Annotated in this window: 116 protein-coding genes, 1 rRNA gene and 1 pseudogene (2 of these 118 running past the window's edge); 108 read left to right on the top strand and 10 right to left on the bottom strand. The window is 41.4% G+C overall.

The window, feature by feature from the left end:
* From MFF31_RS06540 to MFF31_RS06515, 6 genes are all read left to right on the top strand, one after another.
* Positions 1-291, top strand: the 3' portion of a protein-coding gene (locus MFF31_RS06540) for a hypothetical protein (protein WP_238187262.1). 42 nt of this gene lie to the left of the window's left edge; the window shows 291 of its 333 coding nt (coding positions 43-333); its start codon lies off the left edge, out of view; it ends in the stop codon at positions 289-291.
* Entirely contained in the window at positions 281-754 is a 474-nt protein-coding gene (locus tag MFF31_RS06535; RefSeq protein ID WP_238187261.1) for a hypothetical protein, read from the top strand. The genes MFF31_RS06540 and MFF31_RS06535 overlap by 11 nt, the downstream gene beginning before the upstream one ends.
* Complete coding sequence (locus tag MFF31_RS06530) at positions 751-1149, top strand: YopX family protein (protein ID WP_238187260.1); 399 nt, start codon at positions 751-753, stop codon at positions 1147-1149. Before MFF31_RS06535 ends, MFF31_RS06530 begins: the two co-directional genes overlap by 4 nt.
* A complete protein-coding gene (locus MFF31_RS06525) occupies positions 1146-1499 on the top strand; it encodes a DUF7694 domain-containing protein (protein ID WP_238187259.1) in 354 nt (117 codons plus the stop codon). The genes MFF31_RS06530 and MFF31_RS06525 overlap by 4 nt, the downstream gene beginning before the upstream one ends.
* Before the next feature lie 58 nt (positions 1500-1557).
* Complete coding sequence (locus MFF31_RS06520) at positions 1558-2235, top strand: hypothetical protein (RefSeq protein WP_238187258.1); 678 nt, start codon at positions 1558-1560, stop codon at positions 2233-2235.
* Positions 2236-2381: 146 nt separating this feature from the next.
* Entirely contained in the window at positions 2382-2894 is a 513-nt protein-coding gene (locus tag MFF31_RS06515; RefSeq protein WP_248565410.1) for a hypothetical protein, read from the top strand.
* A gap of 228 nt (positions 2895-3122) precedes the next feature.
* Here MFF31_RS06515 and MFF31_RS06510 read toward each other — a convergent pair whose 3' ends face one another.
* Entirely contained in the window at positions 3123-3359 is a 237-nt protein-coding gene (locus MFF31_RS06510; RefSeq protein WP_248565409.1) for a helix-turn-helix domain-containing protein, read from the bottom strand.
* Between the two features lie 132 nt (positions 3360-3491).
* Between MFF31_RS06510 and MFF31_RS06505 the strand changes: the two genes are divergently transcribed.
* The 15 genes from MFF31_RS06505 (at position 3492) to MFF31_RS06435 (ending at position 9234) form a co-directional block, all read left to right on the top strand.
* Positions 3492-3656, top strand: a complete 165-nt coding sequence (locus MFF31_RS06505; RefSeq protein ID WP_238187255.1) for a hypothetical protein — start codon at positions 3492-3494, stop codon at positions 3654-3656.
* A 3-nt stretch (positions 3657-3659) separates the two neighbouring features.
* Complete coding sequence (locus MFF31_RS06500; RefSeq protein WP_238187254.1) at positions 3660-4532, top strand: hypothetical protein; 873 nt, start codon at positions 3660-3662, stop codon at positions 4530-4532.
* Positions 4533-4565: 33 nt separating this feature from the next.
* Entirely contained in the window at positions 4566-4793 is a 228-nt protein-coding gene (locus MFF31_RS06495; RefSeq protein ID WP_238187253.1) for a zinc-finger domain-containing protein, read from the top strand.
* A gap of 36 nt (positions 4794-4829) precedes the next feature.
* Positions 4830-4988, top strand: a complete 159-nt coding sequence (locus MFF31_RS06490) for a hypothetical protein (RefSeq protein ID WP_238187252.1) — start codon at positions 4830-4832, stop codon at positions 4986-4988.
* Positions 4981-5403, top strand: coding sequence for a YopX family protein (locus MFF31_RS06485; protein WP_238187251.1), 423 nt, complete (start codon positions 4981-4983; stop codon positions 5401-5403). Before MFF31_RS06490 ends, MFF31_RS06485 begins: the two co-directional genes overlap by 8 nt.
* Positions 5400-5564, top strand: a complete 165-nt coding sequence (locus MFF31_RS06480) for a hypothetical protein (RefSeq protein ID WP_238187250.1) — start codon at positions 5400-5402, stop codon at positions 5562-5564. Before MFF31_RS06485 ends, MFF31_RS06480 begins: the two co-directional genes overlap by 4 nt.
* A 53-nt stretch (positions 5565-5617) precedes the next feature.
* Positions 5618-5926: a RusA family crossover junction endodeoxyribonuclease gene (locus MFF31_RS06475; protein ID WP_238187249.1), complete on the top strand. Its 309-nt coding sequence runs from the start codon at positions 5618-5620 to the stop codon at positions 5924-5926.
* Entirely contained in the window at positions 5923-6063 is a 141-nt protein-coding gene (locus MFF31_RS06470) for a hypothetical protein (RefSeq protein ID WP_238187248.1), read from the top strand. Before MFF31_RS06475 ends, MFF31_RS06470 begins: the two co-directional genes overlap by 4 nt.
* 77 nt (positions 6064-6140) lie before the next feature.
* Positions 6141-6326: a helix-turn-helix domain-containing protein gene (locus tag MFF31_RS06465; RefSeq protein WP_238187247.1), complete on the top strand. Its 186-nt coding sequence runs from the start codon at positions 6141-6143 to the stop codon at positions 6324-6326.
* A gap of 37 nt (positions 6327-6363) precedes the next feature.
* Positions 6364-6537, top strand: coding sequence for a hypothetical protein (locus MFF31_RS06460; RefSeq protein ID WP_238187246.1), 174 nt, complete (start codon positions 6364-6366; stop codon positions 6535-6537).
* A 25-nt stretch (positions 6538-6562) separates the two neighbouring features.
* Positions 6563-6871 (top strand): hypothetical protein, encoded by a 309-nt coding sequence (locus tag MFF31_RS06455; RefSeq protein ID WP_238187245.1) that lies wholly within the window; start codon positions 6563-6565, stop codon positions 6869-6871.
* Between the two features lie 29 nt (positions 6872-6900).
* Positions 6901-7158, top strand: a complete 258-nt coding sequence (locus MFF31_RS06450) for a hypothetical protein (RefSeq protein WP_238187244.1) — start codon at positions 6901-6903, stop codon at positions 7156-7158.
* A 178-nt stretch (positions 7159-7336) separates the two neighbouring features.
* Complete coding sequence (locus MFF31_RS06445; protein ID WP_238187243.1) at positions 7337-8332, top strand: coiled-coil domain-containing protein; 996 nt, start codon at positions 7337-7339, stop codon at positions 8330-8332.
* Positions 8332-8739, top strand: coding sequence for a hypothetical protein (locus MFF31_RS06440; RefSeq protein ID WP_238187242.1), 408 nt, complete (start codon positions 8332-8334; stop codon positions 8737-8739). The genes MFF31_RS06445 and MFF31_RS06440 overlap by 1 nt, the downstream gene beginning before the upstream one ends.
* Before the next feature lie 87 nt (positions 8740-8826).
* Positions 8827-9234 (top strand): sigma-70 RNA polymerase sigma factor region 4 domain-containing protein, encoded by a 408-nt coding sequence (locus MFF31_RS06435; RefSeq protein ID WP_238187241.1) that lies wholly within the window; start codon positions 8827-8829, stop codon positions 9232-9234.
* Positions 9235-9388: 154 nt separating this feature from the next.
* On the opposite strand, the gene MFF31_RS06430 is transcribed toward MFF31_RS06435, so the two are convergent.
* The 4 genes from MFF31_RS06430 to MFF31_RS06415 form a co-directional block, all read right to left on the bottom strand.
* Entirely contained in the window at positions 9389-10258 is an 870-nt protein-coding gene (locus MFF31_RS06430) for a hypothetical protein (RefSeq protein ID WP_238187240.1), read from the bottom strand.
* A gap of 79 nt (positions 10259-10337) precedes the next feature.
* Positions 10338-10799, bottom strand: a complete 462-nt coding sequence (locus tag MFF31_RS06425; protein ID WP_238187239.1) for a helix-turn-helix domain-containing protein — start codon at positions 10797-10799, stop codon at positions 10338-10340.
* Complete coding sequence (locus MFF31_RS06420; RefSeq protein WP_238187238.1) at positions 10799-11083, bottom strand: hypothetical protein; 285 nt, start codon at positions 11081-11083, stop codon at positions 10799-10801. Before MFF31_RS06420 ends, MFF31_RS06425 begins: the two co-directional genes overlap by 1 nt.
* A 36-nt stretch (positions 11084-11119) precedes the next feature.
* Entirely contained in the window at positions 11120-11296 is a 177-nt protein-coding gene (locus MFF31_RS06415) for a hypothetical protein (protein ID WP_238187237.1), read from the bottom strand.
* A gap of 240 nt (positions 11297-11536) precedes the next feature.
* Here MFF31_RS06415 and MFF31_RS06410 point away from each other — a divergent pair, with 240 nt between their 5' ends.
* From MFF31_RS06410 to MFF31_RS06345, 14 genes are all read left to right on the top strand, one after another.
* Complete coding sequence (locus tag MFF31_RS06410) at positions 11537-11830, top strand: phage holin family protein (protein ID WP_248565408.1); 294 nt, start codon at positions 11537-11539, stop codon at positions 11828-11830.
* 10 nt (positions 11831-11840) lie between these two features.
* Positions 11841-12368, top strand: coding sequence for a transposase (locus MFF31_RS06405; protein WP_238187235.1), 528 nt, complete (start codon positions 11841-11843; stop codon positions 12366-12368).
* The gene (locus MFF31_RS06400) at positions 12292-13779 is read left to right on the top strand and encodes a terminase large subunit domain-containing protein (protein WP_238187234.1); all 1488 of its coding nucleotides are present in this window, start codon (positions 12292-12294) and stop codon (positions 13777-13779) included. Before MFF31_RS06405 ends, MFF31_RS06400 begins: the two co-directional genes overlap by 77 nt.
* An 11-nt stretch (positions 13780-13790) precedes the next feature.
* Entirely contained in the window at positions 13791-15488 is a 1698-nt protein-coding gene (locus MFF31_RS06395) for a portal protein (RefSeq protein WP_238187233.1), read from the top strand.
* A gap of 15 nt (positions 15489-15503) precedes the next feature.
* Complete coding sequence (locus tag MFF31_RS06390) at positions 15504-15707, top strand: Acb2/Tad1 domain-containing protein (RefSeq protein WP_238187232.1); 204 nt, start codon at positions 15504-15506, stop codon at positions 15705-15707.
* Between the two features lie 80 nt (positions 15708-15787).
* Entirely contained in the window at positions 15788-16576 is a 789-nt protein-coding gene (locus MFF31_RS06385; RefSeq protein ID WP_238187231.1) for a hypothetical protein, read from the top strand.
* Positions 16577-16589: 13 nt separating this feature from the next.
* Positions 16590-17525, top strand: coding sequence for a N4-gp56 family major capsid protein (locus tag MFF31_RS06380; RefSeq protein WP_238187230.1), 936 nt, complete (start codon positions 16590-16592; stop codon positions 17523-17525).
* Positions 17526-17589: 64 nt separating this feature from the next.
* Positions 17590-17862, top strand: a complete 273-nt coding sequence (locus MFF31_RS06375) for a hypothetical protein (protein ID WP_238187229.1) — start codon at positions 17590-17592, stop codon at positions 17860-17862.
* Positions 17863-17916: 54 nt separating this feature from the next.
* Positions 17917-18474, top strand: a complete 558-nt coding sequence (locus MFF31_RS06370; RefSeq protein ID WP_238187228.1) for a phage adaptor protein — start codon at positions 17917-17919, stop codon at positions 18472-18474.
* The gene (locus tag MFF31_RS06365) at positions 18475-20949 is read left to right on the top strand and encodes an SGNH/GDSL hydrolase family protein (protein ID WP_238187227.1); all 2475 of its coding nucleotides are present in this window, start codon (positions 18475-18477) and stop codon (positions 20947-20949) included. It abuts the gene before it with no gap.
* Positions 20950-21014: 65 nt separating this feature from the next.
* Positions 21015-21578, top strand: a complete 564-nt coding sequence (locus MFF31_RS06360) for a hypothetical protein (protein ID WP_238187226.1) — start codon at positions 21015-21017, stop codon at positions 21576-21578.
* Positions 21575-22984 carry a hypothetical protein gene (locus MFF31_RS06355; RefSeq protein WP_238187225.1) on the top strand — a complete coding sequence of 470 codons (1410 nt, stop codon included), beginning with the start codon at positions 21575-21577 and terminating at the stop codon, positions 22982-22984. The genes MFF31_RS06360 and MFF31_RS06355 overlap by 4 nt, the downstream gene beginning before the upstream one ends.
* A 9-nt stretch (positions 22985-22993) precedes the next feature.
* Positions 22994-23689, top strand: a complete 696-nt coding sequence (locus MFF31_RS06350; protein ID WP_238187224.1) for a hypothetical protein — start codon at positions 22994-22996, stop codon at positions 23687-23689.
* Positions 23690-23739: 50 nt separating this feature from the next.
* Positions 23740-24264, top strand: a complete 525-nt coding sequence (locus MFF31_RS06345) for a stalk domain-containing protein (RefSeq protein ID WP_238187223.1) — start codon at positions 23740-23742, stop codon at positions 24262-24264.
* A gap of 168 nt (positions 24265-24432) precedes the next feature.
* On the opposite strand, the gene MFF31_RS06340 is transcribed toward MFF31_RS06345, so the two are convergent.
* Complete coding sequence (locus MFF31_RS06340) at positions 24433-24540, bottom strand: putative holin-like toxin (RefSeq protein ID WP_238187222.1); 108 nt, start codon at positions 24538-24540, stop codon at positions 24433-24435.
* A 129-nt stretch (positions 24541-24669) separates the two neighbouring features.
* Between MFF31_RS06340 and MFF31_RS06335 the strand changes: the two genes are divergently transcribed.
* The 57 genes from MFF31_RS06335 to argH all read left to right on the top strand — a co-directional run bounded on the left by MFF31_RS06335 (position 24670) and on the right by argH (position 84235).
* Positions 24670-26076 (top strand): hypothetical protein, encoded by a 1407-nt coding sequence (locus MFF31_RS06335; protein ID WP_238187221.1) that lies wholly within the window; start codon positions 24670-24672, stop codon positions 26074-26076.
* A gap of 12 nt (positions 26077-26088) precedes the next feature.
* A complete protein-coding gene (locus tag MFF31_RS06330) occupies positions 26089-30147 on the top strand; it encodes an LPD38 domain-containing protein (protein WP_238187220.1) in 4059 nt (1352 codons plus the stop codon).
* Positions 30148-30241: 94 nt separating this feature from the next.
* Positions 30242-30520 (top strand): hypothetical protein, encoded by a 279-nt coding sequence (locus MFF31_RS06325; RefSeq protein WP_238187219.1) that lies wholly within the window; start codon positions 30242-30244, stop codon positions 30518-30520.
* A 208-nt stretch (positions 30521-30728) separates the two neighbouring features.
* The gene (locus MFF31_RS06320) at positions 30729-30950 is read left to right on the top strand and encodes a hypothetical protein (protein WP_238187218.1); all 222 of its coding nucleotides are present in this window, start codon (positions 30729-30731) and stop codon (positions 30948-30950) included.
* Positions 30916-31680 carry a peptidoglycan recognition protein family protein gene (locus tag MFF31_RS06315; protein WP_238187217.1) on the top strand — a complete coding sequence of 255 codons (765 nt, stop codon included), beginning with the start codon at positions 30916-30918 and terminating at the stop codon, positions 31678-31680. The genes MFF31_RS06320 and MFF31_RS06315 overlap by 35 nt, the downstream gene beginning before the upstream one ends.
* Positions 31681-31759: 79 nt before the next feature.
* On the top strand, positions 31760-31936 hold the full coding sequence (locus MFF31_RS06310; protein ID WP_238187216.1) for a helix-turn-helix domain-containing protein: 177 nt from the start codon (positions 31760-31762) through the stop codon (positions 31934-31936).
* A gap of 152 nt (positions 31937-32088) precedes the next feature.
* Positions 32089-32298 carry a hypothetical protein gene (locus MFF31_RS06305; protein ID WP_238187215.1) on the top strand — a complete coding sequence of 70 codons (210 nt, stop codon included), beginning with the start codon at positions 32089-32091 and terminating at the stop codon, positions 32296-32298.
* Positions 32299-32431: 133 nt separating this feature from the next.
* Positions 32432-33127: a helicase-related protein gene (locus MFF31_RS06300; RefSeq protein WP_248565407.1), complete on the top strand. Its 696-nt coding sequence runs from the start codon at positions 32432-32434 to the stop codon at positions 33125-33127.
* The gene (locus MFF31_RS06295) at positions 33124-34071 is read left to right on the top strand and encodes a ComF family protein (RefSeq protein ID WP_238187213.1); all 948 of its coding nucleotides are present in this window, start codon (positions 33124-33126) and stop codon (positions 34069-34071) included. Before MFF31_RS06300 ends, MFF31_RS06295 begins: the two co-directional genes overlap by 4 nt.
* A 128-nt stretch (positions 34072-34199) precedes the next feature.
* On the top strand, positions 34200-34619 hold the full coding sequence (locus MFF31_RS06290) for a TIGR03826 family flagellar region protein (RefSeq protein ID WP_238187212.1): 420 nt from the start codon (positions 34200-34202) through the stop codon (positions 34617-34619).
* Positions 34620-34714: 95 nt separating this feature from the next.
* Positions 34715-34993, top strand: coding sequence for a flagellar biosynthesis anti-sigma factor FlgM (gene flgM / locus MFF31_RS06285; RefSeq protein WP_238187211.1), 279 nt, complete (start codon positions 34715-34717; stop codon positions 34991-34993).
* Between the two features lie 16 nt (positions 34994-35009).
* On the top strand, positions 35010-35507 hold the full coding sequence (locus tag MFF31_RS06280) for a flagellar protein FlgN (protein ID WP_238187210.1): 498 nt from the start codon (positions 35010-35012) through the stop codon (positions 35505-35507).
* 15 nt (positions 35508-35522) lie between these two features.
* A complete protein-coding gene (gene flgK, locus MFF31_RS06275) occupies positions 35523-37058 on the top strand; it encodes a flagellar hook-associated protein FlgK (protein ID WP_238187209.1) in 1536 nt (511 codons plus the stop codon).
* 29 nt (positions 37059-37087) lie between these two features.
* On the top strand, positions 37088-38005 hold the full coding sequence (gene flgL / locus MFF31_RS06270) for a flagellar hook-associated protein FlgL (RefSeq protein ID WP_238187208.1): 918 nt from the start codon (positions 37088-37090) through the stop codon (positions 38003-38005).
* A gap of 1 nt (position 38006) precedes the next feature.
* Positions 38007-38582: a DUF6470 family protein gene (locus MFF31_RS06265; RefSeq protein WP_238187207.1), complete on the top strand. Its 576-nt coding sequence runs from the start codon at positions 38007-38009 to the stop codon at positions 38580-38582.
* Between the two features lie 95 nt (positions 38583-38677).
* Entirely contained in the window at positions 38678-39124 is a 447-nt protein-coding gene (gene fliW / locus MFF31_RS06260) for a flagellar assembly protein FliW (protein WP_238187206.1), read from the top strand.
* Between the two features lies 1 nt (position 39125).
* Entirely contained in the window at positions 39126-39359 is a 234-nt protein-coding gene (gene csrA / locus MFF31_RS06255; protein WP_238187205.1) for a carbon storage regulator CsrA, read from the top strand.
* A 110-nt stretch (positions 39360-39469) separates the two neighbouring features.
* Positions 39470-40264 carry a flagellin N-terminal helical domain-containing protein gene (locus MFF31_RS06250; RefSeq protein ID WP_238187204.1) on the top strand — a complete coding sequence of 265 codons (795 nt, stop codon included), beginning with the start codon at positions 39470-39472 and terminating at the stop codon, positions 40262-40264.
* Between the two features lie 99 nt (positions 40265-40363).
* Complete coding sequence (locus MFF31_RS06245; RefSeq protein ID WP_238187203.1) at positions 40364-40711, top strand: flagellar protein FlaG; 348 nt, start codon at positions 40364-40366, stop codon at positions 40709-40711.
* A gap of 149 nt (positions 40712-40860) precedes the next feature.
* Positions 40861-41655 (top strand): flagellin N-terminal helical domain-containing protein, encoded by a 795-nt coding sequence (locus tag MFF31_RS06240; protein WP_238187202.1) that lies wholly within the window; start codon positions 40861-40863, stop codon positions 41653-41655.
* Positions 41656-41794: 139 nt separating this feature from the next.
* Positions 41795-42142, top strand: coding sequence for a flagellar protein FlaG (locus MFF31_RS06235; RefSeq protein WP_238187201.1), 348 nt, complete (start codon positions 41795-41797; stop codon positions 42140-42142).
* Positions 42143-42157: 15 nt separating this feature from the next.
* On the top strand, positions 42158-43612 hold the full coding sequence (gene fliD, locus MFF31_RS06230; RefSeq protein WP_238187200.1) for a flagellar filament capping protein FliD: 1455 nt from the start codon (positions 42158-42160) through the stop codon (positions 43610-43612).
* A gap of 17 nt (positions 43613-43629) precedes the next feature.
* A complete protein-coding gene (gene fliS, locus MFF31_RS06225) occupies positions 43630-44028 on the top strand; it encodes a flagellar export chaperone FliS (protein WP_238187199.1) in 399 nt (132 codons plus the stop codon).
* Positions 43985-44356 carry a flagellar protein FliT gene (gene fliT / locus MFF31_RS06220; protein WP_238188596.1) on the top strand — a complete coding sequence of 124 codons (372 nt, stop codon included), beginning with the start codon at positions 43985-43987 and terminating at the stop codon, positions 44354-44356. Before fliS ends, fliT begins: the two co-directional genes overlap by 44 nt.
* Positions 44357-44455: 99 nt before the next feature.
* The gene (locus MFF31_RS06215; RefSeq protein WP_238187198.1) at positions 44456-46711 is read left to right on the top strand and encodes a motility associated factor glycosyltransferase family protein; all 2256 of its coding nucleotides are present in this window, start codon (positions 44456-44458) and stop codon (positions 46709-46711) included.
* A 112-nt stretch (positions 46712-46823) separates the two neighbouring features.
* Positions 46824-49076 (top strand): motility associated factor glycosyltransferase family protein, encoded by a 2253-nt coding sequence (locus MFF31_RS06210; protein ID WP_238187197.1) that lies wholly within the window; start codon positions 46824-46826, stop codon positions 49074-49076.
* Positions 49077-49098: 22 nt separating this feature from the next.
* Positions 49099-50145: an SDR family NAD(P)-dependent oxidoreductase gene (locus MFF31_RS06205; protein WP_238187196.1), complete on the top strand. Its 1047-nt coding sequence runs from the start codon at positions 49099-49101 to the stop codon at positions 50143-50145.
* Positions 50142-50873, top strand: coding sequence for a cytidylyltransferase domain-containing protein (locus MFF31_RS06200; protein ID WP_238187195.1), 732 nt, complete (start codon positions 50142-50144; stop codon positions 50871-50873). The genes MFF31_RS06205 and MFF31_RS06200 overlap by 4 nt, the downstream gene beginning before the upstream one ends.
* 20 nt (positions 50874-50893) lie before the next feature.
* Positions 50894-51466, top strand: a complete 573-nt coding sequence (locus MFF31_RS06195) for a GNAT family N-acetyltransferase (RefSeq protein WP_238187194.1) — start codon at positions 50894-50896, stop codon at positions 51464-51466.
* Complete coding sequence (locus tag MFF31_RS06190) at positions 51459-53351, top strand: NAD-dependent epimerase/dehydratase family protein (RefSeq protein ID WP_238187193.1); 1893 nt, start codon at positions 51459-51461, stop codon at positions 53349-53351. The genes MFF31_RS06195 and MFF31_RS06190 overlap by 8 nt, the downstream gene beginning before the upstream one ends.
* Before the next feature lie 197 nt (positions 53352-53548).
* On the top strand, positions 53549-54295 hold the full coding sequence (locus MFF31_RS06185; protein ID WP_238187192.1) for a TylF/MycF/NovP-related O-methyltransferase: 747 nt from the start codon (positions 53549-53551) through the stop codon (positions 54293-54295).
* A 42-nt stretch (positions 54296-54337) separates the two neighbouring features.
* Positions 54338-55018, top strand: coding sequence for an HAD family hydrolase (locus tag MFF31_RS06180; protein WP_238187191.1), 681 nt, complete (start codon positions 54338-54340; stop codon positions 55016-55018).
* A gap of 22 nt (positions 55019-55040) precedes the next feature.
* A complete protein-coding gene (gene pseI, locus MFF31_RS06175; RefSeq protein WP_238187190.1) occupies positions 55041-56093 on the top strand; it encodes a pseudaminic acid synthase in 1053 nt (350 codons plus the stop codon).
* A gap of 28 nt (positions 56094-56121) precedes the next feature.
* Positions 56122-57069: a dTDP-glucose 4,6-dehydratase gene (locus MFF31_RS06170; protein WP_238187189.1), complete on the top strand. Its 948-nt coding sequence runs from the start codon at positions 56122-56124 to the stop codon at positions 57067-57069.
* A gap of 27 nt (positions 57070-57096) precedes the next feature.
* Positions 57097-58278 carry a UDP-4-amino-4,6-dideoxy-N-acetyl-beta-L-altrosamine transaminase gene (gene pseC / locus MFF31_RS06165; protein WP_238187188.1) on the top strand — a complete coding sequence of 394 codons (1182 nt, stop codon included), beginning with the start codon at positions 57097-57099 and terminating at the stop codon, positions 58276-58278.
* 610 nt (positions 58279-58888) lie between these two features.
* Positions 58889-59800, top strand: coding sequence for a discoidin domain-containing protein (locus MFF31_RS06160; RefSeq protein WP_238187187.1), 912 nt, complete (start codon positions 58889-58891; stop codon positions 59798-59800).
* A 781-nt stretch (positions 59801-60581) separates the two neighbouring features.
* Positions 60582-61775, top strand: a complete 1194-nt coding sequence (locus MFF31_RS06155) for a class I SAM-dependent methyltransferase (protein WP_238187186.1) — start codon at positions 60582-60584, stop codon at positions 61773-61775.
* Positions 61772-63289, top strand: coding sequence for a glycosyltransferase (locus tag MFF31_RS06150; RefSeq protein WP_238187185.1), 1518 nt, complete (start codon positions 61772-61774; stop codon positions 63287-63289). The genes MFF31_RS06155 and MFF31_RS06150 overlap by 4 nt, the downstream gene beginning before the upstream one ends.
* Complete coding sequence (gene rfbF / locus MFF31_RS06145; RefSeq protein WP_238187184.1) at positions 63286-64056, top strand: glucose-1-phosphate cytidylyltransferase; 771 nt, start codon at positions 63286-63288, stop codon at positions 64054-64056. The genes MFF31_RS06150 and rfbF overlap by 4 nt, the downstream gene beginning before the upstream one ends.
* Positions 64056-65111: a CDP-glucose 4,6-dehydratase gene (rfbG, locus tag MFF31_RS06140; RefSeq protein ID WP_238187183.1), complete on the top strand. Its 1056-nt coding sequence runs from the start codon at positions 64056-64058 to the stop codon at positions 65109-65111. The genes rfbF and rfbG overlap by 1 nt, the downstream gene beginning before the upstream one ends.
* Before the next feature lie 9 nt (positions 65112-65120).
* On the top strand, positions 65121-66362 hold the full coding sequence (locus MFF31_RS06135) for a class I SAM-dependent methyltransferase (RefSeq protein ID WP_238187182.1): 1242 nt from the start codon (positions 65121-65123) through the stop codon (positions 66360-66362).
* A gap of 23 nt (positions 66363-66385) precedes the next feature.
* Complete coding sequence (locus MFF31_RS06130) at positions 66386-67123, top strand: cephalosporin hydroxylase family protein (RefSeq protein ID WP_238187181.1); 738 nt, start codon at positions 66386-66388, stop codon at positions 67121-67123.
* A gap of 20 nt (positions 67124-67143) precedes the next feature.
* Positions 67144-67677, top strand: a complete 534-nt coding sequence (gene rfbC, locus MFF31_RS06125) for a dTDP-4-dehydrorhamnose 3,5-epimerase (protein ID WP_238187180.1) — start codon at positions 67144-67146, stop codon at positions 67675-67677.
* Complete coding sequence (locus tag MFF31_RS06120; RefSeq protein WP_238187179.1) at positions 67674-68591, top strand: NAD-dependent epimerase/dehydratase family protein; 918 nt, start codon at positions 67674-67676, stop codon at positions 68589-68591. Before rfbC ends, MFF31_RS06120 begins: the two co-directional genes overlap by 4 nt.
* A 328-nt stretch (positions 68592-68919) precedes the next feature.
* On the top strand, positions 68920-69117 hold the full coding sequence (locus MFF31_RS06115; RefSeq protein ID WP_028599014.1) for a cold-shock protein: 198 nt from the start codon (positions 68920-68922) through the stop codon (positions 69115-69117).
* Between the two features lie 118 nt (positions 69118-69235).
* Positions 69236-70336, top strand: a complete 1101-nt coding sequence (locus MFF31_RS06110) for a DUF2920 family protein (RefSeq protein ID WP_238187178.1) — start codon at positions 69236-69238, stop codon at positions 70334-70336.
* Positions 70337-70430: 94 nt separating this feature from the next.
* Positions 70431-70976 carry a ribosome hibernation-promoting factor, HPF/YfiA family gene (gene hpf, locus MFF31_RS06105; RefSeq protein ID WP_238187177.1) on the top strand — a complete coding sequence of 182 codons (546 nt, stop codon included), beginning with the start codon at positions 70431-70433 and terminating at the stop codon, positions 70974-70976.
* A 155-nt stretch (positions 70977-71131) separates the two neighbouring features.
* Positions 71132-73642: a preprotein translocase subunit SecA gene (gene secA / locus MFF31_RS06100; RefSeq protein ID WP_238187176.1), complete on the top strand. Its 2511-nt coding sequence runs from the start codon at positions 71132-71134 to the stop codon at positions 73640-73642.
* A 26-nt stretch (positions 73643-73668) separates the two neighbouring features.
* Positions 73669-74776, top strand: a protein-coding gene (gene prfB, locus MFF31_RS06095) for a peptide chain release factor 2 (RefSeq protein WP_238187175.1) whose coding sequence is annotated in 2 segments (ribosomal slippage) — positions 73669-73740 and positions 73742-74776 — 1107 coding nt in all. Because the reading frame shifts where the segments join, the coding sequence is not laid out codon by codon here.
* Positions 74777-74953: 177 nt separating this feature from the next.
* Positions 74954-75787 carry a YitT family protein gene (locus tag MFF31_RS06090; protein WP_238188506.1) on the top strand — a complete coding sequence of 278 codons (834 nt, stop codon included), beginning with the start codon at positions 74954-74956 and terminating at the stop codon, positions 75785-75787.
* 342 nt (positions 75788-76129) lie between these two features.
* Positions 76130-77179 carry an N-acetyl-gamma-glutamyl-phosphate reductase gene (argC, locus tag MFF31_RS06085; RefSeq protein WP_238188505.1) on the top strand — a complete coding sequence of 350 codons (1050 nt, stop codon included), beginning with the start codon at positions 76130-76132 and terminating at the stop codon, positions 77177-77179.
* A 35-nt stretch (positions 77180-77214) separates the two neighbouring features.
* Complete coding sequence (gene argJ / locus MFF31_RS06080; protein ID WP_238187174.1) at positions 77215-78456, top strand: bifunctional ornithine acetyltransferase/N-acetylglutamate synthase; 1242 nt, start codon at positions 77215-77217, stop codon at positions 78454-78456.
* Between the two features lie 30 nt (positions 78457-78486).
* The gene (gene argB / locus MFF31_RS06075) at positions 78487-79293 is read left to right on the top strand and encodes an acetylglutamate kinase (RefSeq protein ID WP_238188504.1); all 807 of its coding nucleotides are present in this window, start codon (positions 78487-78489) and stop codon (positions 79291-79293) included.
* A gap of 2 nt (positions 79294-79295) precedes the next feature.
* On the top strand, positions 79296-80483 hold the full coding sequence (locus tag MFF31_RS06070; protein ID WP_238187173.1) for an acetylornithine transaminase: 1188 nt from the start codon (positions 79296-79298) through the stop codon (positions 80481-80483).
* Between the two features lie 16 nt (positions 80484-80499).
* A complete protein-coding gene (gene argF, locus MFF31_RS06065; RefSeq protein WP_238187172.1) occupies positions 80500-81456 on the top strand; it encodes an ornithine carbamoyltransferase in 957 nt (318 codons plus the stop codon).
* A gap of 44 nt (positions 81457-81500) precedes the next feature.
* Positions 81501-82736: an argininosuccinate synthase gene (locus MFF31_RS06060; RefSeq protein ID WP_238187171.1), complete on the top strand. Its 1236-nt coding sequence runs from the start codon at positions 81501-81503 to the stop codon at positions 82734-82736.
* An 83-nt stretch (positions 82737-82819) separates the two neighbouring features.
* Positions 82820-84235, top strand: coding sequence for an argininosuccinate lyase (argH, locus tag MFF31_RS06055; protein ID WP_238187170.1), 1416 nt, complete (start codon positions 82820-82822; stop codon positions 84233-84235).
* A gap of 209 nt (positions 84236-84444) precedes the next feature.
* Here argH and MFF31_RS06050 read toward each other — a convergent pair whose 3' ends face one another.
* Positions 84445-85887 carry a VanW family protein gene (locus tag MFF31_RS06050; protein ID WP_238187169.1) on the bottom strand — a complete coding sequence of 481 codons (1443 nt, stop codon included), beginning with the start codon at positions 85885-85887 and terminating at the stop codon, positions 84445-84447.
* A gap of 207 nt (positions 85888-86094) precedes the next feature.
* Here MFF31_RS06050 and ftsE point away from each other — a divergent pair, with 207 nt between their 5' ends.
* The 5 genes from ftsE to MFF31_RS06025 all read left to right on the top strand — a co-directional run bounded on the left by ftsE (position 86095) and on the right by MFF31_RS06025 (position 91989).
* Positions 86095-86781, top strand: coding sequence for a cell division ATP-binding protein FtsE (gene ftsE, locus MFF31_RS06045; protein ID WP_238187168.1), 687 nt, complete (start codon positions 86095-86097; stop codon positions 86779-86781).
* On the top strand, positions 86771-87688 hold the full coding sequence (ftsX, locus tag MFF31_RS06040) for a permease-like cell division protein FtsX (RefSeq protein ID WP_238187167.1): 918 nt from the start codon (positions 86771-86773) through the stop codon (positions 87686-87688). Before ftsE ends, ftsX begins: the two co-directional genes overlap by 11 nt.
* A 13-nt stretch (positions 87689-87701) precedes the next feature.
* A complete protein-coding gene (locus tag MFF31_RS06035) occupies positions 87702-88916 on the top strand; it encodes a murein hydrolase activator EnvC family protein (protein ID WP_238187166.1) in 1215 nt (404 codons plus the stop codon).
* Positions 88917-89122: 206 nt separating this feature from the next.
* Positions 89123-90586 carry a S41 family peptidase gene (locus tag MFF31_RS06030; protein WP_238187165.1) on the top strand — a complete coding sequence of 488 codons (1464 nt, stop codon included), beginning with the start codon at positions 89123-89125 and terminating at the stop codon, positions 90584-90586.
* An 80-nt stretch (positions 90587-90666) separates the two neighbouring features.
* Positions 90667-91989: a PDZ domain-containing protein gene (locus MFF31_RS06025; protein WP_375541302.1), complete on the top strand. Its 1323-nt coding sequence runs from the start codon at positions 90667-90669 to the stop codon at positions 91987-91989.
* A gap of 139 nt (positions 91990-92128) precedes the next feature.
* Here MFF31_RS06025 and MFF31_RS25530 read toward each other — a convergent pair whose 3' ends face one another.
* A complete protein-coding gene (locus tag MFF31_RS25530; protein ID WP_483874648.1) occupies positions 92129-92533 on the bottom strand; it encodes an Ig-like domain-containing protein in 405 nt (134 codons plus the stop codon).
* On the opposite strand from MFF31_RS25530, the gene MFF31_RS25525 reads away from it, so the two are divergent.
* On the top strand, positions 92452-93180 hold the full coding sequence (locus MFF31_RS25525) for a hypothetical protein (protein WP_483874647.1): 729 nt from the start codon (positions 92452-92454) through the stop codon (positions 93178-93180). The two genes, MFF31_RS25530 and MFF31_RS25525, sit on opposite strands and share 82 nt — an antisense overlap.
* Here MFF31_RS25525 and MFF31_RS06020 read toward each other — a convergent pair.
* Positions 93149-96694, bottom strand: a pseudogene (locus MFF31_RS06020) (collagen binding domain-containing protein); the annotation flags it as partial. The gene MFF31_RS25525 and the pseudogene MFF31_RS06020 sit on opposite strands and share 32 nt — an antisense overlap.
* Positions 96695-97031: 337 nt before the next feature.
* On the opposite strand from MFF31_RS06020, the gene MFF31_RS06015 reads away from it, so the two are divergent.
* The 4 genes from MFF31_RS06015 (at position 97032) to MFF31_RS06000 (ending at position 103577) form a co-directional block, all read left to right on the top strand.
* Positions 97032-98177, top strand: a complete 1146-nt coding sequence (locus MFF31_RS06015) for a response regulator (RefSeq protein WP_238187163.1) — start codon at positions 97032-97034, stop codon at positions 98175-98177.
* 131 nt (positions 98178-98308) lie between these two features.
* Positions 98309-100309 (top strand): excinuclease ABC subunit UvrB, encoded by a 2001-nt coding sequence (uvrB, locus tag MFF31_RS06010; protein WP_238187162.1) that lies wholly within the window; start codon positions 98309-98311, stop codon positions 100307-100309.
* Positions 100310-100324: 15 nt separating this feature from the next.
* Positions 100325-103213, top strand: a complete 2889-nt coding sequence (gene uvrA / locus MFF31_RS06005; protein WP_238187161.1) for an excinuclease ABC subunit UvrA — start codon at positions 100325-100327, stop codon at positions 103211-103213.
* A gap of 148 nt (positions 103214-103361) precedes the next feature.
* Entirely contained in the window at positions 103362-103577 is a 216-nt protein-coding gene (locus MFF31_RS06000) for a hypothetical protein (protein ID WP_238187160.1), read from the top strand.
* Between the two features lie 187 nt (positions 103578-103764).
* On the opposite strand, the gene MFF31_RS05995 is transcribed toward MFF31_RS06000, so the two are convergent.
* A complete protein-coding gene (locus MFF31_RS05995; RefSeq protein ID WP_238187159.1) occupies positions 103765-104733 on the bottom strand; it encodes a sugar phosphate isomerase/epimerase family protein in 969 nt (322 codons plus the stop codon).
* Between the two features lie 271 nt (positions 104734-105004).
* On the opposite strand from MFF31_RS05995, the gene MFF31_RS05990 reads away from it, so the two are divergent.
* The 6 genes from MFF31_RS05990 to MFF31_RS05965 form a co-directional block, all read left to right on the top strand.
* Positions 105005-107536, top strand: coding sequence for a U32 family peptidase (locus tag MFF31_RS05990; protein ID WP_238187158.1), 2532 nt, complete (start codon positions 105005-105007; stop codon positions 107534-107536).
* Positions 107537-107798: 262 nt separating this feature from the next.
* Positions 107799-109283, top strand: coding sequence for a carboxypeptidase-like regulatory domain-containing protein (locus MFF31_RS05985; protein WP_238187157.1), 1485 nt, complete (start codon positions 107799-107801; stop codon positions 109281-109283).
* A 147-nt stretch (positions 109284-109430) separates the two neighbouring features.
* Positions 109431-110129 carry a heptaprenylglyceryl phosphate synthase gene (gene pcrB / locus MFF31_RS05980; protein WP_238187156.1) on the top strand — a complete coding sequence of 233 codons (699 nt, stop codon included), beginning with the start codon at positions 109431-109433 and terminating at the stop codon, positions 110127-110129.
* A 225-nt stretch (positions 110130-110354) separates the two neighbouring features.
* Positions 110355-112721 (top strand): DNA helicase PcrA, encoded by a 2367-nt coding sequence (gene pcrA, locus MFF31_RS05975; RefSeq protein WP_238187155.1) that lies wholly within the window; start codon positions 110355-110357, stop codon positions 112719-112721.
* Positions 112722-112794: 73 nt separating this feature from the next.
* Positions 112795-114789 carry an NAD-dependent DNA ligase LigA gene (gene ligA, locus MFF31_RS05970; RefSeq protein ID WP_238188502.1) on the top strand — a complete coding sequence of 665 codons (1995 nt, stop codon included), beginning with the start codon at positions 112795-112797 and terminating at the stop codon, positions 114787-114789.
* Between the two features lie 433 nt (positions 114790-115222).
* Positions 115223-115343 (top strand): 16S ribosomal RNA (locus MFF31_RS05965); it runs 1469 nt beyond the window's last position.

The raw sequence follows: 115343 nt of genomic DNA, 5'->3' as shown, positions 1-115343 counted from the left end.
GATGTTAGTGATTCCCATCAAGATCCTTCAAATAACAAATTTGATTTTGAATGTGGTTCTTGTGAGAAGGAATTCGAAGTTGAAGTAGAATACAATCCAAATTATTCAGCTAGCGAAATTGTATGGGTTAAGTGTCAATCCTGTGGAACGGAAACACGGGAACCTTATAGCAAAGGCAGGATTCACCCATTTCCTAAATTTATCGTGCATGATTGCATCTGCGAAAAGTGCTGGAAAGAGGCTTATGTTAAAGAGTTGGAATTGAAAAGGGTGGTCCAAGATGAGTCTTGATAAGCAACGTTTGTTAGTAGACTTAAAAGAATGGGAAGTAGCATATGCCGAAAAAGGGTGGTCTAATCATCAGTCTACAATCGCTGGCGTTATTTATCGGATAGAATCAGGTCGTTATAACGTACCAATCTATCCTACTGTTGATGCATACGAGGCAGTATGTAAAGCGTTATGGAAACACAGAGGTTCTATATCAGAAGCAATTGCAGAATGGGAGAGTATGGACGAATTCGACGATACCGTTCTTGTGATAGAAAAGGTAATTAAGCATCTTAAGGATGGTTTAGCTTCCCCAGTGCCAATAGAAGACTATAAAACGAGCTATGAGGCTCTAGTACAAGCCCTAAGAGACGGCTACAATGACCCTCTAACATCTCACCAAGATGATTTAATTTACTGGATTGAGGCTACGTGCCCGTTTCTGGAAGACCAATTTTCAGTGAAGGAGGAGACAGATCAATGAGACCCTATAGAGGCAAACGAACGGTAGACGATGAGTGGGTATATGGTAGTTTGATAGACAATGATCGCATAGTCGGAAGTGTAGTTGATTGGGATGACGATTACTTTTGCACAGAGTTTTGGTACACGGTCGATCCCGATACAGTAGGGCAATACATCGGATTGACTGACAAAAATGGTAACAAGATTTATGGAGGGCAATATGTCAGAGTTAAAATACAAGGCGGTTACTCTGATCATTATTGTGATAAGGACTACATTATAAAAGTCACATATGACAACGATAGAGCTTGCTGGCAACCATTTGATCGTTGCCGCATGTGGAAGGATGAATCAGGTAATTTATCTTCAGTAGAGATCGTGGACCATCCTCACCTACTGGAGGGAACGGTATGAGGAAGTGGATCGGAAAACCGTCTCCCAAAAGTTTAAGAAAAGGGACAGGGTGGTTCGGAGAACTGAACAAAGCATGGGTAGACGAATCATTACAGTATTGTGTTATGTCTCGTGAAATCAAAACAGAGTGGGGAAATGTTGATCATGTTTGCATGCGGAATGCGACTGAAACGGACATACCTTGGATGGAGAAACAGAGAATAAAGGACGAATTGTTTGGATATGACCGAACTGCAATTGAGGTATATCCGACCGAGCCAGAGTTGATTGACGAAGCAAACATGTATCACTTGTGGGTGCTTCCCAAAGGATTTAAGATGCCATTTACGCTCAAGGAGATGACGGTATGACAGCACATAAACCTGATACGGCTAGTAACAAATAAAAAATTGAAAAGAGGAAAAGGACATGGACTTGAATTTAATTGTTAACGATACATTGTCAACGTTAAAGTCTGAGGGGTACGTGGAAAATATCGTAAAGAAGCAACTGGAGGACACAATTAAAGATGTTGTACATGATGCGTTACGTAGTTATTCAGTTTTTGGTAAGCAGCTAAAGAAAGAAATTGAAAGCAATCTTGCGATTAACCTCGAAAAACTAGACATTCCATCTTATAACCAAGTAATTCTAAATATGATTCAAGAAGAAATAAATCAATCAATTTACAAGGAAGGCATGGAAACTATCAAAGAACAAGTACAAGAATTATTAGGAACTAGCAAGGTTGAATACAAATTATCTGAGCTAATTAAAGAAATGGTTAAGGATGATTTGGAACTAAATGAATTAGGTTACGATGAAGTTTCAGAAATTACTGTAATTGTAGAAGAAAAATACGGAAACACCTACATTTATTTAGATCCAGAGGAAGATAAGAGCTGGCATTATTGCAAATACATGATTTCACTCGAAAAAGATGGCACTGTTTGGAGAGCTGAAACAGGCGGCAAGAAGCATGATAATCGCACGATTATGGGCGGAATGTATGGACTTGATGCAACAATCTTCAAGATGTGGACTCATAAGGCAAAGTTGGTTATTGATGATTACGAAACAGAGTTCTCTAACCCTGATTACAATTAATACACATTTCGAAGACAAATCAAGCAGAAGGAGGTAGTTAGGGTATGACACAATACACCCGTGAGCAGATACACCCCTTATTGGCGGTGTTGGGGCTATGAAACTACTAAAGCGTCTATGGTGCAAATGGTTCGATCATAAATGGATTGTTTATCACGCAGGATGCACATACAGCGATCCAGTTGGTGAAATGGCAGGATACTGTAGCAGATGTCATTTCGATACTCATGGAGAGTATTAAAGGGAGGAAGAGCATGTCGACAGATAGAGAGCAGAAGATAGCAGATATACGGAAAGCATACGCTGAGGAAACCAAATGGGCAGGAGATCCTGACGATGTTTTGTACCTCCTCACTGAACTAGACCTCCTACAGCAAGAAAACACTAATCTACGTATGGGAACCAATGTGACGGTTGAGGATGTAATCGGTGCTATTGAAGAGACCATGAAACCTAGCCGCAAACAGTTGGAGGAAGAGAGAGATAGATTGATAGAGGGGTTACAGTGGTATGCCACACTAAAGGTTTATGAACAAGAAAAAGTGCCGTTTGATGAAGAAAACCAACTCGACTACTACTATGATAAACCGGAAGTTTTAGAAGATGAGGGCGCTAAAGCTCGTACCATCCTAAAGGAGCTAGGCTATGAAACTACTTAGGAACATAGATGGAGCAAAGTGGATGCTTAAACGGCTATTCTGCTGCCATAAGTGGGAACGAGTAACAATGTATGCGGTGGTTAGATGCCCAAAATGCGGTAAGCACGATACATTCTGCCCATGGTAAAGGAGGTACAGAGATGGACAAGTCCCTCAAATACCTAAAGTATGCAATATGGGTTTGGGCAGGATCGGTAATTCTCTTTTGTGTGATGAGTGTTACAGTAATTATTCGTTACTTTTAGCATCCGGCACAAACTCCAGCAGCTCGCCTACTGTACAGCCAAAATAGGAGCAGAGACGATTAATCGTTTCAGTTTCAACAGCTTTGAATTTGTCGTTATACAAGTTTGATAGAGACTTTCTAGTAATATTCGTTTCATTGTGGAGCTGCAAGATACTCTTAATCTTGCGCTCCCCCATCAATATATGAAGTCTACTCTTTATCATAATCTCACCGTTCATTCGTTTTAATAGACAGTATACCCACTAGATGCCAATATGAGAACTTTTATACTCAAAATTGGCATTACCTTATTGCAATATAGTAACTATGTTGATACAATGAAATTACAAAACTGATACGAGGTGGTAGCAATGAGAATTAGAAAGGAACCGTGCAGAACATTTCCGCTACGAGTTGGAGATATAGTGCACGATCAGATTAACGAAACATTACTTAGATCGGTTCTGAAATCTAAGCACCAATGGATTGAGAAGGCCATTTTGGAGAAGCTTGAGCGTGATAATAAGGCGGTGTAGCTTGTGGCTAGAAAAAGAATGATAGATCCTAGTTTTTGGACGGACGAGAAGGTCGGAGAGATCGAACCAAGAGCTAGATTGCTATTTATGGGACTGATTTCTCAGTCAGATGATGATGGTAGACTGAGTGGTCACCCAGCTTTGATAAGGTCACATATTTTTCCTTACGACTACGACATTATGGTGGACGACGTGGCTAAATGGATTGATCAACTGGACCATAAACAAATGATTCGTAAATATGAAGTTGGTTCGCAAAAATTCATTCTCATTAATAACTTTAAGAAGCATCAAACCATTAACAGACCGCAGCCTAGCAAGCTTCCTGCGCCATTAAATGATAGTGGTGTGAGTGATCACGGCACATTCACTGATGATTCACTGAACGATCACGCCCAAAAGAAGTTAAAGGAAGGTAATTTAAAAGAAGAAGAAGATAAAGTAAAGGAAGGGAATAGCCCCCCCCCTGTTGATCTCGAATCTATTAAAACTTTTCTTCACAATCTAGTAAACCAAAGCAAAATAGGAAAATATAATTTATTCGATTTAGAGGAAATTTACTCATACATCGGAGTTGTGGATGTCGAAGTGATTGAAGCCGCAATAAAGAAAGGTGCAGGAAAAGAATCGATCAGATATGCAATCAATACGCTGAAAGGACTTATCACTGAAGGCGTTACAAAGAAAGAACATTTATTTCCAAAACCCGAAGTTGGACAAGCGCCAAACAATGTATCTAGTTTCAGCAGAAGTAGAGGTAAGCCTAATATACCAATTGTGACAGACTCACCTTCTCAGACAGTTACAGCAGAAGAACTTGAGGAATTGAGAATATTGGCTAGAAAACTAGACGGTAGACCTACAGGAACTGAATAGTCGGAAGATTGAGATAAATAAGGAGGTAGCAGCGTGAGTACACGCAGCCAAACATTAAAGAAAATAGGTAATCTGTTGGACAACAAATGTGGAAACTGTCCAAAGAAAGAAGAACTGAACAAGCTACACGGCAGTGCATTCGCCCGAATAGATAGTTTCTGCAATCGAGAATGTAAGGTAGGGTCACAGTTACAGGAGCTTGGAAAGAGATTGGTAGTGGGACAAAGGCAATATATTGATGAAGTGGATGAGGCAGTGTAGCGGATACGCAAAAACAATCCCGAAAGGATGATAACCATGAAATCAAACAAACCAAGTGTAAGCGGAGATAACAGAAAAATCATTCATGTGGAATTTGTAAGGCCGAAGCAATCCATAAAATCACCAGAGGTTAGACAACGAGAGAAAGAATCATATAGGAGCTACAACATATATGGAGGTGACGATATTGCCTAGGGAAATCAAGTTTAGAGCGTGGGATAAGTGGAATAAACGTATGAAACATGATCCACATGAAGGCGACTTTATAAAATGGCATGCACCGAGCAATTGGAAAGAGTGTTATGAGGTCATGCAATACACAGGACTAAAGGATCGCAATGGTAAGGAGATATACGATGGCGACATCTGTGAATTTGTAATATTACAAGTACAGAAAGAACTAAAGCCAATCGAGTCATTACTAGTAGTCATTGAGTGGAAGAATGCAAGTTGGGGGTTTAGGCATCTATATCCTGATTTGGTTCATGAAGATGATCGAGAGTGGTCTTCTTTTATTCAGAGTTATGGAGAAATGTGGGATAGTGACTATTTTGAGATTGTCGGCAACATCCACGAACACCCTCATCTCCTAAAGGGGGAAGAAACATGACCCATTGTGTAACAGCCAACGAAGGATATCTAAGCGGCTCTATGCGTAAGGGTGAAGCAAGAAATTACCGCAGAAGTTTGACGGTGCTTGGCAACTACAACGTCAAAGTGGTAGCCGAACAATCACCAACAGCAAAACGGTTGCGGAGGCGATGGATGTAATGCAGCAGCTAAAAATAGTTGGCATACCTCCCACACTCAACGAGATTCGCAGGATGCACCACTTTGAGCAAGCCCAGCACAAAAAGCGGTGGGAACAACTGGTGCTGATCGAGGTCAAGGTGCAGAAGCTTCAGCCTGTCAGTGTCCCGGTCATCGTGACTTATCGATTCCACTTCAAGGATGCACGACGGCGAGATCCGGACGGATATGCATACAGCGCAAAAGCTATACAAGATGGACTCGTTAAGAGCGGCATATTGCAGGATGATAACTTTCGTTTTGTGAAGGAACTGCGGATAGCGGAAGGCGAGAGAAAGAAGACAGCAGGAATCACTATTGAAATAGAGGAGTGTGTCGCATGAATCCACTAGAGAAACTAGAAGATACTCTAAGACGGCAGAAAAAGAAAGGCATAGCGGTCATATCAAATGATTATGTACTAGGAAAGTTGAAGGAGCATAGGAAAATCGAATACAAGGATTCTGAGAGGCTTGTATAGACGTTCTGGATGACGAATAGGGTAAATACAGCGGACTAATCTACAAACGCTGTGTGAGGCGATAGAGAGGTTTAGAGATGTATGTCCCATGGGATATGTGGATTAAGGCAAATCGTAAGCATAGAGGACTAACACAACATGATTTGGCATATGAGTTAGGGGCAAGTCAACGAGCGGTAATAAACTGGGAAAACGGCATAACCACACCTAAGAAGATGTATCAAGAGAGAATTAATGGACTTTTTGGGGATTATCCAAGGTAACAAAATGAATATCAAATTAACATAAGGAGGAAACCATATGTTTTATGTGATTCAAAATGGTGGAGAAGATGGTGACGTATTTATAGCTATTGCGCTTAATGGCAAGAGACCGGATAGACATATAGCACGTTCCAAAAATACTGGGTTTAAAATACTTAAAGTTTTTGACGCCGAAGAAGATGCGGTTAAATTTTGTGATGAACTTGAATGAATATTGAGGAACATGGAGGTATTAAATGAACTTATTGCAAAATATTTATCTTCTTCGTATAGAGCGGTCACTTGGCTTCAGGTTACATGATTGGCAAAAACATTATCTTCTGACTGGAGAGTTAAATTCGCCAAATGGGAGAGCCACAGGCAAGACTGCCATCTACTGTGTAAAGCTGGCATTAAGTAAAGAAGAGTTTAAACTACGAGATTTGGAAAAGTTTCGAGACGAGGATCATGGATTGAATTATTCTCGCTGGTTCAGGAACACGTTCTTAAAAATTAGAGATCAGCTCAAGGCAAATGGATTTAAAGTTTGCGAGATTGTCCAGTGAATAAAACGTTACATGGGAGAGTGAAGTAAATGACAATCGCCTATAGTATTTTCAAAGTAAATGAGGACTACATCTTAGCTGAAACAGAAAATCAGGCTGTAAGATTTCATTTGGAGTCACAAGGGATTTTAGCAACTAGCGAAGAGATTGATGTAGCAGTTGTTCCGTTTGACCGAAGTGGAAGATTTGAGAGGATGGACGGTCATGGTTATGACGAGGTGACCTTTGGGGAGTTACTTAAAGGGTTCGTTTATACAGTTCCACAATTGCTTTGTTGGAACGATTAACACTGAATATTGAATTACATTAGTAAAAAAACGATAGAGAAAGAGGTGGAAATATAATGGTTCGTGAACCACCTGAAATATCGAAAAAAACTCAGTAATATCAAGGGTTTTCACTGGTTTTATAGCCCGAAAAATGGTACAATAACGATAACAAAATAATGATATTCGGAGGGTTAATATGAGACAAAAAGAGCAGCTGCAAATTGAGATTGAAACGTTGACAGCGACGAAAGAAGATCTAGGTCAAAGACTAGAAACGGCAAACGAAACAACAACATGGTACAAGATAAATAATGAACTATTGAGTGTAACGGAGCAGCTAAGAATCAAGCGAGAAGAACTTGAGAAGATAGAGAGCGCAGCCGGAACAGCGATTGAAGCAATAACAAGCGAGTTGGAAGCAATTAATATCGGTGGTGAAATATTATCATTGACAGATTTTTGCCAAACAGAAGAACATGCGCAATTACTTTCATTATGGTTGAAGACGAGAGATGTACAGAAGGCAGAAGCACAAGCAGTTCTTGAAGCAAGTTATCAATCAGAGATAGCGGCACAAAAAGCAGCAATATTGGAACTAGAGGTACATCGGAAAGAGTCAATTCATTTGAGCGAACTATTAGCAGATATGACAGCACGTAGAGATGCGGCAGGTGAAGAATTGCTTCATGCAAATGAGGAAATTGCTCGTTTAACGAAAGACAATGAATCGCTAAGAAAGCAATTTGAGACAAAGCCAACAACAAATACGCCCCAAATTGATGCTGCTGAGATAATTCGGAAAATTCAGGCAGCTAAGCCCGGTATCTATAACAAACGTTGGAAAATTAGTGAACGTGGCTTAGAGGACAGACGATACTTCACAGCTAACCTATCCGAAACAGGAGAAGAGTTACATATCCCGATTCTTGATATCGGTAAGTACCGAGAGGAAACAGCCGATGAAGCAGCACGATTTCGTGCGGAGATGGCGCAAAAGGAAATGGAGAAACTTGTTCAAGAGACTATTGATCATGTAGAAGCTCCCCCCTTACCGGAAACGGATGCCCAATTATCAACCGAGTCCTCTGATAGAGAAGTGGATGAGGAAAAAGTTGGACGAGCTGAATTTGAAAAGCTCGTAGAGAGAGTCGTAACACTTGAAAAGCAAGCGGTAATGAGAGGTGCAGCATAATGGGACAGGTATATAACGGAGAAATGAACGGGGAGCAGTTGTTGAACTTAGCAGTTCAAAAAATCGCACAAGAGCAAAATGAGGAATTATTGCAAAATTTGCGTAGATTAGTAGAAGATCAGGATCAAACAGGAACATCTGAATCAGAAGAGTACATGAGAGGTTTGTACAACGGAACGGAATATATGATTGCAATGATTGAGGGAAGAGAACCAGTGTACAAGGAATCACCTTTAACAGAGGAAAGATGGACAGCAGCAGTAAATAACGCAAATTTCATGTTAAAAGAGTACCAAAATATACCGACGGGAACATTTGGAGCAATCACTATCGCACAAACGATATCACGATATGAAAACGGTGAAAGAACAAAGGAATTGTTAGATGATTTAGAGGCAATTGAGTAGAACATAGCACCACCAAAAAGGGGAACCATGCGATAAAAAGCGGGTTCCCTTTGAATTACCTAAAACAACCATTAGGGGGAATCCAGCATGAACCACGATAAAGTAATACAACTACTCAAGGACTATAGATGCTACAAGTATGCTGCTAACAATGCAAAGGGTCAGCTTAATAGTGGATTTACAATACCTGTTGTCATATCAGAGCGCAGACTAAACCCTGACTTATGGGATGGGACGAGGTATACAAGGATACTGGCGATACTAGATGGAGCAATAAATGACGTATTGAGTGACGATCAGAGGACAGTTATTATGCGTAAGTACATCGAGCGAAACACACTTAGCCTTAATGAGATTGCAGACATCAGTAAAAGGGACCGGACTACTGTAGGACGGTGGCATAAAGAGGCTATAAGGAAATTAGCAATAGCGATGCAACCAATATCTCTCGATGAGATGGAGATAACGAATTTTGATCATATGTGGACTGCATAAACAACAAGCCCGCAAACCATTAAAGGTCTGCGGGCTTTTTTTGTTTTGTTGACAAGTGAATCCAAGTAGCATATATTTTAATTGTTGTTGTCAGGGGCTATACGCCCCCGTTGATTGAAACATCTGATTCAGTTCAGACATAAGCCCTAGCGGACTAGCCTCCGTTGGGGCTTATGTTGTTATTTTGATCCTGGGGTTCCTTGCAAACTCCATGAAAAGTATTCGAGTTATCTCGCCTTCCTCCCCCTATTTTGACTGGGGAAAAACTTGATGTTCCACTGGATGGGTTTTCTTTTATGACAAGAACTGATTTTTCATGAGTTTGGAGAATGAACTCATTTTCCTTTTCAAAAATGCTTTTTTTGGCAAGGAGTATCATGTCTAAGGACATGTATTCGAGATTGGAAAAAATCTCTGCCCCCATTACCAACTCACCTTTTTTAATACGTTCTTCTATTGTTTTCCAGTTGTAGAAACTGGAAAGTTCTCTGTTATTCATGCGCTGTGGCAAACTGAACAATAACATCCTATTTGCTTTGGAGCTGAAATCCTCCCAAAACCACCTAGGAATAACAAGCCAACATTGGTCTATAACTTCAGCAATCTTTCTTATCTCTTCCATCCATTCAGGGTTATAGTTTATGCTCTCAAAAAATAGCATAAACTCCTTTTGAATCTGTTGTATGTCAATTAGGTCAAATGATATAAAACCATCATTTGATCCTTTGCCTTTATGCCCCTCTACTTTCCAGATAGTTCCATCTGCCATCTGGATGTACTCAATTCCTGTGTAGCTTTCCACCAAACCATAGTGAAAAGTTTCGAAACTGATATCTCTTATTCCACATAAGAGCGCAAGTTCTTTGCATGGTGACTCTTGTAGTGACAGTTCTCTGATGCGAGATAGAACAGAAATTACTTGATCTATTTTTTCTGTGCCCACAACCTTGACAGGGTTATACTTATAAGTCGCAGTATAATCACCGTTGGCATACTTAAAATATGTGTCTATAACATTTTTCATTTTATTATTCTCCTTTTATACTGCCTCCCATAAGGTGAGGTCTTACGTTTATTTTGTTTAGTTAGGTCTGGACGAGAGTCTAGTCATTTTTAGTTTTAGGATTCGGATGATTTTTATCTATAATCCAAGTCTTTCCCTTTTTTATGGCAATTACTTTGCCCTCAGAACACATGTTTTTAACTGTTCCTGGGTTGGTGTAGCCCCACATCTCAGCAGCTTCCTCCGCACTCATAATATTGTTGAGGATGTGCTGTTGGGAATAGTAGGACTGCAAGTAAGATCTGCTTAGGGGTTCGTTCGTAAATTCCGAAACATCTAAGTCAGCAATTATCTCACCGAACATATCTAAAAGTGCAAGTTCATCTGCTCCGAATTTATGAGCATGTTCCATTAATTCGGTATGTATCCTTTCTAGCGTTCTTGCGGGCTTTCTGGACATGTCAGTTAGATGCTTTCCTGAGATTTTGTTTTCGCCACCGATTTTGTTACCAAGAACGTTGGCAATTGCTATCAGTCTTCCGAATTTTTGAGTACGATCCATTATGCAGCTGCTCCTTTAATAATGATTTTACGGGTAGTGCTAGAGAGTACTGGATTACCTTTGGAGTATTCGATGTCACAGCATTTGTTGTTTTCGTCATAGATCATAATTTCACCGCCAGTCGATTCAGCAAGTGTATAGCCAGTAGGTAGTTCAAAATCATTACCGTTATCACATTCAACAAAACCATAATTACCACAGTATTCAAGTGCAAAACCGTTTTTAGTGTCCCAAGCGTCTACCGCCTGTAAGTTTGTCCATTTGAAAAGAATAATCGATTCCATTCCTAATCTCCCCTATCACCATTTTTTTTTGATTATTTAGTAGCAAGCGTCGATTGCCTTGAAAGCAGCATCATTTATCGTTTTTGCACTTCCGTTATTTAGATACTCCAATGCTTCATTAGTAAGCTCTTCAATGTGCACAATTACCCATTGTGCTGATAGTGTCAAACGAAGCAATTCTTTCTTAATCTCATTTTTTGTTTTTGTATTCATCCAGTATCATCCTCTCGTAAAGTGCGTTATCGCATCTCTTGTTAATAATATAACATGTGCGATATCGCATGTCAACATATTAAATGCATCATTTTTGCACACAAATGCAACCATTGACCTGTTATAATCTTAGTATAGGGAACTTGCGAATGGGCGAACGATAGATGATCAGTCTTCGTCCACGCCGTTTCCTCAATACGGTGAATAGTATCTGAAAGCTCAACACGAACGGTTAGTAGGATGCATCACATATATGCAGAGAGGGAGCCTAGCGGCTTCCTTTTTGTTTTGGGAGATGAAGATATGAATGAATGGGCTGCACTAGGAATTGTAATAGCGATTTGTATGGTGTTGATATATGTAATTAGGAGTAATGAGGAAGAACGTAGAGATATGTTAGATCGGTTAATGAGTAGAAATTTAGAAGAGTACAAAGAGTTGACAGAACCGCAAGTGATCCATAGCGAACCTGTTGCGTTAACGGATGAGGAAGAATGGAAAAGAGAAATAGAAAGTATGAAGTCGGGAGCATAGGGGTGAGAAGATGGCAGTAGGAAAATATGATACGCATGTTAAGCCCAAGCTACTGCTTATAGAGGCATGGGCGAGAGATGGTTTAACGGATGAAATGATATGCGAAAATTTAGGAATTTCGGTAGCTAGTTTTCACAATTACAAGCGTGATCACGTAGAGTTTTTAGAAGCCCTTAAAAAGGGGAAAGAAATTATCGACGTAATGGTCGAAAACGCACTATTGAAAGCTGCATTAGGATATGAGTTTGAAGAAGTAACAACAGAATATACAAATCTAGCTTCAGGGGAAAATGTTATTCCCGTAGAGGTGACTAAGAAGGTTGCGAAACATGCAGCACCAAACACAACAGCCTTAATCTTTTGGTTAAAGAATCGTCGACCGACTGCATGGCGAGATAAACAAGAAATTGATCATAGCGGCAAGTTGGGGCTAGATGTTGATATAGAGAGGATGAACGACAATGAAATCCTCGATGGAATTAAGGAGTCATTACAAGCAATTAACGCTTTATCGGCAAGAATTGGAACGCAGGCTTAAAGAAGAGGGTATTCGCTATTACAGACCTCACCAAAAGCAACAGGATTTTCATAGATCAACTTTACGTAACCGCTGGGTATTTGGAGGTAACCGAACAGGAAAGACTGTATCGGGCGGTGCAGAGGCTGTTTGGTACGCTACTGGAAATCATCCACACAAGAAGATAAAGACTCCTAACCGTGGATGGGTTGTATCGCTAACTAATGAGGTACAACGTGATGTTGCTCAGCGTGAAGTATTACGGTGGCTGCCTAAGAATATGATCGCCGATGTTCAGATGCGTAAAGGAACGAAAGACAGCTTGGAAACGGGAATCATCGACTTTATCCAGCTTACAAATGGCTCATTGATCGGCTTTAAGTCATGCGATCAAGGGCGAGCAAAGTTTCAAGGAACATCGCAACACTGGATATGGTTTGACGAGGAACCACCCGAAGATGTGTACTCAGAATGTAAAATGCGGGTGCTCGATACTGTCGGCGACATGTGGGGTACGATGACACCGCTACAAGGTCTGACATGGGTGTACGATGTGATCTATATGAACGAGCCGCAGGATAAAGAGGTTAAATACTGGCTCATACAATGGGCTGACAATCCTCACTTGTCGAGAGAAGCCATAGCACAACTCGAATCAACTATGAGTGACGAGGAGAGAGAAGCCCGTCAGTACGGTAAGTTTGTGGCTATGTCGGGACTTGTGTACAAAGAGTTTGTTGAGGACATTCACGTTATAGACCCATTCGATGTACCGAGAAGTTGGTATGACAATATCAGTATTGACCCGGGACTAGATGCGCCGTTATCAGCTCATTTCTATGCAGTAGATGGCGACAATAACATATATGTGATCGAGGAGCATTACCAGTCGGGACAATCAGTTGAGTGGCATGCAGAACAACTTCATGCTATTGCAAATCGTCTAGGATGGCCTAAGCGTAATGGTGTGCTAGACGCACTGATAGATAGTGCAGCTAATCAGCGCACACTAGCGGCAGAGAGGACTGTAACGGAGTTGTTTTATGAGCACGATGTTTTAGCGGATACAGGAGTTGAAAAGGACATATGGACTGGTTTACAACGTGTCAAGCAATACCTAAAGCTTCGGGATAATCCACAGGTCGATGTATGGCCGAGAGGAAAACCGAAGCTTTTTATATTCCGTAATTGTGTACAGATGATACGAGAGATCAAGTCGTATCGTTGGAAGCCAGATGAAGACAAGCCAATTAAGAAGAACGACCATGCGATGGATGATCTTAAGTATTACATCATGAGTCGTCCAGATATTGTGCTTGGTGGACCAGTAGAGCAGAATGCTATGAGTCACACGAAGCAGCTTAAACAAGAACATTTGCCTTATGCATTACGAGATAACGATACAGATGACTATGACTGGCATGATCTATAGGGGGTGAGAGCTTGGCGAAAGAAACTGTAAAAGAGCATGAAGAATATAGTCAAATTATCAACGAGTATCGTTCGTCGATGTCAGCCATGAAACAGTATCATGCTGATTGGAAAGAATATGACGATTATTACATCGCAGAGCAGTGGTCATCGCAGCGTGCGAGCTGGCGTCCTGACCCAGTGGTCAATTACATTTCGTATATCGTTGACCAAAAGAAACCGCAGCTCACAAACAATCGTCCTACGGGAATCATCCTTCCTACATCTGCTGGAGATGAGGACGCTACTAAGCTATTTACACAAGTTACTGATGTAATTGCAGATCGTGTGGATATGGATAGCGTAGTGGATGAAGTTGTGCAGACAGGATTGTTGCTGGATGTGGCTTGGTTTTACGTCTACTGGGATAACTCCTTATCAGGCGGATCGGCTGCAAGGAAAAACATATGGAAGGGTGATGTGGTTGTTGAATCGGTCGATCCAGCTAACATGTACTATGATCCACAAGCCGTCGATATAGACGATGCCCGTTGGGTGATATACGCCGTCCCCAAGACGGTACAGTGGGTGAAGGAAAAGTACGGTGTAGTCGTAGAACCTGACAGCGTACAAAGCTTTGAGACGGAGATATATGATCGACCAGGAGTAGAGCAAGGAAAGGACAGAGTCATGCTGTATGCCCGATGGTCGAGAGTAAACGGTAAGCTCAATGTTTCCTATGCAGCTGGCGGTAAGATCCTCGATAAGATTGAGGACGTTTATGCTCATGGTCGTTATCCATTCATACCGTTTGTCAGCAAGCGCCGCCGCAAATCGATAATCGGGATCGGAGAGCCACGGAATATCATCAATAATCAGAAGCTCCTTAACAAGCTCATCGAGATGCCGACAACTAATGCAATGCTTACAGCTAACCCGATTGCATTGATTGACCGAAAATCCGGCATTGATAAAGATAAGTGGGTAGCTAAACCGGGGATGGTTTGGTATACGGTGGGTGATCCTAGGAAAGCGGCGTACTGGATGGAACCGCCACGGATGTCTAATGATGTGTACAAGTTGACTGATATGTTAACTGGGTACATTGAGAAGATCGGCGGCGTATACGATGCGCTAACGGGTGATACCCCAACAGGTGTAACAGCTGCTTCTGCTATTCAAATGTTGCAGGAACAGGGCAGCATTCCAATCAAGGGGATAGCACGAAACCTGTATAGCTCAGTTAAAGAGGTGTACAAGCAGATGATCGAGTTGGTTAAGGAGTTTTACACTGAGACTCGCTACATCCGTATTACGGGTGAGGAGGGCGGAACTGAGTTTGTTGAGTTTCAAGGTGCAAAATACGCTGACGTTGATTTTGACGTTAAGGTTTCCGCTGGACCATCTACTCCAATGAGTAGGGCGTATATTACTCAGCTTGCTGATGATCTGTTTAACAAGCAGTTATTACTAGGATCTGAGTACGTGGACATGGCAGATGGTTTGCCGAACAAAGAACGGATCGTTGCAAGGTTGAGAGAGATGGAAAGGCAACCACCACCACCACAACCAACTACGAACGCAACGGCAGCACCACAGCCAATGCCGACAGTTGATGACATATATGCACAAGCACCACCCCAACTACAGCAAGAAATTGATTTAATGCGTGAGCAGGGTATGCCAGATGAGCAGATCATGCAAACGCTGATGCAGCTATTAAAACAATAATAGGAGGCTATTTTTATGAACCCAACAATTGAAAATAACTTTAGTTACCACGCACCAAAAGAGGGGCAACTCGCAAAGTATGAGGCTATCCAAGATAAAGCAAAAGAGCTTGCCTATTTGATTGATGCCGAGGTTCCGAAGAGTCGTGAGCAATCGGTTGCGCTAACGAATTTGGAGCAAGCTGTATTTTGGGCAAACGCAGGAATATCAAGAAACTAACTTGCCCTTTGTAGAGCAACAGGGGCAAGAATCTACGGCGTTGATGGTGGAGTTGCGCCGACCACCGAGGAGGATTTCATATGTCATTCAAATGGTTAAGCCCCCTGCTAAATGCAGATGGGGATATTGGTGCGTCATCAGATTTAGGAGATTCGGAAACGTCAAGCGTTGAGACAGATGTAGAAACATCGGATACAGGGATTGACCCTGAATCAGTTACCGAAGAAAACACTCCTGATGTATCGCAACAGGCTTCATTCGCTTCTCGATTGAAACAAGAGAGTGAAAAGATCGAACAGCAATACCAGCCGCACAAACAACGTTCTGAGCGATTCGAGCAATTAGCAAAAGCCGAGGGATTTTCAAATGTTGATGATTACTTTGATGATCTGGATAGACAAGCAAAGGAACGTAAAGCGGAAGAAGAAGCTTATCGGTTAGGCTTAGACCCCGAAACGTACAATCAGCACTTTGCACCTGTTAAAAACGAGCTATCACAGACTAAGCAGGAGCTAGCACGTTTACAACAATCGGATATTGAACGTCAGATCAAAGCTGATTATGAAAGATTGTCTGCACAATATCCAGATTTCAAAGATCATGAAGATGCAGTTTGGGCAATGGCGACTGAAAGACGATTACCACTTGAAGATGCTTACAAGCTCGTATCTTATGACTCTCGTATTGCGGCAGCTAGACAAGAGACTGAACAACAAGTTCTTGCGAACATTACTAGTCGAGATCAAAAGCAAGTCCTCTCTGGTAAAGATCAGGGAGCAAATACAGCGATCGACCCAAGCAACATGAGCTTATCGGATATTGCTTCGATATCAGCACGTGTTCAGCGTGGCGAGCGCATAACATTTTAAGGAGTGATTATTAATGCCACCAGTTCAAGTAACCACACAGGCGAGTCTTTCGCCAACAATGCAGACGTACTACGATAAAAAACTATTAGCAAGATTGCTACCATCATTGTTTCATCTTAAATGGGCGCAGAAACGTCCGATATCCAAGAATGGCGGTAAAACAATCAACTTTAGACGTTTTTCGCCGCTCGCTCATGCAACAACTCCTTTAGTAGAGGGTGTGACACCAGCGGGAAAAAATTTAACTATTACTGAAACAGAAGCGACAGTAGCTCAATATGGTGATTATGTAGAAATATCTGATTTACTGGACATGACAGCAATTGATCCAGTGTTGGATGAGACAGCGGATCTACTTGGTGAGCAGTCAGCAGAAACGTTAGATGTTGTAGCTAGAGAAGTTCTTGCAGCTGGTACGACAGTGCAATACGCCAATGGAAAGACTGCTCGTAACACGATAACCTCAACGGATGTGCTAACCGTTTTAGAGGTGCGAAAAGCGGTTCGAACCTTAAAGCGGAATAATGCTAAGACATTTGATGGACGCCACTATATGTCAATTGTGGAGCCTGGTACAACGTTTGATCTCCAATCTGACCCTAAATGGGAAGAAGCGACAAAATACGGTAAGCCTGAACAACTATTTGATGGTGAAATTGGTCGGATTTATGGTGTTCGCTTTGTTGAAACCTCCCTAGCTAAAGTGTTTTCGGGTGCAGGAGCGACAGGTGCTAACGTAGCAGCGACACTTATCTTCGGTAAAGACTCTTATGGAATGGTAGATATTGAGTCGAGTGGAACGGTTAAAAATATCATCAAGCCACACGGTAGTGGTGGAACCAGTGATCCACTTAATCAACGTGCAACAAGTGGTTGGAAAGCTGCATTTGTTACTAAGATCATCGAGCAGTTAGCGATGGTTCGTATCGAGCATGGTATGACAGGCTAGTATCAATTTATCAAAGGGAGCAGATCCAAGTGGTCTGCTCTTTTAATTTGAGGAGGAATAGAAAATGACAAAGGCAATAGCATCTGACACTTCTTTGGATAAAGAAGTACTTACAATCGGAGATATCCTTGCTAAGCAAGACAAAGTTAAGGTGAAGCTATACTTGCCCCCAGAGGCACGACAGAAGCTAGAAGCACTGGAGAGTGCTGGCAAGGATGTATTGTGGCCATGTGAAACAGTGAGTATTAACGGTTACACATATCAGATTCAACTTGGAAAAGAGGTTGAAGTGCCTGAGAGTGTCGCTGAGGTATTACGCCACGCAAACATGATCTAAACACTGAGGGGCGTACGATCGCCCTTCTTTTAGTAACGGAAGGAGGGCGACGGTATGTTGCTCAGTGAAGCAGTAGAAGAAATATTAGAAAAAGCACCTAATCATTTGTCCATGCAGTCGATCATTAGGAAGATCAATATAAGTCGTGATCAGCTATTGAGAAGATTCGGCAGGGAGACAGATGTATATCAAATCAATTTGATCGAAGGGGAATCCATGTACCCTTGGGCACTACCTAAAGGGGGGATTCAATCGGTTACGGTCAATGGGAAGAACTATCCTTTCTCGTACGATAATGATATTTCCCGAAGCCGATATTACTACTTTCTAAGCGGATTAATAGGATTGCATCCCACCCCAACGGAATGTGTCATTGGTGGAATGACCATCTTTTACGATAAAACTCTTTCTCCGTTAACGGTAGAAGATTTAGACCAAGAAATTGGCTTTGATCGAGACTATGACATGTTGGTTGTCTATGGAGCGCTCAAGACCATGGAGATAAGCAATGCGAGTATGTACTACTCCAACTTATATAATCAGTTACTGGATGATTATCTAGCAGTAAACACAGAGCCTGAACACTATCAGATAAAATTGGAGGGTTGGTAAATGACAAAAGTGAATGAAACTATAGCAAGCAATATGACCAATTACCTTACAAATTATAAAGCATGGGCTCCTGTAATGTATAACGTAGAGGTATATGGGATTGTTGGCGATGGAGTAAAGGATAATACTTCTGCTGTTCAAAACCTGGTCAACTTGGCGATCTCTGAAAATAGAAAAGCGATTTTCTTCCAGCCCGGTATTTATATCATTAATGATCTTGTAAATTCTGATAAAGTTGTGCTTTTTGGTGATAACGCAACAGTTGTAGGTAGTTTTCCCGGAAAGATATATCAAATTGGTGTATGGGCTAATAATGCGGATGTTCAACACCTTGAAGCGCAAATAGGTCTTAAAGCAGATATAATTGAGGTCAATAAAAAAGCAAGCAAAGATTATGTAAATGAACAGTTGGCTGAGAAAGCGCCGCAGTCTGCGCTAGATGTAACTAACGCAAACTTAACGAACGGTCTAGCCGGCAAGCGTAGTCTTTCGAGTAAAATAACAACTCATGATATTGATAAATCGTCTGATGCAAATAAAATCCAACTGCCGGATCTTTCAGAAGGTGTACAAGCTGCTATGGCGGGCACTGCACCAGTGATAGGGAACGTCACTGATGGAAGTTTGACAACTAAGAAATATGCCGACGAATCAGTCACGGAGTTAAAGCTTGACGAAAAGCTGAAGCAAGCGACTGGACGAATACCAAGAAACATGCTGCAGTGTGATCAAATCGCCAGTCCAACAACTTTGCCTCGGAAATACATCACCTTTCCCGATTTTGTTTTTACAAAGGGTAGTTATGTAAAAGAAGTAGTGCTATTTTCGGGTGTTAGTGAGGTTATCGATATTTATATCGCTCACGGACCAGGACTGACATTAACGATGGACCGTAAAATCACTCACACAGTTGTTCCTGGGTATAACACCGTCCCTGTCCACTACTTGCTCACCCGAGACAGTTATATTGGATTTAATGGAGGATCAAGTTATAAGCAAGAACCTAATAATTGGTATCAAAACTATTATCAAAAGGAATCACTATCCGATTTGGTGATTGGTGTTGAAACGGGTTTTGCATTAACCGACACACTGGACATGACGTTTAACATGGAAGTTATTTTGGGAGACTTAGTTGAGCAATCCGTCTATGATTCGGAAATAGGTGTAATAAATACCGAACTACTCAGATTACCGCATGAAATTTTCGACTGTGGGACTGAAGGATCATCAATGGGCGCAGTTCAATATACCATTCCTAATTTTGTTATTCCAGCAAACACGCTTATCAAAAAGGTGAAAACTCATGCCCACGTAAGCAGTGAAATTGAGATTTGCATATTTACTAAAGATTCAGGAAATGGATTTACTTTAACCCATAAGATAATCAGCCAAGTTACAAAAGGCATTAATTTTATTCCTATTAATTATGTTCTCCCCACAGACAGTTTTGTTGGGTTTAACGTAAAAAAACTCGGTGGTATCAGTTTTATAGTTGGTTCCTACGGAGATGACTACACCTCATATTACGAGGTTTCTGCGAGCAATCTCCCAGTAAACTCTCATACAACTTTTTCATTAACTGACACATTGGCTGTTAATTTCAATTTTCAACTTTTTGTCGGTGATATCGTGGACGTTGAGTACCTCAAAGAGTTAATAGGCCCAGTACAGAGCAAAAAATATGCCTGTTTTGGCGACAGTATAACAAGCGATGAAGTTACAGGAATTGGTACAACAGTTTGCAAAAAATTGGGTGCAGAAATGATCGGCAATTTTGCGCATGGATGGGCGACTGCATCTGACTGGTTTAATGGCTCAACAAATGAAACGATTATCACGTTTGATACCTCAGATTTAGGACTTAATGTAAATGACAATGTATTGTCAAATCAAGTGAGATGCATGTTGCGGCATACAACTCCATTAAATACACAAGTAACATGGTCCCATCCATTGGATGGTTCTTTTTCAATCGATACATCTTTAGGACTTGGGCTAGGAAACATAACTGATATTCCTGAGATTATCTATATTGCAATTGGGACTAATGATGGTCAACTGCAAAGTGGATATGATGTACCCCCGACTTTTGTTGTAGACGACACAGATAATGTGTTTGCGCAGTCTTACTCCCAACTGACAAGAAAAGGGTTAGCATCGGCTCTGCGGTGGGCGCTCGAAACTTTGCAAAGTGCATATCCAAAAGCAAATATTTTTGTGGCCTCTCCTCTGCAAACATCTTCGCTTAATGTTAATCTGACATATTCAGCACAGGTGCTGAAGAGAAACATCATCGAAAAAGTTTGTAAATTCGCAAGTGTACATTTCGTGGACTCGTTTAGCGAAACTGGTTTATCTAGGTTAACTGCTGGTGCGCTTACACTTGAGGGGCTGCACCCCAATGCGGCAGGAAAAGAATGGGTCGGCAACTACGTCTCCAAAGAAATTAACAGTAGGTTTATATCTCGGTAGGACCATACTGCGATATAACCAAGCATCCGATAGGGTGCTATTTTTGATGGGAAGGAGACTAACCAATGTTATCTCTACAACAAATCATTAAAGAAGCTGATCTGCTTGTGCCGAACACCATTGAGACTGTTGATAAGGTCACTCAGCTCAATGCGATCAACAACGACTTTTTTAACATAGTAAAAATTCCGAAGCTCGCTAAGGTTGTAGCAGTACTCAACCAGTCAGAGTATATACTTCCCAACGTTGTGCGAGAGAAGAATATTGACCTAGTGAAGGTTGGTCTACTGAGCTATTTGGACTTGATGAGTGACCCAATAAACCCGACACAGAACAACTACAGCTTTGATGATTCGAATAATACTCTAACGCTATCCCCTGCGCCGTATAGTAACGGTTTGCAGGGGATTGTTCGTTACCACCGTATTGCGACGACAACATTTCTAAGTAGCAGCCTTGCAGCTATACCGGATGCGCCTACAGAATATCACTGGACGTATGTTCCTGCGTTAGCGGCTTGGTTGGCGTTGGTACAAGAGGATGACGCTTCAAAAGCAGCTATTTATACTGACCAGTATCGTTCTTCATGGAATTCAGCAGCTCAAAATTATCTAGGAGGTGAGAGATGAGGAAACCAATTCAGTACCCTATGCAGCAGTATCAACCATTAACGGGAATGATTCCTCCGATAACAATACGTGACTTCAAAGGTGTTAATACGTTAGATCCATTCTCTATACCTGATAATATGTTCACGGATATGATGAACTTCACAACATCGGATTACCCTACATTGTCTGTCCGTCCTGGATACACTCAATTAGGATCTACAGTAGGTACAAAAGTGCTTGGGTTAGGTGCGTGTAAGGATAAAGAGATACACGCCGTATTTAACGATGGTACATGGAGAAAATGGAACGGTTCATCATGGGTACAGTTGGCGAATAATTTAGATACTTCAGCAGATTGGTCATTCACGAATTTCCAAGGTAATTTAACTGATATAAATCTGATTGGAACGAATGGTGTAAACGGATTAAGACGATATGACGGTACGAGTGTTCAATCATTTGGGAATGCTCCTGCTAATCTTAATTATGTTACAACTTATCAAAATAGATTATGGGGCGCATCGGGTAAAGAATTGAGAGCAAGCGCACTAGATAGACCCGATCTATGGAATACTTTTGCAGGGAATGAGGAAGACAGCTATGCCAAAGACATTGAATCTTCCCGTGGTGAAAATATAAACATGCTGAGCGGTGGACTAACAAAATTAATCGTAGGTATGCCAAATGCAATCAAAGAGCTTTATGGAGGATTGCCTTCAGACTTCAATGACCGGCTAATAACTGAGGATGAGGGATTCTCAAATAATAAAAGCGCTGTAACCCACGAAGGTATTATGAGGTTCATACATAAAATTGGACTTTTTACCTTCACAGGTGGCGTTCTACCAGACAAATCATTTTCTGATATAGTTAGCCGTTATTTTAGCCAAACAAGCAATGAATCAGTATCTGGGACTGATGGAACAAGAATATACTTCAACCTTCCACCCGATACCTTACTAGTCTATGACCCACGCTCTCATGTTCAATCTTGGAGTGTATGGAAAGGAATAAAGGTCACTCAATTTCTCATGTTTCAAAATGAGCTTTATATAGGAGATTCACAGGGTCGTGTACTTCGATTAGGAGGTTCAAACGATGCTGGATTACCCATTAACTGGTCAGCCACTACAAAGCCTTATACAAGCGAAACTGTGGCTCAAAAGATGCGGTGGTTAAAGATGTGGACGCATTGGGAACTGGATACTGGATCAACCTTAAACGTGTATCTATCTGATACTGCTAATGGTGACGATTGGGAACTAGTACAAACAGTAGTAGGCACAGGCAGGAAAATAGAACGCATACTCATACCTGTCAATAAATTCACACTATCCAATATGATAAGAATTAAATTTGAGGGTTATGGATGGGCTAGATTACATGAATTAACGAGGAAATTCAGGCTATTACCGCTAAAATAGGAGGTAGACATGACACAATGGCGTGATGCACCAACTAGAATAAAAGGTTTCGGTCCTGTACAGTCACTGAATGAAGCTTCCGCACAGATAAGAGAATTGCAAGACATTATTGCTAAGTTAGCCAAGGAATTAGATTATATTATCAATGGTAATCTCGATGTTAAGAACATTAGATCTAAATCACTTACAGCGGAGGTAATTAAAGCAGGATCAATCACCGCTGAAGAAATGACTGTCGATAAACTGTCAGCTATTACGGCTGATCTTGGTACGATCACGGCGGGATTACTGAATGCGGTAAAGATATACGGATCATATATAGCTACATCAGAGGATTCATATCCAAGAGTTGAGGTATCAACAACAGAAAAGCAGTTTAAAGCTGCTAGGACTCCTACTCAGTTCATAGAAATTGAAGCGGAGGGAATTACATCTGCTTCGCCTGTATTTAGGTTTGTTGACGGCAGTTTCTCGACTCTTGTATTTCAAATAGGAGATACTTATCACATATCATCTGATTCTCATATGATGGTTAATGCTGGAACACATAATTTAAGATTAAATGGTGCTGAGGTTGCAGTAAAAAATGGTGTGGGGTTTGGTACTTTCCCAGCTAATTTTAGTTCTGCAACTTCGGTAGTAGTACTTCGTGATGAGTTTAATGCTCTGCAAGCCAAGTTAGTTTCATTGGGTATATTGGCATAATTCGACATTACACCTATAATGAGAATAAAAACTCAGACGAGGTGAAGATAATGAAAAAGGTTATTATCGGATTTTTGGCAGGTGTTATATTTGCAACGGCAGGGACGGCATTAGCAGCTCCAACAATATCAAAGATAACAGCATCGTTACGAACAGATTATAAAGTAGAGTTAGATGGATCAAAGGTTGAATTGAAGAATTCACCATTAGCATACAATGGTAGCTCATATTTGCCTGTCAAGGAAATGGCAGAGCTTATAGGAAAAGAAGTTTCATTTGATAAAGGTACAATTAAACTAACAACTAAGGAGGAGAACCCAGTGGATGGTCATCCTACTACTAATAAAAATATTGGTTCACAATCTGATTATGATATAAAATTGAAAAAGTTAAGTGACGAAAAGAGTAGTTTGTCAATTGGAATAGAAACATTCAGGGTCCTTAAAAAAGATAGCGTTGATGAAAAGGCTATAAAGAAATTCGAAGAACTAATTGTAGAGTATAACGGAAAGATTGAGAGTATCGATAAACAAATTACAGAGCTCAAAGAAAAGTATCCTGAGTACGCAAAGTAATGGTATTGAACATTGCACGTATAAAATGCTCATGCTATGATTAGGATAGAAAAAGGAGCCGTGCGCTAACACGACTCCCTTGCAAAACGGGCACGACAACCGCTTAAAGAGCAGTCGGCTTCGGAAATACGGCAGTAAAATAGACCGTTTACCTTTGCTGAGGGCGGTCTATTTCTTTTGGTTAAACGCAATGACAATAGCTACAATTAGCGTCAGTAGTGCAATTAGCAATCCACCAAAGCCGATCATTAGTGTCAAAGTATCTTTAACCTCCATGGGCATCCCTCCATTCCTGAGAGGTAGCCGACCGCCCTTATAGCCGTTAAGCGTGCTTGAATCTATTATATCAAATCCAGAGTTTGCCACAAGGCATGCTCTTTTTTTATTTCCGAGAGGAGGGCTAAAATGGCTACGATTAGTGAAAATCAGCGAAAGTACTTAACTGCTATGGCAGCAGGAAAGAACGAAAAAGGTCAAGCGGCAGGGTCAGGTCAACAGGCATGGGCAAAATCCCAGCTTGCTAATAGTACTTCTCCAAACAATACTACACAGTCAGCATCTACCTTTACTCAACCAGAGAGTAGGACAAATCAGACTTTAAATAGGATTAACGAACTGGCGAACGCCCAACCATTCCAGTATCAAGCACCTGCCGCATTTACCTACGACCAGAATAGCGATCCAGCATATCAGGCTGCACTTGCATCAGCTAGGTCAAATATCACTCAGCAGCAGGCTGACACAAATGCTCATCTCAGGGCTGGCGGGCAAGGTAAGTCCTCGTATAGCGAGTCAGTTGCCAATCAGATTGGTGCAAAAGAGATGGGACGAGTAAGTACAGATGTGTTACCGCAACTCATCAACCAAGCCTATCAGCGCCATGCTGATAATGCTAACCGTGATATGCAAATCCAACAAGCCAATTATGGAGCACAACAGGATCAAGTTACAAACCTTGCACGACTGTATGGCATGCAGGATCAACAGGACTTTGCAAACCCGATGGCAGAGGCACAGCTCACAGGGCAATACTTGTCCGGAGAAGCAAGACAGTACATTGATGCAATTAACGGGCTTAAGGCACAAGCAGAAGCGAAAGGCACTTCCCGTGAAGCAATGCTTGGATACAAAGGTCAAGCCGATGCATATCGTAATGCACTTCAAGGTCTTGGTGTGGATCCTTCGTTATTTGGATCTGATGTTAACCGATCTACAGCGATGCAAAATGCTAATCGTGCAGGTGTTCAAACGATGGCAGCTAAGGATCAGAATTTTGGTCAGGACATGGCTACGAAACAATATGATCGTGGTGTATTGGAGAATGATCGTAACTACAACAGAGGGGTTCTCGAGTCGGATCGCACGTTTGGTGAGGATACACGGCGATATAATCAAGAATTTGAATATACACAAGGTCGTGACAAAGTAGCTGATGAAAGATGGCAAACAGAGTTTGATAGAATACTCACTCAAGATGGTGTTCAAAATGCCTTAGCGTGGGCACAGAATAGTATTTCACAGCAAAATGCGAATACATCGTCTGGGAATCTGAATTTGAGCCGTGATGAGTTTGATTATCGAAAGGAAAAAGATGTGCTGGATCGTGAATCATCTAATAACACCAGTGATTCAATTTCAGGTAATAAGATAACAGCTAAACAGTCGGCAGACAATTATAGTTTGTTGTATGACGATATAACAAGTGAAGGTGTAGACAAAGATACGGCAAGGAATTTGTTGAAATCCAACCAAGCGTTTCTTACTGATGCAGACTATAAAAAACTTAATCAATATATTAACGATAAACTTTAGGGGGGGACGAAAATGGTAGTGCGCTTGAAAGACTTGAATAAAGAAGAAAAGAAAAGCGGACTCGTTCGTCTTTCCGATATTAGAGAAAATCAAACAAAAGAAGGTGAGCGTTATGCGTCTCAGATGCGTAGCGTTCCCGAGCTTCTCAATCCATTCAAGGTGCAAGAAAATATTAAAAACCAGCTGAAGACTAAGCCTGCACCACCACAAAATCGTACACAGATATCATCTGAATCGTCACCTACAAGACTTCCGAGACCAGATGAAGTACTAAAGTCTCCATTATTCAATAATGTTGAGGCAGATAAAAGACAACAAGATGCTCTTAACTCTCCTATCACAAAGTTATCTAATAAGATTCAGGAGAAAGGAAGAGAGTGGACTAAGCCGCTAAGTGACTTATTTCCTAAGCCTAAAAGTAATGACACGGTGGGTTTACGAATTGGTAAAGATGTAATGAACTACAGATCAAATGTACAAGAAGCACAAGCCAATAACCCTGTAGGAGCTTTTATTGGAGGAGCAGGGGATGCAGCAACATTGGGGTTAACTTCGTATGTTGAGCGCATGTTGGGCAATCCAGAAGTTGCAGAGAGAATCACGCAGAGTGGTCCTGGTAAAGCAGGACAAATAGCTGGTCAAATCGTTCTCCCAGCTGGGAAAATAAAAGCAGGAGCATCACTTGTAAGCAATATTGGACGAGGGGCATTGGCTGGTGCTGGTTTGGGAGTTGGTATTGAAACTGGTGAACATTTAACAGGGAGAAATAATCAGTCTCTAGGCGAAAGAGTACTTGATGTTGGCATTAGCGGGGCTCTTGGTGGCGCTGGGGCTGGTATCGTTGATGGTATTGGCAAAGGACTACAAATGACCAGAGGTGTTGCACAGGACGTTGTAGGTAGAAAATTGAATACAGCAAATGCAATTGAAACAGCGAATAGAAGTGTCCCTACTGAACGACTACGAGTGCAGAACAACACTGAACGTTTAAGTAAAATGATGGGAGATATTAAGCCTGTAGTTAACGAACGAATGACACCACCTCTAGAGAATCCAAGAGAGTTGGCAAAATGGCTTCAACCTCACCTTGGAGATGTATCACTAAACGATGTTAATCGATTACCTTATGAGGATATGCGTCAGCTAGCCACAGAGGTACAACGAAGCATGAATGTTCCTGACATGGCGAGGCGAGTAGCGAATGATCAAGGACAAGATCTTGATTCACTATTGAACCAAACCGCACCAACGTTCAAACAGACTACAGAACGGTTACGTATGGGTGGCATTTCTGGTGCAATCGAAGCTCCACAAAATGTGAAAGTTGCTATTCGTCCCGGGGAACCACTAGATACTTCTCAGGGTGAAATCATACGTAAGAATTGGCTTAATTCATTGTTTGGTGATCAATCAGTGGGCATCACGCCAATTGGATCAAGAAAAAGTAATAAAATGGTTTCAACGGAACAGCAAATCGTGAATAATCCATTGATTAACAGTGTTAAAGGTACAGTAGATCAGACGAAACAAGCTGCTAGAGCTGTTTATCAAAACAATGTGGATTATCTTTCACCGCTTAAAACGATCAATCGTCAGACCTATGACACAGCAATGGACGCATCTAGAGCAAATAATCTTGCAAATACACTCATTAGAGATAAGTTTGTAGACAATCAAGGGAATGTCATTGGATCAAGCCTAAATGATATCATGAAAAATACTCGTGGACTTGGTAATAAGGTAGACGATTACCTTGTTCTCAGACATGCTATAACACGTATGGAACGTGGTGAACGGGTATATGACGATGCTCTTAAGATGACACCTGACAAGGCTAGACAAGCTATTAAGACGCTTGAATCTAGGTATCCTGAGCTTAAACGAGTGGGAGGAGATTGGGATGGGTTCAATACAAACATCCTAGACAATGCAGTAAAAGAGGGCTTGATAAGTAAAGTGGCTAGAGATGCGATGAGGGAACAGAATCCTAATTATGCATCGATGCGAAGACAGTTTTCAACTGCTGAAAAGTTTGCGCAACCTAAGTGGGGTGGTGGTGCTTCATTCTCAGGTCAAAGCGCTCCTATCAAATCTGTTAGTCCAACAGGATCTACTCGCAAGATAATTTCACCAATCCGATCAGCTATTGAACAGTCTTACGCATGGAAAAATGCTGAACTTAGAAATCGTACAATGCAGGAGATTGTATCTGCTATTCAGGCTGATCCACAAGGTATGAAAGATATTGCCCAACTTGTTAAGAAACCATCTACAAGCTATAGGAGTTTAGATGATGCCCTCCGTGAAGGCGGTTCAGAGGAATTCTTGGAACTGCTAGACAATGACTTTAGGTCGCTGTTTGCAAAGAATGCCTCAGGTGATCAAAACATTGTTAGAGCCATGGTAAACGGAAATCCCGTCTATGTTAAAGTGGAAGACCCTGAGGCTGTAAAAGCCCTACTAGGACTTGGTAATGAGCAATCAGGAATTGCACTTAAAACGATGCAATTTTTATCTGATGCCACCAAAAGGGGGGCGACGGGTTTGCTAGCTCCAATGTTTGCAATCAAGTCCCTTACTGCGGATACCGTGCAAGCAGCAATACAATCGCCAAACGCATTTAAACATATGGCCGTGGATTTGCCTCATGCAGCAATAAGCTCCATTGCTGAGGTATTGAGGATACCAGGATTGAAAAATCTTGCGGAAGATTTTAAACGTTCGGGCGGCGAGTACTCAGCTCTATTGCGAGGTGACAGACGATTAAATACTTCTGTGATGGACTTGAGAAGGGAAGCTCCACTATCAACAAGAGGCATAGCGAAAGGAGCTTTATTAGCTGTTAAGTCTCCGTTTAAAGCACTAGAAAAAGCTGCTGATATGTCGGAAAATATTAACCGTATGGCGGCGTTCAATCGTGCTATTAAAGGTAAGGAGAGAACACCTGAGAACGTTCGGAATGCAATTAATGCAGCACGGGAATCGACGGTTAACTTTTCACGTAAGGGATCATACTCAAGAGAAACAGAGGCTTTTGCCCCTTACTCAAATGCAGCTGTACAAGGCATGTACCGTTTAACTAAGGCGTTTTATAAGAATCCAGTCAAAACGATTGCAGGACTATCAACTCTAGTAATAGCACCAAAATTATATGAATATGCAATGTTCAATGAGGATGCAGATTATCAGAAGCTTCCTGCAAGAGAAAGATACCGCAATATCATCATAAGCAAGAATAAGGACGGAACATTCAATAAGCAGTTCATGCCGCCTGAGTATCTTGCATTTGGATCCTTCATAACAGATGTACTAAATGATGTTGTCCATAATGATCCGGATGCCTATAAAGGTACTCTAGATGCAGTAGTTAATGCCTTTACGCCTCCATTGGTCTCAGGATTAATGCAAGGCGCAACTCAGGGTGGAGGGATTGAGAAAAGCCTTACTGGGTTAGCAAATGCCAGCGTTGCAGGTCCAGCAGTTGCGACAATATCTAATCAAAGCTTTTCGGGATCACCAATTGTACCACAAAGATTGAAAAATAATTCTTCTAAACTTCAGTATGATGAGCGAACCAGTTCTGTAGCGAAACAGATAGGTAAAGTGCTGAATTTCTCACCAATGAAAGTAGATTATTTGTTAAGGGCATACGGCGGAGATCCTGCAAGGTTGTTGTTACCTCTTACTTCCGATGTTGGTGGAGGAACGACAAGAAATACTTTATTGAAGAACTTTATCGTTGATCCAACTTTCACGAATACATTAGCTGACGATTATTACAAAGCAAAAGATGCTTTGTTAAAAGCGAGAGCTGACAATTCAATGGGAGAAGAATTGCCATCTTGGTACAGTGAGGATAATTACAAACTCGCTAATTCTACTGCAAAAGGAGCACCAGCAAAACGATTATCTGACCTTAATGCAGAGAAGAGAGAAATTAACAGAGATCGTAGTCTATCAGCAAAAGATAAGGTCCAGAAAATTAGAGAGATTCAAACACAAATAAACGAGATTTATGTCGATGTGAATTCAAAGTTGCGTGATGCTGGTGTTCCTATGAAGAGTAGGTAACAAAATGACATATTTACAATTAATGATATATTTAATATAATCAAATTGAGCCGAGGGAATGAACCTTCGGCTCTTTCTATTGGAGCTGATGCTTATGATTGAGTTCCACGAATCTGAACACGATAAATCCACAGTGAGCGATTGCACATTACGTGCTGTCGCTCTTTTATTTGGCAAGGAAGCAGCAGATAAACTGCTAATCAGGGGAAATGAACATGTGGGACTGGATCATCACAACAGCAGATGCATTGTGGAGGTATGGTGCGACTCCAACGGCTTTCGGGATGGCTTTATTCGCCCTCTTACGGACGAAGATGTTCAAGCGGAGGATGAAGAAATACTTACCCTATCTATTTCAGGACGAGGAAGTTAATGCAACATATGTAACCAATCAGCAAACAATCATACACAATCAAAAACTCATTATGGAGAGGATGAGATTAGAATGGGATGCACCTATTGGGAAGGAAAAACAAAAGGACTCAGTGGACAAGCGAAGGCACTTATTGGGATCGCAATCAACAACACATTCTTATGTCCAGTTTGCAGGGAAACCCACACTATTAAGGAGGTTACTACACATGTCAACGATTAACAAGGCCATTCTCATACCGTTACTATCTGCTATTGCCCTTTTCATTAAGCAATCATTTGGATATGAAATTTCGGAAGAGTGGATCAACGTTGCTGCAGATGTGATTTTATACATCATTTTTTTCTTGGGACTATTTATGAAGCCTAAAAAAGATAAACTAAAGGAGGAAAACGATGACTTCACAACTCCAATTGAAAATAGAGTCTAGTTTCACTGACGTACAATTCATTGATATCCGAAGCCAGCTACCAGTAAATCCGAACTATACATGGTCGCAGCTTGCCGGAATCCGTGATATTAACGCACTTAACACGATTGTCTGTCATCACGATGCCCTACCTAAATATAAGACAATAAAATATGGAGATGTTGAGCTTGCATCACGAATCGCAACAGATCACATAAGATCCAAAAAAAATCACCCCAAAGGAGATGCAGGGTTTCCCTATGATCTATGGATTCGAAACGGAATCATATACTGGTGCAACGATGTCGAACCTAGAGAGTACGGAGTTGCTGGCAATAACGGATATACGGTCAATATTTGCGTCTCAGGTGATTATAAAAATTATGATCAGTTAACACCTGAAGATCGCAAGGCACTATACGCTGCCATCATTTCAATGAAAAACTATCTCCCAAAAGACCAGTACATTAAAGGACATAATCAAATTCAGCCAACGGATTGTCCCGGATACGACATGGACCAAGTAAGAGAGGGAGTTTTATCGCTAGAAAAGGAAATTGAGCAGATAAAATCACCAAACAAGCAAGAAGAGATAGCTTATCGGATGGCAAACTACATATTATATCTTCAAAAGTTGAGCCTAGGTAAAAACCATAATGGGACAGCAGCATCACCCGGTGATATGAAATGGGCTTTAGGGCAGTTACTAAAACTTGAACCTGAGTTTCGGAGATTGGGATTCTTGAAGTAGGGGCGATTGCCCCTTTTTATTTTAACCATTACGAGCCAAATGGCTCACTATATGTTATAATCTAGAAAGAGGTGATACCATGGATTACATGGGAGTAGGAGAAGCGACGAAAGTATGGAACGTGTCCCGTGCAACAGTTAAGCGTTGGTGTGACTCAGGACATGCCAAGGCTGATAAGGTTAGCGGTCGGTGGTTGATTGATAAGCAGCAGCTGAAGCCGGACAAGAAGAGGGTGGATAAAAATGGGGCATTATGAAAATGAAATGACAATAAAAAGTATGGATGACTTAAGAAAGATATTTCCTTCGATTGCTTGCAAATAATTCAATGGATTCAATAAGAAAAAGTCAGCATGGTAATTTATGATTAAGGTTAAAACATGACAAACAAAAATAAGGGGTGAATATAATGGGAGCACATCAAAACATAGACTTTTTCCGTTTTCCAAAGCAAGGGGACTTACTCCGGGTAGAAGTAACTTTTAATCGTGATATAGAAAGTAAGATAATGGGTCGTATGATTCGAAACGATCATGAAGAACCAGGAATAACAATAATCATGCTAGATGATGGTAGAGTAGTATTGGACACTGAGTGCCAATATTCAATAATGGATTAGAGATTTATGAAAAATAAGCCACTGTCGCAATTTAATAAGTAGTTAACGAAAGAATTCCTGCCTAGATTTAGGTGGGAATTTTGTTTATAGGGTACATAAATAAAGGAATGGGTTTCCTTTCCACGGCGATCCAATGCTCCATTACGCTGCAAATAAGTGCTGCAAACTTGGCGTGTCTAGAATTTTGTTGTCTGCGACACCTCCACGAGAGCTTCAAGTGGCAGTGAAGCGGGGAAAGCTAGCCCATGCCCGTGTCCCAGTGCGGTATCACCGTCATCCATTGCCTGTACCGAAATTAGTTCGAACAGTGACTGTAAAGCAGATGCTGGATACCGATAAGATGCCAAATGGATTGTATGATGCGCTTCGGAAATCAATTAACCGAGGGGCACAAATATTTGTTTTTGTACAACGAATTGCACTAGTAGAACGACTTGCCGCTCTCATGCGATTAAAGCTGCAATTTGCTGCTGTAGCAGCAACATCATCTAAGGACCCTGAACGTGCACAGAAGGTGAAAGACTTTCGAAATGGGGATATACGAATTTTGGTGACAACAACTATTTTGGAGAGAGGTGTGACGATTCCTAAAAGTGATGTTTTTATTTTGGATGCAGATGGGGGATTATTTGATGAAGCATCCCTTGTACAAATGGCTGGACGAGCTGGTCGTTCGGCTAATGATCCAAATGGACAAGTATACTTTTTTGCAAAAGAACGCAATCAATCTCAAATCAGGGCGTTACGACATATTCGAGCTATGAATCACATCGCTAGAAAGAATGGATTCCTGCATGATGGCTTGCATAAAGGAGATCCCCAATCATGAACATTATTAAAGATTGGATGAACTGTTTGCGCTTAATTGCGAGTAGATCTGTAGATTTAATGGCACCCCAATCGGATAATTGCGCGGTATGTAATAAAGGTATTTTTGCAGCAAAAAGCCGAAGTGGGAACGCTACCGGTGAAACAAATAGATTACATGCTTCATTATGCAATGAATGCTATGGTGCAATTCCTTGGCTAAGGCGCATCGTATGTTCACAATGCGGAAGGGGCATTCATTGTGAGGATTGTATGAGAAGAACGGAGCGTCCTTTCATATGTAACCGTAGTGCGGTCACCTACAACGCTGCCATGCGGGAGTGGCTTGCGCTATACAAATATCGAGGTAACGAGCGACTTTCGCCCATCCTTGGGGCAATGTTATTGCCTGCATTGGAACGTTTAACGAATGAGGTGCTTGCACGAAGTAACAACGAGACGGCGCACCGAAAATCTTTTGCGGAGAGGGGGAGCCCAAAGATCAGTAGAATAGCTATGCCGTCTAGAAAAAACACTTGCTGGGATGCTATTACATACGTACCAATTAGCAGTGAACGTGCGGAAGAGCGGGGGTTTAATCAAGCTGAACAATTGGCGGAGTATGTGTCTGATGCGCTTCAAATTCCGCTATATGAGTTGTTGGTGCGTGAGCGACATACAGAAAAGATGAGTTTCAAAACACGTTCGGAGCGACTGAGGGATGCACGACTGTTGTTCTCATTACATAGAGGACATATGGAGGAGCTTATTCAAGAGAGTGAACGTTTAAGAGAAAATGCCGTACAATCTTCTAATCTGCATCTCCCAAAAGATAGAGCGCTACGAATCTTGTTAGTAGATGATATTTATACGACAGGGAGCACAGTTGAGGCTTGCTCCAAACTAATTCAGCAATATTTTGCTAGAAGAATAGAAGTATATGTACTAACGTGGGCTAGATCTTAATGCGAGTTTTTAGTCATAAAATGTGAAAGATTGTTCTTAGCACCCAATTTCACTAATGAAAATTGTTGAGCTTTCCGTTAAACTGTATATAGTCATAGTTTAATTGGATACGAGGAGGGCCTGAAGCGATGAATTTAGATAATTGTCCTCGCTGTGGCAAGTTATTTGCCAAAAATTTTAGAGATGTTTGCCCTGTATGCATACGGGAGATTGATAATGAGTACCAGCTTTGTGCGGACTATTTGAGAAAATATAAAGGTGCTATTATTGGTGAGCTTTCCGATCAGACAGGTGTATCTATTAAGCAGATTACGAAATTCATTCGTGAAGGTCGTATCTCTATGGTCAATGCTCCTAATATGTCTTATGCGTGCGAGTCTTGCGGAATCCCTATTCGCGAGAGTCATATATGCGAGAGCTGTCGCAAGAGATTGTTGAAGGACAAAACCCAGATGTTTGAAAATGAAGCAAAAAAATCGGAACAGTCTGATAAATTAAACCCTGAAAAAGTTGCTTACCGTGGTCTAACCGAGTATAAGGACAGATAAATTAACGATACTATTAAATAAAATTTGACTAGAGCCGATAATACTTGTAAAGGTAATCGGCTTTTTTAGTTCCTGTAAATAATGAGGTGGATAAATTGAAGATAAACGAAACTAATCGAATCGGCGGAGTTAACCCTTATCAGAAGCATGCGGAATTCCGTGGGGATGAGGTTAAAAAGGCTCGCCAAAAGGACGAGGTGCAAATCTCGGCTGCAGCTAAGGAAATGCTAACGTCAAGCAAGATAACCAATGCAGAGCGAAGCGAACGCATCAATGAATTGAAGGAATCTGTTTCCTCAGGCACTTATCACGTGGAAGCAGGTAAGGTTGCTGAGAAGCTACTGCCTTATTTGAGAAATAATCGACCAGAGTAAGGACGGGATCCATTGAATGTCGATTTCAAACATTACTGATATTCTTCAGCAGCAATTAAAGCTGTATGGTCGGTTACTGGAATGCGAAGAGATGAAGAAAGAAATGATTATAAATAATCAAGTAGTGGAGCTTAACGTTCTAACTCAAAAGCAAAAGCTATTGACAGCTAAAGCAGATGAGTTGGAAACAAGCAGGCTTCTGGCGACGGCAAAATATTTTAGAGACTCGGGCTTGCGAACTCGATCTGGAATTTTGTCTGATCTAATTAAATCAGTATATAACCCCGATGAAAAACAGCAACTAACGCGGTTATATGATGATTTATCAGCACTTCTGAAACGTTTAAAACAAACGAATGAAGTGAATCAACAATTGATTCAACAATCACTAGATTTCATTAACTTTTCTATCGGTTTAATGATAGAGGACCCGAATGAAGATATGACTTACCAACATCCGATGAATGGGATCTCCGCTAATAAAAGAAATACGTGGTATGACTCAAAGGCATGATAGGGAGATGAGAACATGAGATCAACATTCCATTCGCTTGAAACAGCGAAGCGCAGTATATTCACGCAGCAGGCGGCTATTAATACCGTCGGTCATAATATTTCTAATGCCAATACGGAAGGTTATTCCAGGCAGAAGGTTAATATGGTTGCAGCTCGTCCTATTGAAGCATACGGCATGAATCGTTCAAATTCAGCTGGACAGTTAGGGACAGGTGTTGAGTTTACATCAATCACACGGATAAGGAACGCATTTCTAGATTCGCAATACCGTGATCAGAATCATGGTGTTGGAAGTTTATCTATTCAGACTGATTCATTAAGTAAGTTGGAGGGTTATGTGAATGAGCCATCCGACACGGGCATTCGTGCTGTTCTAGAAAACTTTTGGAATTCGTGGTCGGATTTAAGCAAAGATCCTGAAAACGTCACTGGTCGTGAAATTTTACAGGAGAATGCAACGGCATTAGCTGATACTTTCAATGAGCTTAACCGTCAGTTAACTGACTTGCATGCTGATTTAACGTCTAATATTAATGTAAAGGTGACTGAGGCCAACTCTTTGCTTGGTACGATATCGTCATTGAATACGGAAATCAGAAAAATCGAATCGCTTGGCGATGATGCCAATGACCTGAGAGATCAACGTGATCTCATGACGGACAAACTATCGAAAATTGCCAATATAAATGTTTCCGAGACGGATCAGGGTTACAACATCTCAATGGGTAATGTCAATCTTGTTCAAGGCGGTACGGTTACCGAACTGACGGCTGCTGCAGTAGAATCTGCTCATGCTAATGGTACGCTGGTTGGTGGAGAAATGCACGGCATGATTGCATCTAGAGACAATTACGTAGCAGGTTTTCAAAAGCAGTTGGATACTCTAGCGAATACGCTTGCTAATGGAGAATTTCAAGTTACTGTACCAGCAGGCTGGGTGAAGCCGGGCACGACTACACCAACTACTGCAGATGAAGTAGTAACAGTTAAAGGTATTAACGGATTGCATAAATTAGGATACTCCCTAACTAATCCTGCAACTGCAGGAGAAGACTTCTTCACTTTCAAGGCGGGAGCTACTGGTATTACCGCGGGTAGTATTCAGCTAAACCCAACTATTGCGTCCGATGCAAACAAAATAGCTACTTCACTTCGAACTTCTACTGATGGAGCGGGTGTAACTACAGTTATCAAAGGGAACAACGGGCTTGCACTATTAATGTCAAAACTTAAAGATGTCAAAATAGCATTTGACGAAACGGCGAATGGCGGAGGTATTACATCTGCTACTGTATCGGATTTTTACGGAGCGGTTGTTGGTGCACTGGGTGTTCAGAGTCAGGAAGCAGGTCGCCTACACAAAAACAATCAAACCCAGCTTGATCAAGTGCAGGCCAGTCGACTATCTGTTAGCGGTGTTTCGTTAGATGAAGAGATGGCGGATCTTATTAAGTATCAATACGGATACAGTGCTTCTGCTAGGTTTATGACTACGTTTGATCAAATGTTAGAGAAATTGATTAATGGTACGGGTGTTGTAGGACGCTAGTTAGCAGCTATTAGAAGGGGGTAACTATTATGTCACTTCGTGTTACGCAAGGTATGATGCACTTGCAGCTAAATAGAAACTTAAATCGTAATATAACACAGATGTCGGAAATTCAGGAGCAAACGACAACTGGTAGAAAGATAAATAAACCGTCGGACGATCCAGTAGGGATGACTTATTCGATTAGATATCGCGCTGAGTTGGCGGGGAATTTACAATACCAGAAAAATGTCGATGCTGCTATGTCGTGGCTTGAATTCAACGATACTGTAGTTGACCAAGCAGGCAACGTATTGCATAAGATTAAAGAGCTGACTACTCAAGCAGCTACGGGTACAAATCCACAAATCGCTTTGGATAGTATCAAAAATGAGATTGAGCAATTGAAAAACCAGCTAATGGATATTGGTAATAGTAAACTTAATGGTAAATATGTGTTTAATGGCGAACAGTTTGATAAAATGCCATATGATGCTACTACACCTGGATTCGATGCCAAAAGTGTTGCAACAGATAGTGGATCGATCGAGTACGCAGTTGGTGTCAACGCTAAACTGGACATTAATTTTACTGGTGATCAATTATTCGGAGCTGCTGACCCAACTGGTACCGGCAAAAATATTTTCTCAGTGCTGGATCGTTTAATGACATCGCTCAGTTCAGGGAATCAAAGTGGAATTAAAGCAGAAATTTCAAACATTGACGCAGGTATGGATCGAATGCTGAATGTGAGATCTGAAATCGGGGCGCGTGTTAATCGGGTGGAGTTAATGCAAAACCGCCTTGCAGATTTAGAAATTAATTTAACAGACATGAAATCGAAAACAGAGGATGCTGATTACGAGAAACTGCTTATCAGTTCCCAAATCAACGAAAATATTTACCAAGCTTCACTTGCAGTAGGGTCGAAGGTTATTAAACAATCGCTTGTCGATTACCTGAGATAATATGAAGCTACCCCAGATTCAAATTCATTCAACTCCCGCGAAGATTGGTATGAAGACGGAGCAAGGACAATTTGATATTAGGCAATCCCGAGCGGTCCTTGATATTACTTCTAAACCAGCGGTTATAGATATTAAGACAACTCAACCTGTTGTTATAATCGATCAGTCCAAAACGTGGGACGCTTTAAATGGCGGAAAGCCAGAAGCATTTTGGAACCGAATCTACAACCAGTTCGGACAATATGCGCAGCAAGCGATCGATCAAACAGTTGCTGATTATAATCAAATAGGCAATATCTTATATGGTGGCAATCCAATTGCTGATGTAGCCACTGCAAGTCAATCACGAGAGGCAATTCCGCTTCAGGTTTTCGGAGAGGCTGCCTATGCAGGGAATGTAACTTACCAGGCAATGTTACAGAGACCTGAAATTAATGTTACACCGGGATCGGTAAGTATTAATGTTCAGCCTAATAATAATCCTCAGATTGAATATAAGCGTGGAAGCGTTTCGACCTACATGGAACAGTATCCATCTGTACAAGTTACAGCTCCGGCGATTGATTTGAGTTTGTAGATGAGAGAGAATAAAGTAATGAGAAAGCTATGGAATCGAGTCGCGATCCTATAGCTTTTTGTTTTAATGAAATATAAAGATGGAGTGTGATAGCGTTGATTATTGAAACGACTCGATTTGGCAGATTTGAATATGAGGAATCCAGTATTATTACTTTTCAAAATGGAATTCCAGGTTTTAAAAATCTTGTGAAATATATATTAGTAGCGATAGAAGAAAGCCCGTTTAATTATTTACAATCTATTGAGGATGGCAGTGTTACTTTTATTGTAGTTTCTCCTTTTGAGTTTTTTGGACTATATGAATTTGATTTACCGGAGCATATTAAATTTGATTTGGACATTCATGCTGAACAAAAAGTGAAGGTTATGAGCATCGTTAGTATTCAAGGCGACTTAGCAAAGGCGACAATTAATCTCTCTGCCCCTATTATTATTAATGAAATGAATAATTACGGTGTACAATATATATTAGCAGACAGCACGTATTCCGTGAGGCAACCTCTGTTTTCGAAAAACGAAAATCAGGATGGAGGAAAGTAAGATGTTAGTTTTGACGAGAAAGATAGGCGAATCCATATTAATTGGCGATAATATCGAGCTGAGCATTTTGGAGGTTAATGGAGAAGTCGTTAAACTTGGGATTACTGCTCCTAAAGAGATCGGTATATTACGTAAGGAACTTTATTCTTCAGTAGAGGAAATGAACAAAACAGCAGAACAGTCGCATATGGATGCAGATACTTTGAAAAATCAAATAAATATAATGAAAAAGTAAAACCAGCTATTAACTTACATACAATCTTGTCGATATACATAATAGGGCTATTATAAATAGCCTACCACATGGATGTGGGACTAAATCACAATTTCAGGGAGGAAATAACAATGCGTATTAATCACAACATTACAGCTTTGAACACACACCGTAACATGGGTCTTAACAACGCTGCAGCAGGTAAAGGTATGGAGAAACTTTCTTCAGGTCTTCGTATTAACCGTGCGGCTGACGATGCTGCAGGTCTTGCAGTATCCGAAAAAATGCGCGGTCAAATCCGTGGTCTTGAGCAAGCTCAAAAGAACGTTCAAGACGGAATTTCTTTCGTACAAACAGCTGAGGGCGCAATGAATGAAGTTAGCTCCATGTTGGGCCGTATTAAAGAGCTTGTTGTTCAAAAAGCGACTGGTACTTACTCAACATCCGATAAGGGTAACATCGATCTTGAGCTAACAGAACTAACTTCGCAAATCGACAGCATTATGACGTCGACAACGTTTAACGGAATCAAGATCAATGCTGCTGCGGGTGTTAAAATTCAAGCAGATGACAGCAAACAACAGATTACTATTTCAGGTGTTGTGCAAACTGATTTTGTTAATAAAGCGTCTGCGTTTAAAGCTGCTGCAACAACAGCTGCTCTTACTAGTATCGAAACTGCGATTAAAGCTGTTTCTACGCAACGCGCTACACTTGGTGCTAAACAAAACCGTTTGGAGTACACTTCGAACAACCTCGGTACAACTGTTGAGAACCTAACTGCTTCTGAATCACGTATTCGTGATACAGATATGGCTAGCGAAATGGTTAAGCTTACGAAGAACAACATTCTTCTTCAAGCTTCCCAGTCGATGCTTGCACAAGCAAACTCACAGCCGCAAGGCGTATTGTCCTTGCTTCGTTAATTTCTGGTATTTCAGTAAGAGATCTTGGAGTATCCAAGGTCTCTTTTCTTTAACTATATATGCTATTAGTCGGATCATAATAATTGAGGTGGGATAACGATGATGAATATTTCATCAGTCAACACCACGACAGGATATTTAACTGACAGAGACACAAACATCGGGTCGCGGACTGAATCACCAGTAGATAATAAAAATAAAAAAGCAATAAATGATTCCCTAGATCGACCGCAGTTGAAAAGAAGTCTAGAACGTATATTACAAGCCATTCAAGGGCCAGAAACATCCGTTGAAAGATCTATTCATAAGGAAACGAATCAGGTTGTATATAAAATTAAAGATAAAACGAGTGGAGAAGTGATTAGGCAGTTCCCGGAGGAAAAATTGTTAGATGCAGCTGCTAGGCTTATCGAATTAACTGGGATGATAATTGACGAAAAAGTATAGAAAGGAAGGAGTAACCAAATAAATATAATGAAAAAGCGAACTCAACTATAAATTTATCTGAAATCCTGTCGATATACCTAATAGGGTTATTATAAATAGCCTACCACATGGATGTGGGACTAAATCACAATTTCAGGGAGGAAATAACAATGCGTATTAATCACAACATTACAGCTTTGAACACACACCGTAACATGGGTCTTAACAACGCTGCAGCAGGTAAAGGTATGGAGAAACTTTCTTCAGGTCTTCGTATTAACCGTGCGGCTGACGATGCTGCAGGTCTTGCAGTATCCGAAAAAATGCGCGGTCAAATCCGTGGTCTTGAGCAAGCGCAAAAGAACGTTCAAGACGGAATCTCCTTCGTACAAACAGCTGAGGGCGCAATGAACGAAGTTAGCTCCATGTTGGGTCGTATTAAAGAGCTTGTTGTTCAAAAAGCGACTGGTACTTACTCAACATCCGATAAGGGGAACATCGATCTTGAGCTAACAGAACTAACTTCGCAAATCGACAGCATTATGACGTCGACAACATTTAACGGAATCAAGATTAATAGTACTTCTGGTGTTAAAATTCAAGCAGATGACAGCAAACAACAGATTACTATCGCAGGGGTTAAGCAATCAGCATTTGTTGGTCAAGCAACGAAATTTAAAGCTTCAGCAACAACTACTGCACTTGCAGATATTGAAACTGCAATTAAAGCTGTTTCTACGCAACGTGCAACACTGGGTGCTAAACAAAACCGTTTGGAGTACACTTCGAACAACCTTGGCACAACTGTTGAGAATCTAACAGCATCTGAATCACGTATCCGTGATACAGATATGGCTAGTGAAATGGTTAAGCTTACGAAGAACAACATTCTTCTTCAAGCTTCTCAATCGATGCTTGCACAAGCAAACTCACAGCCGCAAGGCGTATTGTCCTTGCTTCGTTAATTCTCGGTATTTCAGAAAGAGATCTTGGAGTATCCAAGGTCTCTTTTCTTTAACTATATAAAAATATACATTTTTCCTCTAGATGGGACTAACAAAGATACGCTATTAGTCCGATAATAATAATTGAGGTGGGATAACGATGATGAATATTTCATCAGTCAACACCACGACAGGGTATATAACAGACAGACACACAAACATCGGGTCGCGGATTGAATCACTAGTCGATAATAAAGAAGAAAAAGCAATAAATGATTCCCTTGATCGACCGCAATTGAAAAGAAGTCTAGAACGTATATTACAAGCCATACAAGGTCCAGAAACATCAGTTGAAAGATCTATTCATAAGGAATCGAATCAGGTTGTTTATAAAATTAAAGATAAAATAAGCGGAGAAGTAATTAGGCAGTTCCCGGAAGAAAAATTATTGGATGCTGCTGCTAGGCTTATCGAATTAACCGGGATGATGATCGACGAAAAAGTATAGGAAGGAGTTTATAAAATGAGACTTTCTGGATTGGCTTCAGGTATGGATGTTGATGCGATGGTTAAGAAGCTTATGAAAGCTCGTGAATCGTCTTATGACAAGATGGTCAAGAACCGAACTAGGGCGGAATGGAAACAAGAAGATTATCGTGCAATAAGTACGAAGATAGTTGATTTTCGTAACAATAAGATTCTCGCTTATAACAACTCTAATGTAATCAGTGCAAAAACGGCGCAAATAAGCGGTGATACGAACGCATTGACTATAAATAAAACAAATTCTAGTGCGGCAGGAAATTTAGCTGTAAACGTTACAAAGATTGCGACTGCTGCAAATGATGTATACACTTTTTCTAACCCTACAAACACGTTAGAGCAGCTTGGATTTATAGTGGAAACGGAAATGGTGGGAGGTGTTCCTACGCCTACAAATAATGTCTCAGCTATGATTAATGGTAAAAAGATTACAGTAGCGAAAGATGCTAAGTTGGCTGACTTAGCAGCGGCTATTAATGCTAATAGTGGTACATTAAAAGCTACTGCAGTATTTGATGCGAGTGGTAAACTATCGCTGGCAGCAACCCAAACAGGTGCAGCCGGATTAAACGTAGCCGGTATGCCGAATATAGGCGTCACAAAAACGACGATAACTGCAGGGGCAGACGCAAGTGTTACGGTCAATGGTATTGACTATACAAGCAAAAATAATCAGTTCTCAGTTAATGGCTTTGAATTTACAGTGAAGGCTCAGACGATAGCGGGTAGCCCCTCAATAATCAGTGCGCAACAAGATAACAATAAAATTGTTGACACAATCAAGTCATTTATTGCAGATTACAATAGTTTAATGGGTGCTATAAATTCAGAGCTTGCAGAAGTGAAAAGTCGCGATTTCACCCCATTATCGAGCGATGAGAAAAAAGCAATGACTGATGATGATATTAAACGTTGGGAAGAAAAAGCTCGTAATGGATCATTACGGAATGATAATACACTGACTAAGCTGGCGTCAGAGCTTAGACTTGCTGCGGTTTCATTAATTGGCGGTATTAAAGATGAGGCAGGAAACAGTATCTCGATAGGAATCACAACGGGGAGCTATACCGAGAAGGGTAAGCTCATTCTCGACGAGAAGAAGCTCAGAGCAGCGTTGGATACTGATTCGGATAAAGTTACAAGTCTGTTCATGGATAATAGTAAAGGCGTTTTCAGATCAATGTCTAATTCTAGTATGAGTGCATTAACAGATCTCTCGAAAAAAGCAGGAACCTCTCTTGTTAGTACTGATTTAACGGGAAATTTTCGTTCAGATTCAATACTAAGTAAGGAAATCGCTGAGATGAAAGGACGTGAGCGTGCTATGCTGAGGCGCCTCAGTATGATTGAGCAACAATATTACAAAAAATTTACTGCAATGGAAACTGCAATTAACAAGTTTAATGCGCAAGCGGGATCCTTGAAGAGTTTATAAGTAAAGGGGTGTAGAATTTGGTAAACTCACCATATCAAATTTACAAGCAATCTTCCGTTCAGACAGCGAATGGTGGAAAGTTGATCATTATGCTTTATGAGGGAGCAGTTCGTTTTACAAGGTTAGGTATTGATGCTGTTCATAAACGTAACTATGAAGCGGCGAATACAAATTTCTTAAAGGCGCAAGCCGTTATTAATGAATTAGCAGCATCACTCAATTTCGACTATGCTATATCAAATGATTTAGTCAGAATATATGATTACATGTTACATTGTTTGATACAGGCGAATATGAAGAAAGATGCAACAATTGCTGAGGAAGTTGTTACACATTTGCTGGAGATGTTGGAATCATGGAAGCAAATTTCCAATGGAGCAACGGGAAACCAACATATTGCAGTGGATTCAATTTGATATGGATGAGAATATCACACACTTATTGAACGAAACTAAGCGGATGATTGAACGAATCGATATGATTGATGAAGATGATCTCAATGAGTTGCTCGAGCTTCGTGATGATGTAATCAGTAAGCTTAGTAGCATTAGTCCACTGTCGTTAGACGAGAAAGAGATGCTACAGGAAATCAGGCAGTATGATAATGCAATCATAGGTCGAATGGAATTTCTAAAAGAAGAAGCATCTCAAGGGCTTGCTAAGCTTAAAGCGTCACAGATGCAAAAGAACATGTATGAGCAATTATCTCCATCGGAAAGTTACTTTATCGATCGGAAGGAATAGCGAAAAGCTGTTGGGTATTTTTTCCTGACAGCTTTTCTTATTATCTATTTTAAATATACCGATATAATATTTAAGTAATGTCATAAGGGTGGTGCAATAATGAATATAGCGGTTGAAGAGATATTTGAAACGATAGAAGAAATTAAGGGATTTTTACCAAGACTACGGAAAGCTTGTGAATCAACTGCTGAATTATTTTATGATGGAATGACGGAAGAATCCTGGGGTGTGTTCCATCAGGTTATAGCTGGATTAGATGACTTGTATACGTCGTTGTATGGTATAGATAAAGGGTTATTGGATGCAAACATTGATTTTGGTATACAACCTATTATAAGTCATGCTGTTGTGGAGATGGAGAGTAGATTTTCTTCTCTGAATGATTATATAGGTAATGATATGCATGTTGCAGTTGGGGATATTATGAAGTACGAATTTATATCTATTATTCAGTCCCTTTCTATTAGCTTCGGAGAAAAAAGGGAAGTTAGTATACAGAGATTTAAAAAAAATAGTACTTACCTAAAGTTATCACATCCTGATGCCTTAAATAAGATAGAGGGAATTACAAGGGACATTGTGAATTATCAGTTAATACCTGCTAAGGATGGAACAGCAAATATATATATTAGGAATAAAAAAGGGCATTCGAAACCACTATATAGTCTGTTTAACCCTTTAAACGAAGCCAAGTGTTGGGCTGAAGCTACGGCGAGTACAGTGGAAGGAATTCAGCATATTCTCGTGTATGGTCTAGGATTGGGGCATCACTTATCAGCATTTTCCAGACGGTGCCCTAATATGAAAGTACATCTGATTGAGCCGGATGAGCAGGTATTGCTTGCTGCAATGTATGCAGTGGAATTGGAATTACTATTCGAAGCAGCGAATGTTCAAGAGCTGGTTGTTGGTGTTGATAAAAGTAGAATAGAAGGGATTGTAAAGGGATTTTATTATGTTAATGACAACAAGGTCAGTAATATAGATATTCCGATGTATAATCAATTGTATTACGATCAAAAGGTTGAATTTAAAGATATAGTGCACCAAGAGGCTTGGAGCTATATTGTTAATATAGCCACGATGAAATTTTCAGGATTACAGCATACTAAAAATATTTTATATAATCTCTCGTCCAACCTGAATACTCCTTCACTATCAAATAAATATCAAGTATTAAGCGAGATGTCTGCTGTCATTGTAGGTGCCGGACCGTCATTAGAAAAGGATGTTGAAGTATTAAAACGATTAAGGGATTATGTTGTAATTATTGCAGCAGGCTCAGCTATTCAATCATTGCAGCATTTTGGCATTACTCCTCATCTAGTCGTGTCAATGGATGGAGGAGAAAGTAATTACGATGCGTTTAAACATATCGATCGAAGCAATATTCCTTTCGTTTATCTTCCGCAAATCGAGTATCGAATTGTTGATCGACAATTAAATAATACAATGCATGCGTTTCTAGTGGGTGATACGATAACATCTTATTTAATGGGAGAGCATGAAACAGATCCTATTTTTGAACCTACTTACTCAGTTACTGGAACAGCTATTCAAATTGCTGCTTACTTGGGCTGCAAAGAAATTATTTTTACGGGGCAGGATCTTTCTTATCCCACTGAGAGTATGTATGCTCCTGGAGCTAAGCATGTAAGTGAAGAAACGAAAATGGTTACTGTTACGAAGTCAGATAAGTATGTAGAAAATGTACAGAGCGGGAAAAATAAAACGGATATGAAAATGCAGACTACGTTAGGCAATATTGAAGAACAAATTGAAAAAACTCGTAATGTGACTTTTATAAATGCCAGTCAATTGGGAGCGAAGATAGAGCATACTCGCTTTGAACCGTTGAAAAGTGTTCTGGATCGATTGAGTAGTCAGCAAGAGGTAGGAGAACGGATCAAACAATTATTAAGTGTTCAAGGTGAATGTCATGATAGTTCAAGACAAGCTAAGGTTGAAGGAAGATTAAGAGAACTCCCTCAATTAGTTGAAGATATTGACACTGTTATAAAGAAAGTAAAGGAACGTCTGAATACATTGCTTGGTCTTAGTTGTACTAATCCGGATAAATGTTTGGAATCTATGGCGGATATTGAAGACCAGTGGGGTTTAATCGTAAGTGATAAAATATTTACAATCATATATGCATATGCAATTGGAGGGGACATACATGAATTTGACAGAAAGTTACCTAAGTTAGCAGATGAAAAGAATATTGAAAATAAGGCGAAGTTGTTCGTTGAAATACTGGGTACGCTAATCGATAAAATGGCAGACATAAATGTTCATTTACTAGAATACATTGATGAATCGATAATGAGAATAGATAGATTAAATCAAGCGTAATCATTGTATTGGTAATAATTACAAAAACCCGTTAGAGGTATTTCTAACGGGTTTTTATTATGTTTTTAAGAATGAAGTCCGATATATAGAGTAGGTGTAAGGAGGGGATTGAATGATGGATCAACAAATAGCAGAAATGAACATGGTTTTTGCAGATATAAAATTGTTTTTACCGCAATTAATTGAGGCTTGCACCCAAATCTCTGATGATATATTGGATCCATTAACTAGCTCGGGATGGGAACATTTCGGTGAAGTCATTGAAGGTATAAATGATCTTTATAAAACGCTAGTTAATGTTAACGACTATATGAACGGATTAGGATTTAAGGTTGCTGTACAACCAAGTATAGAACTGACATGTAAGGAACTTAAAGAGACGTTTCAAGCTATGAATGCTTGTATGGATAAAGAAGATTATATAGGTGCTAGTGATTATATGATCTTTGAATTAGTGCCGTTATTTGAGCAATTAGCTGTTGAGTTGGGATGGGATAGACAAGCACTTGATCAACGGTTTCTAAACAATGTTGAGTATCTGAAGCTTAATAAACCGATGCTATATCAACAAATAAGTTTAGTAGAGAGAAATCGTCATAGCCATCAAATTGTATATAGTAAAAATGGTGACGCGAACCTTTATATCGATTTAAATGAACAAGAGCAAATATACCTGTATAGTAGGTATAATCCTGCTCAAGAAGTTGAGCGGTGGTGCAGCAAACAATCTGTTGGAGCAGAGGGGAGAACAACTAGTCTCTTTTTCTACGGATTTGGATTTGGATATCATATCGAACGTTATGCTGCTTTGTATCCGGAACAGAGAATATACATTTATGAACCTGATGTGCAAATACTACTGGCAGCAATGGAAGTTGTTGATCTTAAGAGAGTATTTGAACAATGTAAAGTTGTAGATTTTGTTGTTGGTGTAAGCAAGGGACGAATAGAGAAGATGTTTTATAGTTTCGCAAGATATGCAAAGGGTGCTCCGCAGTTCTATTCACTGACTGTATATGATTCTATTGGTAAGGAAAATAAAGAAGAATTTTTTAAAGATGCAGCAAAGGCTATTGCTACTTATAACAGTTCCCTTGCAAACACTGAAAAATTCAGCATGGAATGGGTGCGAAATAGCTTATATAATCTAAATACTACTTTAACAAAACCATCTCTTGCAGGCTTATGTAATAAATTTAGTGGAATGACAGCTATTATTATTGGAGCAGGTCCTTCATTAGAGGCGGATATTGGAACGTTAAAGAAGCTTGAAAATCACTCATTTCTAATTGCTGCAGGGTCGGCAATTCAGTCGTTGCTTCATTATGGTATAAAACCACATCTTATTGTATCTATTGATGGGGGAGAACCGAACTATAATGTTTTTAAGAACATAGATATCGGGGAAATTCCATTATTATACGCTCCTATGATTCAGTATCAAATTATTGATGAGAATCACGGTAACCTGTTGCATTCTTTTTTAGATAACGATTGTACAATGGATTATGTTATGGGCTTGAGCAAAGAGGAACCACGTTTTTCCTCTACCCTCTCAGTTACGGGGACTGCAGTACAAGCAGCGATTTATATGGGATGCAATACAATTGTATTTACGGGACAAGATCTATCGTTTCCAAATAATAGTGTATACGCGTTAGGCGCACAACACATATCTGAAGCGATCTTGAACGCTACTATTGATAGTGCAAATCTGGTAGTTGAAAATGTAAAAGGCGGCATCAATCGTTCCAATTATCAAATGGAACAGACATTAGCCGATATTGAGGGTTTAATTAAAGATAAAGCGGATATACGATTTATTAATTCATCAAGTAAAGGTGCTAAAATCAGACATACTGTTTTTCAGCCGTTAGAGGAAGTGTTAGGTTTCCTATTAAATACAGAAGTATCACCAACATTTTTTATTGAAGAATTGGAACAGTTACAAGGCTATGGTGAGATGCGAGTTTCACTAATTAAATCTCGTATGTTGCAATTATCAAATGAAATAATTTCGATTGATGAACGATTAAATATAATAGATAAGCAATTTAATGATTTAAAAATAGTATGTAAAAATAATTCTAATAAAGGGCTGAAGATGTTCCAATCAATTGATGCAAATTGGAAGCTCACGGTGCAAAGCGATTCATTTAAGAGTCTATACGTTAAAGTTTGTAGAAATGAACTGCTAGAATTTGAACGGGACCTGCCGGAGTTTGCGGGTGAATCTAATTTAATTAAGAAGGCTGAGCTTGCTATTCAGATCATGCAACCTATAGTTCGAACTATGATAGGTAAAACACCAGAGCTAAAAAATATAATGAAAGTGGCATTCAGTAGATTATTTCAAGAAAAATAATGTTATGTATGGAGGGATAACAATGGAAGGTTACTTCAAAAACAAGAAAGTGCTTATCATCGGTGGTACAGGCACGATCGGACAATCTCTCCTTAATACAATTTTGCAGGATGGGCCAGACGTTGTTCGAATCTTTAGTCGAGACGAGCATAAGCAATTCGAGATGCAGCAACAAATGAGACATCAATCCAATATTCGATTTCTAATTGGTGACGTTAGAGATTATGAGCGTGTCAGGAGAGCCATGCAGGATATCGACTATGTATTCCATGTTGCTGCTATGAAGCATGTTCCTTCTTGTGAATATAATCCTTTCGAAGCGGTACAGACAAATATTATAGGGACACAAAATGTTATTCAAGCTTCTCTTGATTGTGGAGTAAAGAAGACGGTTTTTACAAGCACGGATAAGGCTATATCACCAACAAATACATATGGTGCATCTAAACTTATGGCAGAGCGACTAATTGCAGCAGCTCAATATTATGGTAGTGCGGGAAAAACGATATTTGCAGCTGTTCGTTTCGGTAATGTAATGGGATCGAGAGGTTCGGTCATCCCTCTATTTGAGCGCCAAATCATTGAAAAATCAAGAATAACGATTACTGATAGAAATATGAGTCGCTTTATGATGACCCTAAAACAAGCGACAGAATTGACAATTGAAGCTTTAATGAAGGCACAAGGTGGAGAAATATTTGTTCTAAAGATGCCTGTTATTCGATTGCAGGATCTAGCTGAGTGTGTAGTGCAAGAGGTGGCAAAACGTATCGGTATAAACCCGCACAGTATTGCTATGGATGAAATTGGTTTGCGACCAGGCGAAAAAATGTACGAAGAACTAATGACTCAGGAAGAGGCAGCCCATGCGCTTGAGTTTAATAGGATGTTTTTGATCCCCAATTCATTTGTTGGTCAAAGATTGTATTTACATGCTAATCCTGCAAAGGTAAAAAGTTATAGTTCTCATAATGATTCGGCAATTTCCAAAACACAAGTTAGTGAAATACTAGCTGATAACAATCTTATAAAAACGAGCATAAACAGTAAAGAGTGGACTAGCGTATGAAGATTGTAGCGATTGTTCAAGCAAGAATGAACTCTACCCGATTGCCAAGGAAGGTTTTAATGAAATTGGGCAACAAAACGGTATTATCTCATTGTATAGAGCGTTTAAAGAAGGTTACGTTGATAGATGAAATAGTTATAGCAACTACGACAAACAAAGCTGATGAAGTAATAGTAGCGGAAGCGATAAAATTAAACGTTTCCTATTATCGTGGTAGTGAAGAAAATGTTCTCTCACGATATTACGAAGCAGCAAAGCAAGCAAAAGCGGACGTAATTGTACGTATTACTTCTGATTGCCCCATAGTTGATCCAGATTTAACTAATGAAGTTATTCAATATTTTATAGATCAGAATGTTGATTATGTAAGCAATTCTTATATTCGTACGTTCCCAAGAGGACTGGATACAGAAGTGTTTTCAATGATGGCGTTGGAAGAAGCATACACACTAGCTGATTCACCAATCCAATTTGAACATGTTACACCATTTATTTATCAAAACCCTCAAATGTTTAGATTGGCTTTTTATACCCATGAGACCGATTACTCACATCATCGGTGGACTTTGGATACAGAAGAGGATTATCAGCTATTACAAGAGATTATGAACTACTTTCAAGCTGATGAGTATGTTTTTGATTGGAAGAGGGTTATTGGATTCATAGATCAGAACCCATATCTATTACAACTCAATGCTCATATTGAACAGAAAAAACTAGGTGAATGAGAGAATAAGGTGGCAGAGTAATGTATAAAAAATTAATAAAACAGGAACAGCATTTTTACGATTATTCAATTACACCGTTGAGGTCAGAAGATGTTCTATTTATTAAACAGTGGCGTAATGAACAAATGGATGTTCTACGGCAAAAAAAATGGATAACCGATGAGGATCAGCTTAATTATTACTCGAAAGTAGTTGTGCCTACGTTCACTGAAGAAGAGCCGCGAATGATGCTATTCAGTTATATGTCGAATGGAAGTTTAATCGGATATGGTGGATTGACAAATATTGATTGGGATAATAAGCGAGCTGAAATATCATATTTAGTTAATACCAATAGAAGTTATGAGTCTAATAAAGAAATATATATAAATGATTTTGGGAGTTTTTTAGAAATTATTAAATATATTTCTTTTCATGAAATAGGTTTAAATCGATTATATACAGAAACGTTCAATATTCGTGAATTGCACATATCGATTTTAGAAAAGCATGGATTCAAGTATGAAGGAGCTATGCGTCAACATGTCAACATTAATGGCAATTTTGTAGATTCGTTGTTACATGGGTGCTTAAGGGGGGAAGTTCATGTTTAATAATACAAAAGTGTTCGTAACAGGTGGGGCTGGTGTCATTGGAACATCACTTGTGAACAAATTGTTAGAACAGGGTGCGATCATATTAGTTGGTGATCTGAAAGAAAGACCTGCCAATTTGCCAGCGGCTGTGCTTTATAGACAAGGGGATCTGAATTATATTACAAAAGAGGAGCTAGTTCACTTTGCTCCTGAATTTGTGTTTCATCTTGCAGCTACCTTTGAACGTTCTGTTGAGACGGCTGAATTTTGGGAGGAAAACAATCAACATAATGTGAAATTGAGCCATCACATCATGTCTGTTTTAAAGGACATATCTTCAGTTAAGCAAGTTGTTTTTGCTTCTAGCTATTTAATTTACAATCCAGAGCTATATAACTTTAACGCTCCTGCGAAAGCTCCATACCTACTCACAGAAGAAGCTCCTGTCTATCCAAGAAATTTATGTGGAGCAGCGAAACTATTGCATGAAATTGAATTGAGATTCCTTTCAGAAATGCAAAAATTCAAAACAGTTTATGCGAGAATTTATAGAGTTTATGGTAAGGATTCTAAAGATATTATATCCAGATGGATTCGTGCTCTATTAAATAATGAAGAGATACAAGTGTTTCGCAAAGAAGGAATGTTTGATTACATATATGCAGAGGATGTAGCAGAGGGACTATTGCAACTTGCTGGCAACGGGGTAGAAGGTATTGTCAACTTGGGGAATGGTAATGCAAGAAGGGTAGAGGAAATAATTGAAATTTTGAAGGGCTATTTCCCTAACATGAAATTTGTTGAGGCAGACAGTTCTATTTTATATGAAGCAAGCCAAGCTGACATGGCTAAGTTCAGTAATATAACTGGTTGGCATCCTGAAAGACAGCTAGAGGATACCATCCCTGAATTGATACAATATTATTCCTATCAGAATAATAAAAAAGCGGAACTTAAAGTTGAATCGCTCCTTATTACGAGTGTTTCCAAAAAAGTGCCACTCGTTAAATCTGTACGTCAGGCTATTATGAAATTGGGCACACCTATTCGAATAATAGGTGCAGATAGTAACTCTAAGGCTATTGCCCGTCAATTTGTGGATCATTTTTGGTTAATGCCAAACCTTGCTGATCTAACAGTAGATACGTTAATTCAATACTGTATCGAAAACAATGTGAAATATATTATTCCCACTCGTGATGGGGAATTAAAATATTTTGCAGATCACAAGCTGAAGTTACTAGAAAATAATATCAGAGTATTTGTGTCAGAACCAGAAGTTATAGCTATGTGCCTGGATAAGCTTGCATTCTACGAAAAATCAAAAGAGTGGAGTACATATGCTATTCCGGCATTTAATCATATTCCAACGTCAAGTGAAGAGCTTCATGTCGTAAAGGAGAGGTATGGGGCAGGATCTGTAAGCATCGGACTAGCATTGGATCGTACGCAGGCTCTAAAACATGCCAAAACACTGAAGGAGCCAATTTTTCAACCGTATATTGAAGGTGTCGAATATAGCGCAGATATATTTTTAAATAAAGACTCGATAAGCAAAGGTGTCATTTTAAGAGTAAGGGACTATATTGTAAATGGCGAATCACAAATAACATATACTGTACGGGATGAGTCTATGGAACGAATGATTGCAGCGTTTGCTGAGCAAATTGGACTGACAGGACATGCAGTACTACAGTACATTGTTGATGCCGACGGCAAGTGTCATATTATCGAATGTAATCCCCGTGTTGGTGGTGCATCTAAGTTAAGTTTAGAAATGGGTCTTGATAGTATATATTGGTTCTTACTTGAATCGAGGGGTAGTTCTATTCATTCGTATCCATTCTTACGTAGCTCAGAAGAAAAAAAGTTGGTTCGTTATGCGGAAGATTTGATTATTTAACGAATGAATTTGTGGTTAAAGAGGGCATCGAAGGATTATCACAACAATGTTTGGCGTATGACAGTAAAAAACTACTTAAATCGTGCGATAGTTGAACATGGATTAGATAGGCAGATTATTGATTTCTTGCAAATACAAAATAATAATAATGATTTAGTTCATTGTAAGGATAGATTTAAATAAGGAGGATTAAGGCTATGGAAGAAATAAAGGTACTAGGTAATTCCAATCAACAAGAAAAGACAAGAAAAAGCGAATTTATAGAACTACTCAAAAATACGCCTATCCCAGATAATGAATTTCTCGATAATATGGGCCTATATTTGAGGAGGCAAACACTGTCTAGAATTATTTTCATGCAACAATTATATTCTCAAATCATAGATGTACATGGTGTCGTAATGGAGTTTGGCGTACGATGGGGTCAAAATATGGCTCTGTTCCAATCATTTAGAGGAATGTATGAGCCATATAATTACAACAGAAAGATTATTGGCTTTGATACCTTTGAAGGCTTTCCGGAAATAGACTCAAAAGATGGTAGCAAATCAAGTGTCGGTGACTACGCAGTTACTGAATCTTATGAGCAGTATTTGGATACTGTGTTATCCTACCATGAATTAGATAGCCCCATTTCTCATATGAAAAAATACGAGATTGTTAAAGGTGATGCTACCCTGACAATCGATTCCTATCTTGCTGAACATCCAGAGACAATTATTGCCTTTGCATATTTTGATTTTGATCTGTATAAGCCTACAAAAAAATGCTTGGAAGCTATAAAAAGTCATGTAACAAAAGGTAGTATTATTGCGTTCGATGAATTGAATTATTCCGGGTTTCCGGGAGAAACGATAGCTTTGAAAGAGGTATTTGGACTAGATAAGTATAAAATTCGCCGTAGTCCGTTAAATCCTCTTTGTTCTTATATAATCATTGAATAATAATAAAGCCAATTCGTATTTGTATAATGGAGGAATATATAGATGGCTGTGGTCGTATTCGATATGGACGACACTTTGTATGATGAAATGACTTATGTGCAAAGTGGTTTTTCAGCCGTCGCTGAATTTTTATCTAATGGTTATGGGATATCAAGTGAAGATGCGATAATGGTTATGAATAATGAACTGATGGATAACGGTCGGGGGCAGGTATTCGATAGTGTCCTAAAGCATTTTAACATTTGGAGTAAATATATTGTTTTGAAATGTCTTGCTGTTTATCGAACGCATACGCCTGACATTAGATTGCTAGACGACGCTTTGGAGTGTCTCTCATTACTAATGCCGGACTATCCGATGTATCTAGTTACAGACGGAAACAAAATGGTCCAAAATATGAAAGTTAAGGCTCTGGGAATTGAGCAGTATATGAAATATTGCTTTATTACCCACAGATATGGAATTCGTCATTCAAAACCATCACCCTATGTCTTTCATAAAATAGCTGATCGAGAAAAAGTAGATTTCAATCGTGTTATGTATATAGGTGATAATCCCAATAAAGATTTTGTTGGAATAAAAAAACTCGGGTTCAAGACGATAAGAATTATGAGGGGAAGTTTTGTTAATATTGAGAGACCCCCAGAATATGAAGCCGATTATAGGATTCATTCACTAAGGGAGTTAACCCCAAAATTAATTTCAAATATGATTGGTCATTGACACTATTGAAGTGAGGTGCATTATGAACGAAATAAAAATTGGTAATTATATAATAGGTCCAGGGCACCGTCCATTTGTTATTGCTGAAATGTCTGGAAACCATAATCAATCACTAGACAGAGCATTGAAAATTGTCGATGCTGCCGCAGATGCTGGTGTGCAAGCGTTAAAACTACAGACATATACAGCAGATACGATGACTTTAAATATCCACTCTGGCGATTTCTTTATAGATGATGCGAATAACATGTGGAAAGGGTCTTCTCTCTATGATTTATACGAGCAGGCTTACACACCATGGGAATGGCATAAACCAATATTTAATCGATGTAAGGAACGGGGAATTGTTGCGTTCAGTACTCCGTTTGACGAAACGGCTGTAGACTTTTTAGAAACGTTAGATGTACCAGCTTATAAGATAGCATCTTTTGAAAATACAGACATTCCATTAATTAAAAAAGTGGCTTCTACGGGAAAGCCCCTCATCATTTCCACAGGAATGGCTACTATTGCTGAACTTGATGATTCAGTGAGAGCAGCTAGAGATGCTGGATGCCAACAATTAATTTTATTAAAGTGTACAAGCACGTACCCTTCAACTCCTGAAAATACGAATATAGTAACGATTCCGCATTTAAAAGAGCTGTTTGGATGCCAAGTAGGGATATCAGACCATACATTGGGGATAGGGGTATCTGTAGCTAGTGTAGCTCTTGGCGGCACAGTTATAGAAAAACATTTTACATTGGATCGTTATGATGGGGGTGTAGATTCAACCTTCTCCATGGAGCCAGCAGAAATGAGTTCACTAGTTATAGAAGCGGAAAGAGCATGGCAATCACTTGGGAAAATTACATATGGTCCTACTGTTAAGGAACAAGCCTCTCTTAAGCATAGACGTTCCTTATATCTCGGAGAGAACATGAAGGCTGGAGAAATATTGACCAAAGAAAATGTGAGAATTATCCGACCAGGAAAAGGACTATCGCCTAAGTACTTTGAAACGATACTGGGAGCAAGGTTGAAGCAGGATACTGCTAAAGGCACTCCGCTGGACTGGAACTTGCTGATCTAATTCAATGAAGAGAATGGAGACTACCTAAATGAATATCCTACTTACCGGAGGAGCAGGCTTTATCGGACGTTGGGTGATGAAGAAACTGCTTGATGACGGTCATAATGTTTGGATCTTAGATGATTTGTCGAACGGTCGTGTTGAAAATATTGCTGAATTTCAAGATCGTGGGGGATTTCGCGCGTTCATCAAAGGAACTATATTGGACGAACAATTGCTAGAAGAGCTATTTAATAGCAAAGCTTTTGACATTTGCTACCACCTAGGTGCTTCTATCAACGTACAAGATTCCATAGACGATCCTCGTACCACGTTCAATAATGATACCATTGGTACTTTTAATATAATGGAGCACTGTCGTAAACATTCAGTTAAAGTGGTATTTATGAGTACTTGCATGGTTTATGATCAATGTACAGATGAGCAAGGAATAACAGAACAACATCCAATTAAGCCTGCTTCTCCGTATGCTGGATCGAAGATAGCAGCTGAGAACATGGTATTATCCTATTATTATGCTTATGGTCTTCCAACAGTAGTGATTAGACCATTTAATACATATGGTCCATATCAGAAAACGGGCGGTGAGGGTGGCGTAGTAGCAATCTTCATCAAAAATAAATTGAACGGTAAAGATTTAAACATTTATGGTACGGGCACTCAAACACGTGATCTGCTATATGTCGAAGACTGTGCAAGGTTTGTCGTCGAAGCGGGTTATTCAGATAAAGTTAACGGTGAGACTGTGAATGCCGGATTAGGTAGAGATATTTCAATTAATGAGCTTGCTAAACTGATAGTAGAAGATGAAAATCGCATTCATCATATCGAACATATCCATCCGCAAAGCGAAATTCAGAAGCTACTTTGTAATTCGAGCAAAGCAAAAGAACTATTAGACTGGTCACCAGTGGTTACTCTCGAAGAAGGTATTCGTCGTACTGAGCAATGGATTGCATCAACTAATCTAATTTAGCCAATTTAGCAAGGATGGTGCAAAGCTATGAAAGAGTCAATAGAACAGACAAGAAGCACGATGCTGCCGTATGGCAAACAATGGATAGATGAAGATGATATCGCGGCTGTCGTTCAAGTGCTGCAAAGTGATTTTATTACGCAAGGCCCAGCAATTGAACGGTTTGAGCGAAAGGTAGCAGATTATGTAGGAGCTATGTATGCAGTCGCGTTTTGTAATGGCACAGCTGCTTTACATGGAGCATCATTCGCGGCTGGTATTGGCCCTGGCGATGAAGTTATTACAACGCCAATTACGTTCCTTGCAAGCAGCAACTGCGTGTTATATACAGGGGGCAAGCCAGTTTTCGCCGATATTGATTCAGAAACCTATAATATAGATCCAAATGACATTGAGCGGAAAATTACGAAGCAAACTAAAGCAATTATTGCTGTCGATTTCACAGGGCAGCCTGCAGAAATTGACAAAATCGAACGAATTGCACGTAAACATAACTTGTTGGTCATTCATGATGCTGCTCATTCGTTGGGTGCTTCCTATGAAAATCGTATGGTTGGTAGTTATGGAGATATGACCATGTTCAGCTTTCATCCAGTTAAGCATGTGACAACTGGGGAAGGTGGTGTAATAGTAACGAATGATGCTGCACTATTTGAACGGTTACGTTTGTTCCGAAATCATGGAATGACTCGGGATTCTCATAACATGACTCGCAATGATGGTCCTTGGTATTATGAAATGACTGACTTAGGATACAATTACCGGATGACTGATATGCAGGCTGCACTGGGCTTCTCTCAGATGGACAAGTTGGATAGCTTTATTGAACGACGTCGCCAGATAGCAGCTCAATACAACAAGGCTTTGATAGATATGCCTGGTCTTGTACTACCATACCAGCATCCTGATACTTCTTCTAGTTGGCATTTATATGTTGTCCGCTGGGATGAGAGTTGCTTCTCGGTAGGACGCAATCAAATTTTCAACGATTTGCGTGCAGAGAATATCGGCGTTAACGTTCACTACATTCCAGTGTACAAACAACCTTATTATTCTAAATTAGGTTATGAAGACAATCAGTGCGCTGAAGCTGAAGTGTACTATAATACGGCTATTTCGTTGCCTATATTTCCTTTGATGAGTGAACAGGATCAGGATGATGTTATTCATGCAGTGACTAAGATTTATAATAGGTATAGAATAAAATAGCATTCTATTTTTGATCACGTCGTTTAACAAACAGACTATCACTTGGTTATAAGCGACCAATGGAATAGTCTGTTTTTTATTTCTAATCACTAGCGTTGCATTAATGTTATCTGAATCTTAACGTTATTCTGCTATTTATTGAACCGAGTACAAAAAAATCCTTTACAATAGATATGGTAGGTAGCCCTGTCCATAATTCATCGAAAAGGATCATCTCATGGACAAGCATCCACTATTATCTTAATTTCGTAAATGGTTAGCGCCAATATGCACGAGAACGTTCACAGATCGAGTCTCTGAAACCCAGCAAGATAAATATGCAAAAAATTTAACGACATCAGCGTACCGACGAGAAACAATGGACTGGCTTCTAGCCCTTTTAATTAATTACTTAAGTGAACACTTTTACATAATTAACCCAAATGGAACGAGCTACCTTTATTAGGCGTCTGGGTTTTGAATATGCTAACCTTGAATATTCATCTGAATTTTCAGACATATAGATTATTTCGCTTTAATGCAACGCTAGTGATAAATACTATTACAAATAATTACTCTTATACCGATAGAGTAAGTTGTATTATAAACTATTCTATAGGAGTGTATTTATTTGAAAAAAGTAATTGTATTGTTGTTAAGTGCTGCATTACTAATCGGTTCTGTTTTTATGGTGGGAGCATCTTCTCCATCGATTTCTGCTGAAAAGTATTCAGAAAATGTAATTCCGATCATGACTTCTAATAGTGCTCCATTGGGAATTGCATCGGCAAGTAATAGTTATAGCGATGGTTTATCAGCATGGAAAGCTTTTGATGGAAATAAGTTTTATAGTACTGAAAACACCTCATATACAGCATGGGGAACAGGTGCAACCAAAGGGTGGCTAGCGTATGAATTTTCTGAACCCAAAATAATATCTAAATATGTTATCTACTTTGGTTCTAGTAAATCGAACAATACTAACCTGTCAATGAATCCCAAAAATTGGACATTTGAAGGATCTAATAATGGAACTGAATGGACGACTCTAGATACTCAGACTAACGTCAGTGACTGGGAGTTGAACGTGCATAAAGAGTTTAGCTTTGCGAACGAGACTTTGTATAAAAAGTACAGAATAAATATCGCTGCTAATAACGGAGCGACAAGCCTTGATGTGAATTTAACTATTCATGAATTTGGAATGATGGAGAAAATTGGTGGTGCGGAACCTTCACCTATCCCAACTCCTACATCTAGTCCAATGCCAACACCAACGCCAACATCGGTACCTGAATCTGGGAATCGAGCGATCCTTATTATAACTATGGATAACGGATTAGAGAAAGAGTTTGACCTACCTATTGAAGATGTTAACGCATTTATGATTTGGTACGAGAATAAAGAAACTGGTACTGGTTCGGCGAAGTTCGGGATTAATAAATATGATAATAATAAAGGGCCATTCAAGAAAAGAACTGACTATGTTATCTTTGATAAGATACTTACATTTGAAGTAAACGAGTACGATTTGATTAAGTGACGGATATGAGATGAGTTGCAAGGTGGACTCATCTTTTTTGTTGTATCAAAATAGGGATAGATATACTGTTTTGAATTGTGATCTGGAAGAGTTGGAAAAAAGTCGAGTTTTGATCAATTCATACCTATGGGGTAGTTGCAACGAAATTAGGAGAGATAGGATTACTTGTATCTGATCCTTCACATTCAGTTAGTTTCCTTTAACTCTCAATTATAATATAAAAATTTACATAATATAAGAATGTAATTTATTGAAATTACTTTGTATAACAGGCATATTACATAAAGGGAGACTCATTGGTTGACGAAATTGCTGTGGCAGCTCTACACCGAGTGGTTGCATCGAGTGAAACAAAAGCCAATTCGAAAACCCCTAGGAGTACGACGAGAAACAATGCACTGGCTTCCAGCTCTTTTTAATTAATTACTTAAGTGAACACTTTTACATAATTAACCTAACTGGAACGAGCTACCTTTATAAGGGGTCTGTTTTTTTGAATTTGCTAATTTTGAATATTCATCTGAATTTTAGACATTAAATCATTTCGCTTTAATGCAACGCTAGTGATTTCAACACCAAACTTTTCATCCCCTATCCCCGCATACTCAATCAAAATGTAATTCCCTCCAATTACAAAAGCACAATTACATTATCTTGGACACTGTGCAGTCACTTTTTGAAACGGTCGCTCATAAGTATATAGTGGTTTCCACAGGTCGCCACGTGCGGCATTTTACAATGCCTTACATTATGATATTCGTCCTAACAGGAGGTGTACCAAGTGAGTATCAACAATTGCCCCGTCTGTAATTCATTACATTTATCAACTGTGTTAACCCGCACCAATATCCCAGTATTCCAGAATGTATTGATGACAAGTGCTCAGGAAGCACGTCAAATCGTCAGAGGAGACCTTTCCATTACGGAGTGTTCGAATTGCGGATTTGTTTTCAACCGAACATTTGACTCAAGCAAAGTTGTCTATGACAGCCAATATGAGAATACCCAATCCTATTCTACTTATTTCGAGCAATACCTTGATGACCTTGTGACTGACTTAGTAACCAAACATGGAATAAGGAATATGAATGTTGTAGAAGTTGGTTGCGGAAAAGGACTTTTTCTAAAAAAAATCGTGGATTTTGGAGACAATGCTGGATACGGATTTGATCCTAGTTATATTGGTCCCGATGTGCTGCAAGAGGGGAAGTTGAAATTTGAGAAACGGTTGTATGATGAGCAATGTACTCATGTACAAGCGGATGTTGTCATCTGTCGTCATGTAATTGAGCATATCTCAGAGCCCGTATCGTTATTAAAAGCGATTAGAAATGCACTAATAAATTCCCCTCATGCGAAGGTGTTCTTTGAGACACCATGCGTTGACTGGATATTGGACAATAAAGTTATGTTTGATTTCTTTTATGAACATAACTCTTATTTTAATAGACATTCCATTACTAGAGCGTTCCAGTTAGCTGGATTTGACATATTAGAAGTAAAAAATGTCTTCAACGGTCAATACTTGTGGATTGAAGCTCAAGTTAACACAACTATCGAACCAGCTCATCAACCTAAGCAACCCCTTCTTCAAGATCAAGCAAAAAGTAAGCTGTTCGCCCAGCACGAAAGTAGGTGGAGAGAAACAGTCCATTACAATCTTGAGCACTATCTGGCGATAGGCAAGACAGCCATATGGGGTGCCGGGGCGAAAGGGGTGACCTTCTTGAACCTTATCGACCCTGACAGAGCATACATTGATTTCGTCATTGACGTTAATCCGAACAAAATAGGCAACTTTTTGCCCGGAACGGGTCATGAAATAGTTAGTATCGAGGCCATCGCTCAAAGAGGGATATCAACAGTTATTGTTATGAATCCCAACTATATTGATGAAAACAAGTCTCTGATCGCAAAGCATCAAATAGATGTGAAGCTCATCAGCATCGAGGAATGGAGTGTGAATGAGCCATGAATAAAGAAGAGATTTACGAGTTAATAGAGGCTAATAAATACAATGAAGCTGAGAAGTACCTACTTGAAGAAATAGCCAAACAATCAGATGATGCAAACATACAGTATCTTGTAGCAACTGTACAGCAGCGACTGGGTCATTTCGAGCGGGCTATTTCTTTTTATGAGCAGTCATTGGAGACGACAAAGGATACTGTTCTTCAAAAGACGATAGCTTGCAAAATTGAAGAATGCAAAGAGCAGCTGGAAACAGTAAAGAAACCATTAGTAAGCATTGTTCTATTAGCCTATAACAAATTGGATTTTACAAAAATGTGTGTAGACAGCATCTTTAAGTACACCTCGCACATCGATTTCGAGCTTATAGCGGTCAACAACGGATCGTCGGATGGAACAATGGACTATTTCAATAGTTTACCAGCTAACACTAGACCGGTTCATCTACCTGTGAACCAAGGTGTGGTTGGCGGATTTAATGAAGGAATGAAAATTGCGAGAGGGAAATATACGGCTAGTGTATGTAATGATTTTATTTTTACAACGAGATGGCTGGATAATCTATTGGCTTGCATTGAATCAGATGAATCGATTGGGTACGTATCACCAGGTGCAGGTATCATTAGTAATTTCCAACGAATTCCGGCAGCGTATAACAATATAGATGAATTACAACAATTTGCTGCTGGATATAATCAAACGGATCCCCTTAAGTGGCAAGAAAGAGTCAGACTGCTGCCATGTGTTCTCATGGTGCGTACAGCACTGCTCAAGGAGATTGGATATTACGACCCGGCCTACTATTATGGCGAGTTTGCGGATGATGATATTAGCTTTCGAATTAGAAGAGCGGGTTATAAGCTTGTTTTCTGCGGGGATACGTATACACATCACTTTGGTTCAGTGACGGTCGGTACCGATCAGATTCAAAATAATTCGTTAGCTATTTGTAGAGACGTATTCAGAAATAAGTTTGGCTTAGACTCGTGGGACGGGTGTGATTTTCAACCCATTATGTTGGAGACTTTAGACGTTAAATCTACTCGTGACCCTGTGAAAATATTGGGCATCAACACGAAATGCGGAAGTAATCCACTTCAAATAAAAAACATGCTTAGAGCAAAAGGGAACTTCGATATAGCTATTCATAGCTATTATTGGGACAGTAAATACAAGCTTGATATCGAAACCGTTTCAGATCGAACCATTGTTGGTTCTCTCTCCGATATGAGCACGATCCTTGGTGATGAAAATTTTTATTCGTATATCGTATTAGAAATTGACTTAGATACACTGCAAATTAATAAAAATATATTCAATGATGTAGCTTACCTGCTTACTGATGAAGGACAGCTTGCTTGTCGAATTAGTTTCACTGGGTTAAATGGAGCCGCCGTAATCAATGAAACGCAATCTATTCTAGCAGCAGGTTTTGAAATTATATCTACACAGATGATTGGCAATTTAATTGGTGGCCAAGATTTGCTTGTATCCGCCAGGCGGAGGGATAAGGTATGAAGGCAGTAATTCTTGCTGGCGGGCTTGGTACTAGAATTAGTGAAGAAACAATTATCAAACCTAAACCCATGGTGGAGATCGGGAGTCAGCCTATTCTGTGGCACATTATGAAGATGTATTCGCACTATGGCATTAACGATTTTATTATTTGCCTTGGATATAAAGGTTACTTAATTAAAGAATATTTCTCGAACTACTTCTTGCATACGTCGGATGTAACCTTTGATATTCGGAACAACGAAATGAAGGTGCACCGCAATGCTTCCGAAGCATGGAATGTAACTCTTATTGATACAGGTGAACACTCGATGACAGGCGGAAGGTTGAAGCGTGTGGAGAAATATGTGGAAGGTGAAACGTTTTGTTTTACGTATGGCGATGGGCTAAGTGACGTGAACATTGCCGAATTGATTGCTTTCCATCAAAAGAACAACAGAAAAGCGACCGTTACAACGGTTAGACCGCCAGGGCGATTTGGTGTCATCGAGCTGGAGAATGATCGGGTAAGTGGCTTTAGGGAGAAGCATGAAGGGGATTCAACATGGATTAACGGCGGTTTCTTTGTACTGGGACCAGAGGTGTTTAAATATATTGATAATGACGCGTGTATATGGGAGAACGGGCCGATTGAGAGTCTCGCTGCGGAGAAGCAGCTATCTGCGTATTTGCACGATGGGTTCTGGCAACCAATGGACACCTTGCGCGATAAGATGAAGCTGGAGGAATTATGGACGACGGATAAGGCCCCTTGGAAGGTGTGGTCGTAATGCAGGGAACATTTTGGCGGGGCAAAAAAGTATTCCTGACAGGACATACCGGTTTTAAGGGGAGTTGGCTTGCGCTTCTCCTTCTTCAGCAGGGAGCCGATATTTATGGATACGCTTTGCAGCCTCTCCAGCCGAATGATCTCTTTCATGTCGTACAACTCTCCAATGTGATGAATTCACAATTTGGGGATATACGGAATTATGAAACGCTTAAGCGGGCTATTACGGACTACCAACCCGATATTATTTTCCACTTGGCAGCACAGCCATTAGTTCGAGCTTCATATAATAACCCAGTAGAAACGTTCTCTACAAACGTGATGGGAACGGTACATCTTCTAGAGGCAGCAAGGCATGTAGATTCGCTCAAGGCGATCATTAATGTAACAAGTGATAAATGTTATGAAAATAGCAGAAATGTGCAGAAAAGTTTTGTGGAAAGCGATGCGATGGGCGGGCATGATCCTTATAGCGCAAGTAAGGGTTGTGCAGAACTTGTGAGCACAGCCTATACACGCTCATTCTATGGTGCGAATGACAAGTATATAGCTTCGGCAAGGGCGGGGAATGTCATTGGCGGGGGCGACTGGTCGAGGGATCGAATTATTCCTGATTTCGTCCGTTCGATTATGAATCAAGAAGCGATTAATATCCGTCAGCCGAAGGCGGTTCGTCCATGGCAACATGTACTCGACTGTATTCACGGTTATATGCTCCTAGCGGAAAAGTTATGGAGCGAGCAAGATACTTTTACAGGAGCTTGGAATTTTGGTCCCTCTGCTCAAGATTTCAGAACGGTCGAACAATTAATAGAGAGCAGTCGGAGTTATATGCCACGTACTGTTGATGTTCAATATTCGACTACGGGAGGGCCATATGAAGCGACGTATTTAGTTTTGAATAGTCAGAAAGCACATGATCAACTAGGTTGGATACCCAAGTTAGCGTTTTCCGAAGCTGTGGAATGGACGATGGAGTGGTATGAGAGTTATTTGAGCGGGATGAATATGTCTGCGGTAACAAATGATCAAATTAGAAACTACAATACACTTTAGGAGATCGGTATGGGAAAAATAAATGTTTGCAGATTATGCGGTGATCCTCTCAAGGATCTGTTTTTGGATTTGGGCATATCCCCATTAGCCAATAGCTATGTCCATTCGGAACGCTTGCAGCAGTCGGAAGCGATGTATCCTCTAAAAACGTACGTGTGCGGCGGCTGTTTTCTTGTCCAAATCGAGGATTATGAATCGCCGGAGCATATATTTAGCGATTATGCCTATTTTAGCAGCTATTCAGAAAGCTGGCTTGCGCACAGCAAAGCATACGTAGATAAGATGATGGACAAATACAAGTTCAACAGGAACCACCAAGTTATTGAAATTGCGAGTAATGACGGCTATTTGCTACAGTATTTTGTTGACTATAACGTGCCTGTGCTTGGAATTGAGCCGGCGGCTAACGTTGCTGCGATTGCAGAAGAACGAGGGGTGCCGAGCGTTGTCGATTTTTTTGGGACGAAGCTTGCTTCATCGCTGGTTAATCAGCAAAAAGGCGCAGACCTATTGTTAGGTAATAATGTGTTAGCGCATGTTCCGAATCTGAATGATTTTGTAGCAGGTATGAAAATAGTGCTGAAGCCGGCGGGCGTTATTACGATGGAATTCCCGCATTTGCTGCGTCTAATTGAACATGTGCAGTTCGACACTATTTATCACGAACATTATTCTTATTATTCGTTGCAGACGGTAAGCAAGTTATTTCATAAACATGGTTTAACGGTGTTTGATGTTGAGCACTTACCTACACACGGCGGTTCATTGCGTATCTATGCAAAACATAGCGAGAACGAGGAGTATGAAGTTTCACCAGCTGTATATGACACTCTAGCTATGGAGCATAACTTTGGGATAACAAATTTAGCCCAATATGCTGCTTTCAAAAAAAGAGCTGTACAGTTGAAAAGAGACATTGTCAGCATGTGCATCTCTATTAAAGATCGGAATGAAACGATCGTTGGCTATGGAGCTCCTGCTAAGGGCAATACACTGCTTAATTATTGTGGACTGGACGCCGATTATATCGACTACACCGTTGATCGAAGTCCTCATAAGCAAGGTCATTGCTTGCCAGGCTCACGAATACCCGTTTTCTCGCCAGAGCGCATTAAAGAAACAAAACCGAACTATGTATTTATATTTCCTTGGAATTTGAAAGATGAAATTATATCGCAAACAGCATTTATACGCGAGTGGGGTGGGAAATGGATTATTCCAGTACCTCAAGTCATCATTATTGAAAAATAATAAATAAGGGATAGGTGATTGACATGGATAAAGCAGCATTTGAATTGGAGAAAATACAAAACATTCAAGCGTTAGGAAATAATGAAACGCTGAAAAAGACAGCGCACGATTTTATTCTCCAGCAAGTGGAACATAAGTATACGTATAATTTTACATGGTTAGGCATACCGATTATTCAATTCCCACAAGACATGATCGCACTCCAAGAGGTTATTTGGAAGGTTAAGCCAGATGTCATTATTGAAACTGGCATTGCCAGGGGAGGATCGGCTATTTTCTATGCCTCTCTTCAAAAACTAATCGGAAATGACGGGATTGTCATCGGTGTAGATGTAGATATTAGACCACATAATAGAGTCGAAATAGAGAATCATCCATTATCTAAAAACATTTATTTAATTGAAGGAGATTCTGTAAGCCAGGAAGTTTATAAACAAGTAGTAAACATCGTCTCGAATCGCAAATCGGTCCTCATTATACTTGATTCCAATCATACGCATGAACATGTATATAAAGAGTTGGAAGTCTATTCTCCATTAGTCAGCGAGAATAGCTACTTAATCGTGCTTGATACAGTAGTGGATGATATGCCTGACCACTTTTTTGAGGATCGTCCTTGGAAAAGCGGTAACAGCCCTAAAAGTGCGGTTCGACAGTTTCTAAAACACAATCAGCAATTCGTTGTGGATAAAAGTATAGAAGATAAACTCTTAATCACGGTTGCTCCGGAAGGGTATTTGAAGCGTTTGCCAAATGAGTAAATTGATACGGAGGTTACACGTTGAAGTTTATAGAAACAAACCTAAAGGGCTGTTTTATCGTAGAACTGGAACCCATTATGGATGAAAGAGGTTATTTTGCTCGCAGCTGGTGCTCGGAAGAGTTTGCTGCATACGGTCTCCAGACCTCTTTTGTTCAAAGCAACATCTCTTATAATGAACGTAAAGGAACTTTGCGAGGTATGCATTATCAAGCTTATCCCCATGAGGAAAGTAAGCTTGTACGCTGCACAAGGGGAGCCATTTATGATGTTGTCATTGATTTAAGAGTAGATTCTCCTACTCATAAGGAGTGGTTTGGCCTGGAGCTTACGGAAAATAACGGGACGATGCTATATATCCCGCAAGGCTTAGCACATGGTTTCCAAACATTATCCCATCATACCGAGGTGTCCTATCAGATGGGGCACTTCTTTCATCCTGCCTCTTCACGTGGTATAAGGTGGGACGATCCATTATTCAACATACAATGGCCCTATGAAGAAAGTAGAATTATATCAGATAAAGATCTGGGATACGGCAGGTATGAGGCATGAAGAAAATTATTGTTACTGGTGCTAATGGATTTGTAGGCAAACATGTTATTGAGTTGTTAAAGCATTCAGAGCATGTGGTATATGCCCTGACGACCCATATTGGGGATAAAAAAAATGATGAGCGGATTAGTTGGCATGAGGTTGATTTGCTGGATGAAAAGGAAGTTTCAGATTTATTTAAAGAACTTGAGGCTCCAACTCACTTATTACATCTAGCATGGGATACTACGCCGGGGCTATATTGGCACTCAACGTCGAATGTTCAATGGGTAAGAGCTACTTTATCTTTAATAGACGCTTTTAAAGCGGCAGGAGGTCGGCGTTTTGTTGGTGTAGGTACATGTGCAGAATATAACTTTACTGCTGAGCTTTGTCACGAAGATGAAACAGCGTTATCGTTTACGACGATGTATGGTTCATGTAAAAATACGTTGCAGCAATTGCTGAGCGCCTACAATCAAAAAAAATGTTTTTCTACCTCTTGGGCGAGGTTATTTTATATGTATGGACCTAATGAACACCCCTTACGCCTCGTACCTTCAGTCATTCAGTCATTAATGTTGGGCAAGACAGCAAATTGCTCTCATGGTAACCAAATACGCGATTATTTGTATGTAAAAGATGTTGCATCTGCTCTTGTTGCGTTAGTGGAGTCCGACATAACTGGGCCAGTCAATGTTGCATCAGGTATACCGTATCTCTTAAAGGATCTCGTCAATGAAGTAGGTTGCCTTATGGGGGAAACGGAGCTAATTAAGCTAAATGCCATTCCATCTCCTCAAAGCGAGCCGCCGATGATCGTGGCGGATACGAGTAGATTAACTAACATTGTAGGGTGGAAGCCAACTTATTCTATGAAAGAAGGGCTTAGCGAAACAATTGAGTGGTGGCGAGAACAGTTGGTCGTACAGTAAGAAAGGAGAGCTAAGATGTCCCCTCTGAATATATTGAAATAAGAGGGGGATGGAATCAGCACAGACAAAAGCGCTAAGAGTTGCTGGGCAAATAATAAATTCACCTTCTATTGAATTTGGGATTCTATTCCCTTTTTTTATATATAAAAAAAGGGAGGGAGATACGGGGTTTAGTCAGTTGTAGAGGGGGCTAATCCCAGTAATAGCAACAATGAATTCGCTTACAATAAATTGTTTGACAATTCCATTAATGAGGTGTTATAGTCAAATTGTGGGTCACACTTAAATGACGCCTCACAGCATTTGAAGATGAAGGGAATGTTTGCACATGCAAGGTAAAGTAAAATGGTTTAACGCAGAAAAGGGTTATGGATTTATTGAAACTGAGCAAGGCGGCGACGTATTTGTTCACTTCTCCGCAATTCAATCCGAAGGCTTCAAGACTCTTGAAGAAGGTCAATCGGTTGAGTTCGACATTGTAGAAGGCGCACGCGGTCCACAAGCTGCAAACGTAGTCAAACTGTAATCATCCGGCTATCATCAGCCACCTTATAGATGGTACAATTGACAGTGTCTATTACTGAGCTCCGGACATCCGGGGCTTTTTCTTTATTTGTAGTCAACTAGATGAAGCGAGGGTTAATATGTCTAAACAGTATGAATTAAAATGGTCTGCTCATCCGAATATACATAATAATTTCAGCCAAAGAGATCTTTCATTTTATTTTTCAGAGCCAGACAATGGGGTGAATGATGATACGGGAATATTACTATTAATCGCAGGATTTGGTGCGAGCACAGATTCAAAAGTATACAAAAAAATGAGAGATGTATGTAGTGATAAGCATAATCTAGTTGTAATTCAGTGTGATTATTTTGGGGAATCCCATATGCAGTCAAAATCAATCGAACCAATAACTATAAGTAGCGAATTCTTAAACAAACAATTTTCTAAAGAAGATATTGTTGAGATTTCACAAGCGCATGATAAATGGGCCAAAATGATAGAAATTAGCCAGAACCGTGGTATTGCTAGCATTCCTGCAAAATTTAAGCCAAATGAATCGCTAGACGATTTTTGTGAGATGGGTTTAATGCAAGCACTAGATAATATAACTGCATTATATTATGTTATCAACATTTTAAAGGATAATGATCTTAACTTTAATAGAAATAAAATTATTGTTTATGGTCATTCACAAGGAGCATATCTAAGTTTACTATGTAATTCCCTTATTCCAGGAGTTTTCGATCTTGTCATTGATAATTCTGGATGGATGTTTCCTCAGTATTTAAAAGGAAATCGAGTTCTGATTGCTGAAATGAATAATTTAGAGATTGACGTAACTTTTGATTATCTGGTGAAAAAGCTTGATTTGGATCATGAAATATTAAACTTACCGTATTTGTATAAACAAGTGGATAATAAAGCACAGATCATTACTTATCAAGGCGTGTCTGATTCCTTAGTACCATATGAGGAAAAGAAATCCTTCGTTCAATCATTAAATAATAGTTATTTTCATTTGGTTACAAATGAGGATGTTGATGGTTCATTATTCAAATCAACCTATCATGGACTAGATGCTGACTTCTTGAACATGTTAGATTATTCACTAAGTCAGTTTAATTTGATAAATGAGACCAAAGATCTCTATCAACAGAATAAATTGATTACTAAGCGAGCAAGTTATGAAATTTATTACGAATCTGGAATTCCCCTGCTAAAGATATCAACTACTTGAACTATTTATCTGAAAATTCTAAATAAATAAAAAACTATTTTGATCTGGGCTCCTGCATATGCTATAATAAGAGCATGTAAAGGAGGAGTGCCCCATGATTTACAACATTCGAGGTCAACACTTTCAGGTAACAGATGCATTGAGAGACTACGTCGAAAAGAAGCTCAGCCGATTGGAAAAATATTTTGAAGTACCAGTCGCCTCCGAAATTAATATTACTCTATCCGTTACGAAAGGGCAGCATACGGTAGAGGTGACGATCCCGCTCGTTGGTGTTTTACTCAGAGCAGAAGAGAAAAGCGGCGACATGTACGCATCCATTGACCTAGTGGTGGATAAGCTGGAAAGACAAATTCGTAAACATAAAACAAAAGTGAATCGTAAATTCAGACAGGGCAGCGGAGTGAAAGCCTTGTTCCGTGAAACAGGCTCCGCAGTAGGCTTGCTTGAGGAGGAAGATGAACTTGAGCTCGTTCGGACGAAGCGGTTCACGCTGAAGCCGATGGATGTAGAGGAAGCAATTTTGCAGATGAATCTTGTTGGTCATAATTTCTTCGTATTCGCTAATGTAGATAATAAGGAAGTAAACGTCGTATATAAGCGCAGCGACGGGAAATACGGGTTAATCGAACAAAACTAGTATACATTATGGAAGAAACATACGAGTATAGCAGCCTGCCTCCATTATTGTGGAGGGGGGCTTTTCTTTTCCCCTGATGGACATACATTGCGACAGACTCTACAAACTGTTACAATTTAAAACAAATAGACCTATTACCGAAAGAGGGGAATACCATGCTCGGACTGGTAAAAAAAATATTCGGAGACGCGAATGAGCGCGAAGTTAAAAGGCTCACGCGCACGGTAGAAGAAATTAATAGCATGGAGTCCAAGTTTACAGCATTGTCTGACGACCAACTACGCGCTAAAACAGATGAGTTTAAAGCTCGCATAGAAAAAGGCGAAGAACTAATTTCATTACTTCCGGAAGCATTTGCAACGGTACGTGAAGCATCGAAACGTACGCTTGGCATGAGACACTTTGATGTACAATTGCTTGGTGGTATGGTTCTTCATGAAGGTAAGATATCAGAGATGAAGACAGGTGAAGGTAAGACGCTTGTTGCTACATTATCTGTTTATTTAAATGCTCTTCTTGGTAAGGGCGTACACGTAATAACAGTCAATAACTATCTAGCTGAACGGGATAGCGAGATTATGGGTCAACTGTACAATTTCCTTGGTATGACAGTAGGCTGTAACTTGCATGGCTTGTCTCATTCAGAGAAGCAAGAAGCTTATGCCTGCGATATTACGTATGGCACGAACAATGAGTTCGGCTTCGATTATTTGCGTGACAACATGGTGCTTTATAAAGAGCAGATGGTACAACGTCCGCTTTATTACGCAATTATAGATGAGGTTGACTCCATTCTAGTCGACGAAGCGCGTACACCACTTATCATTTCTGGACAAGCAGCAAAGTCGACAGAGATGTATCATGCAGCTGATCGCTTTGTGAGCCGATTGAAGGATGTTGAAGACTTTACAATCGATATCAAGCTCCGTAGTGTTATTTTGACTGAATCAGGTGTAGAGAAGGCTGAACGTGCCTTCGGTATAGAAAATTTATTTGATCATGCCAACGTGCTGATTAATCATCATATTCAACAAGCACTGAAAGCTATCTTTATTATGAAGCGTGATGTCGACTACGTCGTGGAAGAAGACGAAGTTGTTATTGTTGATGAATTTACCGGTCGTCTTATGTCTGGTCGTCGTTATAGCGATGGCTTGCACCAAGCGATTGAAGCGAAGGAACAACTTAAGGTTCAGAATGAGAGCATGACGCTTGCAACCATTACGTTCCAGAACTACTTCCGTATGTATCGCAAGCTGTCTGGTATGACAGGTACAGCTAAGACAGAGGAAGAAGAGTTCCGCCGTATTTACGGACTAGATGTAATCCAAATTCCGACGAACCGCCTTTTGATTCGTAAGGATATGCCGGATGTTGTGTACAAGAGTGAGAACGGAAAATTCAAGGCTGTAGTAGAAGAGATTGTGAGACGCCATGCTGACAATCAGCCGGTACTCGTTGGTACAATCTCCATCGAAAATTCGGAGAAGCTTGCTGACATGCTGAAGCGTCGCGGCATTGCTCATAAAGTATTGAATGCAAAATTCCATGCCGAAGAAGCTGAAATTATTTCTCGTGCTGGTCAATATGGATCAGTAACGATTGCGACGAATATGGCTGGTCGTGGTACGGATATCTTGTTAGGTGAGGAAGTTCCAGGAATTGGCGGTCTGCACATTATTGGTACAGAGCGTCATGAGAGCCGTCGTATCGATAATCAGTTGCGTGGTCGTGCCGGACGTCAAGGTGACCCTGGTTCATCACAATTCTATCTATCACTTGAGGATGAGCTAATGCGCCGTTTTGGTGCTGATAATATTATGGCGATGATGGATCGTCTTGGTCTTGATGAAGATCAACCGATCGAAAGCCGTATGATTTCCAGAGCTGTTGAGTCTGCTCAGAAACGTGTTGAGGGAAGCAACTTCGATACACGGAAAGTCGTTCTTCAATATGATGACGTTATGAATCAGCAGCGTGAAGTTATTTATAAACAACGCCGCGCAGTTCTAGAATCCGCTGATATTCGTAATGAAGTCATGGAGATGATCAAGCCTGTTCTGGATCGTATTGTGGATGCACACTGCTCCGAGGATATTCCGGAAGAGTGGGATCTACAGGCAGTTGTGGACTATGTTCATGCGACGTTCCTTGAGGAAGGTTCTCTCAAGAAGGAAGATATATGGGGCAAAGAGAAGGAAGAAATCAATGAGTTCCTTCTTGGCAAGATTACTGCATTCTACGATGAGCGTGAAGAACAGCTTGGCGAAGAGACGATGCGTGAATTCGAAAAAGTTGTTGTACTGCGTGCTGTAGACAGCAAGTGGATGGATCATATTGATGCGATGGATCAATTGCGTCAAGGTATTCATCTTCGTGCATATGGCGGTACTGATCCTCTTCGTGAATACCAATTCGAAGGCTTCGAGATGTTCAAAGAAATGATCGAGAGCATTCAAGAGGAAGTTTCCAAATATATTATGAAAGCACGCGTCGAAAGCAACTTGGAACGTCAAGAGGTTGTAAAGGGGCAGACGACTTCAACAAGCGGCGGCGGTGAAGCTGCAGAGAAGCGTCCAGCTAAGCGTGAAGATCGCGCAGGTCGTAATGATCCTTGTCCATGCGGCAGCGGCAAAAAATATAAGCAATGCCACGGTACGAAGTAAGAATAGGTTGAGGTGAAGCGATAGCCATGTTAGATGTTACTGTGAAACAGGATTTGCGTGAAATGGCGAAGCGTCTCCAAGAACTTAGGGGGTCTCTTTGACTTAGATATTAAGCAAGAGATGATTGCCAATCTTGAAGAAAAGATGTCTTACCCTGACTTCTGGGATGACAATGAGCGTGCTCAAGGCGTTATTTCGGAGTTGAATGCAGTGAAGTCGGTCGTTGAGCAATACGAAAGGCTTTACAACGATCATGAAGAACTCCAGATGATGTTAGAACTAGCTGAAGAAGAGGAAGATGAGTCACTTGAACAAGAACTTACTTCCGGCGTAAAGACATTGCTTGGCAAGATTAGTGACTTCGAGCTTCAGCTGCTGCTCAACCAGCCTTATGACCGACTAAATGCCATCGTCGAGCTTCATCCTGGCGCTGGCGGAACGGAGTCACAGGACTGGGGACTTATGCTCTACCGTATGTATACGAGGTGGGCTGAGAAGCGCGGTTTTAAAGTCGAAGTGCTTGATTATCTGGATGGCGACGAAGCGGGTATTAAGAGTGTTACGATACTCGTTAAGGGCTACAACGCTTACGGCTATCTAAAGGCGGAGAAAGGTGTCCATCGTTTAGTACGTATTTCACCTTTTGATTCCGCTGGTCGACGTCATACATCCTTTGCTTCCTGTGATGTTTTGCCAGAGATTGATGATAATATTGAAATTGAGATTCGTTCCGAAGATCTGAAGGTCGACACGTACCGCGCAAGCGGCGCTGGCGGCCAGCATGTCAATAAGACGGAATCAGCAATTCGAATTACTCACATCCCATCGGGCATTATCGTTGCATGTCAGCAAGAAAGGTCACAGATAGCGAACCGTGAACGCGCAATGAAGACGCTCAGATCAAAGTTGTATGAGCGGAAGATTGAGGAGCAATTGAAGGAGCTTGCCGAAATTCGCGGTGTCCAGTCTGATATCGCATGGGGCAGTCAAATTCGTTCCTATGTGTTCCATCCTTACAGTATGGTGAAGGATCATCGCACATCAGTTGAGACGGGCAATGTAGGTGCTGTCATGGACGGCGACATAGATGCTTTTATTAACGGTTATCTGAGAAGCCAGATTAGGCATGACTAAGGGATAGTATTTTAAATGTAAGTAGTGAAAATAAGTGCAAGATGTAGTTGCGCAATGTTTTGAGGAAGAGTTCCGACACTTATTAAGTGTGGAACTCTTCTTTTTGAGAAAAGGGAGATGGATAGGTTGTCAGAAGTTAAGATTAAACGCGCGGACATCATCAAGCCGAAAAATCCGATGAAAAAAGCAATGTGGAATTTGGCACAGGTGTTGCTTGGTTCAGTCATTGTTGCGCTTAGCTTTAATATGTTTATGGTGCCGAACGGCATTGCATCAGGCGGAGTGTCAGGAATATCCATCCTTATACATGAGGTGCTAGGTATCATGCCTGCTATCACCCAGTGGGCACTCAACATTCCTTTATTCATTGGCGGAGTAATAATGTTAGGTAAGAAGTTTGGGGCAAAAACAGCGTTAGGAACGATTTTACTGCCTTTTATTGTCTTGTTAACAGCTAATATTCCTGTGCCAACCGATAACCCATTACTTGGAGCTATTTACGGAGGAATTGGAGTTGGACTTGGACTTGGTATTGTATTTAGAGGCGGCGGATCTACGGGTGGACTGGATTTAGCTGCACAAATATTACATAGGCTTACCGGTATACCTTACAGCTTGGCGATTGTGATCTTTGATGGTGGTGTTATTATAGCAGCGGGTTTCGTCTTCTCGCCAGAAATTTCGTTATATGCATTGATAGGTTTGTTCGTTACGAGCAAGACGATCGATTTTGTGGAAAATGGTTTGCAGCTCTCCAAAGTTGCTTTTATCATTAGTGATCATACGGAAGCTATTGCCGAAGCAATTTTACATGATTTAGATCGTGGATTAACGAGATTGGATGGTCATGGCGGTTATACAGGTGAAGGCAGAACTGTACTTATGGTTGTCGTAGGGCAGAATGAGGTATCTAAGCTGAAACAGCTCGTACGATCGATCGATGGGCATGCTTTTGTCATCATTAGTAATACGGCTGAGGTGTTAGGACAAGGCTTTAAGCTAGAGAACTAATGGAAATAACAAAAATGGACGAGATCTTTACAAATTATCGATAAAATATAGCTAAAAGATCGTTGTATTAATATTAACTCGAATGTATAATAATACAGTGCACTTGTATATTTTCATGGGCAGAGTATTGATGTACAATAGGAAGTTGTAGGTAATATCCAAATTTACCCTTTGCTTGCAGGGTAGTTACATACTTCATTTATTCATATGTAAAGCAGTGAAAATAGAGTAGGCACATATACAGTTAGCCGCATTCACATGGGGTATGCTCACAGTTGCGGTGTTTCGGCAGTTCGATTAACGACAGCCATTGGTGCCTTCTAGTGACAGGGGAGATTAATGATGAGCACAAAGATTGGAGTAGCCATTGTCGGTTCAACCGGCTATGGTGGTGTGGAATTGATTAGGCTTTTGGCTTCACATCCGTTTGTGGAAGTTACGTCTGTTATTTCATCTTCGAACGCAGGAACACCAATAACAGAAGGGTATCCCCATCTGTTGGGCATTCAAGAGCAATTGCTGGACGATGTTGATCCGACGTTAATTAAATCGAAGGCAGATGTCGTGTTTCTAGCGACGCCTGCTGGTGTTGCATCAAAGTTAGCACCAGAGTATCTCAAAGCGGGTTTGAAAGTGATCGATTTGTCAGGGGACTTCCGATTGAAATCACCCGAGCTCTATGAAGAGTGGTATAAGAGACCAGCGGCAGAGTCTGAATATTTGGAAAAGGCTGTTTTTGGTCTTGCTGAAATTTATGGCGACAACGTTCGTGATGTTGATTTTGTTTCTAATCCGGGCTGTTATCCGACAGCGACATTGCTTGGTTTAGTACCAGCAGTGAAAGCAGGTTGGATTGATCCGTCTACAATTATTATCGACTCCAAAACAGGTGTATCTGGTGCAGGAAGAGGAGCGTCTCTTGGTACCCATTACTCTGAACTGAATGAAAACTTCAAAGCGTATAAGGTGAATCAGCATCAGCATATTCCTGAAATTGAGATGGTATTGTCCGATGCAGCTGGCACACCTGTTATAACAACATTTACAACCCATTTAGTGCCGATGACACGAGGTATTATGTCTACGATGTATGCTCGTATCGAAGGTGAACGCTCTACTAATGATTTCATAGATTTATATAAAAGTTTTTACGAGGGACGACGTTTTGTCCGTGTTCGTCCAGAAGGCCAATTGCCTGCGACAAAAGAAGTATGGGGCTCTAACTATTGCGATATCGGCTTTTCTGTTGATAAACGTACGAATCGGGTAACGATTGTATCTGTTATCGACAACCTTGTAAAAGGTGCTGCGGGTCAAGCGATTCAAAATTTAAATCTTATGATGGGTTGGGACGAAACGTCTGGCTTGCAATTTGTTCCTGTCTATCCGTAATTATATTTGTTTAATAGAAGGGGAAACGATTCACGATGGGGCAGAATTACAATACTTCTCTGTTCTCGGTCGTTGCAGACGGCTCGATAACAACACCACAAGGATTTAAAGCTGGGGGCTTGCACTGCGGGCTCAAAAAAACGACGCGGTATGATCTTGGCGCTATTTTATGTGAAGTACCTGCTACAGCAGCAGGTGTATATACAACAAATGTGTTCCAAGCAGCTCCTCTGCAAGTAACGAAAGAAAGTATTGCTGCTGGCGGAGTATTGCGTGCAGTACTTGTCAACAGTGGTAATGCCAATGCTTGCACAGGTAAGCAAGGCGATGCGGATGCCTATGAAATGCGTGCGCGCTTTGCAGAAGCGATTGGCGTATCTGCAGATCATGTTGCAGTAGCTTCGACTGGCGTTATTGGTGAAAACTTGAAGATGGATAAGGTGAGGAGCGGGATTGATGGCTTGCCTTTGACACTTGATGGAGGAATAGAAGGTGCAGAAGGGTTCTGCCAAGCTATTCTAACGACTGATTTAGTTCAGAAGATGGTATGTGTGGAGCTGGAGCTGAATGGTAAACGTGTTTATGTGGCAGGTGCAGCCAAAGGTTCGGGTATGATTCATCCAAATATGGCTACAATGTTAGGTTTCGTTACGACAGATGCAAATATCGGCAGTGAGTCACTGCAAACTTTGCTTCGTGCGGCAACGGATACGACGTTTAATATGATTACGGTAGATGGCGATACAAGTACGAACGATATGCTTGTTGCGATGGCGAGCGGTTTGGCTGGTAATGAGGAGCTGACGGCAGGGCATGAGGGCTGGCAGGCATTCGCTGGAGCACTTAGATTCGTCTGTGAAGTGCTCGCGAAAGCAATTGCTAGAGATGGGGAAGGTGCTACTAAGCTTGTGGAAGTACAAGTTCGCGGAGCAGTGAGCGATGATTCAGCTCAAGCGATTGCGAAGACAGTCATCGGATCTTCACTTGTGAAGTCAGCAGTATTCGGTGCTGATGCGAACTGGGGTCGCATCATCGCTGCGGTAGGTCGGGCTGGTCAGCCTGTTAATCCAGATACAGTCGATATTCGGCTTGGCGATATTATGACGCTTGAACAGTCTCGTCCGGTGAAGTTTGACGAGGAAATTGCATTAGAGTACTTGAAGGGCGATACGGTTGTCATTCATGTTGATCTTCATATGGCAGATGGAGCGGCTACTGCTTGGGGCTGCGACTTGACGTATGACTATGTCCGCATTAATGCAGCCTATCGAACTTAGGTGAGTGACATGGCGATAGCTGAGAGCGGAATGGAACAGCGCTTTGTGATGAAATGCGGCGGCAGCACGCTAGCTGCATTGCCGGACAGCTTCTTCGATGAGTTGCGCGAGCTGCAACAGTCTGGTGTGAAGCCAGTCATCGTACACGGCGGAGGTCCTGCAATATCGGAGACGTTGACGAAGCTTGGTATCGAGACGGAGTTTGTGAATGGCTTGCGCAAGACCAATGACGATGTACTTGACGTCGTTGAGATGGTACTTGCAGGTCGTATTAATAAAGAGATCGTGCGCAAGATTGGCATAAATGGTGCGCAGGCGCTTGGTCTTTCGGGTGTGGATGGTGGGCTGATTAGCGCCCGACCTGTATCCAATGCATCGGAGATCGGGTTCGTAGGCGACGTAACGGACATAAATGCCGCTATTATTGAGGGAGTTATGGGAATGGGCTATATTCCAGTTATCGCTCCTATCGGTATTGACGGAATGGGTCAACGTTACAACATTAACGCAGATACAGCAGCAGGAGCGGTAGCATCCCATCTAGGCGTAGATCGGATGATTGTTGTGACGGATGTTCCTGGTATTTTGAAGACGGTGAATGGTGAGAAGCAAGTACTTGCTACCGTAACGGTAGCAGAGATCGAAGTGATGATTGCTAGTGGGGAAATTTATGGCGGCATGATTCCGAAGGTGCGTGCGGCAATTCAGTGTATTCAAGGTCGTGTGCGTGAGGTTGTTATTGTAAGTGGTCAAGAAGCAGGCGTGCTTACACGGGCGGTGCGTGAAGGCGGAGTCGGCACAAGCATCGTACAATCGAAAGAAGGACGGGTGATCTAAGGATGAGCGAGACGATTGCGGCAGCAGCTTCAGAAGCGTTGCTTCCTACCTATGCACGGTTTCCTATAACGCTTGTAAAAGGTGAGGGCAGCTGGCTTTGGGATGATGCAGGCAAACGATATCTGGACTTCGTGAGCGGTATTGCTGTTACGAACTTAGGTCATGCGCCTAAGGCGATTAAAGAAGCACTTGTTAAGCAGTTAGATGAGCTTTGGCATGTATCTAATCTGTTTCACATTCCGAATCAAGCCGATGCGGCTAAGCTATTGACGGATAATAGCTGCGGAGACGCTGTGTTTTTCTGTAACTCGGGAGCAGAGGCGAATGAAGCGGCAATGAAGCTTGCTCGTCGTTATCAGCAGGTGGTGCAGGGGAATGGTCGATACGAAATTATAACATTTGAGCAATCCTTCCACGGACGGACACTTGCAACGCTTACTGCGACAGGCCAAGCAAAGGTGAAGGAAGGTTATGCACCATTGCCTGAAGGCTTTAAGACGTTACCGCTTAATGATATTTCTGTGGTAGAGGGTGCGGTCAGCGATAAAACAGCAGCTATTATGCTGGAACTCGTGCAAGCTGAAGGTGGCATTTACGCTGCTGATGCGGCATATGTGAAAGCATTGGCAGAGCTTTGTGAGAAGCAAGGCATTCTTCTTATTATAGATGAAATTCAAACAGGCATGGGACGTACAGGCAAGCTGTTCGCTTATGAACATTTCGGAATCGAGCCGGACATTTTCACTTTGGCGAAAGGGCTCGGAAGCGGGTTTCCTGTCGGGGCAATGGTAGCGAAGGAGAAACTTCGCCAAGGCTTTACAGCCGGCAGCCATGGCTCAACATTTGGCGGTACGCCGATTGCGACAGCAGTAGTGAAAGCTACAATCGAAACGATTGTAGGCGAAGGGCTGCCAGCACGTGCGGCTGAACAAGGCGACTATTTAATATCGCAGTTGCGCATGAAGCTTGCTGGAGCAAGCTCAGTCCAAGAGATACGAGGGCTTGGATTAATTGTTGGCATTCAATGTGATGGTCCAATTGGAGATATTGTAGCTGCGGCTCAACAGCGAGGGTTGCTTGTTATAACCGCTGGCCCTAACGTTATCCGGTTATTACCGAATTTACTTGTAACGAATGAAGAAATAGATGAGGCAGTAGAGATATTAGTGGAGTTGCTTACAGCTCCGTAGAGAAGGAGGAATTCGAATGCAGGTCGTAAATGAAGAGCTTGCCCATAGTTTAAAAGGTCGCGATTTCCTGATGCTCGTTGATTTCAAGAAAGAGGAGATCAACTATTTAATCAATTTGGCGATTGATTTGAAGAAGAAGCAAAAGGCTGGCGAAACCCATCATATTTTGAAGGGCAAAACGTTAGGTATGATTTTCGAAAAATCATCTACGCGCACGCGCGTTTCATTTGAAGTAGGGATGTATCAGCTAGGCGGTCAAGGACTGTTCTTAAGCAGCAATGATCTACAGATCGGCCGCGGAGAGTCGATTTGGGATACGGCGCAGACATTGTCCCGTTATTTGGACGGCATTATGATCCGTACATTCGCACACCGCAAAGTGGTTGAGCTTGCAAGAGGTGCAACGATTCCGGTTATTAACGGCTTGACTGACTTGTCTCATCCATGCCAAGCGCTTGCGGACTTCCAAACAATCGTTGAGAATAAGGGGCGTCTTGAAGGTTTGAAGATGGCTTATATCGGCGACGGCAATAACATGGCTCATTCCTTGATGATGGGTGCAGCTAAGCTAGGGATGCATATGTCCATTGCGACTCCAGAAGGATATGAACCCGATTCCGATATTATCGTGCAGACGAAGGCGAATGCAGCTGAAACGGGCTCACGTCTCGTAGTTACTCATGATCCGAAAGAAGCTATCGCTGATGCGGACATTATTTATACGGATGTATGGGCAAGTATGGGACAGGAAGCAGAGCAGAAGGAACGCGAAGTTGCTTTTGCCAACTTCCAAGTGAATGACGACCTTGTGAAATATGCGAAAAAGGATTTTCAATTTATGCATTGTCTTCCGGCACATCGTGGCGAAGAAGTTAGCGAAAGCGTCATCGACGGCGCACATTCTATTATTTTCGACCAGGCTGAGAACCGCCTGCATGCGCAGAAAGCGATTATGGCAGCAATCATGTCCTAATTTACAACGTACATTATTTATTTGAAGGGGAGTAAGAGAAGACTATGGCTAAGGAAAAAATCGTGCTAGCCTATTCGGGCGGCTTGGATACATCGGTTATTTTGAAATGGTTGAAAGAAACGTATGATGCTGAAATTATTGCATTTACGGCAGATATCGGTCAGAAGGATGAGCTTGACGGACTTGAAGCGAAGGCACTTGCTACTGGAGCCTCCAAAGTCTATATCGACGATCTACGCGACGAGTTCGCGAAAGATTTTATTTATCCTATGTTCCAAGCAGGTACGATGTATGAAGGACAATACCTCCTTGGGACTTCCATCGCACGACCTCTAATTGCTAAGCGCATGGTCGATATTGCTCGTGCAGAAGGTGCAACAGCAATCGCACATGGCGCTACGGGTAAAGGTAATGACCAGGTTCGTTTTGAATTGACTGCAGCAGCACTTGCGCCAGAAATCGGTGTTATCGCTCCGTGGCGTCTTGAAGCATTCCGTGAGCAGTTCCCAGGCCGCGCAGAAATGATTGCTTATGCTGAGAAGCATGGCATTCCAGTTACAGCATCTGCGGCTAAACCTTATTCTACAGATCGCAACTTGCTGCATATCAGCTTCGAAAGTGGCATGCTTGAGGACCCTTGGTTCGACCCAAGTGCGGAAGAAAATGAAGAAATGTACGTGCTGAGCGTATCGCCTGAGCGTGCGCCAGATCAATCAGAATATGTAGAGCTAACGTTCGAGCAAGGCGATTGCACAGCTGTCAACGGCGAATCACTTAGCCCGCTGGGAGTCATGGAGCGTCTGAACGATTTGGGCGGCAAACATGGCATCGGACGTGTCGATATGGTAGAGAACCGTTTTGTTGGGATGAAGAGCCGCGGCGTGTACGAAACTCCGGGCGGAACGATCCTATTCACCGCACATCGCAAGATGGAATCTCTCACGATGGATCGTGAAGTGATGCATCTTCGTGATTCACTAATTTCGAAGTATAGCCAGCTTGTATATAACGGCTTCTGGTTTGCACCAGAGCGTCTGGCGTTGCAAGCGCTCGTTACTGAATCGCAGAAAAATGTAACAGGTGTTGTTCGTTTGAAGCTTTACAAAGGTAATGTTATCGGAGCTGGTGTACAAAGCCCTGTGAGCTTGTATAATCCAGATATCGCTACGATGGAAGCAGATCCATCGCAAGCGTATGATCAAGGTGATGCAACAGGCTTTATTCGTCTGAACGCATTAAGACTAAAAGTGTCCTCTGGCGTAGAGCAAAGTAAAAACTAATAACCGGATAAGGACGGAAGCTCGCACCGCTCATGCGGAAGGGCTTCCGTTCCCTTGCATCCGGAAGGGAGTGCTGGATTACGATGAGTAAACTATGGGGCGGTCGCTTTACAAAAAAGACGGATCAGTTGGTTGAGGAATATACAGCATCGATAATGTTCGACAAAGAGCTTGCTGAGGAAGATGTTCAAGGTAGTCTTGCGCATGTAACGATGTTAGGCAAGCAAGGGATATTGCCTGCGGATGATGTGGAGAAAATTAAAGACGGCCTTCATCGTGTGCTTCAGCGTATCAAACGCGATGACATCGAGTTCACCATTGGTGACGAGGACATTCATATGAATATCGAAAAAACACTGATCGATGATGTTGGAACAGTTGGCGGTAAGTTACATACAGGACGTAGCCGCAACGATCAAGTGGCGACAGATATGCATTTGTGGCTACGCAAACGTGTTGTGGAATTTGTGGATATGTTGTATAAGCTTCAATCGGCTCTTGTTGAGCAGGCAAAAGCGAACATCGACACTATTGTGCCTGGTTACACGCATCTTCAACGTGCACAGCCGATTTTGTTTGCTCATCATTTGATGGCGTATGTATCGATGTTTGGTCGTGATATTGAGCGTCTTCAAGATAGCTATAAACGGATTAATGTACTTCCGCTTGGTGCAGGTGCATTAGCGGGAACAACATTTCCAATTGATCGTCACTTCGTGGCAAAAGAGCTGAAGTTCGATCGTGTTTACGAGAACAGCCTTGATGCAGTTAGTGATCGTGATTTTATTTTGGAGTTTCTATCGCACGCATCCATCATTATGATGCATCTTTCACGCCTTAGTGAAGAGCTTATTTTGTGGTCAAGCACGGAGTTCCGCTTTGTTGAGCTGGATGATGCATTCTGTACAGGCAGCAGTATTATGCCGCAGAAAAAAAATCCAGACGTACCAGAGCTTGTTCGGGGCAAAACGGGACGAGTATATGGTAACTTAGTTGGTTTGCTGACAGTGCTTAAGTCATTGCCGCTAGCCTACAACAAGGATATGCAAGAGGATAAAGAAGGTATGTTCGATACCGTGAAGACACTGCAAGGAGCTCTACAATTGTTTGCGCCGATGATCGCAACGATGAAGGTTAACAAGGAGCAGATGCGCCAAGCGGTCAATAAAGATTTCTCCAATGCAACAGATATTGCTGATTTCCTTGTTGGCAAGGGACTGCCTTTCCGCCAAGCTCACGAAGTGATTGGCAAGACTGTTCTTTATTGTATCGAGCAGAACAAATTTTTACTCGATCTAACGATGGAGGAATTTAAGCAATTCTCGAGCTTGTTCGACGATCGTATTTATGCAGTGCTTCAACCTGAACAGGTTGTAAATGCACGTAACGTATATGGAGGCACAGCTAAAGAACAAGTAGAAGGTGCGATTGCTAGAGCTGATGCTGCATTAGCAGAAACGTCTGCATGGGTAGTGGAATATATGGGACGCAGCAGATAAATTATTTTTAGTAAGGGAACTTAAGTTACTCTCTGCACTTCAGATTGTTCGGGAAGGCAGAAGGCGCTTGAAGTCTCTGCTGGAGCGAAATAGATGCAAAATAGGAAAGCCAAGTGTAAATGTACCCTATATGGGTCATTCGCACGTGGCTTTTTTAGCTTTCAATCCCGCTATCTATTGGGACAAAGGTATTGTTTAACGAGCTAACGTTAAACTCCGTCTTCTACCAAATCGTCAACTGGTGTTTGGGTAGCAGGAGGAGGAGTGGCTTTAAGCGAGTTTGGTCCGACTTCAATGATTGTTGGCTGCGCCTTGTAGGTATCTTTGGAGACCCGTTCGCGTGATACTGTAACGCCATCACGAATGAGCGAACGATACGTTTCCACGATATAACCTGATTTGCCTGTTTCTGCGACGACACTTTTACCTACTGGAAGTTGCGGATTAACGATCTGCTGCGATTTGGGAAGTATCGTCTCAAGCGTAATTGCTTCTATTTCATAATGCTCATTAGCAGGCTTTGTCCCGAACAGTTTTATGGTCAAGTGGCGATCCTTCACCTCGGTGCGAATAAGGAGTGTCTTGCCTGTGTTGTTGCTGAATTTGAAGTCGATTGCATCAGTGGCGTATGTGGCATCAAGACCAACAGGAAGGTAAGCGACAGGCAGAGAATGGTTGCGACGTTCGACAATTTCAAGCCCAGATCGCAGCACAGCTTGATACAATGTACTAGACACTTGGCATATCCCACCACCTATTCCTGGAACGAGCCGTCCATTCAAAATAACGGGAGCCTCCTTATACGTATGATTCTTTTCTGTTTTTGCAATGAGTTTACTGTAGGAGAACGTCTCACCAGGCTTTAGATACGAGTCATGCAACGTCTGTGCTGTAACGGATATATTATGTGCTCTACCCTCTGCACTTGTAGTGAAAGAGGTGCTAAAGGACATTATTTTTCGATCGATGCCTTCATTTTTAAGCTTCGTAAGTGTAATGTCTGGCTGTACCAATTTAATGGGTAATTCAGCTCGAAATACTGTTTCCCTATTTGTTAATTGGCGACCGATGTTCTCATCACGGACAATGAGCCAGTCATTAACTTTTTGAATTAGCTCGGGAATATTCAATCGATACGCATCAATATGCGCCTCATATTGGACTTCGTCGTTGTTTGTTATAGTACGTGTAGCATTTTGTGGTTCGTTCTTCTCGATCCAACTCCACTGCTTGCGCAGTGCGTGATCTAATGTTTGACGATCCCACTGTTGTGTAAGAGCAAAGCTCTTCGGGAACTCGTAGCGAAAACGAATGCGATCCCATACACTTCCTTCTCGCAGCTTCAGTAATGTTTCCTTAGCACCCGCGAACTGGGCTCGATAGCCGAGCTCATCAGCGATCCAACTCTTACTATCTTTTGCAACCTCACTAGCTGTTACAGTAATTTGCCTAGCGAGTAATTCTTGTTCATAGTTGCTAAGTAGGTCGATAGATTGATCTATTTGCATTCCTCCGAGTAGAATTGCTCCTGCTTTGACTCCATCGGGTACAACGTCTTGGTAAGCATATCTCCATAGTAGGGTCAGACCAATGGCGACAAGCAGTATCAATACAGAAACAATAATGGCGATGGTAATACGCAGCTTCTTCATTACGATGAACACCCTTCCTGTATAAATAGACAGTTTTACATATATATGCGGGTGCATTATCGATATTGCCATTGGCTGAAATGAAGAAAAATCGACACGAGCAGCGATAATGAGAATTGTGAAAAAACAAGAAACGGCGGCTCTGTTGAAGGATTTAGCCACAAGCTGTCGAAATACTAGAATTGACTACATACAGGATGTGATAACGTGATCGAAATGCACGATATTTGGAAAACTTACGCCGATGGTACACATGCACTTCGTGGCGTTTCGGTACGCATAGATCGAAACGAATTTGTTTACATCGTCGGTCCTTCGGGCGCAGGGAAATCGACTTTTATGAAGCTAATCTACCGAGAAGAGATTCCCACCAAAGGACAACTATCGGTAAACGGCTTTAATATTGGAAAGCTGAAGCCACGCAAGATCCCATACGTGAGAAGAAACATTGGGGTAATCTTTCAAGATTTCAGACTACTACCTAAGCTTACTGTCTATGAAAATGTCGCATTTGCAATGGAAGTTATTGAAGCACCGAAGAGAATCATTAAGAAACGCACGATGGAAGTGTTGGAGCTTGTCGGTTTAAAGCATAAGTACAACAGCTTGCCTTCTCAGTTATCTGGCGGTGAGCAGCAAAGGGTGTCGATTGCCCGGGCAATAGTGAATAATCCGTCGGTCATTGTTGCTGACGAACCAACAGGAAACTTAGATCCAGAGACGTCACAAGGCATTATGAATTTGCTTGAGGAAATTAACCTCCGCGGTTCGACAATCGTAATGGCTACCCACAATAGAGATATTGTAAACTCGATGCGTAAACGTGTTATCGCTATCGAGAGCGGTGTTATTGCGCGTGACGAGGCAAGAGGGGAGTACGGTTATGAAGTTTAGTACGTTACTCCGTCACATGCGTGAAGGCGCCAAAAACATTATTCGAAATGGATGGATGTCTTTTGCATCCATGAGTTCTATTTTTATTTCATTATTTATTTTGGGAGTCTTTGTTTTACTTGCGATGAATGTTAACTCGATGGCGGATCAGATTGAGAGTAAGGTGCAGATTCGCGTTTATTTGGAAACGGATGTAAAGCAAGAAAAGGCAGTAGAGCTGCAGAACAAAATTGGCAACATTACGGAAGTAAGCAAAGTCACATTCGTCACTAAGGAAGAAGGACTTAAACTTCTAGGCGAATCGATGGGCGAAGAAAATGGATTTTGGCTTGAGGGCTATTCTAACGAAAACAATCCATTGCCATTCTCTTATACGGTTGAAGTATATGACCCTCAAACCGTTCCGGATGTAGCGACACAAATCGAAGCCATTAATAAGGCAGACGGCACGAACCCTATTTTCAAAGTGAAATATGGTCAAGGTGCAGTAGAAACGTTATTTAAAATTACGAATGCAGTACGCAACATCGGTTTTGTTGTCGTAATCGGACTAGCTGTAACTGCAATGTTCCTCATTTCGAACACGATTAAAATGACGATTATCGCAAGACGCAGAGAAATCGGCATTATGAAGCTAGTTGGTGCAACAAATGCATTTATTCGTTGGCCATTCTTTATTGAAGGAGCTTTGATCGGTTTGATCAGCTCGCTTCTTACAACTATTGCTGTGCTGGCTAGTTATGCTCAAATTATCAAGCTAACTCAACTAAACTTATCGTTGATGCTAATAAAACTAGTTCCGATGAAGGAAGTAGGTTTTACAGCTGGTTTGTTGATTATGGCTATAGGCACAGTGATCGGCATTTGGGGCAGTACAATTTCGGTACGTAAGTATTTGAAAGTGTAGGTGAACGATTTTAATGAGAAAAATATGTGCATTCATTATTGCGATAGCTATGTTATCCGTCTTCGTTATCCAGCCGACTGGCAGTGAGGCTTCTTCTTTATCACAGATTGAGAAAGATATTGCTGCTGCCAAAAAGCAAATAAGAGATGCGGAACGGAAAGCCGCAAGTGCAGAGAAGCAAGCAAGATCAGTAGCGTACAAAAAAGAAGATGTGTCGATAAAAAAAGAGGATCTTCAAAATAGCCTCGTGAAATTATTGGATGAAATAAATAGTGTTTCGCTCAAAAAAGAGAAAAAGCAAGCTGAAATGGATGCAAAAGAAGAGGAACTCAAAAAAACCGGAATCGAACTCGATCAAGCAGAAAAAAGAGTTGTTGAGCGGGATGAGCTTCTTAAATCACGTATGCGTTTAATGTACACAAATGGATTTGTTTCGTATATGGAAGTTTTGCTTAGTGCAACAAGCTTTACTGATTTTTTAGATCGATTTGACGCACTTCAAACGATATTGAATGCTGATCGAGACATTCTTGCATCGCATAAGAAGGATAAAGAACTCGTTGCCAAGAAAAAGGTTCAGACGGAAAAACAATATGCAGAACTGAGAACATTGCGTGATGAGCTTGTACTGCAACAGAACGATTTGGTGAAGAAAGAATCAGAGAAAGAAGTATTGATTGCAAGCTATACCAAAAATCTAGAAGAACTAGACGAGACAATCACTCAATTGAGCGAAATCAGCGAAGAGCAAGAGGCGGTACTTATTGCACTAGCAAAGAAAGTATCCAAACTGAGTGCTGAGAAAAATCGGATCAAAAATCCGTATAAAGGCGGCAAGCTAGGGATGCCAATTGGTGGAAATGCCCGTGTCACCTCCAGCTTCGGTACTCGTATTCACCCGATATCGGGGAAGAGGCATACACATACCGGTATTGACTTTGGTGCACCATCTGGTACAGCTATTTACGCTGCCGCTGATGGCCTAGTTATCGTTTCGGGATTCAATGGAGGATATGGAAATTCAATTATTATAGACCATGGAAATGGTTTATGGACGCTTTACGCTCATATTCGTCAAGGCGGATTGTTAGTCAGTGAGGGCGATTCTGTTAAAAAAGGAAAACAAATCGCTGAAGTAGGTATGACTGGAACAGCTACGGGACCGCATCTTCATTTTGAAGTGCGGAAAAATGAGGTAGCAGTTAATCCAAGCGGATATTTGAAATAACACAAAAATGTACTACAGAATAAGAGGCAGCCCATTGCGATGTGGCTGCCCTTCTTGTACTTTTCTAATCATATTATGGACAAGAATGGATGTTCAAAATAGACATGCGGACTGTTTTTGACTACTAGATGCAAATAATTTCCTCCCGCTTGTCATATACTAGTGTGGTCTTGTAGGCTGGATTTTGATGAAGGTGGTGTACCGAGGTGTATTTTAAAGGACGTACAGTGTTTGCGTTTGTGATGTTAACGATGATCGCCTCCGTGCTTGTAACGATGACTATGGCTGATCAGTGGATGAAAGGTGATAAAAGAGGGCAGGCCTCTTTGGTTTCTGCTGCTGCGAGGGAAGAGGATAGCAGCAAGGGGCTTAACGCGGACGAGCTTTCTAAGCTCAATGCGGTATTACAGCTAATTGAAACGAAGTATTATGAAGATGTAGAGCGTAAAGAAGTGCTGGATGGAGCAGTTAGCGGTATGATGGGAGCGCTAGATGATCCTTATTCCGTGTACATGGAAAAAGATGTTGCACAGCAATTTTCTGAATCGATTGAAGGTTCCTTTACTGGAATCGGCGCAGAAGTAACGACAGAAAACGGAGAAATTATTATCGTCGCTCCAATTAAAGGCTCACCAGCAGAACGTTCGGGGTTGCTTTCTAAAGACATACTTAAATCCGTTAATGGAGAGAGCCTTGAAGGACTAACTCTTCAGGAGGCTGTTGGGAAAATTCGCGGTCCTAAAGGAACCAAAGCAAAAATTATTGTACAACGCAGCGGATTTGCTGAACCGATACAGCTTGTTCTAATAAGAGATGACATTGATGTAGAAACCGTCTATGGAACATTACGCTCAGATGGTGTAGGAGTTATAGAAATACGTCAATTTTCACTTAACACAGCTAAAAGATTTAAAGAAGAGCTAGTTAAACTTGAGCAACAAGGTATGAAGGGGCTTGTTCTTGATGTGCGTAATAACCCTGGTGGGGTACTGCCTGTGGTTATCGATATTTCACAATTGATGATGAAAGAAGGCTCCACGGTCGTTCAAGTGGAAGATCGCAAAGGCAATCGCGAGAAAACACTCGCTAAGGGTGGAGAACAGAAGTCTTATCCAATTGCTGTGCTTACCAATAAGGGGAGCGCTAGCGCATCAGAAATTTTGGCAGGGGCACTGCAAGAAGCGGCAGGCGCTAAAGTCATTGGTGAAAAATCATTCGGCAAAGGAACTGTTCAAGTCAGCTATAATAAAGCGCTTGGGGACGGAAGCTTGGTGAAGATGACAATTGCAAAATGGCTTACCCCTAAAGGTAATTGGATTCACAAAGAAGGGATAGTGCCGAATCAACTCGTTGCACCGCCGGACCTTTTTACTGTAGCACGATTGTCACTAGAAAAAACATTGAAGCCAGATAGTTTAAGTCCGCAGGTTCGAAGTGCTCAAATTATGTTGCATGGATTAGGTTATGAGCCGAAACGTGAAGATGGTTATTATGGCACGGAGACGGTTGCGGCAGTGAAAAAGTTTCAAGCGCAAAACAGTTTGCCTGTAACAGGTGAGATTGATGTGAAAACTGCGCAAACATTGGAACAATCCGTCATTAAGTGGATACAAAACAAAGAAAACGACATTCAATTACTTGAAGCGATTAAGTACGTAGGCAGGAAATAAAGAGGCTGTGTCGAATCTTAAAAGGGGTGGCTTCGTGCAACGAAGCCAACCCTTTTCATTTGTTTCGTCCTAATAAAGGAGTGTTCGAATTGGAAACAGTGCAGGCAATGCTGAAATTGCTAGGAGAGGCTGCTTTGCAGCTGTTGGTACAGCCCTTTTATTATATAGCCATTTTGTTTATCGTTTTACAATACATTAGACAGATGAGAATGGAACGGCAATTATTTGCGGTCAAGCTTCGCGATTGGAAGAGCCTAGTGTTCAAGTCGCTTATTACAGGCTTGCTTATAGGTGTGTCTGTGTCTCTCGTTGGTGCCTTTATCGGTTCAACACTAACTTCAACAGCAGTTTTATGGTTATGGTCTATTACGGCAGTACTAATGCTTATCAAAATTAGATATTTGTGTTTTGCATATAGTGCGGGAGTTATCACGCTCTTGCAATGGATAGTAGGCTTCACTCCGTTAGCTGATCGGTCGGATTGGCTCGGCACATTAGCAGTATCATTGGAGCAGATTGATGCAGCTGGATTGTTGTTGCTTGTAGCACTTTTACATCTGGCGGAAGCGTTACTCGTTCGTGCGCAAGGAGACAAGCTTTCTACACCGCTATTCCTTGAAGGGAAGCGCGGCAAGTTAGTTGGAGGATACTTTTTGCAAGGCTTCTGGCCTGTTCCATTATTATTGCTTGTTCCAGTTACAAACGATGCATCCATGGGCATTTCTACAAATGCGTTGCCATGGACTCCACTATTCGGAGCTGATTGGACACAAGGTTGGACCTTCGTAGCTTTGCCTATGATTATTGGGTTTTCAGAAATGACTAGGTCTATGCTGCCGCGTACAAAAGCTAAACATGCTGCTAATGGACTGTTGATCTATAGCGTAGTGTTGGCAGCAGTCGCTATTATTGCATGGTGGCAACCAATCTTGCTTCCAATTGCTGCTATAACGTCCTTTGTGTTGCATGAAGCAATCGTTTGGCGTAGTCATTGGGCAGAATCTAGTCGTACACCACTTTACGTGCATGACTCACGCGGACTGCGGATATTGGGTATTGTACCTGGTACACCAGCAGAAGCTATGGGGCTATCAGTGGGCGAAATATTGTATAAAGTGAACGGGATACGAGTGCGCACGAAGGAAGAGCTTTATGAGGCATTAGTGCAAAATTCGGCCTTTTGCAAATTGGAAGTGTACAACTTCGAAGGCGAGTTGAAATTCGCACAAAAGGCTCGTTATGCTGGTGATCATCATCAGCTAGGCGTTATTCTGGCACCGGATGAGCAAGCTAACTACTATGCTGCAAGCGGTCCGGCATCTCTATTCGGATTGTTACGAGGTATGAGAGCTTCCAACCGTAGAGGAAAATCAGAATCGAACAGTGAGCAAATACAAGGCTAGTAATAGCAATAACAAAATAATTAGTAAAACAGAGACGCCCCCATACAAGTAGAGCATTCTACCTGTGTGAGGGCGTCTTTTTTACTCTAAAAAAGTCTCCCAGACTACCTTAGCAGCAGTCTGTTTGAAAGTTTAATGGTTACGTTAGCTTACGTTTTCTTCTTGCTTTCATTACGGAGTTTGCTCCGATTAGGGTAATGCCGCCAGCAATAAAGGCGGTACCAATAAGATACATGAGCAAGTAGCTGGATTCCCCTGTTTTCGGAAGTTTGTCGACGTCAGGTGTTATATCGATATTGCCTTTTGGAACTTCTTCCACGTCGATTTCAAACCAAACTTCCTCTTCGGTACCATCCTTATCAGTAACGACTATGGAGAATTTGTCTTTTCCTATAAATCCAGGATCAGGTTTGTATATCCATTTGCCGTGGGGTGTTACAGTAATACCACCATTGTTCGGAGGTGTTCCGATGTCTGTCGTACCACCCTTTGGAACATCAATTTCACCTTCGACAACAGTTTCTTCCTCGGTTACTTCCTTCACAATTTCAGGCGACGGCGACGGAGTCGGAACAACTGGCGACGGAGTCGGAACGACTGGCGACGGAGTCGGAACAACTGGTGACGGAGTCGGGTCAACTGGCGACGGAGTCGGGACAACTGGCGACGGAGTCGGAACAACTGGCGACGGAGTCGGGTCAACTGGCGACGGAGTCGGGTCGACTGGCGACGGAGTCGGAACAACTGGTGACGGAGTCGGGTCAACTGGCGACGGAGTCGGAACGACTGGCGACGGAGTCGGGTCGACTGGCGACGGAGTCGGAACAACTGGCGACGGAGTCGGGTCAACTGGCGACGGAGTCGGAACAATTGGCGACGGAGTCGGGTCGACTGGCGACGGAGTCGGAACAACTGGCGACGGAGTCGGAACAACTGGCGACGGAGTCGGAACAACTGGCGACGGAGTCGGAACAACTGGCGACGGAGTCGGGACAACTGGCGACGGAGTCGGGACAACTGGCGACGGAGTCGGAACGACTGGCGACGGAGTCGGGACAACAGGCGACGGAGTCGGAACGACTGGCGACGGAGTCGGAACAACTGGCGACGGAGTCGGAACAACTGGCGACGGAGTCGGCACCACTACTTTTTTGTTTTCAATGGAAACGGAGCTGGCAACTGTGGAGTTAATTGTCACAGTAGATTCTCCATTACCAATAATAGAATAGCCTGTTGGTGGAGTAATCTCCTTTAAGGTATAGGTACCATAAGGCAAATTGTTGAACTGAATTACTCCATTTGCGTCCGTTGTTTCCTGCAATGCTTTAAAGTTTGTATCTGTGTTATGCGTTAATTTAAACACTGCGCCAGGTAGCTTAACAGCAGGAAGAGCTTCTTCCGATTTTACAACGATGAGACTTCCTGTATGTACTATCACCTTTTTGTTTTCAATTGAAACAACGTTGGCAACTGTGGAGTTAATCGTCACAATTGTTTCTCCATTGCCAATGATAGAATAGCCTGTTGGCGGTGTAATCTCTTTTAATGTATAAGTGCCGTAAGGCAAGTTGTTAAATTCGATTACCCCATTAGAATCTGTTGTTGCTTGCAATGCTTTAAAGTTAGCATCAGTGTTATGCGTTAATTTGAAAACTGCGCCAGGCAGCTTAACTGCAGGCAGGGTTTCTTCTGATTTTGTAACGATGAGGCTCCCTGTAGGTACTTTTTTGTTTTCAATAGCAATTGCTTTGGCAACTGTTGAGTTGACCTTCACAATAGTCTCACCATTGCCAATTATAGAATAACCCGTTGGCGGAGTGACTTCTTTAAGCGTATAAGTGCCGTAAGGCAAATTGTCGAATTGAAGAATGCCTTTCGAATCTGTTGTTCCTAGTAACGCTTTGAAGTTAGTATTTGTGTTATGTGTTAACTGGAACACAGCACCAGGCAACGTAACTGCCGGTAGAGCTTCTTCCGATTTGGTAACAGTTAGGCTTCCGCGATAAGTACCACCCGAACCTTGACCGCCAGATAGTCTGACTTTAACGGAAGAGTTGTTTTGATTCTTTTTCAAAGTAACACCAGTACCAATGAATGAGACTGTATTATCGATCGTATCATTGTGTGCAGCATCTAGAATGGTTTGATATTCTAGAATGTACGGTTTATTGATTTGATTAAGGAATGACAATACAAATATTTCTTCTCCAGCTTTGCTATCTGCCTTTATAGTAGCAAGAATAGTTGCAGCTTCGGTAGCACCGAAAAGTGCAGTTAGCTGAACATCGAAGTCAGGAGCATGTACGGAAAGGAAATCTAGTTTATACACACCCGCATCAGCATTAATGACGTTGCCTTTTATGACAGTACCATTACCTGCTACAGTTGTTTCATACAATTTAAATGATTCTTTGCCGAGAAATTGTTTCGTACTTGGAACATCAATTATTTTGGCGTTATTTACGGTCGATTGTCCACGATTAACCGATACAGTCCAATCTACCAGATAAGCATCATTTGTGTTTTGTATTCCTGTTTTGTGTACGTATTCACCTGCACTAGGAACGTTTACAGTAGCCACTAATGACTTATCTGTAAATCCATCACCCTTTAGAATAGCTTTATTCGTTATCGTAGTATCATTAATTAATTCGCCCTCTAAATTCGTTTTGAAGCTAATGTGGTAAGGACGATCAATAGAGACAAATGAAACACTTAACGTATTGTCATTACCAGTTGTCGGTGCAATAATGGTATAGTCCGTGCCCTCAGTCAACACTTTTCCGAGAGTTGTTGAACCATTAGCAGCAACAGTCATCTCTTTTACAACAATAGATCCGCTAATAAGCTTTTGTGCAGAAGTAAGTTTATCCGTTACAACGGCATTCGTTATTTTTTTACTATTGTAGTTAATACCGATATTCCATGTTAGTTGCTTACTCGTTGCATCGTACGTACCGCCTTTAAAACCATTGTTTTTCGTTTGGTTATTTGGGTCTACAGTTGCTGTTTTCGTTTTGGAGTCACTTACTCCACCTATTTCCCAATCGAGTACTGCTTTATTGCCGAAGTTGAAATGAGGCGAATAGCTGTTATCATTATAGTCAAACTTCGTCGTATACGTAATCTTATAGGAATAAGCGCCATCTTCATTGAATTTGATCGTCAATCCTTCTGTTGTGTCCGTAGCTCCACCCTTGTAGGTTAACGTATATAAGTTGTTCGGTAACGTTACGCCATCGCGTTTAACCACGAGTGTACCTGGGACTAGTTTTAGAACATTAGAATTAAACGTATCATTCAACACAAGATTATTTAAGTGATACTTATTTCCGTTCTGGATATGGATCGTCCAATCAATTGTTTTTGTTGCGTAATTTGGTTCAGAACGATTTTTATGATAAAACTGCTGCTGAATGTTTTGTGATGTGCTGATCTTTGTATCTTCAGTGGATACTGTATTCGTAACAGTTGTACTGTCGATTACATAGAAATCTGCCTTAGCTTTTGTTTGATAACTGATCTTGAAGGCAGAACTTGTGTTCTTTACAAATGTCAAAATAAAGCCCTTTTTGGTGCCGACGTCCTTTACTCCGCTTACATCTTCGTTAATCGTATAATCAATGCCTTCAACTAATGCTGTGCCAGTGTTCCTATCATTGTTAACATCATTTACAGGAAGTACTTTAATAGAGTTTTTTACGAGTTCTAGACGACCGTCGAACAGATCCGTAATGACTTTTCCTGCGACAGGTTGTTCGCCGTAGTTGTATTTAATTAACCAATCAATTTTATGGGAGTCAAGCGCATTGTAGCCAGCTACTGACTTGCCCTCAAGGGATTTACCGCGATTTTGGGTCACAGTTGACGTTGCGCTGTCCGATATAGAATTATCACCCGTTAATGTAGCTTTGTTTGTGAAGCTTTTAATATCAAAATTTGTTATAGAAGTTTCAAGAGAGATGCGATATGCTGCATCGATTTCTCCGAATTTGACGCTAAGAATGTGATCAGGGCTATTAGGCATTTGAACATCAAGTCCAGCAAGATCCACAGGATCGCCTACCACAGTGCTACCATTTAATCCGATATTCAGTTTGTTCACTGTTAGTGACTTGTCGATGTATGCCGAACCTGCCGGAATAAAGTCTGCGAAAGTGGTATTTTTTATTCGCTTCAAGTCTTTATTAACATCAATAGTCCAAATCATTTTAGTAGGGTTTGTGGCCTTGTCTAACTTCCCTACTTTGGTCATTGGAGTAGTAACTCTAGGTTTGAGTTTAATTTTGAGAGCTTCACCGATGCCGAAGTAGACGAGAACTTCTGACTGATTTTTAACACTCGCTTCGGTCAAGAAAGTCCAAAATTGCATTGTCCCTGCAGCTGCTGCACCATCATTAATATTTTCATTAAATGTGAGTTTTACCTGTCTGCTGTTCATATCCGCTTCTAACGTTCCGACGGATGGTTCTCCAGCTAAAGGTGTAGGTTTGATGTTGTTATAAAGAACTAACTCATCAGGTAATTTGAAAACAAATGTGTCACCGCTCTTGTAGTTGTGACCTTCGGCAATCTTCCATTCGTAATTAAGTAATAGAGTCGATGTATCCCCGAAATCGATACGAACATCTGGGTTGCTGTAGCTTACTGCTTCTATGACGGAAGCGATCACCGTGTCTGGTGTCTTTTGAGTCGTTAACTTCATTCCAGTCAATATGTTATCGCTAATTGTCCCAGCCGCGGCATGAGCTAGATTCACAGCTTCAGTAAAGTTAAAGTACTGAAAAATGAGCATCAACGATACTATTAAAGCTATCGATTTTTTCTTCATACTAAATTGTACCTCCAATATCTATCATTATTTTGAGCATTTGAACATTGTATAATAGATATCTCGACAATTTCTGATCAAAAGAGAAAAAATATAGGTATTTTAATGAATGAAGCCGAAAATTGTCGTATATTGTAAAAAAGGAAACTAACATTTTATCGTCGATAGAATCTAGTTTCATAGCAGAAGTAGAGGAATGAGGTGTAAATCTATGCGAGTGTTATTAATAGATGATGAGAGATTGGCTTTGTTCCAATTAGAGAAAATGCTTCGCACGTGGAATAGTGAGCTAGAAATAATGGCATTTCAATATGCAGTTGAAGGATTGAAGAAAGCAAAGGAGTGGCGGCCAGACGCTGTATTTTTAGATATTCAAATGCCAGAGATATCGGGTCTTGAGGGAGCTGAGTGGCTGCAAGAGCACTGTCCCGATACGAATATTGTGTTTGTTACAGCTTATAATGAATTTGCCGTAAAGGCATTTGAACTAAACGCAATTGACTATTTGCTGAAGCCCTTTACCGCTGAACGGATTAAAATTACGATGGAACGTCTGAAGGCGCGGGGAACAATCAAACCGAAGATAGAGAGGGAATCTCAACCGTTGCAGTTGCAGTCCATTATTTATTGTTTTAAAACGATTCGAATGCACTCACCTGGAGGTTTGCCGGAAATCCCTAAGTGGAGGACAGCAAAAGCCCAAGAGTTGTTTGCTTATTTGCTGCTTCATCGTGGAACGGCTGTACATAAATCAACCATTTTGGAGCTATTATCACCTGAAATAGACAAGAAGCGGGCCATGACTCAGTTATACACGGTTATCTATCAAATTCGTCAATGCTTGCAGGGTATGAAGCTAGATGTACGGATTGTAAATGCAAGTATTCAGGAAAGTTATATTCTTCAATTAGGAGATCATGTAACGGTTGATTCGGAAGATTGGGAGAAGAGACTTGTCGAGGCTAGGGAAAGCGACTCTTCGTCACGAGAGATGCTCGGTCCAGTGTTAGGTGAATATGAAGCTGATTACCTTCAGGATCATGATTATGTGTGGGCGGAAATTGAGAAGGAACGTCTCAGAGGTTTGTGGCTCCAGCATGCACGTGTATTTGGCGACCATTTAATGGAGCAAGAACGATTAGAAGAAGCATTGTCGTTATATGAACGAGTACAGGCAATGGACCCTTATCACGAAGCGGAAATGCTGATCGTATTAGAACTATTTGATCGGCTGGGCCATTATGATAAAGTCATTTCGTATTACGATCGATTACATAAATTATTTTGGGAAGAGCTAGAACTATCGCTACCTGCATCTATTACGAAATGGTTCCAGCAATGGAAGCTTGCGCATTAGATATTCATTGCATCCATGTAGGTTAACCGATATAATATAAGGGAACACAGGTTCTCATTTGAATTATGGCGCTTGAAATTAATGGATTTGACCATACTATTAATAAAATGAAATGTCTAGGGGGAACGTTAGTGACTGAACCCGTACAAGGAGAAAAAGTGTTTCAATTAAAATCGGATTATACACCGCAAGGTGATCAGCCAAGAGCAATAGAACAGTTGTTAGCTGGTGTACGTGAAGGTAAACGTCACCAGACCCTGCTAGGAGCGACAGGGACGGGTAAAACTTATACGATTGCTAACGCAATTGCTGAGCTAAACAGACCGACGCTAGTCATCGCACATAATAAGACGCTAGCAGCCCAGCTCTGCAGCGAGTTCAAATCCTTTTTCCCCGACAATGCTGTAGAATATTTCGTCAGCTATTATGATTACTTCCAGCCGGAAGCCTACATTCCTTCAAGTGACACTTTCATAGAAAAGGACTCCAGTATTAACGATGAGATAGATAAGCTGCGACATTCCGCAACTAGTGCGTTGTTCGATCGTAGAGATGTCATTATCGTTGCGAGTGTGTCCTGTATATATGGCCTAGGTTCTCCGGAATCATACGGCGATCTTGTTCTATCTTTAAGGGTTGGTATGGAGAAATCGCGGGATGCGATTCTGCACAAATTGGTAGATATACAATATAAACGTAATGATATTAGTTTTACGAGGGGAACATTTCGGGTAAGGGGAGATATTGTAGAAATTTTCCCGGTAGCCAACAATGAACGTGCCATGAGAGTAGAGCTTTTTGGTGATGAAATTGAACGTATTTCAGAAATTGACGTGCTTACGGGCGAGATTGTAGGAGAGAGAGAACATATAGCGATTTTCCCTGCATCTCACTTTGTTACAAAAGAAGAAACGATGAAGATAGCGCTCGTTAATATCGAACGTGAACTGGAAGAGAGACTGGCAGAGCTGAAAGAGGGAGGTAAGCTGCTGGAGGCACAGCGCCTAGAGCAGCGTACTCGCTACGATCTGGAGATGATGTCAGAGATGGGGTTCTGCTCTGGAATCGAGAACTATTCCGGTCCGCTAACCTTTAGGGAGCGTGGGGCTACTCCGTACACGCTGCTTGATTATTTTCCAGAGGATATGCTTGTTGTTATTGATGAGTCGCATGTATCATTGCCGCAAATCCGTGCTATGTTCAACGGTGACCGTGCTCGTAAGGAAATGTTGGTTAATCACGGATTTCGTTTGCCATCGGCATTAGACAATCGTCCACTTCGTTTTGAAGAGTTCGAAGAGAAAACGAAACAGCTCGTTTATGTATCTGCGACGCCGGGACCGTATGAGCTCGAGCATTGCCCAACAATGGTAGAGCAAATTATTAGACCAACGGGACTTATTGATCCAATCATAGACGTACGTCCATCTAAGGGACAGATAGATGATTTGCTAAATGAAATTCGTGATCGAATCGCTAAGGACGAGCGAGTACTCGTTACGACGTTAACGAAGAAAATGTCTGAGGATCTAACAGACTACTTTAAGGAAGTCGGCATTAAGGTCAGATATTTGCACTCCGATATTAAGACGCTGGAACGCCTTGCGATTTTGCGCGATCTGCGGCTTGGAGTATTTCATGTTCTCGTAGGTATTAATCTTTTGCGGGAAGGTTTGGATTTACCTGAAGTTTCACTAGTATCTATACTGGATGCTGATAAGGAAGGTTTCCTTCGTTCTGACCGTGCTCTTATTCAAACAATTGGTCGTGCTGCGCGTAACAGTGAAGGTCGTGTCATTATGTATGCTGACAGGATTACTGATTCCATGGATCGTGCGATGAAGGAAACAGAACGCCGTCGAGTTATACAGCTAGCTTACAATGAAAAACATGGTGTAGAGCCGCAGACGATACGGAAACGGGTACATGATGTTATTGAAGCAACAAAAGTTGCCGAACAAAAGGCGGATTATTTGGCAGGAGCAGACGGCGGCAAGTTGACGAAGAAGGAACGTCAGACGCTTATCGATCGATTGGAGAAGGAAATGAAGGACGCAGCGAAAAATCTACAGTTCGAAAGAGCTGCAGAACTTCGAGATGCATTGCTTGAGCTGCGTGTTGAGATGGGATAGTAGGAGGAGAAACCATTGGCTAGTGACAAAATAATCGTAAAGGGTGCACGCGCCCACAATTTAAAAAATATAGATGTAACGATTCCACGGGACAAGTTTGTTGTACTGACGGGATTAAGTGGATCGGGTAAGTCATCGCTTGCTTTTGATACGATCTATGCAGAAGGTCAACGCCGCTATGTAGAGTCGCTAAGTGCATATGCAAGACAATTTCTTGGACAAATGGAGAAGCCGGATGTTGATTCTATAGAAGGTTTGTCTCCTGCTATTTCTATTGATCAGAAGACAACGAGCCGTAACCCTCGTTCTACAGTTGGTACTGTAACGGAGATCTACGATTATTTGAGGTTGTTGTTTGCTCGTGTTGGAAGGCCTCATTGCCCAGATCATGGGATTGAGATCACTTCCCAAACTGTTGAGCAGATGGTCGATCGAATTATGGAATATCCGGAACGAACGAAAATTCAAATTTTGGCTCCGTTAATTTCTGGGCGCAAAGGCGAACATACAAAGTTGCTTGCTGACATTCAGAAGCAAGGTTATGTTCGTGTTCGGGTAAATGGTGAGTTAAGAGAACTTAGTGAGAAAATTGAGTTAGAAAAAAATAAAAAGCACAGCATCGAAGTCGTTATTGATCGGATTGTTGTGAAGTCCGATATTCATACACGTCTTGCTGATTCTTTGGAGACTGCACTTAATCTTTCTGATGGCAGAGTATTAGTAGACATTATGGATCAGGAAGTGCTGCTATTCAGCTCCAATTTGGCTTGTCCAGAATGTGGCTTTAGTATCGAGGATTTAGCACCTCGTATGTTCTCCTTCAATAGTCCATACGGCGCATGCCCAGATTGTGATGGATTAGGGGCTAAGATGATCGTCGATTCAGACTTGCTAGTTCCAGACAATAACAAAACGATTGCAGACGGTGCGTTTCTTGCTTGGGCGGGAAGTACATCTAATTATTACCCGCAATTTTTGAGTGCAGTATGTGAGCATTATAGTATTCCACAGAATGTACCACTGTCAGAAATTGCTCCAGAGCAATTAAAGAAGCTGCTTTATGGAACAGGCGGGGAAAAGGTTCGTTTTCTATACGAAAATGATTTTGGTCATCGGAAGGAAGCATTTGTACCGTTTGAAGGTATCGTACACAACCTAGAGCGTCGTTATCGGGAAACAGCATCTGATATGATGCGTGAGCATATTGAGAACTATATGAGTGCAAAGCCGTGCGGAGGCTGTAAGGGGCAAAGACTTCGTAAAGAAAGTCTTGCTGTAACGATCGGCGAACAGAACATTTCGCATGTAACAAGCTTATCGATTGGCGAGGCGCAGCGTTATTTTGACTCCTTATCACTAACGGATAAGGAGAAATTAATTGCTAATCTTATTCTAAAAGAGATCAATAGCCGCCTAGGCTTCCTTGTGAATGTAGGATTGGAATACTTATCGTTAAGCCGAGCAGCTGGAACGTTGTCTGGTGGCGAAGCACAGCGTATTCGACTTGCGACACAAATTGGATCTAGTCTAATGGGCGTGCTTTATATACTGGATGAGCCGAGTATCGGTCTTCATCAACGGGACAATGATCGTCTTATACAGACGCTGGAGCATATGCGTAATTTAGGTAATACGCTTATTGTTGTAGAACATGATGAAGATACGATGATGGCTGCAGACTATATTATCGATATTGGTCCAGGCGCAGGTATTCATGGTGGTATGGTTATTGCAGAAGGAACACCGCAGGAAGTTATGAAAGAAGAGAACTCCCTGACTGGGCAATATTTAAGTGGACGAATGTTTATTGAAGTGCCTCTAGAAAGACGTGCGACTGGCGACAAGTGGCTGGAAGTACGTGGTGCTAAAGAAAACAATTTGCGAAATGTGAATGTGAAAATTCCATTAGGCGTCTTTTCCGCTGTAACAGGTGTATCAGGTTCAGGTAAGTCGACGTTTGTTAATGAGATATTATACAAGACACTTGCACGTGATCTGAATAAAGCGACAAAAGTTCGACCTGGACAGTATAAGGAAATTCGCGGAATTGAACACCTAGAGAAAGTAGTAGAGATTGACCAATCGCCAATTGGTCGGACACCGCGTTCCAACCCAGCTACCTATACAGGTGTATTCGATGATATCCGTGATCTCTATGCGAATACGAATGAATCTAAAGTACGCGGTTATAAGAAAGGTAGATTCAGCTTTAATGTCAAAGGTGGTCGCTGCGAAGCATGTCGTGGTGATGGCATCATTAAGATTGAGATGCATTTTTTGCCGGATGTATACGTCCCTTGTGAAATTTGTAAGGGTAAACGCTACAACCGTGAAACGCTAGAGGTGAAGTACAAAGGGAAAAACATCGCCGAAGTGTTGGAGATGACAATTGAAGATGGATGTTCCTTCTTCGAAAATATTCCGCGTATACATCGTAAAGTACAGACGTTACTAGATGTCGGCCTTGGTTATATGAAGCTAGGACAACCAGCGACGACGTTATCTGGCGGAGAAGCCCAGAGAGTTAAGTTGGCTGCTGAGTTATATAGACGTAGCACAGGTAAGACGTTGTATATATTAGATGAACCAACGACAGGTCTGCATGTTCATGATATTGATCGTTTATTGACCGTCCTGCATAGACTTGTCGATTCAGGAGAGTCCGTACTTGTCATTGAACATAATCTAGATGTAATCAAAACAGCTGACTATCTCATCGACCTTGGTCCTGAAGGTGGTAGTGGCGGCGGTATGATTGTCGCAACAGGAACCCCTGAACAAGTTGTTAAGGTGGAGCAATCGTATACAGGTCGTTATTTGAAACCGATTTTGGAAAGAGATCTCATTCGTACGAAGGAACGCTACAGCAAATTAGAACAGGTTGGAGCAGGTGTGAAGGAGTAAATAAGCCGATTTTTGGACAGGATAGCGTCAAAGAATTAGAAAATCGTGACAAACTTGTTACGAATTCAGATTGACACTTGCATCAGAAGCGTCTAGAAGCTAACATAGATTAATATTAGGTTACGTGTGATTATGAGGAGGTCCCCTTATGTTTTTGGCAGAAGAAGCAGCTAAAGCTGCAAGCGTAATAGATCCATTCGATTGGTTTATGCTTGCCTTTACTGTTATTATTGCAATCGGGTTTGTTCGGCTGATAACAGCGCGTCCGAGAAAAAATGTATTTGCAATTGGATTTACAGCGGTATCTCTTGGATTGTTCTTATTCATCGACTACGTGATGATCTTCAAAGTATGGTTGGCTTAAGCCAATCGTATTACAATCATCCGTCCCATTCGTAACGGAAGCCACTTATGGAACAACGCATGTTTACGGACAATTATGCTGGAAACGAAAAAGTGTTGGCGCAGGACTTTATTCCTGTACCAACACTTTTTGCGTGTGATTAACTTCTATTTTCATTCATCCCATTAAATAAGAATTACGTTAAAGATTAAACCCACCACATGTCACCGATCGGTTCGCGGATCAATACTTGTTGAAGGTTTTGAACAGCTTTGGTGAAGCCTTCGTTAACGGACATTAGGCCATCTTCGTGTTCGATGCTAATGACATGGTCATAGCCTACAAGACGAAGAGCGCTAATCATATCAGCCCAAACTTTAAGGTCATGACCATAGCCAACGGTACGGAACTGCCATGCGCGATCGAGCATCTTAGAGTAAGACTGCATGTCAGTTACGCCATGATAGTTCACATTGATTGCATCAATCGTTGTGTCCTTGGCGTGGAAGTGATGGATAGCACCTGCACGACCGAGAATATGAATAGCTTGAACAGGATCAATACCTTGCCACCACATATGGCTTGGGTCGAGGTTAGCACCAATTGCAGTTCCAGCTGCTTCACGCAGTCGAAGCAGCGTCGCAGGACTATGAACGGAGAAGCCGCCATGTAGCTCTAGTCCGATTTTCACGCCATTGCTTTCAGCAATGTTTCCGATCTCAGACCAATATGGAATAATTTTTTTCTCCCATTGCCAAGTCAAAATTTCTTGGAATTCGTTAGGCCATGGTGCGATAGGCCAGTTTGGATATTTTGCATCTTCATGATCCCCTGGGCAGCCAGAGAAAGTATTTATAACGCTAACTTCGAGACGGTTCGCAAGCTCAATCGTTTTGCGAATAAGCTCGTCATGCTCAGTAGCAATCGCCTTCTGTGGATGAAGTGGATTCCCGTGACAGCTAAGAGCACTTATCATTAGTCCGCGTGATTCAACCGCTTGTTTGAACGCTTTTAGCTTGCCAGCATCAGCAAGTAGAGTATCAGGATCACAATGGGCATTGCCCGGATATCCACCTGTTCCAATTTCAATAGCATCAAGTCCTTTGGATGCGATGTAGTCAAGAGCTTCCTCAAACGGTTTACCCGAGAACAATACGCTGAATACGCCTAATTTCATAATTATTATAACCTCCCGAAAGAAATGTTTGGATTGTATCTACTGTCGAGGATAGTATATCACTTTCATTTCAAAAACAAATGCTTCTAACCCTCATTTGCCAAAATCGCATAATAAGTAGGCTAAAGTGAAAGAGGTTGATAAACTGGTAGCAATGTGTGGTGGAATCATCCGCCCCTCTTTGTTAAACTAGATAGAGCAAAAACGATTAATGATCGTAATTAGAAACGGCGCAAGGGATGATACTCTAGCGATGAGAGGAATTAAATAGATGAATACAACTGCTTTAACAAGATCGGATATAGAATTACTGGCTCCAGCAGGTGACTGGGAGTGTATGAAAGCAGCAGTGGCTAATGGTGCTGATGCTATTTTCTTCGGTGTTGAGAAGTTTAATGCACGTGCGCGTGCAAATAACTTCCGCAGTGAAGAATTGCCGGAAATTATGGCGTTTCTTCATACTTATGGGGTTAAAGGTTTTTTGACCTTTAACATTCTTGTATTTGAAGATGAGCTTAGAGATGCACAGAAGCTAATTGAAATGTGTATCGACGCTGGTGTTGATGCTGTTATCGTGCAAGATCTTGGATTGGTTAAGCTCATCCGTGAGTTGTCTCCAGATTTCCCGATACATGGTTCTACTCAGATGACGATTACCTCACCTGAGGCAGTGGAATTTACGAAACCATATGATCTTGAACGTGTTGTTCTTGGTCGTGAAAATAACTTAAAACAAATTCGCACAATTGGTGAGCAAGCTAAACTTCCGATGGAAGTGTTTGTCCATGGAGCACTTTGTGTATCCTATTCGGGTCAATGTTTAACTTCTGAGATGTGGGGCGGACGCTCAGCCAATCGTGGTGAATGCGCTCAAGCGTGCAGACTTCCTTATGATTTGATGGTTGATGGCGAGCACAAGCCGATGGGTGATATTTCTTATTTGCTTTCTCCAAAAGATCTAGCAGCTATTGATCTCGTACCAGAGCTGATTGAGGCGGGCGTAACTTCATTTAAAATTGAGGGACGTCTTAAAACTCCAGAGTATGTAGCGAACGTTGTAAGTAAGTATCGCCGTGAAATCGATAAATATTTTGACGGGGATCGCTCCAAGCCATCTAAAGAGGAAGTTCGTGAGTTGCAACAAAGCTTCTCGCGCGGTTTTACACATGGATTCCTTGATGGCATTAACAATAAGCAGTTGGTGGATGGAACATTCCCGAAAAGTCGGGGTGTCTATCTTGGCAAAGTAGAGCGTATTATGCGTGATGCAGTAACGTTGCGTCTTGATGCACCGGTTAAGCGTGGGGACGGAATCGTATTTGACGCAGGTGACCCGACAAAGAAAGAAGAAGGCGGCCGTATTTACGATCTGCGTCGTCAAGGCATTAAGATGGAAGGTGAGGCGCAAGAGGGCACTCTTGTTGAGCTCGTTCCAGGACGTAATGATGTTGATCTTCGTAAAGTTAATGTTGGTGATCGGATTTGGAAAACGAATGACCCAGCATTAGATAGACAACTTAGAGCGACCTACGAAACAGAGAAGCCATATCGTGTATTCCCATTGCAAATCCGTGTAACGGGTGCTCTAGGAGAACCGCTCCGTACATGGTGGACGGATATACAGAAGGGCACAACAGTAGAAGTTGTCTCAGAACTGCCTCTTGAACAAGCTCAGAAACGTCCAATGGATGCAGCGCTATTAGAAGATCAACTAGGCAGACTCGGCGGAACAGTATTCCAACTGGACAAGCTTGAAGTATTCCTGCAAGGTGATCTAATAGTACCTATCCGCGAATTGAATCGTATCCGTCGTGAGGCGGTGGAATTGCTAGCGGGAGAACGTCCCAAGCCTCCTGTTTATATTAAACACAAAGTGGATGCATTTGCAGATGCGCAGCAGAACGGTAAAATTGACTCCATCACATACAGTGGCAAGGATGCTAAATTAACTGCATTATGCCGTAGCTTAAGTCAAGTTGAAGCAGCGATAGCAGCAGATGTTTCTTATATATATGCTGATTTCGAATTTATTAAGCAATTCCCTGCGGCAGTAGATGCGGCAAAGAAAGCTGGCAAGCCAATCGCACTTGCTACGCCACGAATTCATATGCCAGGGGAAAATGGTTACCATGCGAACATATTGAAACTTCAGCCGGATGCAGTGCTTATTCGTAATACGGGAGCACTTTATTACTACTTGCGTGCTCGTACAGCGAACCCAGGCAAGCCGTTCCCTAAGTTAATTGGTGATTTTTCACTTAACGTAGCTAACCATAAAGCAGTTAATCTGTTTTCAGAAGTTGGTCTAGATCTGATCACACCATCCTATGATCTTAATATTAGTCAAATGGTTGATCTGCTCGAAAGCTCTGATACTTCGAAGCTAGAGATGGTTATTCATCAGCATTTGCCGATGTTCCATACGGAGCATTGCGTATACTGTACATTCATGAGTGAAGGAACAGACTTTACGAACTGTGGTCGTCCTTGTGAAGAGCAACGTGCATCGTTGCAGGATAGAATCGGAATGTCCCATCCTGTTCGTGTAGATGAAGGCTGCCGTAATACGGTGTATAATGCGGTTGAGCAATCAGGAGCGGAATATATCCGCAACTTTGTAGAAATGGGCGTTTCACACTTCCGTGTTGAATTCCTCGAGGAAACAGCAGAAAAAGTAACTGAAGTTCTTTCCCTCTATAGAGATGCACTAGATGGTCGTATTACTGGTACGCAGGTATGGCGCAGCTTGAAAGCGACGAACCAGCTCGGTGTTACACGTGGACAATTAGTTAATAAAAAATAATAAAAACCGTCTTTCTCATTTTCAAAGTGAGGAAGACGGTTTTTTTTGTTTATAGCATAAATAGTTAATAATATAATGGATATTGCAACCATTTGTATAGTTCCAAGCATCTATATCAGTAGAGTCTTATTGTAGATGAACAAATGAAAGAAGGTGATTATGTTGAAAGCAGAGCTTGCGAAGGTTGAGGAGTAAGAAGCTAATTTATGTTGTTGCTATATCTTTTATCGATCACAGCTGGTGGAAGGAGAGGCTCGTAATAATGAAAATTAAAGTTGGAGTAATCGCTGTTTTCGTCATCATGTTAGCAATTGGCGGTTGGGTCGGTTTCAAGTCGCTTCCGTCCATGTTGTATAACGGCGGACAATTTAATACTTTATTAAAATGGTTCCCTAATGATGATCAAACTTCACTAGTATTGATGGAAAAGCTTAACGATATTATACCTCCCGAAGTTAGCTGGGGAGATAATAACATATTTATAATGTCGCAAGGGGGCTGGTCGTCAAGCGGGAGCGGCTTAACTACGAAAGAGCAACGTTCAGAAGCCCGATCTAAGTTGGAGCAATTAATTGCAGAGCACCCGACCATACCATTTACAAATACGTTAAGGCTCGAAGTGGCTAAGCTCTATATGTGGGACCAAGAGTGGGATAATGCACAACAATTTCTTCATGACATAGAAGGTAGCCCAAATGAATTTTTTCGGAGAGATGAGCTACATAACTATTTGGAAATATTAGAATCTAGACAAGTTGATCCCGAAGTGACTCCTTCTCTGAAAGGAAACGTGAAGATTGGTGATGAGCCAGCTGATAATATATTTGTCGTACTGCAACGTTCCAATAATAATAGCTGGCATTCACCTCCCTATGGGCATTATCCGATTGCAATAACTGATAAAGAGGGGAACTATCAGTTTAGCGGGATCGGGCCAGGTCAATATGTAGTTGGAGTTGGTGCACGACCTGAGGGGATAGATGGTTACTATTTGACGGAAAATAAAATTAAGACGGTAGAAATCAGCCAAGAGCAAACGGGGGAATATAATTTTCAATTCGTTCCACAAATTCGCACTACTTCCCCTGTTAATCAAGAGACAATACAAGGCGATGAGCTAAAGTTCCAATGGGAACCGTATGAAGGTGCAGATTACTATCAAGTAATGTTCACATCCACTTTAACATCCAAGGATGCCTCTGATAAGTCTACATCAGCAAGCACTAGGAGCATATCAGAAGAGAAATTCCGCGATACTATTGCCACTTTTTCAATTGAAGAGTTGAGGAATCAATCCGAGGAAGTTATCAAAAATACAGATCGAGCCCGCAACGTTATATTGTGGCCGAACAGTATATTAGGTACCGTTTACCCAGGAGGGAACTTTAAATGGTCAGTTGACGCATATGCCGAGGATGGGCGCAAGCTTTCCAGCTCTGCGGGACACTTTATAGGTTCTAATAATAAACTGCCTCTCTTTAGTCTTCCGGAAGATGGAATGTTGGAAGGCGACAAACTTGTCCTTGAGCATAGATATGCTGAGGCAATTGAAGCCTACAAGAGGGCTGGCGATGACAATTATGCACTCCGTAAGTTAGCAAGATTAGTAGCAAACGGTATTAAGGTGGACGATGAAGGGGAACCAGCCGAGGCATTGACCTATTTAAAACGAATCAAAGCACCAAATAAATTTGATAAATCATATATGCTTAAGCTGGAGGAGCGACTTAAGAAGTCCGAGAAATAGAGAAGAGCTCTATCCCTATTTTCACAAAATGGTGGTTTGACACGTCGCATAGCCTGCCTTAGCATAGAGATATACAGATTCGCATTCTAATTTAATGCGGATGCCTAATGTCATATTCTATCAGGCAAAAGTGAGGCGTGAACATAGATGAATAACGTATGGTTTTCAGAGTGGAGACATGTATTTAAGCTCGACCCAGATAAGGAAATATCCGATGAAATGCTGGATGCATTATGTACATCAGGAACGGATGCAATTATAGTAGGCGGTTCGAGTGGAATAACATTTGAAAATACAGTTGACCTCATGTCCCGCATTCGTAGGTATGAGCTGGATTGTGCACTAGAAGTTACAACGATGGAAGGTGCAGTACCTGGCTTTGACGGTTACTTTGTTCCGCTTGTTCTTAACACGGATCGAGCAGAATGGATTATCGGAAGACAGATCGAGGGATTGCGTGAGTTTGGTTCATTCGTACCTTGGGAAGAAACGGCTGCACAAGGGTATATTATATTAAACGAAGAGGCTACAGCAGCAAAAGTCACGGAAGCGAAGGCGGCATTAGACGAAGCGGAACTGATCTCCTATATCCAAATGGCGGATCGACTGATGAGATTACCTGTTATCTATATAGAATACAGCGGCCGGTTCGGAGATATGAACTTACTAAAACGCGCTCGTGATACGGTTGAGCATGCGCAATTGTTCTATGGCGGCGGAATTGATACGGCTGACCGAGCAAGAGAGGCAGCAGCATTAGCACATACGATAGTGGTAGGCAATGTCATTTATACGGACTTTGCTGCGGCGATATCGACTGTTGATGCAGTACGACAAACGAAGTAAATAATATCATCCACACTTAAGCTTCGTCATTATAAGTAGAAATTTTATTTGTGTGCAATTGAATAGAGAAAAGAAGATAATGGCAGCACCCCGCAGCATAGCTGAAGGGGTGTTGTTTGCATCTTATGCGCAGACGGGTATTTTCGTTGAGGTAAATTGACACAGTGGCAGGTCGTTGTCTAAACTGTGAATAGGCGAACAAATGGCGAACAAAGGAGTCTAATTATGTTCAATCGTATCAGTATCGATGAAGCGGTGCAGAAGCTCAATCCGCCGCAACGCGAAGCCGTTCAAGCGACGGACGGACCGCTTTTAATTATGGCTGGAGCGGGCAGTGGTAAGACGCGTGTGTTAACCCATCGCATAGCTTACATTATAGAGAAGAAGCGGGTGGCGCCTTGGAGTATTCTGGCCATTACGTTTACGAATAAAGCATCACGAGAAATGCAGGATCGAGTTAGCGCCCTGGTAGGACCTACAGGCAGAGATATTTGGGTATCGACATTCCACTCCATGTGTGTGCGTATTTTGCGCAAGGATATAGATCGAATTGGATTTAATTCAAGCTTTTCCATTCTGGATTCTTCCGATCAACTATCCGTTGTTCGTAATTGTATGAAGGATCTTAACATTGATACGAAGAAAATCGAACCAAAAGCTGTGCAAGCTTCCATTAGCGGAGCTAAGAACGAATTAATTACAACTCAGCGGTATGAAGAAAAAGCTGGCAGCGATTATTTTGAAAGCTTAGTAGCTAAAGTTTATACGATGTATCAGAAGCGTCTGAAGAGCAACAACTCACTTGATTTTGATGATTTAATCATGATGACAATTAAGCTGTTTAAGGAAGTTCCTGAGGTGCTTGATTTCTACCAGAACAAGTTCCGCTACATTCATGTCGATGAGTATCAGGATACTAACCGTGCACAATACATGCTTTGCCGCATGCTCGCAGATAAACACCATAACATATGTGTAGTTGGTGACAGTGATCAATCGATCTATCGTTGGCGCGGGGCGGATATTACGAACATAATGAATTTTGAAAGTGATTATCCTGAGGCTAGAACGATTATGCTGGAGCAAAATTATCGTTCAACTGCTAATATTCTCGATGCGGCTAATGCAGTTATTACACGCAATACAGGACGCAAACCGAAGAAACTATGGACTGATCAGGGACCCGGCGATCTTATTTCGTTCTATCAAGCTGATTCAGAACATGATGAAGGATACTTCGTCACTGGCGAAATTCGCAAAAATGTAAACAAAGGCCGTCGCTTCTCCGACCACGCAATTCTATATAGAACGAATGCACAGTCTCGTGTAATCGAGGAAATATTAATCAAATCAGATATTCCTTATCAAATTGTTGGCGGCATTAAATTCTACGATCGGAAAGAAATTAAGGATCTATTAGGTTATTTGAAGCTAATTTCTAACCCTGACGATGATATAAGCTTAACGCGCATAATTAATGTGCCTAAGCGTGGTATTGGGGACACAACTGTGGGCAAGCTTGAAGATGAGGCAGCTCGTAGAGGAACTTCCGTATATCGCGTGTTAGCAGATCTCGGTGAAGTTGAAGTAAATGGTCGTACGAGAACGTTGCTAAAAGAGTTCTATGAGCTCATCTACAACTTAACAGCTATGGTCGATTATTTGACAGTTACTGAACTGACAGAGAAAGTGCTTGAGCTTTCGCAATATCGAGTCGAGCTTCAGAGAGAAAACACGTTAGAGTCCAAAGCACGAATAGAAAATATAGATGAGTTTTTGTCAGTAACGATTGATTTCGAACAACGTAATGAGGATCGGTCACTCGTCGCCTTTTTGACTGATTTAGCTCTAATTGCGGATATTGATTCCATGAATAAGGACGAAGAGGAAAAAGATAAAGCTAGCGATGCTGTTGTGCTTATGACGATGCATAGCGCCAAAGGTCTTGAGTTTCCGATCGTTTTCATTATAGGTATGGAGGAATCCGTGTTCCCTCATAGCCGTGCTTTAAATGATAATGAGGAACTTGAAGAGGAACGTCGTCTTGCATATGTCGGAATAACTCGTGCAGAGAAGCGATTGTATCTGACGTGTGCAAGGATGCGAACGTTGTTTGGTCGTACAGGCATGAATATGCCTTCACGTTTCCTTGAAGAAATTCCGGAGATTGTTCGAGAAGCAGTTTCACCAGGAGGGACAATTGGCGGATCTGGTCGCTCTGGTGGACGTAACTTTTCGAGTGGTTCATCTTCATCCAGCAATGGGACTCGTTCTTCAGGATTTGGAGCGGGTAGCAACAGATCTGCTCCAAGTCGAACAGGTGGAGGCGTGCGGGTGAGTACACCGCTTGATGCAGCAAGAACTGCACAAGGTGTAGTTACCACTGGAGGAGTTGGCGCAGTTGGTGGTGCCTCGGCATCTGGGAGCAGCAGCTATGCTGCGGGGGATCGTGTTTCTCATGGCAAATGGGGTGAAGGTGTCGTTGTTTCAGTTAAAGGAACGGGTAATGACATGGAACTGCAAATCGCATTCCCTGCACCAGTCGGAATTAAACGATTGTTAGCTGGTTTTGCTCCTATAACAAAGCTTTAACATAGAACTAATCGATTAACAATATAAATACCATTTTAGGGGAGGTGTACTCGTGGGTAGCCAGTTAGAACGAATGAAAGAGCTTATCGCTCTTATTACTGAACATAATTATTACTATTACACGATGGATAAGCCAAGCATTAACGATGCCGATTACGACAAGCTTTATGACGAGTTGACGGCACTGGAGGCTGCAACTGGAATAACAGATCCGGATTCTCCGACACTTCGTGTAGGTGGCGAGTTGCTAAAAGGGTTTGAGCCTCATCGTCATCGCGCTCGTCTGTGGAGCTTGGACAAAGCACAGAACAATGAGGATTTATTAGCTTGGAACGCTAGAGTCATTAAAGCTATTGCAGATTATAACGCCAAAAATCCTGATAAAGAGCCACTACCACAGCCAAGTTATGTGATCGAATTAAAATTCGATGGACTAACGCTTAACTTGACCTATGAAAATGGTGAGCTCATTCAAGCGTCCACGCGAGGGAATGGAACGGTTGGAGAGGGAATTTTGCCTCAAGTCCGTACAATTCGCTCACTCCCGCTAACTATACCGTTTACAGAGGGCATCATTGAAGTTCAGGGAGAAGGAATTATGGGACTCTCTACACTGGCGAAGTACAATGAAACTGCGGCGGAACCGCTAAAGAACGCTCGAAACGCAGCAGCAGGCGCCCTGCGCAACCTAAATCCTCAAACAACTGCTGAACGGAAACTAGATGCTTTTATTTACAACATCGGCTTTGCAGAAGGTGTGTCTTTCAATACGCATAGCGAGATGCAACAGTTTTTGAAGGACAACCGATTCAAAGTTAATCCATACGTAAAGTATTTGGCTACTATGGAAGAGATTCAAAGTGAATTAGCGGACATTGCAACTAAACGTGAATCGTTCGATTTCCTAATTGACGGAGCAGTAGTGAAACTTACAGATATGCGGACTAGAGAAGCGTTAGGTTATACGGATAAGTTTCCAAGGTGGGCAGTTGCCTTTAAGTTCGAAGCAGAGGAAACGACAACCGTGTTAGAGTCTGTATCATGGGAAGTAGGCCGTACAGGTAAAATAACTCCGGTCGCTCGTGTTGAGGCGGTTGAGTTGGCCGGTGTGACGGTACAAAACTGTACGCTGAATAATATAGGGGATATTGAACGAAAAAACTTAAAGCACGCACTTGGCACATTGGTTACCATACGAAGATCTAATGATGTCATTCCAGAAATATTGGGCAAAGCGGATGAGGAGCCGGGGCAAGAAATCATTTTCCCAGAACAGTGCCCTTCTTGTGGTACAGAGTTAGAGCAGCGAGGAGCTCACTTGTTCTGTAATAACAAGCTAGGCTGCCGTCCGCAAATCATTGCCCGAATTACACATTTCGCATCCCGTGATGCTATGGATATCGAGTCGTTTAGTATAATGACTGCGGAACAGCTTTACTCGGATTGTGAACTGCGTGATCCAGCCGATCTATATGCACTAGTGTTTGATGACTTAATCAAGCTTGATCGATTCGGCGAGAAGAAAGCACAGAAACTATTAGATTCGCTCGAAAAGTCCAAGGAACGTGACTTGGCTGCATTCCTATTCGCATTAGGCATACCTAATACAGGTAAAGCAACGACAAAAATGCTAGCAGATCATTATCGTGATCTTGAGGCAGTTATGGGAGCAACTGCAGAAGAGTTAATTATCCTGCCGGATGTTGGGGGTATTGTTGCAGAGAGTATTGTTGGCTTCTTCTCGGACCCTATAATAGTAGAGAGCATTTCACGTATGCGCGGGTATGGGGTAAAAGCGGAAGCGGAACAACTGCCTGTAATAAGACAGGATAGTATCTTTAGTGGCAAGACTGTCGTGTTAACTGGTACGCTGCCAACTATGACGAGAGATGAAGCTGCGCGCAGGCTTGAAGCTTGTGGGGCGAAGATCTCAGGTAGTGTTTCCAAAAAGACGGATTTCGTTGTAGCTGGTGACAGCGCTGGAAGTAAGCTGACGAAAGCCCGTGATCTAGGGGTTACTGTTATTGATGATGAAGAAGAGCTTATTCGATTACTTGGCGAAGAGTAATAGGATGCTAGCTTTTAAATGGTGAGGGTTTGTTGTGAGTGGGAGCCGAACTAAAGCGATACGCTGGTTCGGCTCTTTTCTATATAGAGACAGAATAACGTGGAGTATAAGAGTGATGGAGGGACGGATATTTAATTGTAAAAAACTACAAGTTGCATTATGTGATTCCGCATGGTATATTATTTCTTGTGCTTCTGAGACACACGTTAAGCAAACGAATTACATAAAAAAATGTGAAACGAACGCTTGACACGAAGAAGAGAAGCTGGTAACATATGATCTTGTCACCAACGAAACATGTGACAAACAAGTTCTTTGAAAACTGAACAAATGGATCACGTCGAATCCAAACAAAATTTTTAAATCGATGATCTTCAACTGGCTTTGCCAAGATGATCATTTAGCTAGTTAAGTAATGAGCAAGTCAAACACCAATTTGGAGAGTTTGATCCTGGCTCAGGACGAACGCTGGCGGCGTGCCTAATACATGCAAGTCGAGCGGACTTGATGAAGTGCTTGCACTTCTGATAGTTAGCGGCGGACGGGTGAGTAAC

Source organism: Paenibacillus sp. L3-i20 (genome assembly GCF_022180385.2).
GTDB lineage: Bacteria > Bacillota > Bacilli > Paenibacillales > Paenibacillaceae > Pristimantibacillus.
The sequence above is the reverse complement of the archived record's forward strand: the minus strand, read 5'-3'. Positions and strand labels throughout refer to the sequence as shown.

What these genes read in the sequence shown, in the direction of transcription:
- MFF31_RS06320 (WP_238187218.1), top strand. Translation starts at nt 30,729, where the DNA reads ATGTCAACGATTAACAAGGCCATTCTCATACCGTTACTATCTGCTATT.
- pseI (WP_238187190.1), top strand. Translation starts at nt 55,041, where the DNA reads ATGAACGAAATAAAAATTGGTAATTATATAATAGGTCCAGGGCACCGT.
- MFF31_RS06535 (WP_238187261.1), top strand. Translation starts at nt 281, where the DNA reads ATGAGTCTTGATAAGCAACGTTTGTTAGTAGACTTAAAAGAATGGGAA.
- MFF31_RS06015 (WP_238187163.1), top strand. Translation starts at nt 97,032, where the DNA reads ATGCGAGTGTTATTAATAGATGATGAGAGATTGGCTTTGTTCCAATTA.
- MFF31_RS06110 (WP_238187178.1), top strand. Translation starts at nt 69,236, where the DNA reads ATGTCTAAACAGTATGAATTAAAATGGTCTGCTCATCCGAATATACAT.
- MFF31_RS06370 (WP_238187228.1), top strand. Translation starts at nt 17,917, where the DNA reads ATGTTGCTCAGTGAAGCAGTAGAAGAAATATTAGAAAAAGCACCTAAT.
- argB (WP_238188504.1), top strand. Translation starts at nt 78,487, where the DNA reads ATGGAACAGCGCTTTGTGATGAAATGCGGCGGCAGCACGCTAGCTGCA.
- MFF31_RS06060 (WP_238187171.1), top strand. Translation starts at nt 81,501, where the DNA reads ATGGCTAAGGAAAAAATCGTGCTAGCCTATTCGGGCGGCTTGGATACA.
- MFF31_RS06475 (WP_238187249.1), top strand. Translation starts at nt 5,618, where the DNA reads ATGCACCACTTTGAGCAAGCCCAGCACAAAAAGCGGTGGGAACAACTG.
- hpf (WP_238187177.1), top strand. Translation starts at nt 70,431, where the DNA reads ATGATTTACAACATTCGAGGTCAACACTTTCAGGTAACAGATGCATTG.
- MFF31_RS06375 (WP_238187229.1), top strand. Translation starts at nt 17,590, where the DNA reads ATGACAAAGGCAATAGCATCTGACACTTCTTTGGATAAAGAAGTACTT.
- MFF31_RS05995 (WP_238187159.1), bottom strand. Translation starts at nt 104,733, where the DNA reads ATGAAATTAGGCGTATTCAGCGTATTGTTCTCGGGTAAACCGTTTGAG.
- MFF31_RS06235 (WP_238187201.1), top strand. Translation starts at nt 41,795, where the DNA reads ATGATGAATATTTCATCAGTCAACACCACGACAGGGTATATAACAGAC.
- MFF31_RS06340 (WP_238187222.1), bottom strand. Translation starts at nt 24,540, where the DNA reads ATGGAGGTTAAAGATACTTTGACACTAATGATCGGCTTTGGTGGATTG.
- MFF31_RS06480 (WP_238187250.1), top strand. Translation starts at nt 5,400, where the DNA reads ATGACCCATTGTGTAACAGCCAACGAAGGATATCTAAGCGGCTCTATG.
- MFF31_RS06245 (WP_238187203.1), top strand. Translation starts at nt 40,364, where the DNA reads ATGATGAATATTTCATCAGTCAACACCACGACAGGATATTTAACTGAC.
- MFF31_RS06335 (WP_238187221.1), top strand. Translation starts at nt 24,670, where the DNA reads ATGGCTACGATTAGTGAAAATCAGCGAAAGTACTTAACTGCTATGGCA.
- MFF31_RS06530 (WP_238187260.1), top strand. Translation starts at nt 751, where the DNA reads ATGAGACCCTATAGAGGCAAACGAACGGTAGACGATGAGTGGGTATAT.
- MFF31_RS06170 (WP_238187189.1), top strand. Translation starts at nt 56,122, where the DNA reads ATGAATATCCTACTTACCGGAGGAGCAGGCTTTATCGGACGTTGGGTG.
- pseC (WP_238187188.1), top strand. Translation starts at nt 57,097, where the DNA reads ATGAAAGAGTCAATAGAACAGACAAGAAGCACGATGCTGCCGTATGGC.
- ligA (WP_238188502.1), top strand. Translation starts at nt 112,795, where the DNA reads ATGAAAGAGCTTATCGCTCTTATTACTGAACATAATTATTACTATTAC.
- MFF31_RS06350 (WP_238187224.1), top strand. Translation starts at nt 22,994, where the DNA reads ATGACACAATGGCGTGATGCACCAACTAGAATAAAAGGTTTCGGTCCT.
- argJ (WP_238187174.1), top strand. Translation starts at nt 77,215, where the DNA reads ATGGGGCAGAATTACAATACTTCTCTGTTCTCGGTCGTTGCAGACGGC.
- fliD (WP_238187200.1), top strand. Translation starts at nt 42,158, where the DNA reads ATGAGACTTTCTGGATTGGCTTCAGGTATGGATGTTGATGCGATGGTT.
- MFF31_RS06035 (WP_238187166.1), top strand. Translation starts at nt 87,702, where the DNA reads ATGAGAAAAATATGTGCATTCATTATTGCGATAGCTATGTTATCCGTC.
- MFF31_RS06420 (WP_238187238.1), bottom strand. Translation starts at nt 11,083, where the DNA reads ATGGAATCGATTATTCTTTTCAAATGGACAAACTTACAGGCGGTAGAC.
- flgK (WP_238187209.1), top strand. Translation starts at nt 35,523, where the DNA reads ATGAGATCAACATTCCATTCGCTTGAAACAGCGAAGCGCAGTATATTC.
- MFF31_RS06090 (WP_238188506.1), top strand. Translation starts at nt 74,954, where the DNA reads ATGAAAAAAGCAATGTGGAATTTGGCACAGGTGTTGCTTGGTTCAGTC.
- MFF31_RS06115 (WP_028599014.1), top strand. Translation starts at nt 68,920, where the DNA reads ATGCAAGGTAAAGTAAAATGGTTTAACGCAGAAAAGGGTTATGGATTT.
- MFF31_RS06345 (WP_238187223.1), top strand. Translation starts at nt 23,740, where the DNA reads ATGAAAAAGGTTATTATCGGATTTTTGGCAGGTGTTATATTTGCAACG.
- MFF31_RS06435 (WP_238187241.1), top strand. Translation starts at nt 8,827, where the DNA reads ATGAACCACGATAAAGTAATACAACTACTCAAGGACTATAGATGCTAC.
- MFF31_RS06150 (WP_238187185.1), top strand. Translation starts at nt 61,772, where the DNA reads ATGAATAAAGAAGAGATTTACGAGTTAATAGAGGCTAATAAATACAAT.
- MFF31_RS06525 (WP_238187259.1), top strand. Translation starts at nt 1,146, where the DNA reads ATGAGGAAGTGGATCGGAAAACCGTCTCCCAAAAGTTTAAGAAAAGGG.
- MFF31_RS06050 (WP_238187169.1), bottom strand. Translation starts at nt 85,887, where the DNA reads ATGAAGAAGCTGCGTATTACCATCGCCATTATTGTTTCTGTATTGATA.
- rfbG (WP_238187183.1), top strand. Translation starts at nt 64,056, where the DNA reads ATGCAGGGAACATTTTGGCGGGGCAAAAAAGTATTCCTGACAGGACAT.
- MFF31_RS06295 (WP_238187213.1), top strand. Translation starts at nt 33,124, where the DNA reads ATGAACATTATTAAAGATTGGATGAACTGTTTGCGCTTAATTGCGAGT.
- MFF31_RS06460 (WP_238187246.1), top strand. Translation starts at nt 6,364, where the DNA reads ATGTTTTATGTGATTCAAAATGGTGGAGAAGATGGTGACGTATTTATA.
- MFF31_RS06415 (WP_238187237.1), bottom strand. Translation starts at nt 11,296, where the DNA reads ATGAATACAAAAACAAAAAATGAGATTAAGAAAGAATTGCTTCGTTTG.
- MFF31_RS06390 (WP_238187232.1), top strand. Translation starts at nt 15,504, where the DNA reads ATGAACCCAACAATTGAAAATAACTTTAGTTACCACGCACCAAAAGAG.
- MFF31_RS05985 (WP_238187157.1), top strand. Translation starts at nt 107,799, where the DNA reads ATGAAAATTAAAGTTGGAGTAATCGCTGTTTTCGTCATCATGTTAGCA.
- csrA (WP_238187205.1), top strand. Translation starts at nt 39,126, where the DNA reads ATGTTAGTTTTGACGAGAAAGATAGGCGAATCCATATTAATTGGCGAT.
- argF (WP_238187172.1), top strand. Translation starts at nt 80,500, where the DNA reads ATGCAGGTCGTAAATGAAGAGCTTGCCCATAGTTTAAAAGGTCGCGAT.
- MFF31_RS06505 (WP_238187255.1), top strand. Translation starts at nt 3,492, where the DNA reads ATGAGAATTAGAAAGGAACCGTGCAGAACATTTCCGCTACGAGTTGGA.
- MFF31_RS06240 (WP_238187202.1), top strand. Translation starts at nt 40,861, where the DNA reads ATGCGTATTAATCACAACATTACAGCTTTGAACACACACCGTAACATG.
- MFF31_RS06470 (WP_238187248.1), top strand. Translation starts at nt 5,923, where the DNA reads ATGAATCCACTAGAGAAACTAGAAGATACTCTAAGACGGCAGAAAAAG.
- MFF31_RS06310 (WP_238187216.1), top strand. Translation starts at nt 31,760, where the DNA reads ATGGATTACATGGGAGTAGGAGAAGCGACGAAAGTATGGAACGTGTCC.
- pcrA (WP_238187155.1), top strand. Translation starts at nt 110,355, where the DNA reads ATGTTCAATCGTATCAGTATCGATGAAGCGGTGCAGAAGCTCAATCCG.
- MFF31_RS06315 (WP_238187217.1), top strand. Translation starts at nt 30,916, where the DNA reads ATGACTTCACAACTCCAATTGAAAATAGAGTCTAGTTTCACTGACGTA.
- MFF31_RS06455 (WP_238187245.1), top strand. Translation starts at nt 6,563, where the DNA reads ATGAACTTATTGCAAAATATTTATCTTCTTCGTATAGAGCGGTCACTT.
- MFF31_RS06200 (WP_238187195.1), top strand. Translation starts at nt 50,142, where the DNA reads ATGAAGATTGTAGCGATTGTTCAAGCAAGAATGAACTCTACCCGATTG.
- MFF31_RS06185 (WP_238187192.1), top strand. Translation starts at nt 53,549, where the DNA reads ATGGAAGAAATAAAGGTACTAGGTAATTCCAATCAACAAGAAAAGACA.
- MFF31_RS06135 (WP_238187182.1), top strand. Translation starts at nt 65,121, where the DNA reads ATGGGAAAAATAAATGTTTGCAGATTATGCGGTGATCCTCTCAAGGAT.
- MFF31_RS06510 (WP_248565409.1), bottom strand. Translation starts at nt 3,359, where the DNA reads ATGAACGGTGAGATTATGATAAAGAGTAGACTTCATATATTGATGGGG.
- secA (WP_238187176.1), top strand. Translation starts at nt 71,132, where the DNA reads ATGCTCGGACTGGTAAAAAAAATATTCGGAGACGCGAATGAGCGCGAA.
- MFF31_RS06250 (WP_238187204.1), top strand. Translation starts at nt 39,470, where the DNA reads ATGCGTATTAATCACAACATTACAGCTTTGAACACACACCGTAACATG.
- MFF31_RS06450 (WP_238187244.1), top strand. Translation starts at nt 6,901, where the DNA reads ATGACAATCGCCTATAGTATTTTCAAAGTAAATGAGGACTACATCTTA.
- MFF31_RS06190 (WP_238187193.1), top strand. Translation starts at nt 51,459, where the DNA reads ATGTTTAATAATACAAAAGTGTTCGTAACAGGTGGGGCTGGTGTCATT.
- MFF31_RS06405 (WP_238187235.1), top strand. Translation starts at nt 11,841, where the DNA reads ATGGCAGTAGGAAAATATGATACGCATGTTAAGCCCAAGCTACTGCTT.
- MFF31_RS06430 (WP_238187240.1), bottom strand. Translation starts at nt 10,258, where the DNA reads ATGAAAAATGTTATAGACACATATTTTAAGTATGCCAACGGTGATTAT.
- MFF31_RS06215 (WP_238187198.1), top strand. Translation starts at nt 44,456, where the DNA reads ATGAATATAGCGGTTGAAGAGATATTTGAAACGATAGAAGAAATTAAG.
- MFF31_RS06520 (WP_238187258.1), top strand. Translation starts at nt 1,558, where the DNA reads ATGGACTTGAATTTAATTGTTAACGATACATTGTCAACGTTAAAGTCT.
- MFF31_RS06465 (WP_238187247.1), top strand. Translation starts at nt 6,141, where the DNA reads ATGTATGTCCCATGGGATATGTGGATTAAGGCAAATCGTAAGCATAGA.
- MFF31_RS06195 (WP_238187194.1), top strand. Translation starts at nt 50,894, where the DNA reads ATGTATAAAAAATTAATAAAACAGGAACAGCATTTTTACGATTATTCA.
- fliT (WP_238188596.1), top strand. Translation starts at nt 43,985, where the DNA reads ATGGAGCAACGGGAAACCAACATATTGCAGTGGATTCAATTTGATATG.
- MFF31_RS06290 (WP_238187212.1), top strand. Translation starts at nt 34,200, where the DNA reads ATGAATTTAGATAATTGTCCTCGCTGTGGCAAGTTATTTGCCAAAAAT.
- MFF31_RS06300 (WP_248565407.1), top strand. Translation starts at nt 32,432, where the DNA reads ATGCTCCATTACGCTGCAAATAAGTGCTGCAAACTTGGCGTGTCTAGA.
- MFF31_RS06325 (WP_238187219.1), top strand. Translation starts at nt 30,242, where the DNA reads ATGATTGAGTTCCACGAATCTGAACACGATAAATCCACAGTGAGCGAT.
- argC (WP_238188505.1), top strand. Translation starts at nt 76,130, where the DNA reads ATGAGCACAAAGATTGGAGTAGCCATTGTCGGTTCAACCGGCTATGGT.
- MFF31_RS06330 (WP_238187220.1), top strand. Translation starts at nt 26,089, where the DNA reads ATGGTAGTGCGCTTGAAAGACTTGAATAAAGAAGAAAAGAAAAGCGGA.
- MFF31_RS06360 (WP_238187226.1), top strand. Translation starts at nt 21,015, where the DNA reads ATGTTATCTCTACAACAAATCATTAAAGAAGCTGATCTGCTTGTGCCG.
- MFF31_RS06380 (WP_238187230.1), top strand. Translation starts at nt 16,590, where the DNA reads ATGCCACCAGTTCAAGTAACCACACAGGCGAGTCTTTCGCCAACAATG.
- MFF31_RS06365 (WP_238187227.1), top strand. Translation starts at nt 18,475, where the DNA reads ATGACAAAAGTGAATGAAACTATAGCAAGCAATATGACCAATTACCTT.
- MFF31_RS06400 (WP_238187234.1), top strand. Translation starts at nt 12,292, where the DNA reads ATGAAATCCTCGATGGAATTAAGGAGTCATTACAAGCAATTAACGCTT.
- rfbF (WP_238187184.1), top strand. Translation starts at nt 63,286, where the DNA reads ATGAAGGCAGTAATTCTTGCTGGCGGGCTTGGTACTAGAATTAGTGAA.
- MFF31_RS06355 (WP_238187225.1), top strand. Translation starts at nt 21,575, where the DNA reads ATGAGGAAACCAATTCAGTACCCTATGCAGCAGTATCAACCATTAACG.
- argH (WP_238187170.1), top strand. Translation starts at nt 82,820, where the DNA reads ATGAGTAAACTATGGGGCGGTCGCTTTACAAAAAAGACGGATCAGTTG.
- MFF31_RS06440 (WP_238187242.1), top strand. Translation starts at nt 8,332, where the DNA reads ATGGGACAGGTATATAACGGAGAAATGAACGGGGAGCAGTTGTTGAAC.
- MFF31_RS06490 (WP_238187252.1), top strand. Translation starts at nt 4,830, where the DNA reads ATGAAATCAAACAAACCAAGTGTAAGCGGAGATAACAGAAAAATCATT.
- MFF31_RS06305 (WP_238187215.1), top strand. Translation starts at nt 32,089, where the DNA reads ATGGGAGCACATCAAAACATAGACTTTTTCCGTTTTCCAAAGCAAGGG.
- MFF31_RS06210 (WP_238187197.1), top strand. Translation starts at nt 46,824, where the DNA reads ATGATGGATCAACAAATAGCAGAAATGAACATGGTTTTTGCAGATATA.
- MFF31_RS06070 (WP_238187173.1), top strand. Translation starts at nt 79,296, where the DNA reads ATGAGCGAGACGATTGCGGCAGCAGCTTCAGAAGCGTTGCTTCCTACC.
- MFF31_RS06205 (WP_238187196.1), top strand. Translation starts at nt 49,099, where the DNA reads ATGGAAGGTTACTTCAAAAACAAGAAAGTGCTTATCATCGGTGGTACA.
- MFF31_RS06000 (WP_238187160.1), top strand. Translation starts at nt 103,362, where the DNA reads ATGTTTTTGGCAGAAGAAGCAGCTAAAGCTGCAAGCGTAATAGATCCA.
- MFF31_RS06265 (WP_238187207.1), top strand. Translation starts at nt 38,007, where the DNA reads ATGAAGCTACCCCAGATTCAAATTCATTCAACTCCCGCGAAGATTGGT.
- MFF31_RS06120 (WP_238187179.1), top strand. Translation starts at nt 67,674, where the DNA reads ATGAAGAAAATTATTGTTACTGGTGCTAATGGATTTGTAGGCAAACAT.
- MFF31_RS06425 (WP_238187239.1), bottom strand. Translation starts at nt 10,799, where the DNA reads ATGGATCGTACTCAAAAATTCGGAAGACTGATAGCAATTGCCAACGTT.
- MFF31_RS06180 (WP_238187191.1), top strand. Translation starts at nt 54,338, where the DNA reads ATGGCTGTGGTCGTATTCGATATGGACGACACTTTGTATGATGAAATG.
- pcrB (WP_238187156.1), top strand. Translation starts at nt 109,431, where the DNA reads ATGAATAACGTATGGTTTTCAGAGTGGAGACATGTATTTAAGCTCGAC.
- flgL (WP_238187208.1), top strand. Translation starts at nt 37,088, where the DNA reads ATGTCACTTCGTGTTACGCAAGGTATGATGCACTTGCAGCTAAATAGA.
- MFF31_RS06385 (WP_238187231.1), top strand. Translation starts at nt 15,788, where the DNA reads ATGTCATTCAAATGGTTAAGCCCCCTGCTAAATGCAGATGGGGATATT.
- MFF31_RS06445 (WP_238187243.1), top strand. Translation starts at nt 7,337, where the DNA reads ATGAGACAAAAAGAGCAGCTGCAAATTGAGATTGAAACGTTGACAGCG.
- MFF31_RS06410 (WP_248565408.1), top strand. Translation starts at nt 11,537, where the DNA reads ATGCATCACATATATGCAGAGAGGGAGCCTAGCGGCTTCCTTTTTGTT.
- MFF31_RS05990 (WP_238187158.1), top strand. Translation starts at nt 105,005, where the DNA reads ATGAATACAACTGCTTTAACAAGATCGGATATAGAATTACTGGCTCCA.
- MFF31_RS06130 (WP_238187181.1), top strand. Translation starts at nt 66,386, where the DNA reads ATGGATAAAGCAGCATTTGAATTGGAGAAAATACAAAACATTCAAGCG.
- ftsX (WP_238187167.1), top strand. Translation starts at nt 86,771, where the DNA reads ATGAAGTTTAGTACGTTACTCCGTCACATGCGTGAAGGCGCCAAAAAC.
- MFF31_RS06280 (WP_238187210.1), top strand. Translation starts at nt 35,010, where the DNA reads ATGTCGATTTCAAACATTACTGATATTCTTCAGCAGCAATTAAAGCTG.